103 protein-coding genes and 1 pseudogene (2 of these 104 only partly in view) are annotated in these 113,086 nt (G+C 66.2%); 51 read left to right on the top strand and 53 right to left on the bottom strand.

Annotation, left to right across the window (positions count from 1 at the left end; all coding sequences use genetic code 11):
• Window positions 1–111 carry the final stretch of a TonB-dependent receptor family protein gene (locus tag AC5P8C_RS02895; protein ID WP_495218321.1) on the top strand. It extends 1,998 nt beyond the left edge of the window, so the window shows 111 of its 2,109 coding nt (coding positions 1,999–2,109); the start codon falls outside the window, past its left edge; its stop codon occupies window positions 109–111.
• Between the two features lie 46 nt (window positions 112–157).
• On the opposite strand, the gene AC5P8C_RS02900 is transcribed toward AC5P8C_RS02895, so the two are convergent.
• From AC5P8C_RS02900 to AC5P8C_RS02925, 6 genes are all read right to left on the bottom strand, one after another.
• Window positions 158–676 carry a hypothetical protein gene (locus tag AC5P8C_RS02900; RefSeq protein WP_026347062.1) on the bottom strand — a complete coding sequence of 173 codons (519 nt, stop codon included), beginning with the start codon at window positions 674–676 and terminating at the stop codon, window positions 158–160.
• A gap of 13 nt (window positions 677–689) precedes the next feature.
• Window positions 690–1,568, bottom strand: a complete 879-nt coding sequence (locus tag AC5P8C_RS02905) for a hypothetical protein (RefSeq protein ID WP_197598164.1) — start codon at window positions 1,566–1,568, stop codon at window positions 690–692.
• The gene (locus AC5P8C_RS02910; protein ID WP_019660341.1) at window positions 1,568–2,413 is read right to left on the bottom strand and encodes a hypothetical protein; all 846 of its coding nucleotides are present in this window, start codon (window positions 2,411–2,413) and stop codon (window positions 1,568–1,570) included. The genes AC5P8C_RS02905 and AC5P8C_RS02910 overlap by 1 nt, the downstream gene beginning before the upstream one ends.
• A 52-nt stretch (window positions 2,414–2,465) precedes the next feature.
• Window positions 2,466–3,245, bottom strand: a complete 780-nt coding sequence (locus AC5P8C_RS02915) for a hypothetical protein (RefSeq protein WP_026347063.1) — start codon at window positions 3,243–3,245, stop codon at window positions 2,466–2,468.
• A gap of 153 nt (window positions 3,246–3,398) precedes the next feature.
• Complete coding sequence (locus tag AC5P8C_RS02920; protein WP_019660343.1) at window positions 3,399–3,782, bottom strand: nuclear transport factor 2 family protein; 384 nt, start codon at window positions 3,780–3,782, stop codon at window positions 3,399–3,401.
• 52 nt (window positions 3,783–3,834) lie between these two features.
• The gene (locus AC5P8C_RS02925; protein WP_495218322.1) at window positions 3,835–4,410 is read right to left on the bottom strand and encodes a TetR/AcrR family transcriptional regulator; all 576 of its coding nucleotides are present in this window, start codon (window positions 4,408–4,410) and stop codon (window positions 3,835–3,837) included.
• Between the two features lie 69 nt (window positions 4,411–4,479).
• On the opposite strand from AC5P8C_RS02925, the gene AC5P8C_RS02930 reads away from it, so the two are divergent.
• Window positions 4,480–5,025 (top strand): thioesterase family protein, encoded by a 546-nt coding sequence (locus AC5P8C_RS02930; RefSeq protein WP_010480517.1) that lies wholly within the window; start codon window positions 4,480–4,482, stop codon window positions 5,023–5,025.
• A gap of 105 nt (window positions 5,026–5,130) precedes the next feature.
• On the opposite strand, the gene AC5P8C_RS02935 is transcribed toward AC5P8C_RS02930, so the two are convergent.
• Window positions 5,131–5,922 (bottom strand): SGNH/GDSL hydrolase family protein, encoded by a 792-nt coding sequence (locus AC5P8C_RS02935; protein ID WP_495218323.1) that lies wholly within the window; start codon window positions 5,920–5,922, stop codon window positions 5,131–5,133.
• Window positions 5,923–5,969: 47 nt separating this feature from the next.
• Window positions 5,970–6,935, bottom strand: a pseudogene (locus tag AC5P8C_RS02940) (DUF2268 domain-containing putative Zn-dependent protease).
• Window positions 6,936–7,073: 138 nt separating this feature from the next.
• Here AC5P8C_RS02940 and AC5P8C_RS02945 point away from each other — a divergent pair.
• Complete coding sequence (locus AC5P8C_RS02945; RefSeq protein WP_495218324.1) at window positions 7,074–8,057, top strand: hypothetical protein; 984 nt, start codon at window positions 7,074–7,076, stop codon at window positions 8,055–8,057.
• Window positions 8,058–8,070: 13 nt separating this feature from the next.
• Here AC5P8C_RS02945 and AC5P8C_RS02950 read toward each other — a convergent pair whose 3' ends face one another.
• From AC5P8C_RS02950 to AC5P8C_RS02960, 3 genes are all read right to left on the bottom strand, one after another.
• Window positions 8,071–8,391, bottom strand: a complete 321-nt coding sequence (locus AC5P8C_RS02950; RefSeq protein ID WP_164144613.1) for a hypothetical protein — start codon at window positions 8,389–8,391, stop codon at window positions 8,071–8,073.
• Between the two features lie 251 nt (window positions 8,392–8,642).
• Window positions 8,643–10,460, bottom strand: a complete 1,818-nt coding sequence (locus AC5P8C_RS02955) for a M3 family metallopeptidase (protein WP_495218325.1) — start codon at window positions 10,458–10,460, stop codon at window positions 8,643–8,645.
• Between the two features lie 180 nt (window positions 10,461–10,640).
• The gene (locus AC5P8C_RS02960; RefSeq protein WP_495218326.1) at window positions 10,641–13,103 is read right to left on the bottom strand and encodes a S9 family peptidase; all 2,463 of its coding nucleotides are present in this window, start codon (window positions 13,101–13,103) and stop codon (window positions 10,641–10,643) included.
• A gap of 149 nt (window positions 13,104–13,252) precedes the next feature.
• Here AC5P8C_RS02960 and AC5P8C_RS02965 point away from each other — a divergent pair, with 149 nt between their 5' ends.
• Complete coding sequence (locus AC5P8C_RS02965) at window positions 13,253–14,026, top strand: DUF6602 domain-containing protein (RefSeq protein WP_495218327.1); 774 nt, start codon at window positions 13,253–13,255, stop codon at window positions 14,024–14,026.
• A 122-nt stretch (window positions 14,027–14,148) separates the two neighbouring features.
• Here AC5P8C_RS02965 and AC5P8C_RS02970 read toward each other — a convergent pair whose 3' ends face one another.
• Complete coding sequence (locus AC5P8C_RS02970) at window positions 14,149–14,478, bottom strand: hypothetical protein (protein ID WP_021202747.1); 330 nt, start codon at window positions 14,476–14,478, stop codon at window positions 14,149–14,151.
• A gap of 239 nt (window positions 14,479–14,717) precedes the next feature.
• On the opposite strand from AC5P8C_RS02970, the gene AC5P8C_RS02975 reads away from it, so the two are divergent.
• Both AC5P8C_RS02975 and AC5P8C_RS02980 read left to right on the top strand, forming a co-directional pair.
• Window positions 14,718–15,494: a HipA family kinase gene (locus AC5P8C_RS02975; RefSeq protein WP_329762088.1), complete on the top strand. Its 777-nt coding sequence runs from the start codon at window positions 14,718–14,720 to the stop codon at window positions 15,492–15,494.
• Window positions 15,472–15,873, top strand: coding sequence for a DUF3037 domain-containing protein (locus AC5P8C_RS02980; protein WP_019660358.1), 402 nt, complete (start codon window positions 15,472–15,474; stop codon window positions 15,871–15,873). The genes AC5P8C_RS02975 and AC5P8C_RS02980 overlap by 23 nt, the downstream gene beginning before the upstream one ends.
• A 124-nt stretch (window positions 15,874–15,997) precedes the next feature.
• Here the strand turns inward: AC5P8C_RS02980 and AC5P8C_RS02985 are convergent, their stop codons facing one another.
• From AC5P8C_RS02985 to ligA, 8 genes are all read right to left on the bottom strand, one after another.
• Window positions 15,998–16,504 (bottom strand): REP-associated tyrosine transposase, encoded by a 507-nt coding sequence (locus AC5P8C_RS02985; protein ID WP_495218328.1) that lies wholly within the window; start codon window positions 16,502–16,504, stop codon window positions 15,998–16,000.
• Window positions 16,505–16,709: 205 nt separating this feature from the next.
• Window positions 16,710–19,232, bottom strand: coding sequence for a membrane-bound PQQ-dependent dehydrogenase, glucose/quinate/shikimate family (locus AC5P8C_RS02990; RefSeq protein ID WP_495218329.1), 2,523 nt, complete (start codon window positions 19,230–19,232; stop codon window positions 16,710–16,712).
• A gap of 326 nt (window positions 19,233–19,558) precedes the next feature.
• The gene (gene gyrA, locus AC5P8C_RS02995; protein ID WP_495218330.1) at window positions 19,559–22,294 is read right to left on the bottom strand and encodes a DNA gyrase subunit A; all 2,736 of its coding nucleotides are present in this window, start codon (window positions 22,292–22,294) and stop codon (window positions 19,559–19,561) included.
• 261 nt (window positions 22,295–22,555) lie between these two features.
• Window positions 22,556–23,620 (bottom strand): S-methyl-5-thioribose-1-phosphate isomerase, encoded by a 1,065-nt coding sequence (gene mtnA, locus AC5P8C_RS03000; protein ID WP_495218331.1) that lies wholly within the window; start codon window positions 23,618–23,620, stop codon window positions 22,556–22,558.
• A gap of 47 nt (window positions 23,621–23,667) precedes the next feature.
• A complete protein-coding gene (locus AC5P8C_RS03005; protein WP_021202738.1) occupies window positions 23,668–24,396 on the bottom strand; it encodes a DUF3011 domain-containing protein in 729 nt (242 codons plus the stop codon).
• A 141-nt stretch (window positions 24,397–24,537) separates the two neighbouring features.
• Complete coding sequence (gene epmA / locus AC5P8C_RS03010) at window positions 24,538–25,494, bottom strand: EF-P lysine aminoacylase EpmA (protein WP_495218332.1); 957 nt, start codon at window positions 25,492–25,494, stop codon at window positions 24,538–24,540.
• On the bottom strand, window positions 25,491–25,976 hold the full coding sequence (locus AC5P8C_RS03015; RefSeq protein WP_495218333.1) for a GNAT family N-acetyltransferase: 486 nt from the start codon (window positions 25,974–25,976) through the stop codon (window positions 25,491–25,493). The genes epmA and AC5P8C_RS03015 overlap by 4 nt, the downstream gene beginning before the upstream one ends.
• 47 nt (window positions 25,977–26,023) lie before the next feature.
• Window positions 26,024–28,495, bottom strand: a complete 2,472-nt coding sequence (ligA, locus tag AC5P8C_RS03020; protein ID WP_195670305.1) for an NAD-dependent DNA ligase LigA — start codon at window positions 28,493–28,495, stop codon at window positions 26,024–26,026.
• Between the two features lie 280 nt (window positions 28,496–28,775).
• Between ligA and AC5P8C_RS03025 the strand changes: the two genes are divergently transcribed.
• The gene (locus AC5P8C_RS03025) at window positions 28,776–29,900 is read left to right on the top strand and encodes a pyridoxal phosphate-dependent aminotransferase (RefSeq protein ID WP_171952804.1); all 1,125 of its coding nucleotides are present in this window, start codon (window positions 28,776–28,778) and stop codon (window positions 29,898–29,900) included.
• A gap of 118 nt (window positions 29,901–30,018) precedes the next feature.
• Here the strand turns inward: AC5P8C_RS03025 and zipA are convergent, their stop codons facing one another.
• From zipA to AC5P8C_RS03055, 6 genes are all read right to left on the bottom strand, one after another.
• A complete protein-coding gene (gene zipA, locus AC5P8C_RS03030) occupies window positions 30,019–30,756 on the bottom strand; it encodes a cell division protein ZipA (protein ID WP_019660368.1) in 738 nt (245 codons plus the stop codon).
• Between the two features lie 46 nt (window positions 30,757–30,802).
• Complete coding sequence (gene smc, locus AC5P8C_RS03035; RefSeq protein WP_019660369.1) at window positions 30,803–34,306, bottom strand: chromosome segregation protein SMC; 3,504 nt, start codon at window positions 34,304–34,306, stop codon at window positions 30,803–30,805.
• Window positions 34,307–34,566: 260 nt separating this feature from the next.
• Window positions 34,567–35,016, bottom strand: coding sequence for a 50S ribosomal protein L9 (gene rplI, locus AC5P8C_RS03040; RefSeq protein ID WP_005410227.1), 450 nt, complete (start codon window positions 35,014–35,016; stop codon window positions 34,567–34,569).
• A 104-nt stretch (window positions 35,017–35,120) separates the two neighbouring features.
• Window positions 35,121–35,351: a 30S ribosomal protein S18 gene (gene rpsR, locus AC5P8C_RS03045; RefSeq protein WP_002804494.1), complete on the bottom strand. Its 231-nt coding sequence runs from the start codon at window positions 35,349–35,351 to the stop codon at window positions 35,121–35,123.
• 11 nt (window positions 35,352–35,362) lie between these two features.
• Window positions 35,363–35,800, bottom strand: coding sequence for a 30S ribosomal protein S6 (gene rpsF / locus AC5P8C_RS03050; RefSeq protein ID WP_005410228.1), 438 nt, complete (start codon window positions 35,798–35,800; stop codon window positions 35,363–35,365).
• Between the two features lie 221 nt (window positions 35,801–36,021).
• Window positions 36,022–36,360, bottom strand: coding sequence for a HesB/IscA family protein (locus AC5P8C_RS03055; RefSeq protein WP_019660371.1), 339 nt, complete (start codon window positions 36,358–36,360; stop codon window positions 36,022–36,024).
• Between the two features lie 128 nt (window positions 36,361–36,488).
• Between AC5P8C_RS03055 and asnS the strand changes: the two genes are divergently transcribed.
• The 12 genes from asnS (at window position 36,489) to AC5P8C_RS03115 (ending at window position 46,965) form a co-directional block, all read left to right on the top strand.
• Window positions 36,489–37,883 carry an asparagine--tRNA ligase gene (asnS, locus tag AC5P8C_RS03060; RefSeq protein ID WP_021202732.1) on the top strand — a complete coding sequence of 465 codons (1,395 nt, stop codon included), beginning with the start codon at window positions 36,489–36,491 and terminating at the stop codon, window positions 37,881–37,883.
• Window positions 37,884–37,913: 30 nt separating this feature from the next.
• A complete protein-coding gene (locus AC5P8C_RS03065; RefSeq protein ID WP_005417403.1) occupies window positions 37,914–38,213 on the top strand; it encodes a hypothetical protein in 300 nt (99 codons plus the stop codon).
• 7 nt (window positions 38,214–38,220) lie between these two features.
• Window positions 38,221–38,535, top strand: coding sequence for a hypothetical protein (locus tag AC5P8C_RS03070; RefSeq protein ID WP_019660373.1), 315 nt, complete (start codon window positions 38,221–38,223; stop codon window positions 38,533–38,535).
• Window positions 38,536–38,542: 7 nt separating this feature from the next.
• Complete coding sequence (locus AC5P8C_RS03075) at window positions 38,543–39,181, top strand: FMN-binding negative transcriptional regulator (protein WP_495218334.1); 639 nt, start codon at window positions 38,543–38,545, stop codon at window positions 39,179–39,181.
• A 72-nt stretch (window positions 39,182–39,253) separates the two neighbouring features.
• Window positions 39,254–39,916: a carbonate dehydratase gene (gene can, locus AC5P8C_RS03080; RefSeq protein WP_005417406.1), complete on the top strand. Its 663-nt coding sequence runs from the start codon at window positions 39,254–39,256 to the stop codon at window positions 39,914–39,916.
• Between the two features lie 19 nt (window positions 39,917–39,935).
• The gene (locus tag AC5P8C_RS03085) at window positions 39,936–40,457 is read left to right on the top strand and encodes a 3-hydroxyanthranilate 3,4-dioxygenase (RefSeq protein WP_026347065.1); all 522 of its coding nucleotides are present in this window, start codon (window positions 39,936–39,938) and stop codon (window positions 40,455–40,457) included.
• 138 nt (window positions 40,458–40,595) lie between these two features.
• Window positions 40,596–41,870 (top strand): kynureninase, encoded by a 1,275-nt coding sequence (gene kynU / locus AC5P8C_RS03090; protein ID WP_495218335.1) that lies wholly within the window; start codon window positions 40,596–40,598, stop codon window positions 41,868–41,870.
• Between the two features lie 31 nt (window positions 41,871–41,901).
• Window positions 41,902–43,269 (top strand): FAD-dependent oxidoreductase, encoded by a 1,368-nt coding sequence (locus AC5P8C_RS03095; RefSeq protein WP_021202730.1) that lies wholly within the window; start codon window positions 41,902–41,904, stop codon window positions 43,267–43,269.
• Window positions 43,269–44,708: an exodeoxyribonuclease I gene (gene sbcB, locus AC5P8C_RS03100; RefSeq protein ID WP_494540194.1), complete on the top strand. Its 1,440-nt coding sequence runs from the start codon at window positions 43,269–43,271 to the stop codon at window positions 44,706–44,708. Before AC5P8C_RS03095 ends, sbcB begins: the two co-directional genes overlap by 1 nt.
• Window positions 44,705–45,391: a DUF2461 domain-containing protein gene (locus AC5P8C_RS03105; RefSeq protein WP_134735633.1), complete on the top strand. Its 687-nt coding sequence runs from the start codon at window positions 44,705–44,707 to the stop codon at window positions 45,389–45,391. The genes sbcB and AC5P8C_RS03105 overlap by 4 nt, the downstream gene beginning before the upstream one ends.
• Window positions 45,391–46,371 (top strand): aldo/keto reductase, encoded by a 981-nt coding sequence (locus tag AC5P8C_RS03110; RefSeq protein ID WP_019660380.1) that lies wholly within the window; start codon window positions 45,391–45,393, stop codon window positions 46,369–46,371. The genes AC5P8C_RS03105 and AC5P8C_RS03110 overlap by 1 nt, the downstream gene beginning before the upstream one ends.
• Window positions 46,372–46,413: 42 nt before the next feature.
• Entirely contained in the window at window positions 46,414–46,965 is a 552-nt protein-coding gene (locus AC5P8C_RS03115; RefSeq protein WP_495218336.1) for a DUF2939 domain-containing protein, read from the top strand.
• A gap of 61 nt (window positions 46,966–47,026) precedes the next feature.
• Here AC5P8C_RS03115 and AC5P8C_RS03120 read toward each other — a convergent pair whose 3' ends face one another.
• From AC5P8C_RS03120 to AC5P8C_RS03130, 3 genes are all read right to left on the bottom strand, one after another.
• Window positions 47,027–47,971 (bottom strand): 5'-nucleotidase, encoded by a 945-nt coding sequence (locus tag AC5P8C_RS03120; RefSeq protein WP_021202725.1) that lies wholly within the window; start codon window positions 47,969–47,971, stop codon window positions 47,027–47,029.
• A gap of 47 nt (window positions 47,972–48,018) precedes the next feature.
• Entirely contained in the window at window positions 48,019–48,792 is a 774-nt protein-coding gene (locus AC5P8C_RS03125) for an NAD kinase (protein WP_021202724.1), read from the bottom strand.
• Between the two features lie 194 nt (window positions 48,793–48,986).
• A complete protein-coding gene (locus AC5P8C_RS03130; RefSeq protein WP_495218337.1) occupies window positions 48,987–53,963 on the bottom strand; it encodes an NAD-glutamate dehydrogenase in 4,977 nt (1,658 codons plus the stop codon).
• Window positions 53,964–54,213: 250 nt separating this feature from the next.
• Between AC5P8C_RS03130 and AC5P8C_RS03135 the strand changes: the two genes are divergently transcribed.
• Genes AC5P8C_RS03135 through AC5P8C_RS03145 form a run of 3 tightly spaced genes read left to right on the top strand, consistent with a single transcriptional unit; the run spans window position 54,214 to window position 59,303 of the window.
• Window positions 54,214–54,870 (top strand): TetR/AcrR family transcriptional regulator, encoded by a 657-nt coding sequence (locus AC5P8C_RS03135; RefSeq protein WP_019660385.1) that lies wholly within the window; start codon window positions 54,214–54,216, stop codon window positions 54,868–54,870.
• Window positions 54,870–56,114 carry an efflux RND transporter periplasmic adaptor subunit gene (locus AC5P8C_RS03140; RefSeq protein ID WP_495218338.1) on the top strand — a complete coding sequence of 415 codons (1,245 nt, stop codon included), beginning with the start codon at window positions 54,870–54,872 and terminating at the stop codon, window positions 56,112–56,114. The genes AC5P8C_RS03135 and AC5P8C_RS03140 overlap by 1 nt, the downstream gene beginning before the upstream one ends.
• 15 nt (window positions 56,115–56,129) lie before the next feature.
• On the top strand, window positions 56,130–59,303 hold the full coding sequence (locus tag AC5P8C_RS03145) for a multidrug efflux RND transporter permease subunit (RefSeq protein WP_019660387.1): 3,174 nt from the start codon (window positions 56,130–56,132) through the stop codon (window positions 59,301–59,303).
• 152 nt (window positions 59,304–59,455) lie between these two features.
• Here AC5P8C_RS03145 and AC5P8C_RS03150 read toward each other — a convergent pair whose 3' ends face one another.
• On the bottom strand, window positions 59,456–59,749 hold the full coding sequence (locus AC5P8C_RS03150; protein ID WP_495218391.1) for a hypothetical protein: 294 nt from the start codon (window positions 59,747–59,749) through the stop codon (window positions 59,456–59,458).
• Between the two features lie 289 nt (window positions 59,750–60,038).
• On the opposite strand from AC5P8C_RS03150, the gene AC5P8C_RS03155 reads away from it, so the two are divergent.
• Window positions 60,039–60,956: a hypothetical protein gene (locus tag AC5P8C_RS03155; RefSeq protein WP_058981279.1), complete on the top strand. Its 918-nt coding sequence runs from the start codon at window positions 60,039–60,041 to the stop codon at window positions 60,954–60,956.
• Window positions 60,957–61,001: 45 nt separating this feature from the next.
• Here AC5P8C_RS03155 and AC5P8C_RS03160 read toward each other — a convergent pair whose 3' ends face one another.
• Window positions 61,002–62,150 carry an acyl-CoA dehydrogenase family protein gene (locus AC5P8C_RS03160; RefSeq protein ID WP_495218339.1) on the bottom strand — a complete coding sequence of 383 codons (1,149 nt, stop codon included), beginning with the start codon at window positions 62,148–62,150 and terminating at the stop codon, window positions 61,002–61,004.
• Window positions 62,151–62,303: 153 nt separating this feature from the next.
• On the opposite strand from AC5P8C_RS03160, the gene AC5P8C_RS03165 reads away from it, so the two are divergent.
• The 4 genes from AC5P8C_RS03165 to AC5P8C_RS03180 all read left to right on the top strand — a co-directional run bounded on the left by AC5P8C_RS03165 (window position 62,304) and on the right by AC5P8C_RS03180 (window position 68,286).
• Complete coding sequence (locus AC5P8C_RS03165) at window positions 62,304–63,233, top strand: ArsR/SmtB family transcription factor (protein ID WP_019660391.1); 930 nt, start codon at window positions 62,304–62,306, stop codon at window positions 63,231–63,233.
• A gap of 13 nt (window positions 63,234–63,246) precedes the next feature.
• On the top strand, window positions 63,247–64,341 hold the full coding sequence (locus AC5P8C_RS03170; RefSeq protein ID WP_180832398.1) for a homocysteine S-methyltransferase family protein: 1,095 nt from the start codon (window positions 63,247–63,249) through the stop codon (window positions 64,339–64,341).
• A complete protein-coding gene (metH, locus tag AC5P8C_RS03175; RefSeq protein WP_233653960.1) occupies window positions 64,338–67,022 on the top strand; it encodes a methionine synthase in 2,685 nt (894 codons plus the stop codon). Before AC5P8C_RS03170 ends, metH begins: the two co-directional genes overlap by 4 nt.
• A gap of 79 nt (window positions 67,023–67,101) precedes the next feature.
• The gene (locus AC5P8C_RS03180; RefSeq protein ID WP_021202716.1) at window positions 67,102–68,286 is read left to right on the top strand and encodes an MFS transporter; all 1,185 of its coding nucleotides are present in this window, start codon (window positions 67,102–67,104) and stop codon (window positions 68,284–68,286) included.
• A 12-nt stretch (window positions 68,287–68,298) separates the two neighbouring features.
• Here the strand turns inward: AC5P8C_RS03180 and AC5P8C_RS03185 are convergent, their stop codons facing one another.
• From AC5P8C_RS03185 to AC5P8C_RS03210, 6 genes are all read right to left on the bottom strand, one after another.
• Complete coding sequence (locus AC5P8C_RS03185) at window positions 68,299–70,371, bottom strand: acyltransferase family protein (RefSeq protein WP_495218340.1); 2,073 nt, start codon at window positions 70,369–70,371, stop codon at window positions 68,299–68,301.
• A 48-nt stretch (window positions 70,372–70,419) separates the two neighbouring features.
• Complete coding sequence (locus AC5P8C_RS03190; protein WP_233653958.1) at window positions 70,420–71,106, bottom strand: DUF2058 domain-containing protein; 687 nt, start codon at window positions 71,104–71,106, stop codon at window positions 70,420–70,422.
• A 10-nt stretch (window positions 71,107–71,116) separates the two neighbouring features.
• On the bottom strand, window positions 71,117–71,356 hold the full coding sequence (locus AC5P8C_RS03195) for a SlyX family protein (protein WP_019660397.1): 240 nt from the start codon (window positions 71,354–71,356) through the stop codon (window positions 71,117–71,119).
• On the bottom strand, window positions 71,349–72,698 hold the full coding sequence (locus AC5P8C_RS03200; RefSeq protein ID WP_019660398.1) for a UDP-glucose dehydrogenase family protein: 1,350 nt from the start codon (window positions 72,696–72,698) through the stop codon (window positions 71,349–71,351). The genes AC5P8C_RS03195 and AC5P8C_RS03200 overlap by 8 nt, the downstream gene beginning before the upstream one ends.
• Window positions 72,699–72,721: 23 nt before the next feature.
• Window positions 72,722–73,699: an FKBP-type peptidyl-prolyl cis-trans isomerase gene (locus AC5P8C_RS03205; RefSeq protein ID WP_019660399.1), complete on the bottom strand. Its 978-nt coding sequence runs from the start codon at window positions 73,697–73,699 to the stop codon at window positions 72,722–72,724.
• A gap of 96 nt (window positions 73,700–73,795) precedes the next feature.
• Window positions 73,796–74,383, bottom strand: coding sequence for a glutathione peroxidase (locus tag AC5P8C_RS03210; RefSeq protein ID WP_019660400.1), 588 nt, complete (start codon window positions 74,381–74,383; stop codon window positions 73,796–73,798).
• A gap of 365 nt (window positions 74,384–74,748) precedes the next feature.
• On the opposite strand from AC5P8C_RS03210, the gene AC5P8C_RS03215 reads away from it, so the two are divergent.
• From AC5P8C_RS03215 to AC5P8C_RS03245, 7 genes are all read left to right on the top strand, one after another.
• On the top strand, window positions 74,749–74,994 hold the full coding sequence (locus tag AC5P8C_RS03215) for a hypothetical protein (protein WP_032955307.1): 246 nt from the start codon (window positions 74,749–74,751) through the stop codon (window positions 74,992–74,994).
• Between the two features lie 2 nt (window positions 74,995–74,996).
• Window positions 74,997–75,356: a GntR family transcriptional regulator gene (locus tag AC5P8C_RS03220; RefSeq protein WP_006453095.1), complete on the top strand. Its 360-nt coding sequence runs from the start codon at window positions 74,997–74,999 to the stop codon at window positions 75,354–75,356.
• On the top strand, window positions 75,356–76,231 hold the full coding sequence (locus tag AC5P8C_RS03225; RefSeq protein ID WP_019660401.1) for an ABC transporter ATP-binding protein: 876 nt from the start codon (window positions 75,356–75,358) through the stop codon (window positions 76,229–76,231). The genes AC5P8C_RS03220 and AC5P8C_RS03225 overlap by 1 nt, the downstream gene beginning before the upstream one ends.
• On the top strand, window positions 76,228–77,256 hold the full coding sequence (locus AC5P8C_RS03230) for an ABC-2 transporter permease (protein WP_019660402.1): 1,029 nt from the start codon (window positions 76,228–76,230) through the stop codon (window positions 77,254–77,256). The genes AC5P8C_RS03225 and AC5P8C_RS03230 overlap by 4 nt, the downstream gene beginning before the upstream one ends.
• A gap of 24 nt (window positions 77,257–77,280) precedes the next feature.
• The gene (locus AC5P8C_RS03235; protein WP_019660403.1) at window positions 77,281–78,168 is read left to right on the top strand and encodes a DUF4097 family beta strand repeat-containing protein; all 888 of its coding nucleotides are present in this window, start codon (window positions 77,281–77,283) and stop codon (window positions 78,166–78,168) included.
• A 29-nt stretch (window positions 78,169–78,197) separates the two neighbouring features.
• Window positions 78,198–78,803 (top strand): YggN family protein, encoded by a 606-nt coding sequence (locus tag AC5P8C_RS03240; RefSeq protein WP_019660404.1) that lies wholly within the window; start codon window positions 78,198–78,200, stop codon window positions 78,801–78,803.
• Window positions 78,804–78,909: 106 nt separating this feature from the next.
• Window positions 78,910–79,335, top strand: a complete 426-nt coding sequence (locus AC5P8C_RS03245; protein ID WP_032955309.1) for a hypothetical protein — start codon at window positions 78,910–78,912, stop codon at window positions 79,333–79,335.
• Between the two features lie 105 nt (window positions 79,336–79,440).
• Here the strand turns inward: AC5P8C_RS03245 and AC5P8C_RS03250 are convergent, their stop codons facing one another.
• A complete protein-coding gene (locus AC5P8C_RS03250) occupies window positions 79,441–80,865 on the bottom strand; it encodes a class II fumarate hydratase (protein ID WP_019660406.1) in 1,425 nt (474 codons plus the stop codon).
• A 292-nt stretch (window positions 80,866–81,157) separates the two neighbouring features.
• Here AC5P8C_RS03250 and purB point away from each other — a divergent pair, with 292 nt between their 5' ends.
• The 6 genes from purB (at window position 81,158) to lpdA (ending at window position 91,349) form a co-directional block, all read left to right on the top strand.
• Window positions 81,158–82,525, top strand: a complete 1,368-nt coding sequence (gene purB, locus AC5P8C_RS03255) for an adenylosuccinate lyase (RefSeq protein WP_019660407.1) — start codon at window positions 81,158–81,160, stop codon at window positions 82,523–82,525.
• A 740-nt stretch (window positions 82,526–83,265) separates the two neighbouring features.
• On the top strand, window positions 83,266–84,681 hold the full coding sequence (locus AC5P8C_RS03260) for a ribosomal protein uL16 3-hydroxylase (RefSeq protein ID WP_019660408.1): 1,416 nt from the start codon (window positions 83,266–83,268) through the stop codon (window positions 84,679–84,681).
• An 11-nt stretch (window positions 84,682–84,692) separates the two neighbouring features.
• Window positions 84,693–85,589, top strand: a complete 897-nt coding sequence (locus tag AC5P8C_RS03265; protein ID WP_233653957.1) for a GNAT family N-acetyltransferase — start codon at window positions 84,693–84,695, stop codon at window positions 85,587–85,589.
• 187 nt (window positions 85,590–85,776) lie between these two features.
• On the top strand, window positions 85,777–88,608 hold the full coding sequence (locus AC5P8C_RS03270; protein WP_019660410.1) for a 2-oxoglutarate dehydrogenase E1 component: 2,832 nt from the start codon (window positions 85,777–85,779) through the stop codon (window positions 88,606–88,608).
• Window positions 88,609–88,649: 41 nt separating this feature from the next.
• Window positions 88,650–89,849, top strand: coding sequence for a dihydrolipoyllysine-residue succinyltransferase (gene sucB, locus AC5P8C_RS03275; protein ID WP_019660411.1), 1,200 nt, complete (start codon window positions 88,650–88,652; stop codon window positions 89,847–89,849).
• A gap of 63 nt (window positions 89,850–89,912) precedes the next feature.
• Complete coding sequence (gene lpdA / locus AC5P8C_RS03280; protein ID WP_019660412.1) at window positions 89,913–91,349, top strand: dihydrolipoyl dehydrogenase; 1,437 nt, start codon at window positions 89,913–89,915, stop codon at window positions 91,347–91,349.
• A gap of 145 nt (window positions 91,350–91,494) precedes the next feature.
• Here lpdA and AC5P8C_RS03285 read toward each other — a convergent pair whose 3' ends face one another.
• From AC5P8C_RS03285 to AC5P8C_RS03325, 9 genes are all read right to left on the bottom strand, one after another.
• Window positions 91,495–91,743: a hypothetical protein gene (locus AC5P8C_RS03285; protein WP_032955311.1), complete on the bottom strand. Its 249-nt coding sequence runs from the start codon at window positions 91,741–91,743 to the stop codon at window positions 91,495–91,497.
• A complete protein-coding gene (locus AC5P8C_RS03290) occupies window positions 91,740–91,952 on the bottom strand; it encodes a hypothetical protein (protein ID WP_019660414.1) in 213 nt (70 codons plus the stop codon). The genes AC5P8C_RS03285 and AC5P8C_RS03290 overlap by 4 nt, the downstream gene beginning before the upstream one ends.
• 263 nt (window positions 91,953–92,215) lie before the next feature.
• Window positions 92,216–93,646 (bottom strand): replicative DNA helicase, encoded by a 1,431-nt coding sequence (locus AC5P8C_RS03295; RefSeq protein WP_019660415.1) that lies wholly within the window; start codon window positions 93,644–93,646, stop codon window positions 92,216–92,218.
• A 212-nt stretch (window positions 93,647–93,858) separates the two neighbouring features.
• Window positions 93,859–94,419, bottom strand: a complete 561-nt coding sequence (locus tag AC5P8C_RS03300) for an NADPH-dependent FMN reductase (protein ID WP_233653956.1) — start codon at window positions 94,417–94,419, stop codon at window positions 93,859–93,861.
• Between the two features lie 66 nt (window positions 94,420–94,485).
• Entirely contained in the window at window positions 94,486–96,429 is a 1,944-nt protein-coding gene (gene asnB, locus AC5P8C_RS03305; RefSeq protein WP_233653955.1) for an asparagine synthase (glutamine-hydrolyzing), read from the bottom strand.
• A gap of 3 nt (window positions 96,430–96,432) precedes the next feature.
• Window positions 96,433–98,712: a thiamine pyrophosphate-dependent enzyme gene (locus AC5P8C_RS03310; protein WP_233653954.1), complete on the bottom strand. Its 2,280-nt coding sequence runs from the start codon at window positions 98,710–98,712 to the stop codon at window positions 96,433–96,435.
• 62 nt (window positions 98,713–98,774) lie between these two features.
• Window positions 98,775–99,431, bottom strand: coding sequence for a glutathione S-transferase family protein (locus AC5P8C_RS03315; RefSeq protein WP_031269994.1), 657 nt, complete (start codon window positions 99,429–99,431; stop codon window positions 98,775–98,777).
• A gap of 176 nt (window positions 99,432–99,607) precedes the next feature.
• Complete coding sequence (locus tag AC5P8C_RS03320) at window positions 99,608–100,150, bottom strand: GNAT family N-acetyltransferase (RefSeq protein WP_019660420.1); 543 nt, start codon at window positions 100,148–100,150, stop codon at window positions 99,608–99,610.
• Between the two features lie 123 nt (window positions 100,151–100,273).
• Window positions 100,274–101,116: a glycine zipper 2TM domain-containing protein gene (locus AC5P8C_RS03325; RefSeq protein ID WP_026347069.1), complete on the bottom strand. Its 843-nt coding sequence runs from the start codon at window positions 101,114–101,116 to the stop codon at window positions 100,274–100,276.
• Between the two features lie 163 nt (window positions 101,117–101,279).
• Between AC5P8C_RS03325 and AC5P8C_RS03330 the strand changes: the two genes are divergently transcribed.
• Window positions 101,280–101,498 (top strand): DUF6116 family protein, encoded by a 219-nt coding sequence (locus AC5P8C_RS03330; protein WP_019660422.1) that lies wholly within the window; start codon window positions 101,280–101,282, stop codon window positions 101,496–101,498.
• A complete protein-coding gene (locus AC5P8C_RS03335) occupies window positions 101,495–102,268 on the top strand; it encodes a TatD family hydrolase (protein WP_019660423.1) in 774 nt (257 codons plus the stop codon). The genes AC5P8C_RS03330 and AC5P8C_RS03335 overlap by 4 nt, the downstream gene beginning before the upstream one ends.
• A 110-nt stretch (window positions 102,269–102,378) precedes the next feature.
• Here AC5P8C_RS03335 and AC5P8C_RS03340 read toward each other — a convergent pair whose 3' ends face one another.
• Window positions 102,379–103,206 carry a tRNA threonylcarbamoyladenosine dehydratase gene (locus AC5P8C_RS03340; protein ID WP_019660424.1) on the bottom strand — a complete coding sequence of 276 codons (828 nt, stop codon included), beginning with the start codon at window positions 103,204–103,206 and terminating at the stop codon, window positions 102,379–102,381.
• 79 nt (window positions 103,207–103,285) lie between these two features.
• Between AC5P8C_RS03340 and AC5P8C_RS03345 the strand changes: the two genes are divergently transcribed.
• Together AC5P8C_RS03345 and AC5P8C_RS03350 are read left to right on the top strand one after the other, a co-directional pair.
• Entirely contained in the window at window positions 103,286–103,720 is a 435-nt protein-coding gene (locus tag AC5P8C_RS03345; protein ID WP_019660425.1) for a cytochrome c, read from the top strand.
• A gap of 136 nt (window positions 103,721–103,856) precedes the next feature.
• On the top strand, window positions 103,857–104,351 hold the full coding sequence (locus tag AC5P8C_RS03350) for a glycine zipper 2TM domain-containing protein (protein WP_005410289.1): 495 nt from the start codon (window positions 103,857–103,859) through the stop codon (window positions 104,349–104,351).
• A gap of 73 nt (window positions 104,352–104,424) precedes the next feature.
• On the opposite strand, the gene AC5P8C_RS03355 is transcribed toward AC5P8C_RS03350, so the two are convergent.
• A complete protein-coding gene (locus tag AC5P8C_RS03355; protein ID WP_005410290.1) occupies window positions 104,425–104,634 on the bottom strand; it encodes a cold-shock protein in 210 nt (69 codons plus the stop codon).
• A gap of 236 nt (window positions 104,635–104,870) precedes the next feature.
• Here AC5P8C_RS03355 and AC5P8C_RS03360 point away from each other — a divergent pair, with 236 nt between their 5' ends.
• The 3 genes from AC5P8C_RS03360 to arsC all read left to right on the top strand — a co-directional run bounded on the left by AC5P8C_RS03360 (window position 104,871) and on the right by arsC (window position 106,971).
• Window positions 104,871–105,356 carry a DUF456 domain-containing protein gene (locus tag AC5P8C_RS03360; RefSeq protein WP_019660426.1) on the top strand — a complete coding sequence of 162 codons (486 nt, stop codon included), beginning with the start codon at window positions 104,871–104,873 and terminating at the stop codon, window positions 105,354–105,356.
• A 119-nt stretch (window positions 105,357–105,475) separates the two neighbouring features.
• Window positions 105,476–106,630: a phospholipase A gene (locus AC5P8C_RS03365; RefSeq protein WP_019660427.1), complete on the top strand. Its 1,155-nt coding sequence runs from the start codon at window positions 105,476–105,478 to the stop codon at window positions 106,628–106,630.
• Window positions 106,630–106,971, top strand: coding sequence for an arsenate reductase (glutaredoxin) (gene arsC / locus AC5P8C_RS03370; RefSeq protein ID WP_019660428.1), 342 nt, complete (start codon window positions 106,630–106,632; stop codon window positions 106,969–106,971). The genes AC5P8C_RS03365 and arsC overlap by 1 nt, the downstream gene beginning before the upstream one ends.
• Before the next feature lie 100 nt (window positions 106,972–107,071).
• Here arsC and AC5P8C_RS03375 read toward each other — a convergent pair whose 3' ends face one another.
• The 4 genes from AC5P8C_RS03375 to AC5P8C_RS03390 form a co-directional block, all read right to left on the bottom strand.
• A complete protein-coding gene (locus tag AC5P8C_RS03375) occupies window positions 107,072–107,707 on the bottom strand; it encodes a glutathione S-transferase family protein (protein ID WP_019660429.1) in 636 nt (211 codons plus the stop codon).
• A 56-nt stretch (window positions 107,708–107,763) separates the two neighbouring features.
• Window positions 107,764–108,099 carry a hypothetical protein gene (locus tag AC5P8C_RS03380; protein ID WP_019660430.1) on the bottom strand — a complete coding sequence of 112 codons (336 nt, stop codon included), beginning with the start codon at window positions 108,097–108,099 and terminating at the stop codon, window positions 107,764–107,766.
• A 74-nt stretch (window positions 108,100–108,173) separates the two neighbouring features.
• Complete coding sequence (locus AC5P8C_RS03385) at window positions 108,174–108,569, bottom strand: hypothetical protein (RefSeq protein ID WP_019660431.1); 396 nt, start codon at window positions 108,567–108,569, stop codon at window positions 108,174–108,176.
• A gap of 117 nt (window positions 108,570–108,686) precedes the next feature.
• Window positions 108,687–110,204, bottom strand: coding sequence for a fumarate hydratase (locus AC5P8C_RS03390; protein WP_019660432.1), 1,518 nt, complete (start codon window positions 110,202–110,204; stop codon window positions 108,687–108,689).
• A gap of 148 nt (window positions 110,205–110,352) precedes the next feature.
• On the opposite strand from AC5P8C_RS03390, the gene AC5P8C_RS03395 reads away from it, so the two are divergent.
• The 4 genes from AC5P8C_RS03395 to AC5P8C_RS03410 form a co-directional block, all read left to right on the top strand.
• Window positions 110,353–111,249 (top strand): RNA polymerase sigma-70 factor, encoded by an 897-nt coding sequence (locus tag AC5P8C_RS03395; RefSeq protein ID WP_191863173.1) that lies wholly within the window; start codon window positions 110,353–110,355, stop codon window positions 111,247–111,249.
• A 36-nt stretch (window positions 111,250–111,285) separates the two neighbouring features.
• Complete coding sequence (locus tag AC5P8C_RS03400) at window positions 111,286–111,735, top strand: carboxymuconolactone decarboxylase family protein (RefSeq protein ID WP_233653953.1); 450 nt, start codon at window positions 111,286–111,288, stop codon at window positions 111,733–111,735.
• An 89-nt stretch (window positions 111,736–111,824) separates the two neighbouring features.
• A complete protein-coding gene (locus AC5P8C_RS03405; protein WP_049453098.1) occupies window positions 111,825–112,640 on the top strand; it encodes a hypothetical protein in 816 nt (271 codons plus the stop codon).
• A gap of 124 nt (window positions 112,641–112,764) precedes the next feature.
• Window positions 112,765–113,086 carry the beginning of an ABC transporter ATP-binding protein gene (locus AC5P8C_RS03410; RefSeq protein ID WP_021203023.1) on the top strand. 1,550 nt of this gene lie beyond the right edge of the window, so the window shows 322 of its 1,872 coding nt (coding positions 1–322); its start codon is at window positions 112,765–112,767; its stop codon lies beyond the right edge, outside the window.

Raw genomic sequence — 113,086 nt, forward strand, 5'->3', positions numbered from 1 at the left:
TACGCCGCCACGGTCACGCCGGGCTACGACGACGCCGGCAAGGATGTCGCGCGCTCGACGCCAGGCGAAGGCCGTGGCGTCTATGCGGGCGTGCGCTGGCGCTTTGACTGATGGCCGCAGGCGGCGCCGGGTCTGACCCGGCGCCGTCGTTCCAGGGTCAGCCGATGCGCCAGGCCGGCAGGCGTTCGCTGCGCTTCCAGATGGAAGGCGCGAAACCAATCAACACCAGCGCCGCCAGCCACTTCGGTGAGGTGTTGAGCAGTGTCGAGGTAAGCGAACCATCGCCGGGGGGGGCCATGTCCTGCCACGGGTTGTAGCCCAGGTAGACGACGCTGCCAGCCCACCACAGCAACGCCAGGCCGATGCCCACCAGCAGCAGAGCCAGCGTGCGGCAGGTCCAGCGCTGCGACGTGGTGCCCCATTCCCGCGACGCTGCGATCAGCAGACCCACCACCAGCAGCGATACCAGTGCAACCAGTCCGATATCGACCTTGGGCCCGATACGCTCATAGCTGCAGGCGCGGCATTGGGCCTCTTCCGCGGCAGTGGCGGCTTCGGCGCCATCGGCCTGCCCGGCTGCGGGCTGCGCCAGTGCTGCAAACGGCATCAGTACTGCCAGCAGCGTCACCATGATCCAACGAAACAACGTCCTGTTCCTGCGTACAGCGACATCCATGCGCTCTTCCTCGTCAGTGGTTGTACGTCCAGGGCCGCAGTATGCGGCCGTCCCATACGCCGCCCAGACCCCGTTCCGGGGGTTCGGCCATCCAGCGTCCTTGTTCCCGATGCAGCACGACAAGCTCCCGGTAGACGAAATCGTCGGAACACGAATCCCGGGCGACCGCAATCATAGCCCACTGCCCTTCGACGCTGAAAACAGGCCGGGTCAGATAGGCGACGTGGTCGTATGTCCGAGTCGGCCCATGCACCGTTGCCCCGCACCCCTGCTCCCGCAGCGCTCGAAGCCCGGCGCCGTCCATCCGCTGCGCATCGGCCAATGCGGCCGCAGGCACTGGCGTGGACCGGCGATTGGCGGGAACCAGGTCCGCCTGCAGCTGCAACCGCAGCGCATGGATGTCCGGCGGCCACCAATCGTCCAGCGGCAGGACCAGATCGTCCACCTCCTGGCAGATGGAGGCACTGCTGCCAGGCCAGCAATAGGGCAAGGTCTGCTCCATCACGTAGATGTCCTCCCCCACCGGGTCGGTCAACTGCGGCTGTTCCTGCGGGCGCCATTGATCAACGCGCGTGGACGGTGTCTGCGTTGCGCTGGGCACCTCGCTCAGCGACGATGGCAGAACTGGCGTTGGCTGCGGCACTGGCGGGGGTGGAGGGGGGAATGGGGGGCTCTGCCGGATCGCCAGCGCCAGCGCCATCGCCTCCGCCTGCATCTGCGCTGTTCCCAGGTTGATCGGTAGCCGACCGATCTCCTGCTGCCACCTCGGGCGCAGGCTGCAGATCCCGGCCATGAGAGCCAAAGCCGACAGCGCCGCCGCCAGCGATGCAATGCGTCGCCAGGTGATCCGTTGTTGGCAGTCACGGTCTGGCTTGAACGAGGTATCTGTCATCACGACTCCGCCAACGCGGGCCACAGGCCGTGTCCAACGCTCATATGGCGGACAGGCTCCACTCGAATACGCTCCCATCCGCTCTTCCTGCGGTGCAGAAGGTAGAGGACGCGCATCGCCGTTCCTCCACTGCACAGATCCGAGGCGACCGATGCCATTGCCCAGTTCCCCTCCTGGCTGAACACAGGACGCTGCAGATAGACAACGCCCAGATCGGGATTGCCCGGGCCACCCGTGCATCCCTCGATGCCACGCGCACGCCGTTGCTGAAGCTCGTCCCACGTCATCCGTTGCGCTCGCACATGCGCAAGCTCAAACGCAAGGTCGGGTACGCGTACAGCCCGGCGGTTCGCAACCTGCAGCATCGACTCCAGATGCTGCTGCAGCTGAAAGGACGCCGCACTGTCATCATCACGCCATTCCACGACGCTGTGACGAACCTGGCAGACAGGGGCGGGGTCTCCTTCGCCACAGGTAGGCGCAGTCCATTCCATCACGACAAATGGCATGTCGGGCTCCCAGCCGCGCGGCTCGAAGTGTGCTGGCGCGACATCTTCCAGCGGCACTGCCGCGGTCGCGGATCCACTGTTACCGGTCAGCATCGGGGAGAAGATTCCCTTGATTGGAATCGGTGGTTCCGGCGGCTTCCCTGGTGGTGTCGGTCGCAGGTCGATGAGCTCTGCCATCACTTCGGCCTGCATCCGTGCCGTTCCCAGATTGATCGGAGGCGGGCCGACTGCCTGCCCCCATTGCGAGCGCATGCTGACGATCAGCGCTACGACTGCAACCATCGATAGAACGACCGTTGTGGCCAGGACGCGTTTCCGTGCAATGCGCTGTCGCATGAAGTTCCTGGAAGAAATGAAGCAGGTTGGGATATCGGCCGGGGACGTGACGCTACAGCGCTTGAATGACCTGCAGCAGATGGGTCGCATCTGGCGCGAGTTCCTGCGCGAGCCCGCCCAGCACCACGAAGAACAGCAGCAGGCCGAGCAGCGGCCAGATCGTGTGCGTCACGCATACCCGCCACCACCCCTGCTCGTGCATGCCCTGCATGCGCCGGTACAGGCCACTGGCGATGGCCGCGTCCACCAGCAATTCGGCCATCAGCACCGGTGCCGACCACACCACCCACACGCTCGCCAGCAGGACGGACGCCACAAGCGCGACGATGCCGAGGATCGCCAGCAACGGCAGGCCTGCTTCGTCTTCGGCCAGGCCGGTCAACGGCAGCTCACCGGCATCGCCGCCGCCGGCCTGCGCCGACTCATTCCACGAAGCTGACGCGCCGCCACCTCCAGAACGGCCACCGACGCCGCCCCACGGTGATTCCACGGCACTTCCGCGAGGCGAAGGGCTGCCACTGCCCACATCCGGCGACAGGCCATCCAGCACGTTGTCCCAGCGCCAGCGGATCCAGATCCACATCAGCAGCAGGAACACGCCATAGGCCAGCAATACGGCCATCGGGTAGCGAAGCAGCATCGCGTCGATACCGGCCAGACGCAGCAGGTGCGAGGCAAGGAAACCGGCCGCACCGGTCAGGGCCACGATCAGCGTCATCTGCAGGCGTGGCCAGCCGCGTTCCCGCAGGTGTTGCCGTGCGCGCACAAGCTCACCGGCGGGGTTCACCGGCAACTTCAGCGGGTTCCGCGCAAAGAAACGGGTGCGTTTCATCGGCGCCACCGGGTGCCGCGGATCGTGGAGCGTGGAAGCTCAAGAACCTGATACAGCATGCGGACATCCTTGCCGGGCACGCGCGGGGGGTGTTGCGCGGATTCTACCGCGGCCGGGGCCTCTGTCCAGGCGACGGGCCCAGGCCATTGATCATCAACTGCGGTCGACGATCCGCACGATGCGACCGTCCTCAAAAGCGAACTCGCTGTGTCCCTGCAGTGCCAGTTCCGTACCCGCGCCGGGACCATCGGGAATGTCCTGCGCGAACACGCCACGCCAGCCGATGCTGGCCAGCACCACGCCATCCTTGAAGATCAGCTCCAGCAACCGCTGCTCGCGCTCGCGGAACAACGGCGCCGATTGCCGTGCCAGTTCGCCGAAGGCATCGATGCCTTCGGTGACCATCGTCAGCTGCCCACCGCTGTGGTTCTCGAAACGCACGTTATGCGCCAGCACCGCCAGCATGGCGTCGATGTCGAAGCGGTTGTAGGCCTGCAGGTAGTGCTCGATCAGATGGCGGCAGTGCGATTCGTCCACGGCGGTGTCCAGTCAGGGCCTGCGCCAAGTCTCCCGCGACCGTTCAGCCGTATCAAGGAGGCGCGGCGGCCTTCAGCAACTGCGCGGCCACCTGGTCGAACGGGGCGATGTCCTGCAGTGCGCGGCACATCGCCACCGCACCTTCCACACTGGCAATCACCAGATTGGCCAGCCCACCCGCGGCGACCGGATCGTGGCCGTCGGCGATGAACGCTGCGGCCAGATGGCCCTGCCAACGTGCGAACACTTCAGCAGCTGCTGCACGGGGCTGGCTCGGCACTGCCTCCACCGGCTCCTCCACGGCAGCGGCCAGTACCGGGCAGCCCGCCCGGAACCCGGAGCGCAGCAGGCGCTCGCGCCACATTGCCAGTAACTGCTGCAGGCCCTGCACCGCCCCGCCCTTCAGCAGCTCCACCAGCAGCGCTTCCACCTTGTCGCCAGCCATGTGGGTGGCACGCGCCAGCAGCTCCTGCTTGCCGCCGGGAAAATGGTGGTAGGTGGAGCCCAGCGGCGCCTCGGCCAGCTTGGTCACCTCACGAATGCTGGTGGCATTGAGGCCTACCCGCGCCAGCATCTGTGCTGCGGCATCAATCACCCGTTGCGGGGCATCAGAGGGTCGTGGGCTCACGGCGATCGCCTTGCTAAGACAGTCGTCATAGATTAGCGTACCGGCCGTTCTATAACAGTCGTCATAGCCATGAATCTCTGGTTCCGCCTGCTCCATCTGCTGCTTTGCAGCCTGTTCCGGCCGAAGCTGGAGGCCCCGTTCGGGGTCTCGCGCCTGCAGTTCCGTGTGCTGCCCAACGACCTGGACAGCAACCTGCACATGACCAACGGCCGCTACTGGAACATCTTCGATCTGGGCCGGCTGGACCTGATCCTGCGCATGGGCCTGGGCCGGGTGGCGCTGCGCGAGAAGTGGGCGCCGATCGTCGGTGCCGGCACCATCCAGTTCCGCCGCGAACTCAAGCCGTTCCAGCGCTTCACCCTGGAAACGCGCCTGGTGGGCTGGGTCGGCTCGCGCGGCATCATGGAGCAGCGCGTGCTGATCGGGCCCGAGCAGAAGATCGCCACCCGTGCGCTGCTGGTCACCGGCATCTACGACCGTCGCGCGCGCCAGTTCCTGGGCATGCCGAAGATGATGGAAGCGATCGGCGTGGTCGCACCACCGTCGCCGTCGCTCAGTGCAGCCGCCGAGGCGTTGCTGGCGGCCGATGCCGCGTTGAAGCTGGACGATGCCTGAGCTTCAGATGGGCGGCTATCTGCATGGGGAGATTTCCCCCGCGACGCTGGCGGCCCGCGCTGCAGTGGATGTCGCACCAGGTCGGCATAGCCGATCCGCTGGTGATCAGTTTCCATGCTCCAGCGCGTGTTTGACCGCTGCTTCGGCCAACGGCGCCATCACCGCATAGCCCTTCGCGGTGGGATGCACGCCGTCCTCGGCCAGCTGCGGATCGAGGCCACCAGCCGCATTGGCCATCGGCGTGTAGTAGTCCAGATAGACCAGCTGCTTCGCCTCGGCATAGCGCTTCAACGCCGTATTCAATGCGCGCACCTTCGGCGCAGGCGTGATGCCCGGCATCCACGGGTACTCGCTCACCGGCAGCACCGATGCCAGCACCACGGCGATGCCATGTGCGCGGGCCAGGTCCACCATCGCGTGCAGGTTGTCTTCGATCATCGCCTGCGTGGACGGGCCGGTGTTGCCGGCAATGTCGTTGGTGCCGGCCAGGATCACCACCACCTGCGGCTTCAGTGCCAGCACGTCCTGCGGGAAGCGCACCAGCATCTGCGCCGTGGTCTGGCCGCTGATGCCGCGGTTGAGCCAGCCCTTGCCGGGGAAGAAAGCCGCGCTGCCTTCCCTGCCCCAGCCTTCGGTGATGGAGTCGCCGAAGAAGACCACGCGTGGCTGGCCCGGCGCCGCCGCGGGCAGTCGCGCGTTGGCATCACGATAGTGCTGCAGCTGCGGCCAATCCGCCAGGCGCTGCTGCATGAAACGAATCTCATCAGGGCGCAGCTGCTCTACGGGCTTGAGCAGCATCGGATTGACCGCGCCCGTTTCAGCAGCCGCGGTCGGAACGGTCAAGCCAATGCTGAAGGCGATGGCCAACGTTCCGGCAAGCACTACAGGAATACGCATGGAGACTCTCCCGGTTCACGGTGGCAGTCTAGCGCCCCGGCCTGCAATCAGCGTGCTGCCGCGCGCGCTGCCACGCCGGTCACCTTGGCCGGCATCCACATGCCGGGCGTCCAGCCACTGGCAGCCAGGATCGCCTTGGGGTTGTCCTGCTGGATCAGCGCGCGCACCGCGTCACGCTTGTCCTTGGCCTGCAGGTAGTAGGCTTTGGCGATGCGGTAGCCCACCCAGTAGCCCAGGTCATAGGGCTCCTGCGAGCCCGGCTTGTAGTTGTACAGCCACTGCGACAGATCGGTGCTGTCCAGATCCAGCGCGAAGGCGCTTTCGATATGCACTTCCCGGCCACGGGTCCAGGCCGCGTGGCGCCCGTTGCCGACGTTGCCGGAAATCAGTTCGGCGATGAACTCGGCGATGCCTTCGCCCAACGACACGCGCAGCACCGTGGCATGCGGATCGCCCGGCTCGAAGTCGGTCAGGCCGGTCTGCTGGATATGCACGTACTCGTGCGCGATCACGTGGACGAAGCGGTCCTGCACATTGGGATTCATGAAATCGGGTGCGCACAGCGCTTCCAGGCCGATGATCACCCCGCTTTTCGAGGTCAGCCCGACCGGACGGCCACGGCCCACCGCGATGGTCACCGGCGAAAACGCGGCCTGCGGGTAGACGGCCTGCAGGTTGGAAAACACCTGCGTCAGGCGTTTTTTCACCGCCGGCAGTTCGGCCAGGCAGCTTCGTCCCTGCGCTTACAGTTCCGGCTGGTTGGCGATGGACTCGGCAATGCGCTCGGGGGTGACCCGGCGCGCCTTCGCCAGTTCACCCAGGCCCGTACTGCCTTCGGCGAGGTAGCCGGCCAGCTGGGCGACGCTGGGCTTGCCTCCCGTAGCATCGTAAAGCGCGTAGAAGCGGCTGGCATCGTGGGTGAGTATCTGCGGGCCCGGCGGCGCAGCCGCCGACGCCACGCCGAACGCCCCGGCACCGGCCAGGGCAAGCAGGCAGCGCAGGAAACCGGACATCGCTCCGTCCTTGGTGGAGTGCATGCGAAGCGCGCAATCTATCACTGCGCCGGGTTCGCCGCAGCGGGCACATGCAGGCCCTTTGGGGCTGTGCCAGACTCATTGTGGCACCTGCCATGGAAGATGGAGCACCGCACGATGATGATCGTTCCCGCGTACTGGGCCGAAGCCCGCCTGCAGGCCCGTTTCCGTGGCCGGCCGGTGGTCGTGCGCCGCTTTGGCTGGTCCGACGAAGGGCCTGCCGAAGCCCAGGTCCACGCCGAACGCCGTGCCAATGAGGCACTCAACGCCATCCTTGCCGGGCAGGTGCTGCCGCGTCGCGAAGTGCGCAGCAACTACGGCGTGGAGGGCGTTCCGATCCGCGAGCAGATCGTGCAGCGCGACGGCGACGTCATCATCACCCGCAACAGCTACGGTGCGCTCTGCCTCAATACCCCTGACGTGCTGTTCGCCGATATCGACCATGCGCAGCCACCGGCGGGTTGCGTGATGCCCGCTGTCATCGCCGCAGCGCTGCTGTTTGCTGGCGCCATCGTCGGCACCCTGCTGTGGCACTGGCTGGTGGGACTGGTATTGGGCGTGGCGGCCGTAGTGCTGGTGAATGCCGCGATGCTGATGCAGCGCAGGCGGCGGCTGGCCGCCGCCGGTGGCGCCGAAGGTGTGGCGCTGCAGCGGGTCGCGGCCTTCAGCGAACAGCATCGGGACTGGCATCTGCGCGCCTACCGCACGCCAGCCGGACTACGCGTGCTGGTCATGCATGCCACCTTCTCGCCCGAGGACGAGCAACTGCAGGCCTTCTTCAAGGCGCTGGGTACCGACGCCCTGTACGCGCGCATGTGCCGGCTGCAGCATTGCTTCCGTGCGCGACTGACACCGAAGCCCTGGCGCGTCGGCCTGAAATACCGCATCCGCCCACCGGTGGCCGCGTGGTCAGCCGAACAGGCCAACAACCCGGACCGTCTGGCCTGGATTGCCGAATACGAAAAGAAGAGCGCTGGCTTTGCCGCGTGCACCTACCTGCGCAGTTTCGGTGATACCGCGCGCATCCATGCCAAGGCCGAGCACGTGCGTGCGCTGCACGACCGCCTGTCGCACGCGCAGGACCGTCTGCCGCTGGCGTGAGCGCAGCAGGCGCTCAATCAGCGCCCTGTACGAACGGCTGCCCTGCCAGGGTAGTGCCCAGCCGCATCGCGACCTGCTGCCCGCCCTTTTCGAAGGTTGTTGCGCATTGCTTGGCGCCCTTCTGGCATCCAACTTCCGGAAAGCCCTCGAGTGACTCAGGCGCGCCCTGGACCGGACTCGCCTGCCACCCTGCCGCATCCATCAGGCGCTTGGCCTTGGCATAAGGCATGCCGGCAAGAATGCCCAGCTGCGCCAGTTCGGAGGGGAGTGATTGCGCATGCAGGATCGGCGTCATCACCAGCGCCAACACTGCGGCGATACGTTTGGACTTCATTCGTGAAACCCCTGGCAGACAGCAACAGGCCTGCAGCGTATCGCAGCTTCCGCACGCCATTGCACCCGCATCACATACGGTTACGCAATCGCAACGGCCAATGACACGAGGTCACCCCGGGGCCGCATCCGGTTCGCTTCGCGCGCGGCCGGCGCATTGCTGGCCGAGTCGAGGACCGCGGAAAGCGCGTCCGGCTCGCTGCGTACCGCGTATATCACCCGGGTGCCGGTCAGCAGCAGGCTGTCGCCTGTTCAGCGACCGCGCTGGCGCTCGATTTCCGCGTGCAGTACCTGCAGCTGCGCCAGGTACTGCTGGAAGATGCCCAGATCCTGCTCGACCAGGCGTGGCCAGTCGGGCTTCGCATTCAGCAACTGCTCGACCTGCTGCTGCGGCGGGCGATCAAACCCTTCGCCCAGGACGGCCAGGTAGCGCTCCCTGAATCCCTCCGGATCCTGCTGGTCCTGTGCGAAGAGCTGCACCGCAATCAATCCGGCATACAGGTAATTGGCCAGGTAAAGCGGATCCTCATACATCAGCCGCTTGGATACCCAGGTGCTGCGCAGCTCGGGATACTGCTCCGATGCGCCCCCATACCGGCCCAGTACCTTCACCGTCATCGCATCAAGCGCGTCTGCGTTGCCAACCTCATCGGCGGCCACTTGCTGATAGATGGACTGTTCCAGATCGGCCTCTTCAGACGATACGAACAGCTGCAGGATGATGTCATCGAGCAACGACTTCAGGTAATACGCTTTGGCACGTGGATCGCTGGCCTGCCGATAGAGCTGATCGCGGAACTTCAGTTCGTTGTAGATGGCGAAGGCCTCGGTCAACCACTTGTTGCCGTTGCGCTGGAACGAGGATGCGCCACCGCGCTGCATCCACTGCCCATGCATGGCATGGCCGGCTTCGTGAGCGATCTGGACATCCCCCTCCAGATCGCCCTGTCGATGACCAACGAACAGCAGCGAAGGCGCGCCAGGGGCGCTGATCGAAAACGCATCCATCGCGCGCCGCCCTGCCGATCCACCCAGATCCATGTGTCCGCCCGCAGGATCGAGCAGCCCGCGCAGCCCTGTCACGTAGTCCGGCCCCAGCACCTGCATCGATGCCGCTGCCGCATCACGCAATTGCGCCAGGTCAAGCGGCGGAGGGATATAGCCCGCATCAGGCAGGCCCATGTCCCAGATCCTTGGGGAGGCTTGGCCCATGCGCTCAAGATGGGTCAACTGCATCTGTTGGTAGTTGCGTCGCAGCGGCGCGTGGCGCGCTACCGCCGCCAGTGTCGCGTCGACGGCGGCCTGATCCAGGCCCATGTGCCGGTAGCTGCGGTCAGGCGCAGTTCCATCGCCCTGCAGTTCCGACGCTTGCTCGTTGAGGCGGACCAGGCCCAGCAGCACCGTTGCCATTTCGCTGCGCCGCGACGCCATTCCCTGCCAGTAAGCACGCCATGCCGCTTCGCGCAGTGAACGGTCCGGCAGGCGGGAAAGGGCTCGCGCATCGGTGCGGCTGTCAAACGTGCCGCCTTCATGTTCGAAGCGCGCAAAGGGCGCCGATTGCAGCAGCTGCCGGTGCAGTCGCCCGAAGCTGTCCAGCGCCGGGTCGGCCAACGTGTCGACCGCATCCACCAGCGCTGCATTGGCCGGCTGCACCCCCTCCCGCAACGCCCGTTCACGCAGGTCGGCATGCGGCTCGATCCAGGCAGCCTGCGCGGGCGCATCACGTAATGCCTGCTTGGCAATCGCCGCGATGCGTCCACATGTGCCGGCCACTTCGCCCTGGGTGTTGGCCAGCCGGGCATCATCAGCATTGCGCGCTGCCTGAAGATGCAGGTAGCCATGGTGCCGGAGGCACTCGCCATACAGCTGCTCGGCCTGCTGGAACCGCACGTCTGGCGGCGCCTGAAGGGCCTTGAGGGCATCGGTGCTGCGCTCGAGGTTCTGCCATGCCTCACGTTCAAGGGAGGCGCTGCCAAAGTAGCTGCGGTCATCTGCCCGCAGAGCCTGCGCTTCGACTCCGTGTGTCATCCCGGCCAACAGCGTCGCGATGACAAAAGTGATGGCGCGCATTCCATTGCGATGCATCGATGTCTCCTGGTCCGTTTCCATTCCCAGCTTAGCAGCCCGGGTGGCCCCGCATGCCGCATGGCAGGTGGCTTCCCGATTCCCGATTGCGCATCCGGATCCAGGCCGTCTGCCCACTCACATCCCGAGACAGAAAGGCCACCCGGAGGTGGCCTTTCTGTTCCCTTACTTGGCATTCTTCACGTAGGTGTCGAACCAGTTCAGCATTTCCGCCACCAGCTGCTCGTTCGATTCCAATGCGGTGTACCAGTGCGGTTCGTTCGGCAGCATCACCAGGCGGGTGGTGCCGCCGTTGCCGCGGATCGCCTGGTAGAGCTTGCGCGACTGGAACGGCTCGGTGCCCGGGTTGGCGTCGTCCTCGCCGTGGACCAGCAGCAGCGGCAGCTTGATCTTGTCGGCATAGAAGAACGGCGAGGCCTTCAGGTACACGTCCTGCGCCTGCCAGACCGAGCGGCGTTCGTTCTGGAAGCCGAACGGGGTGAAGGTCTTGTTGTACGAACCGCTGGTCGCCACACCGGCCTTGAACAGCTTGGTGTGCGCAATCAGGTTGGCGGTCATCAGGCCGCCATGGCTGTGACCGGTCACGCCGATGCGGTTGCGATCGACCACGCCCATGTCCACGGCCTTGTCCACCGCCGCCTTGGCGTCGGCTTCCAGCTGCTCCAGGTAGGTGTCGTAGGCGTTCTTCGGGTCACCCACGATCGGGAACGAAGCGTTGTCGATGATCGCGTAGCCGGCCAGCAGCATCAGGCGGTACGGCTGCAGGCGGGTGAAGGTCTGCTGCGAACCGGACACCTGGCCGGCCTGCGCGGCGTTGGCGAAGTCGGCCGGGTACGCATACAGGATCGCCGGCACGCGCTGGCCCTCCTTGTAGCCCGGCGGCGTGTACAGGGTGAACGACAGGTCCACGCCGTCGGCGCGCTTGTAGGTCACCAGCTGCTTCTTGATCTGGCGCACTTCCGGGGTCGGGTCGACCAGCCTGGTCAGCGCGGTCGTGGTGGACGCGAACTGCGCCTCGCCGGCCTTCGCGTCGGCCACCGCCTCACCCTGCTGGCGGATGAAGGCATTCGGCGGATCGATCACCGACTGGTGCCAGGTCAGGTAGCGCCCCGGCGTGTTGCTGAAACCGAGGAACTGTTCGTAGGCATCGGCACTGCTGCGGAACAGGCGCTCGCTCTTCAGCGTGCCCAGGTCCAGGCGGTCCAGGAACGGACGGTCGCCCTGCGGCGACGCGCCACGGCCGCTGAGGAACACATGGTTGCCCTCACGGCGCACGACCTGCGCGCCATTCGACAGGCGGGTGAAGACCAGGTTGCCGGGGTTGCCGTACAGCTCATCGCTGGACATGTCCCACAGCAGGCGGCCTTCCTTCTTCGGCTGGTCCACATCGACGATGCGGGTCTGCATCCAGTGGCGGTTCTCGTCGTTCTCGAACTGGAACGCCACGGACGGATCGGCGGACCACGCAAAACCTTCAAAGCGCTGCGTAGTGCGGGTGATTTCGGTCGGCTTGCCGTTGAACGGCGCCTTCAGCATCAGCACGCGATCGCGATGCGGCACGTTGACCTTCCAGTCGCCCTTGTCCAGCGCTTCGGCATAGACCAGGGTGGCCGGATCGGTGGCACGCCAGTCGAAACCGCGCGGGCCTTCCGGTACGCCGTGCACCGGCACGCGGTCGGCCAGCGGCAGGCTGGCGATCGGCGTGGACTTGCCGCTGGCGATGTCCAGCACGGCCACGTCGTTGGCGAAGCGCTGGTAGGTCACCGCATGCGAATACGGTGCCTTGATCGATTCGGTCAGCACGTGCACGCCATCGGGCGCGGCGCTGACTTCATTGAACAGCGCCGGTTGCCCGACCGGGCGCACGCGGTTGGCGACGGTATCGACCACGGCCAGCTGCGAAGTACCGTAATAGGCGAACAGCTTCTCGTCATGGACGCTGGTCAGCGTGTCGCGGGCTTCGTAGGTGCTGCTTTCGCCGCTGCTGCCCAGCGACTCCTGCGCGTCCGGACCGGTCGGCACGCCGCCATTGGACGGCGCCGGGCCCTGATTGGCCGGCACCAGCTTCACCAGCAGATTCTGGCTGCCGCCCAGCCACTGCACGGTGTAGCCGAAGATCGGGTTCAGCTGCACGTTCGGCACCTGCTTCACCTGGCCGGTGGCCGCATCGCCCACCCACAGCTGCACGCTGGTATCGACCGCATTCTGGAAGGCGAAGTGGCTGCCATCGGCCGACCACAGCGCGCCGGTGGCGCAGCCCTGCGGCAGGTTGACCTTGGTCTCCTTGCCGCTGCCGATATCGACCAGGGTGAAGTCGGCCACGCAGGCCGGAATGCCGTAGCCACCGGGGGTGTCATGGCGGCTGCGGTTCTTCGGCTCCAAGCGCACGCCGGCCAGCTTCAGGTACGGCTGGGCGACACGGCTGATCGAAGGGTAGGTCTGCGCAGTGGTCAGCAGCAGGCGCTGCCCCCCCGGGGCCACGTTCGGCGCTGGCGGCGGCGGCGCCTTCAGCACCTTGAGCAGGTGTTCCGGTGGCTTGGCGTAGTCGGCAAGCGCCGGGCCAGCGGCCAGCAGGCCGGCGGTGGCGACGGCAACGGCCGCCGCCAGAGAGATTCGACGGATCAGCATCCTTATCCCCTGGAGTGTGAATGGGTACCCGGAATCGGGCATGGACCCGAATCTAGCACCGCAGGGGTTGTCGTGAATGGGCCGGAAGGGCTAGTGGCCGGATGGGGCAAAGTGGAGGCCGCCACGCCATCACTTGGCGCTCAACTATCATGAACTCCCTCCATCCGGCGCTTGACATGGGAACCTCCAAAGCCCCCCCCTATCTTCAATACTGCCGAAGCGCCCTCAAATCACTAGTCTCTCAATACGAGATGAGCAAAGTGATCGGGCACTCTGCCACTGCGGGAACCGTTCGCGAAAGACTGATTCATGACTTTCTCGAATCACACATCCCTGAAATGACCAGTGCTGTGAGCGGCGTCATCATTGACTCGCAAGGAAGACGGTCACGCCAGCAAGATATCGTTCTGATGCTGAAGTCCATGCCGAGGCTTCGCTTCAACAGCGGCCACGACCTAATTTTTCACGAGGGAGTCGTTGCGACGATCGAAGTGAAAACAAGTGTAACCACGTCCGTTCTACTTGGAATCTCAGAGAACATCGCAAGCGTCAAGTGCTTGGAGCCGACAAGCTTCGGGGGCACGAAGTTGGGTGTACTGGACTGGCCCATGCATCGAATCCTGCACTGCGTCGTAGGCTACGGTGGATCGAGTCTTCACGACATATCAAATGCTCTCACCAGTTTTCCTGATGCGAAGAAGCCGGACATCTATCTAGACCTAACCAAGGGTATGCTTCTTCGGAATGAAGGCATCTTTTCAGAAAGAACTCTTGGCGATGACTATCTAATATTTGATGATCCCGGTGAGGGTCTCGCTAGATTCCTGTCAGCCATGACGGTCGTTACATCTTCATACTCAGTTCGAGATGTGAAGTGGGAGCAGTACCTATTGGACTCCTCTGTGGAGGAGCGAGACCCTTAAGACCAGCCGCGTAATGACTATCCTGAATGGGCCGAAATCATTAGCAGGATAACTTGGCAAAGTGTCGCACTGGCAGCTGCCGCCGCTAAGAGCGGCCGGCCTCTGCCAGGCGTGGTCTGTCATCACTGCTGCGCGTGCAGGTCCCAGGTGGCCAGATAGTCGGGGTCGACCACGATCATGCCACTGGTGCGCATGCGGTACTCCCCAGGCTCGGCTGGCTGGTACTGGTCCAGCATCGGCGGCAGGTAGCGCTCGTGGCCATCATTCTCGTCGGCAAGCACCACGCCCTCGTCGGCGCTGATGCGCAACACCGTGCCGGCGTACTGCTCCAGCCCCTTCACCTGGCCGTCGCCACCATAGCGGGTGACCCCGACCAGTACGACCTTGCCGATCATTTCTTCCGCCTTGGCATCGTCCAAGGCCGGCAGAATGGGAGTGAATTCGTCGCTCATCGGTGCACCTCCGTAGCCTGCAGGACATCGTGGATGAGGTTTCCGCTTCGCAGTGCGCGTCGCTGGCAGCCGAGCAGGTACCCAGCCTGGAGCCTCTGCATCGAGAGTGCCAGTACGCCCATGAACCCAAGGGTTCCTGGAGCACGATGCTGCCATCGCAGGCAGAAGGGACAGGTGAAGGCCGAAATCGGTCCCCGCCGATCAGAGGGTTGCACCTGCACCCACGCTAGAATGCACGCATGCGCACCGTACATGCCCTCCGCTACATCACGCCCTTGCGGGAAGGTGGCTCCCTGCCGGCCGTGGTCGAGACCGACGACGACGGCATGGCCGTGCTGAAGTTTCGTGGCGCCGGCCAGGGCCCGAAAGCGTTGATCGCCGAGCTGATCGCCGGCGAGATGGCACGCACGCTGGGCCTGCCGATTCCGGAAATCCTGTTCGTCGAGCTGGACCGCGAGTTCGCCCGCACTGAGCCCGACCCGGAGATCCAGGAGCTGATCCGCGCCAGCGAGGGCCTGAATCTGGGCCTGGACTATTTGCCCGGCGCGATCAATTACGATCCGGCGGCAATGCCGGTGGATCCAGACCTCGCCTCGCGCATCGTCTGGTTCGATGCGTTCACCAGCAACGTCGATCGCACCACGCGCAATCCCAACCTGATGGTGTGGCATCGAAAGCTGTACCTGATCGATCACGGTGCGGCCATGTACTTCCATCACGACTGGGCCAACGCCGGCGATGCCTGCGAAAAGCCGTTCGTGCTGATCCGCGACCACGTGCTGCTGTCGTTCGCCAGCCGCATCGCCGAGGTGGATGCCGAACTGGCCGCGCGCCTGACCGATGCCGAGATCGAGCGCATCGTCGGCCTGGTGCCGGACAGCTGGCTGGTGGACGAACCGGCGTTCGACAGCCCGCAGGCCTACCGGCAGGGCTATATCAACTACCTCAAGCACCGCCTGAAGGTGCGTGCGGTGTTCGTGCAGGAGGCCATCCGTGCCCACGCTGCACACGTATGACTATGCGGTCATCCGCGTGGTACCGCGGGTGGAACGCGAGGAGTTCATCAACGTCGGGGTGATCGTCTCCTGTCCTGGTGCGCGTCATCTGGAGGCGGCCATCGAGATCGATCCTGCGCGCCTGCGCGCCTTCGCGCCGGCGCTGGACCAGGAGGCGCTGCAGCCGTGGCTGGATGCGATCGTGGCGATCTGTCGCGGCGACGCCAGCGCCGGGCCGATCGCACAGCTGCCCGCGCGTGCGCGCTTCCATTTCCTTACCGCCAAGCGCAGTTCGGTTGTGCAGATGTCGAGCACGCATGTGGGCCGCACGGCGGACCCGGCGGGCGTGGTGGAACACTTGATGACGAAGATGGTGCGGGTACCGGCACCATCCGAGTAACGTCGATCGGGTAGAGTCGACTGTTAGTCGACTAACGCGCGCAGCGTGGGCTCTTTGGCTGTGGTTAGAATGGCAGTCGACTAACAGTCGACTCTACCCGGTAGACGCCACCGGGCCGGTCCCATCACCGTGCGCGTTCGCCTGTCGACTCAAGCTCGCTCAACGGCCAGCGGCACCATCCATACGGATCGTCACTGATCTGCGCGGCAAGACCGGCTTGAACGGGATTTGCCAGAATGTAGCAAGCGTGCCTGTGCAGCGACGCGTCACTGCGGATCGCATGATCGCAATAACCCGCCTGCCAGATTGCCCCCCGGCTCCCTCGCCGTCGGTTTATTAGAAAGCTGCTGCGTGCCTTGAAACGCTGCACGCAGTAGCCCAGCGATTGACCACGAAGTTGAGCCAGCCAGTGACGGTGATCCGGCATGATGATCCAGGCAAGTGATGCAGTCAGGCCTTCCCGATCCATCGATCCGAGGAGCTGCATGGCAAGGTCGGCATTGGCAGGACAATCGAAGACGCGATGGCGGTTCCGGCACACCATGGTGATGGTGTAGACGTTGCCCGCGATGGATCGCCGGCCGGCAAGCAATTGGGGACTTGGCATGAGTTCGAGAATGCCCGCCCGCATGGATTTCCGGCATCGGTTCTCTGCCAATGCCAGAATCAGGGATCCTCTCGATACAGCATCAGGGTATGTGGAGTCGACTGGGTAGAGTCGACTGTTAGTCGACTATCGCGCGAAGCGCGGGCTTTCCAGCGTGGGAGAGAAGAGCAGTCGACCAACAGTCGACGCTACCCGGTCGGCTCTACCCAGCCGGTCATACCTGTCGGCCCTACCTGGGCAGCGCAAACGCCATCACGTAATCGCCGTTCGGGGTTTCCATGAAATGGTGGCCCCCGGCCATGATCACCACGTACTGGCGCCCACCCTGCTCGTACACCATCGGGTTGGCCTGGCCGCCGGCAGGCAGCTTGGCATGCCAAAGCTCCTTGCCGGTCTTCAGGTCGATGGCGCGCAGCAGGTCATCGGTGGCGGCGGCGATGAAGATCAGGCCGCTGGCGGTCACTACCGAACCACCGTTGTTCGGCGTGCCGATCTCGATCGGCAGGCCGGAACGGATGCCGAACGGACCATTGCCGCGCGCACTGCCGAACGGGCGGTCCCACAGCAGCTTGCCGGTGCGCAGGTCGATGGCACGGATGCCGCCATAGGGCGGCTGCTTGCACAGCAGGCCGGTGAATGGCAGGCGCCAACCGGCGTTGACGTCGATGGCATACGGCGTGCCGACCTGCGGATCGCCGGCGCCCTCGCCAGCGCCCTTGTCGGCGCGGATCTTCTCGCGCGGCAACCAGCCCAGCCGGTCGGCCTCCGCGCGTGGCACCAGCCGGTTGTAGTTGGGCATGTCGTTGTAGTTGGCCACGATCACGCCGCGTCGCGTGTCGATGGACACGCTGCCCCAGTCCGAGCCGCCGTTGTAGCCGGGGTATTCGATGGAATGGCGCTCGCTGCTCGGCGGCGTGTAGAAGCCTTCGTAGTACGCCTTGCGGAACTGGATGCGGCAGACCAGCTGGTCGATCGGGGTGATGCCCCACATGTCACGCTCGGTCAGGTCATGCTCGCGACGCAGCGTGTGGTACAGCGAGAACAGCTGGGTGGGTGAACGCTGCTCGGGCTCGACGCCACCCACCGGTACCTTGCGCTCTTCGGCAGCGGTCAGCAGCTGGCCGTTGCGGCGGTCGAGAATGTAGATGTCACCCTGCTTGGTCGGCAGCAGGATCGCCGGCCCCTTGCCTGCAGCCGTCGGGTAGTCGATCAGGCTGGCCTGCGAACCGAGGTCGTAGTCCCACACATCCTTGCGCACGGCCTGGAAATGCCAGGCCGGCTTGCCAGTGCTAACGTCGATCGCCACCAGCGAGGTCGAGTAGCGGTTCTGGTTTTCCGTGCGTGAGCCACTCCAGTAGTCGCCGGCTGAATTGCCCAGCGGCAGGTAGACCAGCCCGAGCGCCTCATCACCGGTGGCCGTGGTCCACATGTTCGGGGTGCCACGCGTATAGGTCTGCTCGCGTGGCGGCAGTCCGCTGCGCTCGGGCTGGTCCATGTCCCACGCCCAGCGCAGCTTGCCGCTGACCGCGTCGTAGGCCTGGATCACGCCCGACGGCGCATCGCGGCGCTGCCCATCCAGCACCTGGTGACCCGTGACGATCACTCCACGCACGATGGCCGGTGGCGAGGTGATCGAAACATAGCCCGGTGGGACCTCGCCCATGCCCAGGGTGATGTCGACCTGGCCGTTGTTGCCGAAATTCACGCACGGACGGCCGCTGTCCGCGTCCACTGCAATGATGCGCCCGTCCAGCGTGCCTTCGATGATGCGCGCCCAGCACGCCGGACGGCTGCCGGGTGCGGCGCTGCGGGTGACCGTTGGCGGTGGCTCGGGAAGGGCCAGATCCGCAGCGGCATCGGCCAACGCCGCATCGGCAATGGTCGGCGTGCTGGGCTGCTCGTAATAGCTCACGCCACGACAGGCGGCGGTATACGGAATCGAAGCATCCCTCACCTTTGGATCGAACCGCCACAGTTCCTTGCCACTGGCGGCGTCGAGTGCGATCAGGCGGTTGCGCGCGGTGCACAGGTACACGCGGTCGCCGACCTTCAGCGGCGTGGTTTCCGCACCCCAGCGCTTGTTCGGCATGTCGCCAGTACGGAACTGCCAGGCCAGCTGCAACGTGGCCACGTTGGCCGGGGTGATCTGCTGCAGCGGCGAGTAGCGGGTGCCGGCATTGCTGCGCCCCCAGGCCGGCCAGTCGCCTTCGGCGGGCTGGCCAGCCGGCTGCAGGCCAGTGGTATCGCGCGTAGGTTCCAGTCCGGCACTGGCTGCGCCTTCCGGGAATGGCAAGTGCCCATCCACTTCGCCATGCGGGGCGAAAGCCAGACCGAAGGCCGCCACGAACACCAGCATCAGCACGCACGCCACGCTGCGCGACAGGCGCTTTGAAACCGGTTCGCGAAGGGTCGGCGCGAGCAGCGCCAGCACGATGCCGAGCGCGGTCACCAGGCCCAGCCGCGGCACCCAGCGCCAGTAGTCGCTGCCTGACTCCCACCAGGTCCACAGCAGCGTACCAATGAACACCAGTGCGTACAGCAGCGCCCCGCTGCGGCGGTTGCCGAACAACAGGATGCCGCTGGCCAGCAGGCCGGCCCCGGCGATGGCGTAGTAGGCCGAGCCCCCGAGACTGAGCAGCCACGCCCCCAGGCCGCCGATGACCAGGCCGAGCACGACCAGCAGCAGCGACAGCACGGTGACAAGGGGATGCCGGGAGGCGCGGGCGGGAGCGGACTGCGGCGTGGCGGACATCGTCGATCTCCGGGGGCAGCATGCGCCCTTATCCCACCGCCGATGTGAAGCGCGCGCGTATTTTCTGGGTGGACCTGACGGGGTGATCGTCGGCTGGGTGGTTGCCGACTGGGTGATTGTCGGCTGGGTAGAGTCGACTGTTAGTCGACTATCGCGCGCAGCGGGCTTTTCATCGCCCTGCGCAGAGCAGTCGACTGACAGTCGACTCTACCGCAGCGATCGGAGGGTCCGCAGCGATCGGAGAATCCACCACGACTGGAAGATCCGCAGAAATGACGACGCCGGCACAGGGCCGGCGTCGTCGGGTACCTCTCACAGCGGCAGGGTCATTCCTGCGCGGCGTCCTCGCTGCTGGCCGCAGCCGGTGCGCCGTCGGTCGTGGCGGGGGTGGCGACCGCCACCTCGTCCTCGTCCTCATCGATCGAGGCATCCAAGCGCTCCACCGCCTGCAGCTTCTCATCCTTGGACAGACGGATCAGGGTGACGCCCTGGGTGTTGCGGCCGACGCGGCTGATTTCCGAGCCACGCGTACGCACCAGGGTGCCGCCATCGGAGATCAGCAGGACTTCGTCATTCGAGCCCATCAGCACCGCAGCGACCAGCTTGCCGTTGCGCTCGGTGGTCTGGATGCCGATCACGCCCTGGGTGCCACGGCCCTTGCGCGGGTAGTCCGGCAGCGGGGTGCGCTTGCCGTAGCCGTTCTCGGTAGCGGTCAGGATGTACTGCACGCTGGCGTCATCGGCACTATCGATCACCGCATCGCCATTGGCGGTGGCTTCCTCGACACCGTTGTCGTCCTCGTTCTCGTCCTCGATGCCACCGGCACTTTCGGCCACGATCAGGCTGACCACTTCCTCGCCGGCCGGCATCTTGATGCCACGCACGCCGGTTGCGGTACGGCCCATCGAGCGGACTTTGTCCTCGCCGAAGCGCACGGTCTTGCCATTGGAGGCGAACAGCAGGATGTCGCGCTGGCCGTCGGTCAGGCCGACGCCGACCAGGGCATCGCCCTCATCGAGATTGATCGCGATCTTGCCGCGGGCCAGGCGGAAGGCGAACTCGCCCAGCGGGGTCTTCTTGACCGTACCGTTCTTCGTGGCAAAGAACACGAACTGGCCATCGGCGTACTCGCGCACCGGCAGCACGGCCTGCACGCGTTCGCCCGGTTCCAGCGGAATCCAGTTGATGATCGGACGGCCACGGGCGTTGGAACCCGCTTCCGGCAGCTGGTAGACCGGCAGCCAGAACACCTTGCCCGAACTGGTGAAGGTCAGCAGCGTATCGTGCGTGTTGACCAGCCACAGCTGTTCGATGAAATCCTCTTCCTTGGTCGCCGCCGCACTGCGACCACGGCCGCCGCGGCGCTGCGCGCGGTACACGCTGACCGGCTGGCGCTTCACGTAGCCGGCGTGGGACACGGTGACCACCACGTCTTCCGGCGCGATCAGGTCCAGGATGTCCAGGTCTTCTTCGCTGTGGCGGATTTCGGTGCGACGTTCGTCGCCGAACTCGGCCTTGACGTTGACCAGCTCCTCGCGGATGACCTGCAGCAGGCGATCGGGATCTTCCAGGATGTGGATCAGCCCGGCGATCACTTCCAGCAGCTGCTTGTACTCGTCGGTCAGGCGGTCCTGCTCGAGCCCGGTCAGGCGGTGCAGGCGCATTTCCAGGATCTGGGTGGCCTGGATCTCGGTCAGCTGGTAGCCGCCCTCGACCAGGCCGACGCCCTTGGGCAGGTCTTCAGGACGCGATGCTTCGGCACCGGCGGCACCCAGCATCGCACCGACCAGGCCCGGCTCCCACACGCGTGCCAGCATGCGCTCGCGGGCTTCATTCGGGTTCGGCGAGGTCTTGATCAGTTCGATCATCTCGTCGATGTTGGCCAGCGCGACGGTCAGGCCTTCCAGCACATGGGCACGGGCGCGCGCCTTGCGCAGCTCGAACACGGTGCGGCGGGTGACCACTTCGCGACGGTGGCGGACGAACGCCTCCAGCATCTGCTTCAGATTCATCAACTGCGGGCGGCCGTCGACCAGCGCCACCATGTTGATGCCGAACACCGATTCCATCTGCGTCTGCTGGTACAGGTTGTTCAGCACAACCTCGGCAGATTCGCCGCGCTTGATCTCGATGTAGATGCGCATGCCGTCCTTGTCGGACTCATCGCGCAGCTCGCTGATGCCTTCGATCTTCTTTTCCTTGACCAGCTCGGCGATCTTCTCGATCAGACGCGCCTTGTTCACCTGGTAAGGAATTTCGGTGACGATGATCGATTCGCGGCCGTTGTCGGCCACTTCGATATCGGCCTTGGCGCGGATGCGCACGCGGCCACGGCCGGTGCGGTAGCCGGCGACGATGCCGGCAGTGCCGTTGATGATGCCGGCAGTGCCGTTGATGATGCCGGCAGTCGGGAAATCCGGGCCCGGGATGTATTCCATCAGGCCGTCGACATCGATGTCCGGGTTGTCGATCAGCGCGATGCAGGCGTTGATCGATTCGCTCAGATTGTGCGGCGGGATGTTGGTCGCCATGCCCACCGCGATACCGGCCGAGCCATTGACCAGCAGGTTCGGGAACCGGGTCGGCATGACCGTCGGCTCCAGTTCCTTTTCGTCGTAGTTGGGCTGGAAATCGACGGTTTCCTTGTCGATGTCGGCCATCAGCTCATGCGCGAGGCGCGACATGCGCGCTTCGGTGTATCGCATCGCTGCGGCGGAGTCGCCGTCGATGGAGCCGAAGTTACCCTGGCCATCGACCAGCATGTAGCGCAGCGAGAACGGCTGTGCCAGGCGCACCAGCGTGTCGTACACCGACTGATCGCCATGCGGGTGGTACTTACCGATGACGTCACCGACGATACGTGCCGACTTGAAGTAGGGCTTGTTGCTGTGCGCGTTCAACTCGTTCATCGCGAACAGCACGCGGCGATGCACCGGCTTGAGGCCGTCGCGCGCATCCGGGAGCGCGCGGCCCACGATCACGCTCATGGCGTAATCGAGGTAGCTCTTGCGCATCTCGTCTTCCAGGTTGACCTGGATGATTTCCTTGGCGGTTTCTGCCATTCGGGTTCCGTTGTCTGGTAGCGGTCCAGTCCGGCGCAGCCCTCTGCGGGAGGGGGTCGTGCCGGAACCTCGATTCAACCTGTGGATACTACCACAACAGGCCGTTTTCCGCCTCCCTTTACGGGGATTTTACCGGCACAAATCAGGAACTTAGGGCCCCATACCGCCCCTGTAGAGCCGAGCCCATGCTCGGCTGCGGCGGATTCGCTGGCTGAGCCGAGCGTGGGCTCGGCTCTACAGACATCCGCGACCCTGCCCGCCTCAGCCGCCGAAGGCGGCGCGCATGTTGTCGGCGGTCGGGTTCAGGATCACCCCGCGCTCAGTCACGATGGCATCGATCAGCTCGCCCGGGGTGACGTCGAACACCGGGTTCCAGGCGGCGATGCCCTCGGCCACGGTGCGGGTACCGCCCACGCCGTACAGCTCGCCCGGATCGCGCTGCTCGATCTCGATCTGGCTGCCGTCCACGGTGTCCATGTCCACCGTCGAGGACGGCGCTACGACCATGAACTTCACGCCGTGATGGCGGGCCGCGATGGCCAGCTGGTAGGTGCCGATCTTGTTGGCGGTATCGCCATTGGCGCAGATGCGGTCTGCACCGACGATCACCCACTGCACGGCGCCGGTCTTCATCAGGTGCGAGGCAGCCGAATCGGCGATCAGGGTAGCGTCGATGCCATCCTGCTGCAGTTCCCATACGGTCAGGCGGGCGCCCTGCAGCCAGGGCCGGGTCTCGCCGGCAAACACGCGGGCGATGCGGTGCTGGGCCATGCCAGCGCGGATCACGCCCAGCGCCGTGCCGAAGCCTGCGGTGGCCAGCGAGCCGGTATTGCAATGGGTCAGCACGCCGCTGCCGGCCTCGATCAGGCCAGCACCCAGCGCCCCCATGTGGCGGTTGGCGGCCAGGTCTTCATCGGCAATCGCCTGCGCTTCCGCCTCCAGCAACGCCTTCCAGTCTCCGCCGGCGGCGTTCAGGCAACGGCGCATGCGCGCCAGCGCCCAGGCCAGGTTGACCGCCGTCGGGCGCGACGCATTGAGGCGCTGCAGGGCTGGCTCCAGCTGCTGCAGCGCATGCGCGCCATCGGCGGCCTGCACCTCGCGTGCCGCCAGCACCACGCCCCACGCGGCGGCAATACCGATCGCCGGCGCGCCACGCACGGTCAGCGCGTGGATGGCGCTGGCAACCTCGTCACTGTCATGGCAGACCACGTGCTCGGCCACGAACGGCAGCTTGCGCTGGTCCAGCAGTTGCAAGGCATCGCCGGTCCACAGGATCGGGCGGATGTGGTCGTAACGGGCGTAGTCGATGTCGGAGGCAGTGTTCATGGGCCCATTGTAGGGCCACGCCCCGCGTGGTTGGAGCCTGCCCCGGCTCAATTCACCGAGAATTCGGCGCGGCAGCCGCCGTCCACCCAGATCCCGTTGCGGTTCCAGCCCCAGGTGCTGCCTTCCTCGCAGGGCGTGCTGGACAGCTGCTCGGAGACCACAGCACCCACCGAGATGCTGGCGCCGCAGAAGCGGCGCTTCTTCGACTTCGATTCGCAGGTCAGGCGGCGCGGCACATCGACGAAGCGGCCCTCCTCGTCGGCCACCTCGAAATCGCCCTGGCAGCCACGGCTGGTCCAGACTTCATTGCGCTTGTAGCCCCATCCCTGGCCTTCGCGGCACGGCAGCACCGACAACTGGCGAAGCAGGCGCACCGGCGCGCCATCCAGGCGTACCGGGCAACTCTGCGGACGGCCATTGGATTCGCAGCGCACCACGCGGCGCACCAGGCGCTTGCCTTCCGTTGCCGCAGGCGCCGCACCCTGCGCACGGCGCGCCCGGAATTCGGCGCGGCAGCCAAGGGTGACCCACACGCCGCTGCGGTCGGTGCCCCACTCGCTGCCGCGGATGCAGCTGTTGCTCGACAGCTGGCGCACCAGATCGACGCCGTTGTCCACATCGATATCGCAGTGCACCCAGCCCATGTCGCGCGATTCGCAGGTCACCACTTCGCCGTCATAGCCTGCCTGCTGGGCCGACGCCGATGACGGCAGCCAAGTACCCCAAAGCGCGATGGAGTACACCGGTGCCGCCACGACCGCAAACCACTTGACCAATGCCTTCCCCAACAGGAGTGGACGAATTCCGATGCCAGTGTCCCGCATCTGCCGTGATAAGAGCATCATCCCGCTTACCGAAGCAAGCGCGGAAACGCGGCAATCCGTTCAGTCTTCAACGTTCAGGAACGTGCGCCGCACTCACGCGTGGGCAAAGTCGTAGGCCAGCACATCAGCAATCCGCGGCGTGCGGTTCATCGCCATCAACAGGCGGTCGACACCCACCGCCACCCCGGCGCAGGCGGGCATCGACGGCAGCGCCAACAGCAGCGCCTCGTCCACGGCCGGTAGCACCTGGCCGCGCTCGTGGCGGCGCTGCAGATCGCGCTGGAAGCGCGCGCGCTGCTCGTCGGCGTCGTTCAGTTCGTGGTAGCCGTTGGCCAGTTCCACCGCGCCCAGGTACAGCTCGAAACGTTCGGCGAGCGGGGGCGTGCCCGGGCGGACGCGGGCCAATGCTGCCTGGCTGGCCGGCCAGTCGTGGACCACGGTCATGACATCGCCATCGAAGCGCGGCTGGATGCGATGGGTCATCAACAGGTCCAGCCAGTCATCGCGGGTCAGCCCGACCGGGTCGATGTGCACCTCGCCCAGCGCGGCACGCAGCGCGGCCTCATCAGCATCGAACGGATCCACGCCCACATGCTGCTGGAACAGCTCGCGGTAGCTGAGCACACGCAGCGTCGCACTGCGCCCGACCAGAGCCAGCGCCTGGCCAACCAGCTCGGCGGTTTCCTGCACCAGGCGATGGTGGTCCCAACCGACCCGGTACCACTCCAGCATGGTGAATTCCGGATTGTGGCGGCCGCCCGCCTCGCCATTGCGGAACACCCGGCCCAGTTCGTAGCAGTCACCCACGCCCGCCGCCAGCAGGCGCTTGAGCGGATACTCCGGCGAGGTGCGCAGCCAGCGGCGGCGTCCGCCGGCATCGACATGGCCGGTGAAGTCGGTATGGAAGCTGTCGATGTTCGGCTCGGTGTTGCCCGCGACCGACAGGATCGGCGTCTCCACCTCGAGCACATCGCGCTCTGCAAAGAAGCGGCGCACCAGCGCATTGAGCGCGGCGCGCTGCTGCAGCGCGCGCAGCAGGGCCTCGCTCACAGGATGCCCTCCGGGCGCGGATGGTCGAGCGGCAGGGTCAGCAGATCGCGCGTATCGTCGATGTAGCCGCTGGCCAGGTACAGGCGCCGTGCCAGTTCGTTGTGGTGGTTCACTTCCAGGCGCAGGCGGCTGACGCCACGACCGCGAGCGCGCTGTTCGCAGATGGTCAGCGCCTGCTTGCCGCGGCCACGCCCACGCGCGCGATGGCTCAGGTACAGCTCGTCCAGCAGCATGAAGTGGCCGCCCTGTTCCAGGCTGAAGCCCATCGCGATCACCGCGTAGCCGACCACCTCGCCCGCCTCGTCCAGCCACAACAGCACTTCGCCATTGCGCGGATCGGCCAGCAGCGCGTCCACGCCGCGACGCACGCGCGCGTCATCGAAGTCGATCCTGTCTTCGGCGTAGAACTCGCGCATCAAGGTGATCAACAATTCCTCGTCGGCACGGGTGGCCAGGCGGAAATCCAGTGGGGCGGTCTGCATCGGTGTTCCTTTGTGCTGCATGCCAGGCGCGGCACCCGGCGGGATCGTCATTCGTGTTCGGCAAGGTAGGCCAGCAGGCGTTCCTCGTCCCACACCGGCACGCCCAGCGACTGCGCCTTGTCCAGCTTGGAGCCGGCCTCGGTGCCGGCGACCACGAAGCTGGTTTTCTTCGACACGCTGCCGGAAACCTTGGCGCCCAGCGCCTCCAGGCGCTCCTTGGCGACATCGCGGGTGAGCTGGGCCAGGGTGCCAGTGAGCACAACGGTCTGCCCGTCCAGCGGGCCCGCCACGATCTCGGCCAGCGCCGGCGCCTTGGCCAGGATCTGCTGCATCGCCTTCTCGGCCGCCAGCAACATCACGCCATGGCCATCGGCATCGAGCCACTCCCCCAGTCCGCGCGCGGTGTCATCGGGCAAGCCGGCATTGACGAACTGGCCATGCTCGGCATCGAGCACCGCCTGTGCCCCCGGGAGCGCTGCCACCAGTTTTTCGGCGCGTAGACGGGTGATGCCGGGGATCTCAGATTCGACCAGCAGCTGCGCCAGGTCCAGTCCCTCGCGCAGCTTGGCACTGGGGGCATGTACATCGCTGATGCGCACCTGGCCGACCTGCAGCAGGTCATCGATGGCCTGCTGGTTGCCCTGCTGTTCGAAGAAGTGACCGAGCGAGCGCGCCACTTCGCCACCGATGTCCGGCACGCGCTTGAACAGCGGCCACGGCAGATGGCGGATCAGTTCCAGGTCGCCGAACCACTGCGCCAGGGCCTTGGCGGTGCTCTCGCCAACGTGTTCGATGCCGAGCGCGAACAGCAGGCGTTCCAGCGTGGCGGCACGACTGGCGTCGATTGCTGCGATCAGGTTGTCGGCCCACTTGGTGGCGATCTTCTTCGTGTTCCATTCGAAGCTGGCGGGCTGTGCCAGCGCCTTCGCGCGCCAGCCCGGATCGCTGCCGTCCAGCTTCAGCACGGCGTTGAGTACCGCGCCACTGCCCTCGGCGGGCAGATGCGGTTTCAGCGCAGCGGCCAGTGCGGACGGGTCTTCCGCATCCAGCACCAGCTTCAGGTGCAGCAGCTGGTCACGACTGAGCCGGTACAGGTCGGCCACGCTCCTGACGATGCCGGCGTCGACCAGGGTTTCGATGTACTTGTCGCCCAGGCCATCGATGTCCATCGCGCGACGCGAGGCGAAATGGGCAATGGCTTCCTTGCGCTGCGCCGGGCAGGACAGTTCGCCCGAGCAGCGCCATGCTGCTGCCCCTTCCTCGCGCACGATCTCCGAGCCGCACACCGGGCAGCGCGTCGGCATCTGCCACGGCATAGTGCCCTGTGGGCGGCGATCAAGGATGACGCTGACCACTTCCGGGATCACGTCGCCGGCACGGCGCACGATCACGCTGTCGCCCACGCGCACATCCAGGCGTGCGATCTGGTCGGCGTTGTGCAGGGTGGCGTTGGACACGATCACGCCGGCCACGGCCACCGGTGCCAGTCGCGCGACCGGTGTTGCGGCACCGGTGCGGCCGATCTGGATCTCGATGGCCTCTACCGTCGTGCTCTGTTCCTGCGCCGGGAACTTGTGCGCGATGGCCCAGCGCGGCGCACGCGAAACGAAGCCCATGGCCTGCTGGCCGGCGCGGTCATCCAGCTTGTAGACCACGCCGTCGATGTCGAACGGCAGGCGATCACGGCGCTCACCGATATCGCGGTAGTAGCCGAGCAGGCCATCAGTGCCCTCCACCACCTTGCACAGCTCGCTGACCGGGAAGCCCCAGGCGCCGAGCTGGGCCAGGGTGCCCGAATGGGTATCGGGCAGCTCGCCGCCCTGCACTTCACCGGTACCGTAGGCAAAGAAGCTCAACCTGCGCTGCGCACTGATCTTCGGGTCGAGCTGGCGCAGCGAACCGGCCGCCGCGTTGCGCGGATTGGCCAGCACCTTGCCACCGTGCAGGCGCGCACGCTCGTTGTAGGCCTCGAAGTCGGCGCGGGCCATGTACACCTCGCCGCGCACCTCCAGCACATCCGGCCAGTCCTTGCCGTGCAGGCGCTTGGGAATGTCGCCGATCTCGCGCAGATTGGCCGTCACGTCCTCGCCGGTCGTGCCATCGCCACGGGTCGCGCCGAGCACGAAATGACCGTCCTCGTAGCGCAGGCTGATCGCCAGCCCGTCCATCTTCGGCTCGGCCGAAAACCGCAGGCTGCGACGCCCCAGCCGCTCGTCAATGCGGCGCACGAAATCAGCCACCTCCTCGTCGCTGAACGCATTGGACAGCGACAGCATCGGCACAGCATGGCGCACCTCGGCGAAGCGGCCGGAAGGACGCGCACCGACCTGCTGGGTCGGGCTGTCGGCGCGGGCCAGTTCAGGATGTACGCGCTCCAGTGCTTCCAGTTCGCGCACCAACCGGTCGTAATCGACGTCGGGGATCTCCGGCGCGTCCAGCTCATGGTAGGCGCGGTTGGCCTGGGCGATCTGCCGGCGGAGGTCGTCGGCGCGTTCGGCGGGGCTGGGACTCATCGGGATCCGGTGGTTCTGGGATGGCCGGGGATTCTACCGCGCCCGGCCGTCAGGCCCTGTAACGCCCTGCCTTCGCAGCGTCGCGCCATGCTCGACGGCCGCTCCCCTGCCCTGGTGGCCAACCTTCTCCCCTCCCGGCAGGTGCCGACCTTCTCCCCGCCCCGGCAGGTGCCAACCTTGGTTGGCACACCTGCAGCCGAGCGTAGCTCGGCACTACAAAAAGCGGGCTTGCCGCCCACCGCAACCAGCGCTAGCGTGCGACGGTCTGCCCTTCGGAATCGTGCCCGTGACCCTGCCTGCTTCCCGTCGACGCTTCCTGCAACTGGCCGGTGCTGGCCTCGCCGTCGCTGGCAGCGGGCTGCCGCAGCTTGGCCATACCCAACCGGCGACAGCCGCCGCTCCCGCCCCCGCCGAAGGTGCGGTGCTGCTGAATTTCAACGAATGTCCCTACGGCCCCTCGCCTGCAGCCCAGCAGGCAGCACGCGACAGCATCGCCGGATGCGGTCGCTACCGCTTCGCGCTGGCAGGCCAAGTGCGCGATGCCTTCATCGAGCAGGCGCGCATCCCGGCTGATCACGTGCGCCTCTATCCGGGTTCCAGCGAACCGCTGAACCGTGCCGCCGTGCTGTGGACCGGGCCGCAGGCGGGACTTGTAGTAGCCGACCCGACCTTCGAGACGCTCGGCGAGGTCGCCGCCGCCCACGGTGCGCATGTGCAGAAAGTGCCGCTGCGCGAGGACGGTGCGCATGACCTGCGTGCGATGGTCGCTGCCGCGCACGCGCGCGCGACCGGGCTGCTGTATGTGTGCAACCCGAACAATCCGACTGGGTCGATCAGCCCGCCAGATGAGCTTGCCTGGCTGCTGGCCCACAAGCCCGCATCGACCCGCGTGCTGGTCGACGAGGCCTACCTGCAGTACAGCGATCAGCCCAGCCTGATCACCCAGGTGACGCAGCGCGATGACCTGATCGTGCTGCGCACGTTTTCCAAGCTGTACGGCATGGCCGGCCTGCGCCTGGGCGTGGCGGCCGCACATCCCGACCGTCTGCGCGAACTGGCCAGCCTGGGCGACAACCCGCTGCCGGTTCCGGCGCTGGCGGCGGCACTGGCCAGCCTGCGCGACCCGCAGCTGATCCCCCAGCGGCGCCTGCAGAACGCCACGGTGCGGCAGGCCACCATCGCCTGGCTCGGCAAGCGCGGGTTCAGCTGCGTACCCTCGGAGGCGAACTGCTTCATAGTCGACGTGCAGCGCGATGGCAGCGCGTTCGCCAAGGCAATGGCGGAGAACGGCGTGGTGATCGGGCGCAGCTGGCCGATCTGGCCGCAGCGCGTGCGCGTAACGGTCGGCACCGAAGAGGAGATGGCCGCATTCCGCCGTGCGTTCGCCAAGGTGGCCGGCGTACCGGCCTGACCCTGTTGGTGGGGGCGAACCTTGGTTCGCCCCATCCACGCATGGCGTGCATCTACTGTTGTGGGTGCCGACCGTTGGTCGGGGCGGGTGCCGACCGTTGGTCGGCACACCATGGCGCTCACCAGCGCGGGGTCTTGGTCAGCGGCGGTGCCTGGTGCTGGCGGTCGTAGGCGCGCAGCTCGTCACGGATGTGCGCGATGCGCTGGCGCCCCAGGGCGTTGCGGCTGTCATCCAGCACCACGCCATCGAGCAGCTCGGCCATGCGCTGCACGGTCGGCAGCATCTTCTCCCAGGCGTCCAGCGCGGTCAGCGGCGCCGGCAGCGTCAGGAAGAATGCGATGGCCGGGGTTTCCATGGCGCGGATGTTGGCCATGTCGAAGCTGCCCGGCTTCATGATGCTGGCCATCGAGAAGATCGGCCCGCGTTCGGGGTGGCCTTCCACCAGGCGGTGGAACACGTTCATGTGGCCGAACACCAGGCCGGTCTTCTCTGCGGCCACCACGATGTCCTCGCCACGCAGCTGCTCGCCGGCCCGGGCGGCCACGAACAGCGAGACGATCTTGTCGAAATCCTGGGTGGCGCGCTTGCCGAGGTCGCTGGCGCCCGGGTCGGTATCGGTCAGGCCGAGTTCGGCCTGCTCGCCCTCCGTGCCCATGCCCGGTTCGACGCGCCCCTCGGCCACGGCGACGCCGTCGTCGCCCAGCACCGGCTCACGGCGCTCGCCACTGGTGGGCTCCGCGCTTTCCACGCGGCGCCCCTGGGGCTTTTTCTTCGGACGGCCAAACAGGAAGATCGCGGCGATCAACAGCAGGCCGGCGGCCAGGATGCCGATGCGCAACAGTGCCGTGTCGGACATTCGATAGGTTCTCCGGCTAGTTCATTCAGGTAACTAGGATGGCACGTCAGGCCGCGCCCGCCAATCGCGCGGCCTCTTCCAGGTCCACGCTGACCAGGCGGCTGACGCCTGGCTCACGCATGGTCACGCCGGACAGCTGGTGCGCGGCCTCCATCGTCGCCTTGTTGTGGCTGACGAACAGGAACTGCACCTTCTCGCTCATTTCCTTGACCATGTTGGCCAGGCGGCCGACGTTGGCTTCGTCCAGCGGTGCGTCCACCTCATCCAACAGGCAGAACGGCGCCGGATTCAGCTGGAAGATGGCGAACACCAGCGCCACCGCGGTCATCGCTTTCTCACCGCCGGACAGCAGCGAGATGCTGGACACGCGCTTGCCCGGCGGGCGCGCCATGATGGTCACGCCGGTGTCGAGCAGGTCTTCACCGGTCAATTCCAGGTAGGCGTGGCCGCCACCGAACAGGCGCGGGTACAGCGCCTGCACGCCGGCGTTGACGCGGTCGAAAGTGTCCTTGAAGCGGCCGCGGGTCTCGCGGTCGATCTTGCGGATGGCATCTTCGAGGGTTTCCAGCGCTGTGGTCAGGTCGGCGTGCTGCGAATCCAGGTAGTCCGAGCGCTGCGACGCCTCGCCATACTCGTGGATGGCCGCCAGATTGACCGGCTCCAGCCGGCGCATGCGAGCATCGATCTGGTGGACCGCCTGCTCCCAGTCGCCCAGGCGGGCATCCTCGGGCAGTGCGTTGAGCACGTCCTGCAGCACGAAGCCGGCCTTTTCCACCGCCGCTTGCAGGGTGTCGGCACTGAGCACCAGCGCCTGCTGGTCGAGCTTGCGCTGCGAAATGCGCTCGCGCTGGACCAACGCCTGCTCGTCGCGCTGGTGGCGGGTCTGCTCGTAATTGCGCAGCTCAGCGTCGATGCCGTCCAGCAGCGTTCGCGCCTCGGTCAGCACGCGATCGGCGCGCACACGCTCTTCCAGCGCATTCTGGTGCTCGGCCTGCAGTGCTTCGATCGGCGAATCACCTTCGTCCAGCTGCGAATGCAGTTCGCCCAGCCGCGAATCCAACTGTCCACGTTGGGTGCCCATGCGTTCCAGCGCCTGGCTCAACGAGGCCAGCTGCGCCCGCTGCGATTCCAAAGTCAGGGCCAACGAATGCGCGCGCTCGCGTACCGCGCGGGCGGCATCGCGGGCCAGGTCGCGGGCTTCGGTCAGCTGGCGGCGTTCGCCCTCCAGCCGCTGCCGGGTCGACTCCAGGTCGCCCATGCTGCTGACCGCACTCTCCAACCGCGAGCGTGCTTCACGCGCCTGCTCGTTGTTGGCTTCAATGGTTTCCTGCAGTTGCTTCAGCTCGCCTTCGATGCGGTCGATGCGCGTGCGCGCCGCCTCCACCTTGCCCTGCTGGCCCTGCAACTGGCCGGCCAGTTCGGAGACCGCACGATGGGCCTGGTACAGCGCGCGCTGCGCGTCTTCACGCTGCTGTTCGGCAGCGTGCAGCTGCTCACGGAAACCGGCCAGCTGTTCTTCCAGCTCGGCCTCGCGGTCCTGCAGCTGTTCGATCTGCTCGCGAAGCTCCTGGATCTCGCGTTCGCGCAGCAGCGCACCCTGCTGGGCCGCGCCGGAGCGCGATACGCGCAGCCAGCCCTGGCCCAGGCGCTCGCCACCCTGGGTGATGACCGAATCACCTTCCGGCAGGCTGCCCTGCAACGCCTTCGCTTCGGAAAGGTCCTTGGCAGCATGCAGGTGTGCCAGCAGGCGACGGATCGCCACCGGACCACGCACGCGCGCGGCCAGCGAGGTCGGGGCGACCTTCAGCTCGTCATCGCCGTTGGCGACCAGCGCAAGGTGACCATCGCCGAGCTCACCCAGGGCATCGACCAGGCTGGCCGGGTCATCGACCAGCACACCTTCGATCAAGTGGCCGAGCGCGCTTTCCACCGCGTTTTCCCAGCCGGCATCCACGTCGAGGCGCTCGCCGACACGCGCCGCAGAATCCAGCCCCCGCGCCTTCAGCCACGCGACTGCCGCGCCCTGCTCCTGGCCCAGCGCGGCCTGCTGCAGGGCCTCCAGCGAGGCCAGGCGGCCACGCAGGCCGTTGGCCTGCTTGCGCAGTTCGGCCAGTTCGTTCTGGCCATTGCGCTGCTGTTCCTGCACCGCCGCCACGCCCTGCTTGCGCAGCTCGACGTCTTCGCTCAGCTCATCCAGCGCAGCCTTCTGCGTGTCGTGTTGCAGGTGCAGCTGCTCGAAGGCCTCTTCCAGCGCATCCACATCCAGCCCGGCGCGCTCGGCGGCCAGGGCCTCACGACGCCTGTCGGCATCGAGGATCTGCTTGTCCAGATAGTCCACGCGCGTGCGCTCGACATCGCCGGCGCGTGAGGCTTCCGAACTCTGCGAGGTGTGCTGTTCCCAGCGCTGCTGCCAGCTGGCCAGCCGCTCTTCGGCCTCGCGCAGGCTTTCCTGCTTGATCTCGTTTTCTTCCTGCAGTGCTTCCAGCTGCGGAGTGGCGGCCTCCACCGCCTCACGCAGCACCCTCAGCCTGGCCTCATCACCGCTGATGTGCTGCCCCAGTTCGGCCAGGGCCTGCTGGGTTTCATCGCGTGCCTTGTGCAGGCGCTGCGACAACTCGCGCTGGTGCTGGATCTGCTGTTCCAGGCGCGCCAGCGTACTGCCGACCTGGTAGACCGCCGCCTGCGCGGTGTTGAGCGCGTCGGCAGCCTCTTCGCGCCGCGCGCGCGAGGTTTCGATGCGGGCTTCGGCATCACGCTGGTCGGCGATCAGCTGCTGCAGCCGCGTTTCTTCCTGCGACAATCCTTCGCGCAGCTTGGACAGGCGTCCGTCGAGGCCGCGGAATTCCAGCGCCTTCCACTCGGCGTCCTTGACCCGGCGCTCTTCCTGCAGGGCCTGGTACTGCTCGGCCTGCTTGGCCTGGCGCTTGAGGTGCTCCAGCTGCTTGCTGATCTCGTCGCGCAGGTCGCCCAGCCGGTCCAGGTTCTCGCGGGTGTGGCGGATGCGGGTCTCGGTCTCCTTGCGGCGCTCCTTGTACTTGGAGATGCCGGCCGCCTCTTCCAGGTACACGCGCAGGTCTTCCGGGCGTGCCTCGATGATCTGGCTGATCATGCCCTGCTCGATGATCGAGTAGCTGCGCGGCCCCAGGCCGGTGCCGAGGAACAGATCGGTGATGTCGCGGCGACGGCACTTGGTGCCGTTGAGGTAGTAGTTGCTGGTGCCGTCGCGGCTGACCGTGCGCTTGACCGAGATTTCGTTGAACGAGGCGTACTCGCCGGAAATCGTGTGGTCGGAGTTGTCGAAGATCAGCTCGACCGTGGCCTGCGAGACCGGCTTGCGGGCATTGGACCCGGAGAAGATCACGTCGGTCAGCGAGTCGCCACGCAGGCGGCTGGCCGAGCTCTCGCCCATGACCCAGCGCACGGCGTCGATGATGTTCGACTTGCCGCAACCATTGGGCCCCACCACGCCGGTCATGTTGGTCGGCAGGTGCAGGGTGGTCGGATCGACGAACGATTTGAAGCCGGACAGCTTGATCGTGGAAAGACGCATAGGGGTTCCGGACTGGGGCCGGCAAGCGGCCTGCGTTTACCCTCCAAGTCATTGATCCTGTTGGGATCGATGACCGTGGAACGGGTGTGACGCCCTGAGTATACCGATGTGGCCGTGTTCTACGAATGGACGTGGAATATTGTCCAGCCCTGCCCCGTCGGCCCGGCCGGCCTCGACACCCTGGAGCGGGAGCCATAAAACAAAACGGGCACCCTTGCGGGCGCCCGTTCTGCGGTGATGCCAGGCCTTTCGGCGTGGGATCAGGCTTCGGCGACGACGACGACCTTGACGGTGGTCTCGACGTCGGCGTGCAGGTGGACCAGCACGTCATATTCGCCGATGTTGCGGAAGGCGCCTTCGCCCAGGATGACTTCGCTCTTTTCCAGCGGCAGACCGGCGGCGGTGAAGGCCTCGGCGATGTCGCGCGGGCCAACCGAGCCGTACAGCTTGCCTTCGGTCGAAGCGTTGGCGGCGATGGTCACGCTCGCGCCTTCCAGCTTGGCCTTGCGGCCTTCAGCGTCGGCGTGGATGGCCTGGGCCTTGGCTTCGTATTCGGCGCGCTTGGCTTCGAACTCGGCCTTGTTGCTCTCGGTGGCCGGCACGGCCTTGCCCTGCGGCACGAGGAAGTTACGGCCGTAGCCCGGCTTCACATCAACCAGGTCGCCCAGGTTGCCGAGGTTGGTGACTTTCTGCAGGAGGATCAACTGCATGGTATTGCTCCAGATAAGTTATTCGTTAGCGAGGCAACGCCCCGCAACAAAGGCTGTCCGAATAGCTGGCACAGCGGGGGCGGCGTCGGGCCGCCCCGCCTGCATCAGACGTCGTGGTTGTCGGTGTACGGGATCAGGGCCAGGAAGCGAGCGCGCTTGACGGCGGTCGCCAGCTGGCGCTGGTACTTCGACTTGGTACCGGTGACGCGGCTCGGCACGATCTTGCCGTTCTCGGTCAGGTACTGGCGCAGGGTGTTGAGATCCTTGTAGTCGATCTCCTTCACACCTTCAGCAGTGAACTTGCAGAACTTGCGGCGACGGAAGAACTTGGACATGGGAAGGCTCCTTAGGCGGCGGAAGCGGCGTCGTCGCCGGCTTCGTTGTCAGCGGTGTTGTTGGACTCGCCTTCTTCGTCGTCACGACGACGGCGCTCACCGCGCTCCGGCTTGTCACCCTTCTCGTCCTTGCTCTTCATGATCAGCGACTGCTCGGTGTCAGCCTCGTCACGCTTGATGACCAGGTTGCGCAGCACGGCGTCGTTGAAGCGGAAGCTCTCGGTCAGTTCGTTCAGAACGGCCTGGTCGGCTTCGATGTTCATCAGCACGTAGTGGGCCTTCACCAGGTTCTGGATCGGGTACGCCAGCTGGCGGCGGCCCCAGTCTTCCAGACGGTGGATGGTGCCGTTGCCGTTCTCGACCAGCGACTTGTAGCGCTCGATCATGGCCGGGACCTGCTCGCTCTGGTCCGGGTGGACCATGAACACGATTTCGTAATGACGACTCATGTTTTTTTCTACCTTTCGGATGTGGCCTTGCGGCCGGACAGCCCCCCGCCGTTGAGACCGCGGTGGGGCAAGGGTTCCCGCCAGGGTGGCAGGAAGCCGCGCATTATGGCGCAGATGGGGTGGCCGGGCAACCGGTGGGCCACCTGACACCCTGAACCGGGGGCGAGCGCCCAGCCAACCCGGGTTGGGCGCTACCAGAACGATCAGGCCCCGGCCGGCCGTCAGGCCTTGTCGGCGTCAGTGGTGAAGCTCTCGCCGCAGCCACACTCGGCGGTGGCGTTCGGGTTGCTGAACGTGAAGGTCTCGCTCAGGCCGTGCTTGCCGAAGTCGATCACGGTGCCGTCCACCAGCGCCAGGCTCTTGGCGTCAACATAGATCTTCACGCCGTCCTGCTCGAACACGGTATCGCCCTCGCGCTCATCGCGGGCCAGGTCGGTGATGTGGCCCCAGCCGGAGCAGCCGGTCCTGGTCACGCCGAAACGCAGGCCCAGCGCGCCGGGGGTCTGGGCGACAAAGCGCTGCACGCGCTCGAAGGCAACGGGGGTCAGGCTGACGGCCATGGGGCTACTCCAGAGGTACGGGGACATTATAAGGAGCTGTGGCTGCGAAAAATGCCTCGCAAGCAGAACGCTGCAACCGGTAAACTCCCGTGTTCACAGATCGAGTCGATCAGCAGAGGATTCAAGTCATGACGGTGGTCAGCGTTGAACATGCGCTTGCCGGGAAGATCCCGGAAGGCGGCGAAGTCACGGTACGCGGATGGGTGCGCACGGTGCGCGGTTCAGCGAATCTGGCCTTCGTGAATGTGAGCGACGGCTCCTGCTTTGCCCCGATTCAGGTCGTGGCCAACGACACCCTGGGCAACTTCGACGAGATCAAGCGCCTGACCAGCGGCTGCTCGGTCATCGCCACCGGTACCCTGGTGAAGTCGCAGGGCAAGGGCCAGTCGTTCGAGATCCAGGCCAGCACGCTTGAAGTGGTCGGCTGGGTCGAAGACCCGCTCACCTATCCGATCCAGCCCAAGCCGATGTCGCCGGAGTTCCTGCGCGAAGTGGCCCACCTGCGCCCGCGCACCAACCTGTTCGGGGCGGTCACCCGCATCCGCAACTGCCTGGCCCAAGCTGTTCACCGTTTCTTCCACGAGAACGGCTTCAACTGGATCAGCACCCCGATCATCACCACCTCCGACGCCGAAGGCGCCGGCCAGATGTTCCGCGTGTCCACCCTGGACATGGTGAACCTGCCGCGAGACGAGAAGGGCGCGATCGATTTCAGCCGCGACTTCTTCGGCAAGGAAACCTTCCTGACCGTGTCCGGCCAGCTGAACGTCGAGGCCTACTGCCTGGCGCTGAGCAAGGTCTACACCTTCGGCCCGACCTTCCGCGCCGAAAACAGCCACACCACCCGCCACCTGGCGGAGTTCTGGATGATCGAGCCGGAAATCGCCTTCGCCGACCTGGCCGAAGACGCACGCCTGGCCGAAGAGTTCCTGAAGTACCTGTTCCGCGCGGTGCTGAACGAGCGCAGCGACGACCTGGCCTTCATCGCCGAGCGCGTGGACAAGAACGCGATCACCAAGCTGGAAGATTTCATCAACGCACCGTTCGAGCGCATCGACTACACCGATGCGGTCAGCCTGCTGCAGAAGTCCGGCAGGAAGTTCGACTTCCCGGTGGAATGGGGCCTGGACCTGCAGACCGAGCACGAGCGCTGGCTGACCGAGGAACACGTCGGCCGCCCGGTGGTGGTGACCAACTACCCGGAGCACATCAAGGCCTTCTACATGCGCCTGAACGACGACGGCAAGACCGTTGCCGCGATGGACGTGCTGGCCCCGGGCATCGGCGAGATCATCGGCGGCAGCCAGCGCGAAGAGCGCCTGGACGTGCTGGATGCGCGCATGGCCCAGTTCGGCCTGGATCGCGAGCACTACAGCTGGTACCGCGATTTCCGCCGCTATGGTTCGGTGCCGCACGCCGGCTTCGGCCTGGGCTTCGAGCGCCTGGTGGTGTACGTCTGCGGGCTGTCCAACATCCGCGATGCGATCCCCTACCCGCGCGCCCCGGGCAGCGCGGACTTCTAAGCCCCAAACGACCACGGAGGTGCTGCCCCCATGACCCTGTTCTTCGCCCTCTGTTTCGTTGGCGTTGCAGTGGCCGGGTTCAGTGCCTTCGTGATCTTCTGGCCGCTGACCCTGGTGCACGTGCGCGACCGCCATCCGGCGCTCGCCGAGCGCTTCGGCAGCGGCGCCTTCCTCAAGCCCGATGCCCTGGCCTGGCTGTTGCGCCGCGACTATCGCCAGCAGCCGGACCGATCATTGTCCGGGCTGGCGACGCCGGCCTGGGTATCGCTGCTGACCCTGCTGGCCGGACTGGGCATGGCTGCCCTGCTCTGGCTGGCCTCGCTCTGGTAACACATCCATGAATGACATCACCACTTCGCGCGACAGCTGGTGGCTGGCCAGCCTCGGCAACACCCTGATCTGGGCACGCCTGCGGGTGCGCCCTGCCGGCACCGCCGAAGTGCTCGACAGCGACGGCAACACGCTGAGCTATGACAGTGAAGACACCGCCCGTTCGCAGCTGTTCGACGCTGAATTCGTCGAGTATGACGGCCTGGACGAGGAGGACGCGCTGGTGCGCGGCTTCAGCCTGCACGAAGTGCAGCCGCCGCAGGCCGACAGCGACGAGGGCCTGCGTGGCCGCATGATCCAGTCGCTGGGCGGGCGCGCCTGACCCTGGCATGTTCACCCCGCGCGCCTTCGCCGAGACCGACCTGCTCTGGCTGGACCGCCTGCTGGCGCGCGATCCGTTCGTCAGCGTGCTCACCCCGGGCAGCGATGGCCTGCCGGAGCTGACGCGGATGCCGGTGTTGTACCGGCGCGAGGGCGAGCGCATCGAGCTGCGCGGGCACTGGGCCCGCGCCAACCCGCAGTCGCGCCACAGCGGTGCGGCCAAGGTACTGGTCGATGGCCCGCACGGCTACGTCTCGGCCAGCTGGTATCCGGACAAGGAGCCCGCCGCGCGGGTGCCGACCTGGAACTATGCGGCCGCCGAGCTGCGCGGCCAGCTGTACACCTTCGACGACACCGATGCGCTGGCCGAACTGGTCGGCGCGATCAGCGACCGTTTCGAAGCCAGCGTCGGCCAGGCCTGGCGCTTCGATGCCGCGCGCGCCGAACACGGCCCGGAGCTGCGCGCCATCGTCGGCTTCCGCTTCCAGGTTGAACACGTGCAGCTGAAGCTGAAGCTGAGCCAGAACCACCCCGATGCGAACCAGCGTGCCGTGATCGCCGAACTGGAACAGCTGGGCACCCCTTCCTCCACCGAGTTGGCGCAGTGGATGCGCTGGCACCGCGAACAGGCCACCCGCAGCGGCTGAACGCCCCCGATTCCCGCGACGACGCAGCCGGACGGCTGCGGCGCGCCCCCACCCGACGCCAGGCATCCGAACATGAAAGACATCCACAAGCTGCTGCAGAACAACCGCGACTGGGCCGACCGCATCGAGAAGGAAGACCCGGACTTCTTCCACCAGCTGGCCAAGCAGCAGCATCCCGAGTACCTGTGGATCGGCTGCTCCGATTCACGAGTTCCGGCCAACCAGATCATCGGCATGGCACCCGGCGAAGTGTTCGTGCACCGCAACGTTGCCAACGTGGTCGCCCACACCGACCTGAACTGCCTGAGCGTGGTGCAGTACGCGGTGGACCAGCTGAAGGTCAAGCACATTCTGATCGTCGGCCATTACGGCTGCGGCGGCGTGCACGCCTGCCTGCACAATACCCGCGTCGGCCTGGCCGACAACTGGCTGCGCCACGTCGGCGACGTCGTTCAGAAGCACCAGGGCATCCTCGATGCGATCGAAGACGATGAACTCAAGCACGCCCGCCTGTGCGAGCTGAACGTGATCGAGCAGGTCGCCAACCTCTGTCGCTCGACCATCGTGCTGGACGCCTGGGCCCGCGGCCAGAAGCTGATGGTGCATGGCTGGGTGTACAGCCTGAAGGACGGTCGCGTGCGTGAAATGGGCATCGACGTAGGCTCGCTGGAAGAGCTGCAGCCGGCATATGAGAAGGCACTATCCTTCGTGCCGCGCAAGGGCCGTCGCGACTGATCCCCCACGGATGACCACCATGCTCGCTTCGCCGATCAACCTGCACGCCTGGATCGAAGAGAACCGCCACCTGCTGAAGCCGCCGGTGGGCAACAAGATGATCGACAACGGCGATTTCATCGTGATGGTGGTCGGCGGGCCGAATTCGCGCACCGACTATCACTACGACGAAGGCCCGGAGTGGTTCTACCAGCTCGAGGGCGAGATGGTGCTGAAGGTGCAGGAGGACGGTGCGGTACGTGACATCCCGATCCGCGCCGGCGAGGTCTTCCTGCTGCCGGCGAAGGTGCCGCACTCGCCGCGCCGCCCGCCCGGGGGCATCGGCCTGGTGGTCGAGCGCAAGCGCCTGCCGCACGAGAAGGACGGGGTGATCTGGCACTGCGAACGCTGCAACCACAAGCTGCACGAAGAGTTCTTCGCGCTGCAGAACATCGAGACCGACCTGCCCAAGGTGTTCGCGCGCTACCACGCCAGCCTGGAACTGCGCACCTGCAGCCAGTGCGGGCACGTGGATCCGCTGCCGGTGCCGGCGGCGGGCTGAGCACCTGCCCCTGTAGAACCGAGCCCATGCTCGGCTTCGTGGCCCGGCAGCCGAACATGGGCTCCGCTCTACAGGTTCGGCGGCAGGCACGCCGCCAAGCGCTACACTGGCGGTCCCGTTGCAGCCTGTTGCCCGACCATGTCCGACCTGCTCAGCCGCACCCACGCCATTGCCCTGGACGCCGCCGATCCGCTGCGTCCGATGCGTAACGAATTCCTGATTCCGCGCCATGGCGGCGGCGAGCAGACCTACTTCGTCGGCAACTCGCTGGGCCTGCAGCCGCGTGGCGCTCAGGCCGCGGTGCAGGAAGTGATGAAGCAGTGGGGCGAGCTGGCGGTCGAAGGCCACTTCACCGGCCCTACCCAGTGGCTGTCCTACCACCGCCTCGTGAGCGCGCAGCTGGCCCGCGTGGTCGGTGCGCTGCCCAGCGAAGTGGTGGCGATGAACACGCTGAGCGTGAACCTGCATCTGATGATGGTCAGCTTCTACCGGCCGACCACGCAGCGCCCGGTGATCCTGATGGAAGCCGGCGCATTCCCGACCGACCGCCACGCGGTCGAAGCACAGATCCGCTTCCATGGCTTCGACCCGGCCCAGTGCCTGGTGGAAGTGCAGCCGGACGAAGCCAACGGCACGATCTCGCTGACCGCGATCGAACGCGCCATCGCCGAGCACGGCCCGCGCCTGGCGCTGGTGCTGTGGCCCGGCGTGCAGTACCGCACCGGTCAGGCCTTCGACCTCGGTGCAATCACCCGCGCCGCACGCCTGCAGGGGGCGCGCATCGGTTTCGACCTGGCGCATTCGGTGGGCAACCTACCGCTGCGCCTGCATGACGTGGCGCCGGACTTTGCGGTGTGGTGCCATTACAAATACCTCAACAGCGGCCCGGGCGCGGTTGCCGGCGCCTTCGTGCACGAGCGCCACCATCGCGACACCACCCTGCCCCGATTCGCTGGCTGGTGGGGCCATGAGGAAGCCACCCGTTTCCAGATGGCACCGCAGTTCACCCCGGCCATCGGTGCCGAAGGGTGGCAGCTGAGCAATCCGCCCATTCTGGGGCTGGCACCGTTGCGCGCCTCGCTGGACCTGTTCGAGCGAGCCGGCATGGACGCGCTGCGCAGCAAATCGCTGGCGCTGACCGGCATGCTCGAAGCACTGGTGCGCGCACGCCTGCCGCAGGTGCTGGAGATCATCACCCCGGCAGACCCGCAGCGCCGCGGCTGCCAGTTGTCGCTGCGCGTGATCGGCGGCCGCGAGCGCGGGCGCGCCCTGTTCGAGCACCTGCGCAGCATCGGCGTGCTCGGCGATTGGCGCGAACCGGATGTGATCCGCATCTCGCCCACCCCGCTCTACAACCGCTACCTGGACGTGCACCACTTCGTCGAGGAAGTGGAAGCCTGGGCCGGCCTTTGAGCCGGTCCCTCCCCTACTGCTGGACAGTTCGTTGATCGCACACGCCTCCCGCTCGTTGAGCATTATCGGTGCCGGCCTCGCCGGCTCCCTGCTGGCCATCCTGCTGTCACGCCAGGGCTGGCGCATCACCCTGTACGAACGCCGCGGCGATCCGCGCGTGGCCGACTACGAGAGCGGCCGCTCGATCAACCTGGCGCTGGCCGAGCGTGGGCGCAACGCCCTGCGCCAGGCCGGTGTGGAAGACGAGGTGATGGCGCGCGCGGTGATGATGCGCGGACGCATGGTGCATCCACGCGACGGCGAACCGCAGCTGCAGCGCTATGGCCGTGATGACAGCGAAGTGATCTGGTCGATCCACCGCAGCGACCTGAACACCACGCTGCTGGAACTGGCCGAACAGGCAGGGGCCACCGTGCATTTCCATCGCCGCCTGCACACCGTTGATTTCGATGCCGGCTACGCCCGCTTCATCGATGACCGCGATGACAGCCCGCACGACATCCGCTTCGACACCCTGATCGGTGCAGACGGTGCCGGTTCGGCGCTGCGTGCGGCAATGAACCGACGCGCGCCGCTGGGCGAGGACATCGCCTTCCTCGATCACTCCTACAAGGAGCTGGAGATTCCGCCGGCCGAAGACGGGGGCTTCCGCATCGAGCGCAACGCGCTGCACATCTGGCCACGCGGCCACTACATGTGCATCGCCCTGCCCAATCATGAAGGCACCTTCACCGTCACCCTGTTCCTGCCCAACCAGGGCGATCCCAGCTTTGCCACGATCAATACCGGTGCGCAGGCCGAGGCGCTGTTCGCTCGCGAGTTCGCGGACGCGCTGCCGCTGATCCCGAACCTGCGCGTGGATTGGGAACAGCACCCGCCGGGCCTGCTCGGCACGCTCACCCTGGAGCGCTGGCACCAGCAGGGTCGCGCCGTACTGATCGGCGACGCCGCGCATGCAATGGTGCCGTTCCACGGCCAGGGCATGAACTGCGCGTTCGAGGATTGCGTTGCGCTGGCCCGTCACCTGATGGAGGCGGATGACCTGGAAAGTGCGTTCGCTGCGTTCGAGGCCGAGCGCAAACCCAATGCACGCGCGATCCAGCAGATGGCGCTGGAGAACTACCTGGAAATGCGCGACCGCGTGGCCGATCCCTCGTTCCTGCTGCAGCGCGAACTGGAGCGGGAACTGCAGCGGCGCTGGCCGACCCGCTTCGTACCGCACTACACGATGGTCACCTTCCTGCACACGCCGTACGCCGAAGCGCTGCGCCGTACCGAACTGCAGCGCGATTTGCTGGTGGCGGCCACGGTCGGCCACGAGTCGCTGGACAACATCGACTGGGCGGCGCTGGAAGCGCAGATCCACGCGCAGCTACCGGTCCTGGAGGGTGCGCACTGATGGCCGACAGCTTCCTGTTCTACGACCTGGAAACCTTCGGCCAGGATCCACGGCGCACCCGCATCTCGCAGTTCGCCGCCATCCGCACCGACGCCGACCTCAACGAGATCGACACGCCGGTCAGCTTCTTCGTGCGCCCGGCCGATGACCTGTTGCCCTCGCCGATGGCCACCCTGGTCACCGGCATCACCCCGCAGCAGGCCTTGGCCGAAGGCATCAGCGAGTCCCAAGCCTTCGACCGCATCAACGAACTGATGTCGCGACCCGGCACCTGCGCGCTGGGCTACAACACGCTGCGCTTCGACGATGAATTCGTCCGCTACGGCCTGTTCCGCAACTTCCATGACCCATACGAACGCGAGTGGCGCAACGGCAATTCGCGCTGGGACCTGCTGGACATGCTGCGGCTGATGCGCGCGATGCGCCCGGATGGCATCCAGTGGCCGCTGCGCGAGGACGGTGCCACCTCGTTCAAACTCGAGCACCTGGCCGAAGCCAACAACGTGCGCGAGGGTGATGCGCACGAAGCGCTATCCGACGTGCGAGCCACGATCGGCATGGCACGGCTGTTCAAGCAGTCGCAGCCGCGCCTGTGGGACTACGCCCTGAAGCTGCGCGACAAGCGTTTCGTCGGCACCCTGCTGGATGTCACCGCGATGACGCCGGTGCTGCACATTTCCATGCGCTACCCCGCCAGCCGTCTGTGCGCGGCGCCGGTGCTGCCGTTGGCCGTGCACCCGACGATCAGCAACAGGGTGATCGTGTTCGACCTGGACGGCGACATCGACGACCTGCTGGCCCTGCCGGCCGAGGTGATCGCACAGCGCCTGTACCTGCGCGCCAGTGAACTGCCCGAGGGCATGGCACGGGTGCCGCTGAAGGAAGTGCACCTGAACAAGGTGCCCGCCCTGGTCGCCTGGAACCACCTTCGTGGCGACGACCACGCGCGCCTGGGCCTGGACGTGGCCGCGATCGAGGCCAAGGTTGAACGGCTGCGCGGGTTCGCCCCTCAGCTTGCCGAGAAGGCGCGCCAGGTCTACAACCAGCCGCGCGCGGCCACCGTGGCCGACGTCGATGCCTCCCTGTACGACGGCTTCCTCGGCAACGGCGACAAACCGCTGCTGGCGCTGGCCCGCACGACCGCACCGGAGCAGTTGGCTGCGCTGGAAGGCCGCTTCCGTGACCCGCGCCTGCCGGAGCTGCTGTTCCGCTACCGTGCGCGCAATCATCCGGACAGCCTCGCGCCGGCTGAACGCCAGCGCTGGCAGGATTACCGGCGCCAGCGCCTGCTGGGAGACGGCGGCCTCGGCGAACTCAACCTGCCCCAGTACCAGCAGCAGCTCGATGCGCTGGCCGCCGAGTCGCCCGACGACGCGCGGCGCCAGGCCCTGCTGCAATCGTTGCGCGACTGGGGCCAGCACCTGCAGGAGACCTTGTGAGTACCTATTTCTCGGACGCCAGCTTCAAGTTCCTGCGCAGCCTAGCGCGCCACAACGAAAAGGCGTGGTTCAACGACCACCGCCAGCAGTACGAAGAGCATGTGCGACAGCCGTTCCTGCGCCTGTTGGGTGACCTTCAGCCAGCCCTTGCCGAGGTCAGCGAACACTTCCGCGCCGATACCCGCGGCGTCGGCGGCTCACTGTTCCGCATCCACCGCGACGCGCGTTTCTCCAACGACAAATCGCCTTACAAGACCTGGCAGGGTGCGCGCCTGTTCCATGAGCGCCGTCGCGAAGTGGCCGCGCCCTCGTTCTATGTGCACCTGCAGCCAGGCGAGAGCTTTGTCGGTGCCGGCCTGTGGCACCCGGAACCGGAAACCCAGCGCCGCGTGCGCCACTTCATCCTCGACAATCCGGGCAGCTGGAAGGCCGCGGCCCATGCACCTGCGCTGCGCAAGCGCTTCGAGTTCGAGGAGAGCGAAAAACTGGTGCGTCCGCCGCGCGGCTTCCCGGCCGACTTCGAGTTCATCGACGATCTCAAGCACCGCAACTGGGTGATGTGGCGCCCGCTGGATGACGCCACCATGACCGGTCCACGCCTGCTGTCCACGCTGGGCAAGGATCTGGCCGCACTCGGCCCGTTCGTCGACTATCTGTGCGCAGCGCTGGACCTGGAATTCTGATGCCGTTGGCGCACCAACGGCGCACGCTGGGCCGCACCGGCCTGGCGGTTTCGCCGGTCGGCCTTGGGTGCTCCGGCTTCTGGGGGCATCGGCGCTTCCCGGAGCAGTCGGCCGCGCACGTCGTCGAGCATGCACTGGCACGGGGCGTGAACCTGTTGGACACCGGTCACAACTACTCCGGTTTCCACGCCGAGCCGCGGCTGGGCCGCATCCTGCGCTCCTTGCTCAAGCAATACCCGCGCGATTCGCTGGTGATCTCCAGCAAGGGCGGCACGCTGACCGGCCAGGCCGGCGTCAGCGGCGCCGAGCAGCGCAATTTTTCGCCAGCGGCCATCACCGCCAGCTGCGAAGCCTCGCTGCGCAACCTCGGCCTGGATTACCTCGATATCTACCAGCTGCATGGTGCCAGCCAGCACGACATCAACGATGACCTGCTGGCCGCGCTGCAGCGACTGCGCGAACGCGGGTTGATCCGGCATACCGGCATCAACACCCACACGGCGTCGACCCTGCACTGGATGATCGACCATCCCACGCTGTTCGACGTGGTGCTTCTGGACTACAACGCCCTGCAGCAGGATCGTGAACCTCTCATCGACCGGCTGCACGCGGCCGGTATCGGCGTGCTGGCCGGCACCGTGCTGGCGCAGGGCCACCTGCTGCCGTCACGCGCCCGCCTGCCGCGCCCTGCCGACGCCTGGTACCTGGCCAGAGCCTGGCTGAAGCCGAGCAGCCGCTCCCTGATGCACAGCGCACGCCGGATGCGCCACACCATCGCCGCCATCCACAGCCAGCGCCCCGCCCAGACCGCGTTTGCCTACGCCCTGGGCCATCCCGGCGTTGCCAGCGGCATCCTCGGCACCACCCGCACCCGCAGCCTGGACGAAGTGCTGGCGACGCGGCTGGAGGCGCTGACCGCAGCCGAACGCCAGCAGCTGGTGAACGCCTTCGGTGATGGGCGCGGATCACCCAGTCATTGAGTCTTCACCCCATGCCGCTGCGGTTGCGGCAGTCTGTGCGGCATGAAGAAACTCACTGTACTCGTTGTGCTGCTGGTCCTGGCCCTGGCGGCCTGGTGGTTCGGCGGCCCCTACCTGACCGTCAATGGCGTTTCCAAGGCCATCGAGCAGCGCGACACCGCGCGCCTGGAACGCTACGTCGATTTCCCGCGCGTGCGCAGCAGCCTGCGCGCGCAGCTCAATGACTACCTGGTGCGCCAGGCCGGCCCGGACGTGGCGGCCAGTCCCTTCGGTGCCCTGCTGTACGGGCTGGGCGATCAGCTGGGCGGTGCCGCGGTGGACACCATGGTGACCCCCACCGGGATCGGCGCGATGCTGCAGGGCCACGTGCTGTGGAAGCGCGGCCGCAATGAACTGCAGGGCGGCGATGCCTTCGGCCCGACCGAACCGGCGCGACCGTTGAAGAATGCCGAACACCATTTCGAAGCGCTGGACCGCTTCGTGATCGATGTCGATCGCGGTCCGGGCCAGCCGCCGATGAAGGTGGTACTGGAGCCGCAGGGGCTGCGCTGGAAGGTGGTGGATCTGCAGCTGGGGATGTCGGGCAGCCCTTGATCGGACCCGTGGCCTGACGGCAGTGCCAACCAACGGTTGGCACCTGCCGGTCGAATCCGCCCTATCCCTCGTTGGCGACGCCGTGCGGTACGTGGCCGGCAGCCACATGCTCGCGGGCGCTGTCGATGTTGTGCTGCGAATCGTCGAAGAAGATGTCGGCGCCGAACGCCTGCAGGAACGGCCCCTTGTGCCGGCCGCCGAGGAACAGCGCTTCGTCCAGGCGCACGCCCCACTCGCGCAGGGTGCGGATCACCCGCTCATGGGCCGGCGCCGAACGCGCAGTCACCAGTGCGGTACGGATCGGCGCGCTCTCGCCGGCAGGGAACACTTCCTGCAGCGTGTGCAGCGCTGACAGGAAGCCACGGAACGGACCGCCGCTGAGCGGCTCGCGGGCCCGTTCGCGCTCATGGCGGCCAAAGGCTTCCACGCCCTGCTCGCGCGAAATGCGTTCACTCTCGTCACCAAAGATCACCGCGTCACCGTCAAAGGCGATGCGCAGCTGCCCGGCAGGGCGACCGATGTCGATCTGGTCGGCCGCTGCGGCTGCGGTCTCGCCAGGCGGCTTGGGCAGGATGGTCGCCGCCGCGATGCCATGGCGCAGCGCGCTGCGCACCGATTCGGGGTTGGCCGACAGGAACAGGTCGGTGCCGAACGGCTTCACGTAGGGCCAGGTCGGCTCGCCGGCGGTGAACGTCGCGCGGATGATGCCCAGGCCATAGTGCTGGATCGAATTGAAGATGCGCAGGCCGGTGTCGGCCGAATTGCGCGACAGCAGGATCACCTCGACCCGCGGGTCCTCCGGGCTGGCGCCCTGGTTCAGGGCCAACAGCTTGCGCACTACCGGGAAGGCCACGCCAGGTCCGAGGATGTCGTCCTCATGCTGGCGCTGGAATTCTGCATAGGCCGCCACGCCATCGCTCTCGAACAGCGCATGGCTTTCCTCGAGGTCGAACAGCGCGCGCGAGGTGACCGCGACGGTCAGCAAACGGGGAGAGTTGTCGCCCATCGGTGGGGGTCCTTCAAGCGGTCGGCAGGGCCGGCCGCCCATTGTCCTCAAAAAACGAACTGTTCGCTCAGGATCCGGTCTTCCAGGTTGTGTTCCGGGTCGAACAGCAGGGTCACGCGCCGGTCCCTGGACTCGCGGATGGTCACCTCCACTACGTCGCGGGTCTCGTGGGAGTCAGCGGTGACGCTGACCGGACGCTTGTAGGGATCGAGCACGCGGAAGCGCACTTCGGTATCGGCCTTGAGGATCGCCCCGCGCCAGCGTCGCGGCCGATATGGGGCCAGCGGCGTCAGCGCGATGGTATGCGACCCCAGCGGCAACACCGGGCCGTGCGCGGAATAATTGTAGGCGGTGCTGCCGGCCGGGGTGGCGACCAGCACGCCGTCACCGATCAGTTCGGCCACGCGCTCCTGGCCGTTCAGGTCGATGCCGATATGCGCAGCCTGCCGGGTCTGGCGCAGCAGTGAAACATCGTTGTAGGCCAGCGACCCGGTACTGGTGCCCGATTCGGTCAGCGCCACCATCTCCAACGGGCGCAGGTTGGCCGGTTCGGCACGGGCGATGCGCGCCTGCACGTCATCGTCGCCGCGGTACTGGTTCATCAGGAAGCCCACGGTGCCCAGCTTCATGCCGAACACCGGCTTGCCCAGGTGCCCGTGCCGGTGCAGGGTCTGCAGCATGAAACCGTCGCCCCCCAGCGGGCAAAGCACGTCGGCCTGCTCAGGCGCGTGATCGCCATAACGCGAGATCATGGCCGCGCGCGCCATCTGCGCCGGTTCGGTGTTGCTGGCCAGGAAAGCGATGCGGGGGGTGTCGCTCATCGGTGGATCCGGGTGGGTGTGCCAGCAAGAGCATACCCGGTAGTGCCGGCCGCTGGCCGGCAGCTTCAGCCGATAACGGTTCATGCAGTTGCCGGCCAGCGACCGGCACTACCAAGGCAATGCAGAACGGCCCCGCTTTCGCGGGGCCGCTCCTTTTCTCCACGCAGGCCGGGCATGGCCCGGCGCTACGTCACTTACGCGCCGTGGGCAGCAAGCTGGCCCAAGCGCTGCACCGCGACCGAGACGGTCGGGTAGTCCAGGGTCTTCTGCTCGGCCAGTTCGGCCAGCATCGCCAGGGTGAAGCGCAGGCTGTTGTCATCACGGCCCATCCAGGCAGCGACCTTGGCCTCGGCACTGTTGCCCTTGGTGCCCAGCACCTGCCCGGCCAGGTTGCGGTGGTTGGCTGCCAGTTCGTCACGCAGCACGCCACGTGCCACGGCGTGCCAACGGCCATTGACCTCCAGCGCATCGACCTGCTCGAACAGCCACGGCAGCTGCAGGGCATCGCCCAGGCGGAAGTGGACCTTGGACACGTCCACCGGCTTCAGCTTGCGGGTGCGGGCCAGTTCGATGATGTCGAACGCCGGTTCCAGGAAGTGCAGTTCGGCCAGCTGCTGTGCCAGTGCAGACGGCAGGCCCTTTTCCTTCCACTCGGCCACCAGGGCCTCGTAGGTCGGACGCTGCGAATCCGGCAGCACACCCGAGGCAACGCGGATGTCGTTGAACGGTCCCTGGTAGCGGTTGACCGCTTCGGTGATGCCCGGCATCGCGCCCGGGCGCGACAGCAGCCAGCGCACGAACGAACGCTGCAGCTTCCAGATCACTTCCAGTGCGTCGATCTGCACCGACTCCGGCACCTTGCCGTCGAGGGCATCGATCTGCGCCCACAGCGCGCGTGCATCCAGCGTTTCACGGCTGATGGTGTACGCCTTGGCGACCTCGGCGATGGAACGACCGGTGTCTTCCTGCATGCGCATCAGGAAGGTGGCGCCCATGCGGTTGATGGTCTGGTTGGTCACGGCCGTGGCGATGATTTCGCGCTTCAGGCGGTGACGCTCCATCGCGTCGGCATACTTCTTCTGCAGCGGGGTCGGGAAATAGCGCTGCAGTTCCTTGGACAGGTACGGATCTTCCGGGATGTCCGAATCCAGCAACTGGTTGAACGCCACCAGCTTGGAGTAGGACAGCAGCACCGACAGTTCCGGGCGGGTCAGGCCCTGGCCGCGCGCCTTGCGCTGGGACAGCTCGGCATCGGACGGCAGGAACTCGATCTGGCGATCCAGCAGGCCCTGCTGTTCCAGCGTGCGGATGAAGTGCTGCTTGGAACCCAGGCGCTTGACCGCCATCCGCTCCATCAGGCTCAGCGCCTGGTTCTGGCGGTAGTTGTCGTTGAGCACCAGCTCGGCGACTTCATCGGTCATCGAGGCCAGCAGCTTGTTGCGCTGCTCGACGGTCAGCTTCTTGGCCCGCACCACATCGTTGAGCAGGATCTTGATGTTGACTTCATGGTCGGAGGTGTCGACACCGGCCGAGTTGTCGATGAAGTCGGTGTTGAGCAGAACGCCAGCCTGGGCAGCTTCGATGCGGCCCAGCTGGGTCATGCCCAGGTTGCCGCCCTCGCCCACCACCTTGCAGCGCAGCTCGCCACCGTTCACGCGCAGCGCGTTGTTGGCACGGTCGCCGACGTCGCTGTGCTGTTCGCTGGCGGCCTTGACGTAGGTACCGATGCCACCGTTCCACAGCAGGTCGACCGGTGCCTTCAGGATCGCACTCATCAGATCGTTCGGCGACAGCGCCTTGACGTTCTCGTCCAGGCCCAGCGCCTCACGCACCTGCGGGGTGATCTCGATCGACTTCAGGCTGCGCGGGTACACGCCGCCGCCCTTGCTGATCAGCTTGGTGTCGTAGTCCGCCCAGCTCGAACGCGGCAGGGTGAACAGGCGCTCACGCTCGATGAACGACGTGGCCGCATCCGGATTCGGGTCCAGGAAGATGTGGCGGTGGTCGAACGCAGCGACCAGGCGGATGTGGCGCGACAGCAGCATGCCGTTGCCGAACACGTCGCCGGACATGTCGCCGACGCCGACCGCAGTGAAGTCCTGGCTCTGGCTGTCACGGCCCAGCGCACGGAAGTGGCGCTTGACCGATTCCCACGCACCGCGCGCGGTGATGCCCATGCCCTTGTGGTCGTAGCCGACCGAACCACCGGAGGCGAACGCATCGCCCATCCAGAAGCCGTGCGCGACGGCCAGGCCGTTGGCGATGTCGGAGAAGGTCGCGGTGCCCTTGTCGGCGGCCACCACCAGGTACGGATCGTCCATGTCGTGGCGCACGACATCCACCGGCGGCACGATCTTGTTGTTGACGATGTTGTCGGTGATGTCCAGCAGGCCCTGGATGAACAGCTTGTAGCAGGCCACGCCGTTGGCGAAGATCGCATCGCGGTCGCCGTTCACCGGCGGGGTCTTGGCGAAGAAGCCACCCTTCGCGCCGACCGGCACGATGACGGTGTTCTTGACCATCTGTGCCTTGACCAGGCCCAGCACTTCGGTACGGAAGTCTTCGCGACGATCCGACCAGCGCAGGCCGCCACGCGCAACCGCACCGAAGCGCAGGTGGGTACCTTCCACGCGCGGGCCGTACACGAAGATCTCGCGGTACGGGCGCGGCTTCGGCAGGTCCGGCACCAGCGCCGAATCGAACTTGAAGCTGATGACATGGCCGTGCTGGCCGTTGGCATCGGTCTGGTAGTAGCTGGTGCGCAGGGTCGCGTCGATCACGCCCATGAACGAGCGCAGGATGCGGTCCTCGTCCAGGCTGGACACGCGGTCCATCAGCTTCAGCAGCGCATCGCGCGCGGCCTGCATCTGCGCGTCACGGTCGCCCTTGCGGGCGTCGACCACGGTCTTGAGCACCTTCAGGGTGGCCTCGTCGCCAGCAGCCAGCACATCGAAGTGGGCCTTCAGCTGGGCCTGGCCGGCGGCGATGTCGTCCTTGCTCTCGTGGCCGGTGGCCGGATCGAACCGGGCTTCGAACAGCTCGACCAGCAGACGGGCCAGCAGCGGGTAGCGCGCGAACGTGCCTTCCACGTAGGCCTGCGAGAACGGCACGCCGGTCTGCAGCAGGTACTTGCAGTAGCCACGCAGCATGGCGACCTGGCGCCAGTGCAGGCCGGCCGCCAGCACCAGGCGGTTGAAGCCATCGTTCTCGGCATCGCCGTGCCAGACGCGGGCGAAGGTCTCGCCGAAGGCTTCATCGACACTGGCGGCATCGATCGCGCCAGCGGTGGACTCGACCTCGAAGTCCTGCACGTATACCGGGGCGTTGTCGACCGACAGGCGGTACGGACGCTCGGCGATCACGCGCAGGCCCATGTTTTCCATCATCGGCAGCGCGTCCGACAGCGGGATGTCGTCCAGCTGGCGATACAGCTTCAGGCGCAGACCATCGCCGCTTTCGCGCGGCACGGCCTGCAGGCTCAGGCGCAGGTCGTCCGGGCCGGTCAGCGCGTCGAGCTGGCTGACATCGTTGGCCGCAACAGCCGTGCTGTTGTCTTCGATGTAACCGGCCGGCAGCGCCTTGCCGATGCGGGCGGCGATGCGCAAGCCTTCGGTCTCGCCATGGCGGGACACCAGCGCCTCGCGCAGGTCGTCCTGCCAGTTGCGCAGGACCTGGGCCAGCTTCTGCTCCAGTTCGGCGGTATCGACGTCGAGCATTTCACCCGGCTTCGGGCGCACGATCAGGTGCACCTGGGCCAGCGGCGATTCGCCCAGCACCACCGAGCTGTCGACGAACTCGCCGTGCAGCGCGTCCTTCAGCATCGCTTCGATGCGCAGGCGCACGTCGGTGTTGAAGCGCTCGCGCGGCAGGTAGACCAGCGCGGAGATGAAACGGCTGTACTTGTCGCGGCGCAGGAACAGGCGGCTGCGCACGCGTTCCTGCAGGCCCAGCACGCCCATCGCGGTGCGGAACAGTTCGTCCTCGCTGGACTGGAACAGTTCTTCGCGCGGCAGGGTTTCCAGGATATGGCGCAGGGCCTTGCCACTGTGGCTGGCCGGGGCCAGGCCGGACTGCTTCATCACGTGCTCGTGGCGCTGGCGCACCAGCGGGATTTCCCACGGGCGACGGTTGTAGGCGCTGGAGGTGAACAGGCCGAGGAAACGCTGCTCGCCGATGATCTTGCCCTTGGCGTCGAACTCCAGCACGCCGATGTAGTCCATGTAACCGGCGCGGTGCACGCGCGAACGGGCATTGGTCTTGGTCAGGATCAGCGCGTCCTTCAAACCGGACGTGGTGTTCAGGCCCTGCGCGGCCAGGGTCTTGACCGGACGGGCGGCGGACTTGTCCTTGCCGCGCATCAGGCCCAGGCCGGTGTCGTTCAGCGGCGCCAGCACCTCTTCCTTGCCCTGCTTCTCGACGCGGTACTCGCGGTAGCCGAAGAAGGTGAAGTGGTTGTCAGCGGCCCAGCGCAGGAACTCCTGTGCTTCCTTGCGCGACGTGTCGTCGACCGGCAGCTGGCGGCTGCCCAGGTCGTCGGCCAGCGCCAGCGCCTTGTCCTTCATCGGCTGCCAGTCGCGCACGATCGCACGCACTTCATCCAGCGCCTTGTTGATGGCCTGTTCGATGGCGGCCATGGCGTCGGCCGGTTGGCGGTCGATCTCCAGCAGCATCACCGACTCGGCATCACCCTCGCCGACCTTGACCAGCTTGCCGGCCTTGTCGCGGGTGAAGCGCAGCACCGGGTGGCCCAGCACGTGGACACCCACGCCCTGCTCGGCCAGCGACATGGTGACGGTGTCGACCAGGAACGGCATGTCGTCGTTGACGATCTGCAGCACGGTATGCGGCGATTCCCAACCGTTGGCCTTCGCGGTCGGATTGAACACGCGGACGTTGGCCTTGCCAGCCTTGCGGGCACGGGCGAATTCCAGCGTCTCAGCCGCGAGAGCGGCCCACTCTTCAGCGCTGTGGTGCGGGAACTCGTCCGCCTCCATACGCTTGTAGAAGTCAGTGGCAAAGGCCACTGCTTCGGCCTGTGCGGCCGCGGGGTAGCGCTTGCGCAAGGCCGTGTACACCGGCTCCAGGGAGAAACCAGCGGTCACTGCGACCTCCGCTTCTGCTGGTTTGGTCTTGTTTTTCACGGTCTTGGCTGCGGTTTTTTGCGGTTTCATGGCAGAGCGATGCGCTTGCTCAGTTGGGAAAATGAAATTGTAGCCCTACCGCGGGAAAAGGCCTTGCTGCAGGACGGAATAAGCAGATTCGGGTTTGCTGCGGTTTAGACGCCTATTCAGTTCGCGCCGGTAGGGTGATGGCGCCCGGTTCGGCTCTGGCGACAGGATCGGCAAAGCGTGTTACCGGAAGACACACGCGGCAACGCCGTTTCGATTCCACAATCCTGAACTGGACGGTATAGTCCACCGCGTGAATCCGGCCTACCTCCCCGTTGCCCTCGACGCACGCGATGAGCGCGTGTTCGAAGCCGTACGCCAGCTGTTGGCCCAGCAGGGCATGCAGATGAGCATGGACGCAGTGGCCCAGCATGCGGGCTGCTCCAAGCAGACCCTGTACTCGCGCTACGGCAGCAAGCAGGAGCTGCTGCGCCGGGTGATGCAGCGCCATGTCGGCCACGCCACCGGCGCCATGGTCCGTGCACTCCGCACTGACGACCTGCGTGCCAGCCTGCTCCAGTTCGCCATTGACTTCCTGGAGCACTTCAACCAACCGCACGTGGGCCAGGCCTGCCGGCTGATTGCCGCCGATGCGGCCCAGTTTCCCGAAGAGGCGCGTACGCTGTACCGGCACGGTGCCGGCGCGCTGACGCTTCATCTTGCTGAATGGATTGAAACCGTTTGCATGCGTGGCCAGCTCCGGCATGACGACCCGCACTTCATGGCCGAACTGCTGCTGAGCATGATTGCCGGTCAGGATTTCGACAAACAGCGTTTCCATACCCCCCACCGTGATGACGCACTGCTGCGTCGGCGTTGGGCAGAGTTCTCCGTCGACAGCTTCCTGCGCGCCTTCGCGCCACAGCCGTCGGCGGCCCCGTCTACAAACCAACCCCGGAGTTCCTCCTGATGACCGCCCCACTCCGCACCCTTGCCTTGACGTGCGCCGTTGCTGTCGCGCTGGCTGCCTGCAAGAAGCCGGAACAGCAGACGCCCCCGCCGCCGGAGGTGGGCGTGATCGACGCCAAGCCGCAGACCCTGCCGCTGCAGCGTGAGCTGGTCGGCCGCCTGTCGCCGTTCCGCAGTGCCGACGTGCGCGCGCGGGTGCCGGGCGTGCTGCTCAAGCGCGTCTACCAGGAAGGCTCGCAGGTCAAGCAGGGCCAGACCCTGTTCCTGATCGACCCGGCGCCGCTGCGTGCCTCGCTCAATGCGTCTGAAGCGCAGCTGGCCTCGGCCCGCGCGACCTACGCCAACGCCAAGGTGGCCGCCGACCGTGCACGCTCGCTGGCGCCGCAGCAGTTCGTCTCCAAGTCCGACCTGGACAACGCCGAGTCGGCCGAGCGCACCGCGCTGGCCGCGGTCAAGCAGGCCGAAGCCGCCGTGACCTCCTCGCGGATCAACCTGGGTTACGCCGAAGTGACCGCGCCGATCAGTGGCGTGGCCAACAAGCAGCAGGTCACCGAGGGCGCACTGGTCGGCCAGGGCGATGTGACCCTGCTGACCACCGTCGATCAGCTCGACCCGCTGTACGTGAACTTCTCGCTGAGCGTGGACGAACTGACCCAGCTGCGCGCGCAGCAGGCCAAGGGCGCGCTGGCGCTGTCCGGCGACGGCAAGGCGACGGTGGCAGTGAAGCTGGCCGATGGCAGCACCTACAGCGAGCCGGGCACGCTGGACTTCTCCTCCACTACGGTCGACCCGGCCACCGGTGCAGTGTCATTGCGCGCTGTGCTGCCGAACCCGCAGCAGATCCTGCTGCCAGGTGCCTTCGTCAGCTTCCAGGCCAACCTGGGCGAGCGCAACAACGCCTACCTGGTACCGCAGCAGGCCCTGCTGCGCGATACCACCGGCGGCTACGTGATGGTGGTCGGCGCCGACGGCAAGGTCGTGCGCAAGAACGTGAAGACCGATGGCGCGCAGAACGGCAACTGGCTGGTCAGCGACGGCCTGGCCGCCGGTGACAAGGTGATCGTGGCCGGCGTGCAGAAGGTCAAGGAAGGTGCACCGGCGGTGGCCAAGCCGTGGACCCCGGGGCAAGACGCCAACGGCAAGCCTGCCGCAGGCGGCGCCGCTCCGGCGGGCGCGGCACCGGCCGCAGGCAAGGCACCGGCCGATGCGGCCAAGCCGGCCGCCACCGATTCGAACAAGCAGTAACGGGAACCTTCCGTCATGCCTAAATTTTTCATCGAACATCCAGTCTTCGCCTGGGTGGTTGCGATCCTGATCTCGCTCAGCGGCGTGATCGCGATCCTCAACCTGGGCGTGGAGTCCTATCCCAACATCGCCCCGCCGCAGGTCACCGTCTCGGCGACCTACCCGGGTGCCAGTGCCGACACCACGGAAAAATCGGTCACCCAGGTGATCGAGCAGCAGCTGACCGGTATCGATCACCTGCTGTACTTCAGTTCCTCGTCCGCGTCCAACGGCCGTGCGCAGATCACCCTGACCTTCGAGACCGGTACCGATCCGGACATCGCCCAGGTGCAGGTGCAGAACAAGGTCTCGCTGGCCACGCCACGCCTGCCCTCGGAAGTGACCCAGCAGGGCGTGGTGGTGGCCAAGGCCAACGCCGGCTTCCTGATGGTGGTGGCGCTGCAGTCCGATACCCCGACCATCAACCGTGACGCCCTGAACGACATCGTCGGTTCGCGCGTGCTCGATCAGGTCTCGCGCATCCCCGGCGTCGGCAGCACCCAGCAGTTCGGTTCCGAGTACGCCATGAACATCTGGCTGAACCCGGAGAAGATGCAGGGCTATGGTCTGTCGGCCAGCCAGGTACTGGCCGCAGTACGTGCGCAGAACGTGCAGTTCGCCGCCGGTGCGCTGGGTTCGGACCCGTCGCCGGAAGGCCAGCACTTCACCGCCACGGTCTCGGCCGAAGGCCGCTTCAGCTCGCCGCAGGAATTCGAGAACATCATCCTGCGCGCCAACGCTGACGGTTCGCGCGTGCTACTGAAGGACATCGCCCGCGTCGCCTTCGGTGCCAACAACTACGGCTTCGACACCCAGTACAACGGCAAGCCGACCGGCGCCTTCGCCATCCAGCTTCTGCCGGGCGCCAATGCCCTGAACGTGGCCGAAGCGGTGCGCGCCAAGATGGACGAGCTGCAGCCCAGCTTCCCGTCCGGGGTGACCTGGTTCTCGCCGTACGACAGCACCACGTTCGTCAAGATCTCGATCCAGGAAGTGGTCAAGACCCTGTTTGAAGCGGTCTTGCTGGTGTTCCTGGTGATGCTGATCTTCCTGCAGAACTTCCGCGCCACCCTGATCCCGACCCTGGTGATCCCGGTCGCCCTGCTCGGTACCTTCCTGGGCATGTGGATGATCGGCTTCACCATCAACCAGCTGACGCTGTTTGCGATGGTGCTGGCGATCGGCATCGTGGTCGACGACGCGATCGTGGTGATCGAGAACGTCGAACGCATCATGACCGAGGAGGGCCTGGCGCCCAAGCCTGCCACGCAGAAAGCGATGACCCAGATCACCGGTGCGGTGGTGGCGATCACCGTGGTGCTGGCCGCGGTGTTCATCCCCTCCGCCCTGCAGGGCGGTGCCGCCGGTGAGATCTACAAGCAGTTCGCGCTGACCATCGCCATCTCGATGGCATTCTCGGCTTTCCTGGCCCTGGGCTTCACGCCGGCGCTGTGCGCGACCTTCCTCAAGCCGACGCACAACGACAACCCGAACATCGTCTACCGCACCTTCAACAAGTACTACGACAAGATCAGCCACACCTATGTGGGCCACATCACCTCTGCGGTGCGCCATGCGCCGCGCTGGATGATCCTGTTCGTGGTGCTCACCGCGCTGTGTGGATTCCTGTTCACCCGCATGCCGGGCAGCTTCCTGCCGGAAGAAGACCAGGGCTATGCGCTGGCGATCGTGCAGCTGCCGCCGGGCTCGACCAAGGGCCAGACCAACGAAGTGTTCGCGCAGATGCGTGGCATCCTGGAAAAGCAGGATGGCTATGAAGGCATGCTGCAGGTGGCCGGCTTCAGCTTCGTCGGTTCCGGCGAGAACGTGGGCATGGGCTTCATCCGCCTGAAGCCGTGGGAGGAACGCAAGTTCACCGCGCCCGAGTTCATCCAGAACATGAACGGCGCGTTCTACGGCATCAAGGAAGCGCAGATCTTCGTGGTCAACCTGCCCACCGTGCAGGGCCTGGGCCAGTTCGGTGGCTTCGACATGTGGCTGCAGGACCGCAGTGGTGCCGGCTACGAACAGTTGACCCAGGCCCGCAACATCCTGCTCGGCCAGGCCGCGCAGAAACCGGACCACCTGGTCGGTGTGCGCCCGAACGGCCTGGAAAACGCGCCGCAGCTGCAGCTGCACGTGGATCGCGTGCAGGCGCAGTCGATGGGCATGTCGGTGTCGGACGTGTACAGCACCATCCAGCTGATGCTGGCCCCGGTGTACGTCAACGACTTCTTCTACGAAGGCCGCATCAAGCGCGTGACCATGCAGGCCGATGGTCCGTACCGCACTGGCCAGGAATCGCTGAAGAGCTTCTACAGCCCGTCCAGCCTGACCCAGAACGCCGATGGCACCAACGCGATGATCCCGTTGAACACGGTGGTCAAGTCCGAATGGGTGTCGGCGCCGCCGTCGCTGAGCCGCTACAACGGCTATTCGGCGATCAACATCGTCGGTTCGCAGGCACCGGGCACCAGCTCGGGTGAGGCGATGCAGACCATGGAAGGCATCGTCAACGACGACCTGCCGGCCGGCTTCGGCTACGACTGGTCGGGCATGTCCTACCAGGAAATCCTGGCCGGCAACGCGGCGACCCTGCTGCTGGTGCTGTCGATCGTGGTGGTGTTCCTGTGCCTGGCCGCCCTGTATGAAAGCTGGTCGATCCCGGTGGCGGTGCTGCTGGTCGTGCCGCTGGGCGTGCTGGGTGCCCTCGGCCTGTCGATGCTGCGCGGCCTGCCCAACGATCTGTTCTTCAAGATCGGCCTGATCACCGTGATCGGCCTGGCGGCGAAGAACGCGATCCTGATCGTGGAGTTCGCGGTGGAGCAGCGCGCAGCAGGCAAGAACCTGCGTGATGCCACCATCGAAGCGGCCCGCCTGCGTTTCCGCCCGATCCTGATGACCTCGTTCGCGTTCATCATGGGCGTGATCCCGATGGCGATCTCCACCGGCGCCGGCGCCAACTCCCGCCACGCCATCGGCACCGGCGTGATCGGCGGCATGCTGTTCGCCACCCTGCTCGGCCTGCTGATGATCCCGGTGTTCTTCGTGGTCGTGCGCCGCATGCTGGGCGACAAGCTGGATGAACCGTCGAAGGAGTTCATGGAGCGCCAGCGCGACGCAGAGTCCGCCCACCGCCCGGATCGTTGATCCGGCGGTGCGCTGAAACGAAAAGGCCCCGGAGCGATCCGGGGCCTTTTTTGTTGCCGCTTCTGCATCCATGCCAACCCAGGTTGGCATCTACCGGAGCAACGGCATGCCCGGTAGCCGCCAACCTTGGTTGGCGCTGTTCGGGCAACGTCTCAGCGCAGCAGCGCCACCACCACGCACACCGCCACAACCGCCATCGCAGGCCATTGCATCGGCAGGAAGAAGAAGTGATGCGGAGCATGCAGGCCATGTACACGCGGCTTTCGATTGAGCACAAAACCCAGCACCGTATTGATTGCTGAGCCAAGGCCGAACGCCAGCAGGACCTGGCCGAGTGAAGTATTGCCGCGACCCACCACTGGATCCGGGAACAGGATGAGGATGAGCAGCACGGCAGCGATCGGTGTGAGCAGGATCAGCAGCCCCGCGCCTCGATAGATGAGCATGTGGTGGTGTCCATGAACGGCGGAGCATTCTGCGCTCATCGAGCCGGAATGCCAATGGATCGCTGACACATCGACTGCACGGAGACCGGTCGCATACGGCCTGTATTGAGAAGCCTCGACCGCTGCGCCGGAAGGCATCACCCGACACCGAAGCGCTCAAGGCGTCTACCGTGTTCGCAGAAAGCCACCCACCCCGGATTCATGGGCACACAGAAATGCGGCACGCCCGGATCGCTGCTATCCAGATGTCTCGACGGCAATCGATCCGAAGCCCTCCAGGAGACTGATCATGGAAAGAGCACCACTACGATTCTTCAGCTGCCCTGCCCTGCTGTTTGGCGCGCTCTTCGCGGCCAGCAGCATCCAGGACAGCCACGCGGCAGGCGTCCTCGTCTGCGACAACTGTCGTGACCCGCGCGCATTGGCGCTTTCCTCGGGTACGGGGCCGACCATCGTCGCCGACTTCCAGCAGCGCCGGATCCATGGTTTCGATGTGGAATACGATCGCGAGCTACGGCGCTATCGCGCAACAAGGGCGCAGATTCCCGGGCCAATCAACGCATCCTTCAATCGGATCATGGGCATGCTCGACAACAACGTGCCAACCGTACAGTTCGCGCCGCGGCAGCGGGCCGGAAGAGGAGTCCAGTACGAGGTTCATCCTGATGACCCGCAATACGCCAACGGCATAAGCTTCCCGGAAGAGCACAAGAACCTCAACGCCTACGATGTCGTTCAGATGGCCACGGAGCGATCAAGGCTGGAAGGTGACATCGGCAAGGCCTTCACGGGGGCGACAACATCGTCGGCCGCCTGGAACGGCATGGCAACATTCCTTTCCTCGATCGGCCTGAGCTTCGTCAGCAAGACCGTCGGCATTGACAGCGCCATCTATCGGATCACATGGCGCGATGGTTCAAAAACCACGCTGGTCATCACGCCTTCTGCGGTTGATCAAGCCCGCTATGTGCAAGGTGAAAGCCGTGACGCCAAGGGCAACAAGATTCCGGATGGTGCGGCAACCGATCCAGAGATGGCCCGGAGCTTCATCGGCAACTATCGCTTTGACGATGCCGGCGAGCTCGAACGATGGGTTGACTCCGCCCGGCTCTACGGCGTGACCATGCATCCGGGAATGCCACGGGAATCCCTTCAGATCGTCTGTGAATGGAATGGAAAGGATATCGTTTGCCGGTTGCCACGTTGACAGCGCAGAGGAAACGGGGCGGCAATCGCCGCCCCGTCGTGTCCATCAGCGCAGCCCGGTCTCGTTGCGTGCGATCACCAGGCGCTGGATTTCCGAGGTGCCTTCGTAGATCTCGGTGATCTTGGCATCACGGAAGTAGCGCTCCAGCGGCATTTCCTTGGAATACCCCATGCCGCCGTGGATCTGCACGGCCTGGTGGGTAATCCACATTGCCGCCTCAGAGGCGGTCAGCTTGGCAATGGCAGCCTCATTGCTGAAGCGCTTGCCCTGGCCCTTCACCCACGCCGCGCGCAGGGTCAGCAGCAGCGCTGCGTCCAGCTTGCACTTCATGTCGGCGATCTTGGCCTGGGTCATCTGGAAGGTGCCGATGGCCGCGCCGAACGCCTTGCGCTCCTTCACGTAGTCCAGAGTCGCTTCATAGGCGGCACGGGCGATGCCGATGGCCTGCGAAGCGATGCCGATGCGGCCGGCATCGAGCACGCTCATGGCGATCTTGAAGCCCTCGCCTTCCTGGCCCAGCACGTCTTCGGCCCGCGCCACGTAATCGTTGAACTCGATCTCGCAGGTAGCCGAGGCGCGGATGCCCAGCTTCGGCTCGGTCTTGCCGCGGCCGAAGCCGGCCTTGCCGGTGTCGATGAGGAAGGCGGTGATGCCGCGTGCGCCCTTGTCCGGCTCGCTCATCGCGAACAGCACGATGTACTTTGCCACCGGGCCGGAGGTGATCCAGCTCTTCTTGCCATTGATGACAAAGGTGCCGTCTGCCTGCTTCACCGCGCGGCAGCGCATGGCCGTGGCGTCGGAGCCGGACTGCGGCTCGGTCAGCGCGAACGCGCCGATGGCCGTGCCTTCGGCGATGGCACGTACGTAGGTCTGCTTCTGCTGCTCGGTACCGTGGGTCAGGATGCCGTTGCAGAACAGCGAGTTGTTGACGGACATGATCGTCGAATGGGCTGCGTCGGCGGCGGCGACCTCCACCATCGCCAGCACGTACGCGATCGGGTCCATGCCCGCGCCGCCGTATTCGGTCGGCACTTCGATGCCCATCAGGCCGTTCTCGCCCAACAGGCGAATGTTGTCCAGCGGGAACTCGCCGGTACGGTCATGATGCTCCGCGCTGGGGGCGATCTTCTCCTGCGCGATACGCCGCGCCACGTCCTGCAGCATCAACTGCTCTTCGGTAAAGCTGAAATCCACAACACCCTCCCGGGTACATGAAGTTATGGGCCGCATACGGCGCGCCCAGGTGCCTCGATTGTACCGGGGGCCGGCTGCTTCCGTACGCTGCCGACTTGACCGCGACAGGCCCTCTCGGCCAATATATCTCTATATCGCGATAGGTAGATGTTTATGGATCTGGAAGACTGGTCGACCCGCCTGAAGGTGTTCGCCGATGCCACTCGCGTCCGCCTGCTGGCGCTGCTGGAGCAGGAGGAACTGACCGTGGCCGAACTGTCGGCGATCACCCGGCTGGCGCAGCCGCGAGTGTCCACCCACCTGGCACGCCTGAAGGAAGCCGGCCTGGTCCGCGACCGCCGTGCTGGCGTGTCGGCGTACTACCGCTTCGACGAGGCCCAGCTGGACCCGGCGCAGCGTGCATTGTGGCATGCCTTGAGCAACGGAAGCGATGACCCGCTGCTGCGCCAGGATGCCGAACGCGTCGCCGCCGTGCTGGCGCACCGCGCCTCGGACCAGAACTGGGCCGACAGCGTGGCCGGCGACATGGAACGCCACTACTCACCTGGCCGCACCTGGGAGGCACTGGCGCGTACCGCGCTGCCGCTGCTGGAGACCGGCGACGTGCTGGATATCGCTTCCGGTGACGGCGTGCTGGCCGAACTGGTAGCCCCACATGCCAAGCGCTACATCTGCATCGACACCAGCGCGCGCGTGGTCGCCGCCGCCAGCGAACGCCTGCGCCGCCTGCCGAACGTGGAAGTGCGCGAGGGCGACATGCATGCACTGCCGTTCAAGGATGCCAGCTTCGATCTGGTCGTGCTGATGCACGCGCTGACCTACGCCAGCAAGCCGGCGCAGGCGGTGACCGAAGCCGCGCGCGTGCTGCGGCCCGGTGGCCGGCTGCTGCTGTGCAGCCTGGCGCGCCACGAGCACAAGGCCGCCGTGGAGGCCTATGGCCATGTCAACCTCGGCTTCAGCGACAAGGAGCTGCGCAGGTTCGTCGACAAGGCCGGCCTGCAGGTGTCCAGCCTGGAGACGGTCACCCGCGAGAAACGCCCGCCGCACTTTGAAGTGATTTCGCTGATCGCCAACAAGCCCTGAGCCCGAGACCGCCATGCCTGCCCTGCCTTGGTTGCATCCCGATCGTGCCAACGCGCTGCTCGACGCCCTGCGCGAGCGGATCCTGATCATCGACGGCGCGATGGGCACGATGATCCAGCGCCATGGCCTGCAGGAAGGCGATTACCGTGGCGAGCGCTTCGCCGGTGGCTACGACCATGCGCATGGCCCCGGCTGTGACCACGGCGTGCCCGAAGGCCATGATCTGAAGGGCAACAACGATCTGCTGCTGCTGACCCGGCCGCAGATCGTCGCCGACATCCATACCGCCTACCTGGAGGCAGGCGCGGATCTGGTCGAGACCAACACCTTCAATGCCACCTCGGTCAGCCAAGCTGACTACCACCTCGAGCACCTGGTGTACGAACTGAACAAGGCCGGTGCGGCCGTCGCGCGCGCCTGCTGTGACGCGGCGGAAGCGACCACGCCCGGCAAGCCGCGCTTCGTGATCGGGGTGATCGGCCCGACCAGCCGCACCGCCTCGATCAGTCCCGACGTGAACGATCCGGGCTTCCGCAACACCAGCTTCGACGAGCTTCGCGACACCTATCGCGAAGCCATCGAAGGCCTGATCGACGGCGGCGCCGACACGCTCATGGTCGAGACCATCTTCGATACGCTCAATGCCAAGGCCGCGCTGTATGCGCTGGAAGAGGCCTTTGATGCACGTGGCGCGCGGTTGCCGGTGATGATCTCCGGCACCATCACCGACGCGTCGGGGCGCACCTTGTCCGGACAGACTGCCGAAGCCTTCCACGCCTCGCTGGCGCATGCGCGACCGCTGTCGATCGGCCTGAACTGCGCGCTGGGCGCCAATGCGATGCGCCCGCATGTGGAAACCCTCTCGCAGGTCGCCGACTGTTACGTCAGCGCCCACCCCAACGCCGGCCTGCCCAACGCGTTCGGCGAGTACGACGAAACCCCTGAAGAGATGGCCACCACCCTGCGGGGCTTCGCCGAGGATGGCCTGTTGAACCTGGTCGGTGGCTGCTGTGGTTCCACCCCCGACCATATCCGCGCGATCGCCCAGGCCGTGGCCGGGCTGGCACCGCGTGCCCTGCCGGGCGCACGGGAGCAGCACGCCGCATGAGCAGCACGCCCCTCACCCGCCTGTCCGGCCTGGAACCGCTGGTCATCACCCCGGACCTGCTGTTCATCAACGTCGGCGAACGCACCAACGTCACCGGCAGTGCGCAGTTCCGCAAGCTCATCAAGGAAGGCCGCTACGAAGAAGCTGTGGACGTGGCCCGCCAGCAGGTGGCCAGCGGTGCGCAGATCCTCGATGTGAACATGGACGAGGGCCTGATCGACTCGGAAGCGGCGATGACCCGCTACCTGAACCTGATCATGTCCGAGCCGGACATCGCGCGCATCCCGGTGATGGTCGACTCCTCCAAGTGGAGCGTGATCGAGGCCGGCCTGAAATGCCTGCAGGGCAAGAGCGTGGTCAACTCGATTTCGCTGAAGGAAGGCGAGGCGCTGTTCCGCGAGCACGCGCGCAAGGTGCTGCGCTACGGTGCTGCTGCGGTGGTGATGGCGTTCGACGAAAACGGGCAGGCCGACACCTGCGCGCGCAAGGTCGAAATCTGTACCCGTGCCTACCGCATCCTGGTCGACGAGATCGGTTTCCCGCCGCAGGACATCATCTTCGACCCGAACATCTTCGCCGTCGCTACGGGCATCGAAGAGCACGACAACTATGCAGTGGACTTCATCGAAGCCACCCGCATCATCAAGCAGACCCTGCCGCACTGCCACGTCTCCGGCGGCGTCTCCAACGTCTCGTTCTCCTTCCGCGGCAACGAAACGGTACGCCAGGCCATCCACTCGGTGTTCCTGTACCACGCGATCGCCGCCGGCATGGACATGGGCATCGTCAACGCCGGCGCGATGCCGATCTACGACGACCTGGAGCCGGACCTGCGCGAGCGCGTCGAGGACGTGATCCTCAACCGCCGAAGCGATGCCACCGAGCGTCTGCTGGAGATCGCCGAGCGCTACAAGGGCAAGAAGGGCGCGGCGAAGACCGAAGACCTGGCCTGGCGCGAAAAGCCGGTGGCACAGCGTTTGGCGCATGCCCTGGTACACGGCCTGGATGCCTTCGTCGAGGAAGACACCGAACTGGCCCGGCAGGCCTCCAGCCGCCCGCTGGATGTGATCGAAGGCCCGCTGATGGACGGCATGAACATCGTCGGCGACCTGTTCGGCGCCGGCAAGATGTTCCTGCCACAGGTGGTGAAATCCGCGCGCGTGATGAAGAAGGCCGTGGCCTACCTGCTGCCCTACATCGAAGCGGAAAAGGCGCGCAGCGGTGACACCGCCAAGAGCAACGGCAAGATCATCATGGCTACGGTGAAGGGCGATGTGCATGACATCGGCAAGAACATCGTCGGCGTCGTACTGGCCTGCAACAACTTCGACGTGGTCGACCTCGGCGTGATGGTGCCGGCGCAGAAGATCCTCGATGCCGCCCGCGAGCACAACGCCGACCTGATCGGCCTGTCCGGGCTGATCACCCCGTCCCTGGAGGAGATGAGCCACGTTGCCCGCGAGATGGAGCGCCAGGGCTTCGACCTGCCGCTGCTGATCGGGGGTGCGACCACTTCGCGTGCGCACACCGCGCTGAAGATCGACCCGCACTACAAGGCGCCGACGGTATGGGTGAAGGATGCATCGCGCGCGGTTGGCGTTGCGCAGTCGCTGATCTCGCGTGATCTGCGCGAGGCCTTCGTTGCCGCCAACGAAGCCGACTATGCCGAAATCCGCGCGCGCCACCGCAACCGGGGCGACGCCAAGCGTCTGGTCACGCTGGAACATGCGCGCGGGCAGAAATTCCAGGGCGGCTGGGACAGTTACACGCCACCGGCACCGAATCAGCCCGGCCTGCACGTGTTCGACGACTATCCCCTGGCCGAACTGCTCGACTACATCGACTGGACGCCGTTCTTCCAGGCCTGGGAGCTGGCCGGCAAGTTCCCGGCGATCCTCACCGACGAGATCGTCGGCACCCAGGCCAGCGAGCTGTACAAGGATGCCCGTGCGATGCTCGAGCGCATCGTCGGCGAGAAGTGGCTGACGGCCAAGGCCGTGTTCGGCCTGTGGCCGGCCAACAGCATCGGCGACGATGTCCGCGTGCAGCACGCACAGGGCGAAACCACCCTGCACTTCCTGCGCCAGCAGGTGGACAAGCCAGCCGAACGCCCGGATTTCTGCCTGGCCGATTTCATTGCACCGGCCGACAGCGGAAAGCAGGACTGGATCGGCGCGTTCGCGGTCACTGCCGGTATCGGCATCGACACCCACGTCGCGCGCTTCGAGGCCGAGCATGACGACTACAACGCGATCCTGCTGAAGGCCCTCGCCGACCGCTTCGCCGAGGCACTGGCCGAGCGCCTGCACCAGCGCGTGCGTACAGAATTCTGGGGCTACGACCGCGCCGAGACGCTGGACAACGAAGCCTTGATCGACGAGCAGTACCGCGGCATCCGTCCGGCGCCGGGCTACCCGGCCTGCCCCGAGCACAGCGAGAAGCGCCGCCTGTTCGACCTGCTGCAGGCTGAGAAGAACGCTGGCATGGAACTGACCGAGAGCTTCGCGATGTTGCCCACGGCCGCTGTCTCCGGCTACTACTTCAGCCATCCGCAGAGCCAGTACTTCGTTGTCGGACGGCTCAGCCGCGAACAGGTCACCGACTATGCCCGGCGCAAGGGCGTGGACCGCGGCCAGGCCGAACGCTGGCTGGCCTCCAATCTCGACTACGACCCCGAATGAGGCGGTAGCGCCGGGCCATGCCCGGCGTCATCTCCCGTCCGCCGGGCCTGGCCCGGCGCTACCGTGCATTATTCCCGCGATGACCGTTCCCGTTGCCCGCCTCTCAAGTTTCTACTTGTTCTACTACGCGGCGCTCGGCGCGTTCACGCCGTACTGGAGCCTGTTCCTGACCGCGCGCGGGATGAGCGTGACCGCGATCAGCGTGATGATGGGCCTGTGGTACGCCACCCGCGTGATCGCACCCAGTGCCTGGACCTCGCTGGCGGCCGCATCACCGCGACCGATCCGCCTACTGCGCGTCGGCTGCGTGCTGACCCTGCTCAGCTTCGCCGCCTTCCTGCTGCCCCTGCCGCAGCCGTGGATGTACCCGGCGATGATCGTGTTCTGCTTCTTCTACAACGCGGTGATGCCGCAGTTCGAGTCGATCACCCTCACCCACCTGGGCAACGACAGCCATCGCTACGGGCTGATCCGGGTCTGGGGCTCGCTCGGTTTCATCGCCGTGGTCACCCTGTTCGGCTGGCTGATCGAAGGCGATGGCGCCGGCAGCCACGCCGGATTGTTGCCCTGGATGATGCTGCCCCTGTTCGTGCTGCTGGTTGCCTCGGCCTTCAGCAACCATTACGCGCGCGACATCGGCAGGACGGCGGGGGATGCCAGCGGCTTCTGGCAGATCGTGCGCCGACCGCCGGTGCTGGCGTTCTTCCTGGCCGCGTTCATGGAGCAGCTGTCGTTCGGCCCGTACTACACGTTCTTCTCGGTCTACATGGACCATCACGGTTACCGTACCTCCACCCTGGGCCTGCTGTGGACCATCGGCGTGGTCTTCGAAGTGGGCGTGTTCTTCACCATCGGCCGCTTCTTCCGCCGCTACGACGCCAGCTGGATGCTGCTGATCGCACTGGTCAGTTCCTGCCTGCGCTGGGCCGTGACCGCATTGTTCCCGGAGAACCTGCCGGTAATGCTGCTGGCGCAGACCGCGCACGCGCTGGGCTTTGCCGCGTTCTTTGCGGCGGCGATGCAGATGCTGGCGACCTACTTCCCCGGTCGTCTCAATGGCCACGGCCAGGGACTGCTCTATGGATTCTCGTCGGGTGTCGGCGGGGTGCTGGGCGCGCTTATTGCCGGCCAGCTGTGGAAGATCGACGATGGCCGCACCGCGTTCCTGGCGGCTAGCGGGTTTGCCCTGATCGGCGCCCTGCTCTGCTTCTTCGCACTGAGCCTGCCGCTGATACGCGCGCGCCGGACCCACGGCGCACACTGACAACGCTCCGGTTCAGCGCTGCAGCAACACCTGCTCCAGCGAAGGCAGCAGCACGCGGTTGCCATGCGCGCTGAGATGATCGCCATCGAAGAACAGCGGGCGGCCATCGCGCTGCGCGGGACATAGCGCGTCGTCGCACAGCACCGGCAGCGGGTCCCACAGCACGCCCCCCGGCAGTCCATCGACCACCTGCCGCAGGCTGCCCAGCATGGGTGCCCGCAACGTTTCCATCGCGACGCGCGTGCTGTCCAGCCCGTTGCGGCAGACCTCGTTGCGCGCATTGAAGCGGTCCGAGCAGCGATAGGGGGGCGCCGGCAGCACCGGTTTGGGTGCCTCCAGCACGATGCGCACACCGCGCTCGGCCAGAGGCTTCCACTGCTTGATCGCCTCGGCCGCTTCGGCCTCACGCCCTGCCGTGGCCTCCGCTGTCAGTTCGCCCGCCAGCTGCGCCTGCGCATCGAACAGCACGAACTGATCGGACAGGCGCGGCACCCGCAGCGATACCAGAACCACGGCGTCCCCCGGCTGCGCGCGCTGCGCGATGTCGGCAAACACCGCTGCGTCGAAATCGGTGCAACCGGCCCCGGCACCGCGCCACTTCTGCAGGCTCACCTGCGGGCATCCGCCACGGCCATAGAGGGAGACCTCAGAGCCGGTTTCCAGCGCCAGGCGCTGCAGCAGCTCGATGTAGGCCATCGCATGCGAATCGCCGGCAACAAACACCCGCTTCGGCGCACCGGCCGGCAGCGGACGGTCGCAGTTTCCACGGGTAAAGGTGCGCGCACTGCCGCCTTCGAATCGATGCTTCGCGGCCACCAGAGCACAATCGGGATAATCACCCGCCACACTCTCGCCATTGGGATACCAATCGGCTGGATGCCGGCTGACGGTACTCAGCGACAGCCGCGGCGCCTGCAGGTAGAGCAATGCCTGGATGCCGGCGGCGCACAGCAGTACGACTGCGCCGCTCAGCACCCACCGGCCTGGACGCAGGCGCTGCGACAACGGGCCGCGGAAGGGTTGCTCGACCCAGCGCCACGATACCCATGACAGCAGCAGCACCAGCACCATCGCAGCGATCATCTGCGGTGGTGTCCGCAGGCCCACGGTCCAGCGCATCAGCACGAACACCGGCCAGTGCCACAGATACAGTGAGTACGACAGCAGGCCAATGCGGCGCATCGGAGCGCTGGCGAGCAGCCGCGCCACCCATGCCTGCGGATGATGATGCAGCGTCCAAAGCAGGCCTGCGGTGGCGAAGGCCGGCAGCAGGCCGTCAGGCCACGGCGAGCGCCCGGCACGCGAGGAACATAGAGCCCACCCCAGCAGGGCCAGCGCCATCATGGCCAGCAGGGAAAACACCGGCGCAGCGCGCTTCAGTGCCTGACTGGTTGCGGGGTCCAGCGATTGCCGCACGTGCAGCAGCTGGAACAGCAGCACGCCCACGCCCAGTTGCCAGAGACGGGTGCTGGTGGCGTAGAACGCCCACGATGGCGGCGCCTCGCGCAGACCCAGCACCGCAGCGTGCAGCAGCGATGCCATGCTGACCAGTGCGAACAGGCCCAGGCTGATCCAGCGCCCGCGCGCGCCACGTGCCCAGGCCAGGAACAGCAACGGGAACAGCAGGTAGAACTGCTCTTCCACACCCAGCGACCAGGTATGGGTGTAGGGATTGAATTCGGCCTTGGGCGCGAAGTAATCGTTGCCGATCGCCGCCAGCACCCAGTTGCTGAATCCGAACAACGCCATCAGCCCCGTCTTGTCGCTGGCTTCGCTGAGCCACGACTCGGGAATGAACAGCACGCTCGCCACAGCGGTCAGCAACACGCACGCCAGCAGCGCCGGTGCGATACGACGGATGCGGCGCGCATAGAAGCGCAGCATCGACTGCCCCAGCGACAGCGGCGGCAGCCGATGTACCGACGCGCTGACCACGAAACCGGAGATGACGAAGAACACGTCCACGCCGGTAAACCCGCCCGGCAACCAGCCCGGGTCCAGGTGGAACACGATGACAGCCAGCACGGCGACCGCGCGCAGGCCGTCAATGTGCGGCACGTAGCCGCGGCTTGGATCAGCGGTCATCCCTTCCTCCGCGGCCGCGGGGGCAACGCGCCCACGGCGATCACGCGTTTACCAGACCAGGTCGTCCGGCACCTGGTACTGCGGGTCCGCGTACGGATCTTCCTCGGCCGGCGCATTCGGATCGACCTTCAGCGCCACCGACGGGGCGAACACTGCCTCGCACTGTGCCAGCACCTCGGCGGTCACCAGCAGGTAGCGGCCGTTGAGCTGGACCACGCCCAGCTCACCGGCATTGAGCGCGGTCAGCTGTTCGGCGGTCACGTAGATGCGCTTGATCTTGCCGCCGTACGGGAAGTGGCGGGCAATGTCCGCCTCCTCGGCATTGAGGCTTTTGCCCTGCAGCAGCGCTTCCAGCTTGGTCTTCGCCTCACGGCGCACGCGTGCTTCTTCCTGCTTCAGGCGCTCGGCCTCGATGCGCTCTTCCTTCTCCCGCTGCGCACGGATCGCATAGGCCTTGGCCAGGTCCATCTCTTCGGCGCTGCGCGGCTTGCGCGGCCCCTGCTGCCCTTGGCCACCACGCGCCTGCCCACCGGGCCTGCCCGCCCCACCATGGCCATGCCCGCGACGCTCGCCGGGCTTGTGCTCGCCCTTGCCTGCGCCCTGCGGCTTTGCATTGCCGTTGCCACCCTTGCCCTGCGGGCGGCCGTCACGGCGGGGGCCATCATTCTTGCGCTCGGGCCTGGGCGCGGGCTTGAAGCCCAGGCCCATCAGCTGGTCGCGGAGGGTATCGCTCATAGGATTCGGATCAGTAGTGCGGCGGCGGCGGTTCGCTCGCCGGATCGGAAGAATTCAGTGCGTTGCGGACCTTGCCCAGGTCCTCCAGCAGGACGCGCAGCACATCGGCATTGCGCATGCCCTGCATGCGGGCATCAGCCAGCGCATCGCTCAACTCGGCCAGCGCCTGTTCCTGGAAGGACACGCGCATCTCCAACTCGACCAGGCGCGCTTCCAGCGCCTGCTCACGTTCGGTCGGTAGATCAGACATGCAGCGAACGCCCCCGGCCGATGCCGTAGTACGCCAGGCCGGCGGCTTCCACTTCGGCCGGCTCATAGAGGTTGCGGCCGTCGAACACCACCGCGTCCTTCAGCTGCTCGCGCAGCTTCTGGAAATCGGGACTGCGGAACTGCTTCCACTCGGTCACCACGACCAGGGCGTCCGCGCCCTGCAGCGCTTCGTCAGCATTGCTGCAGAACACCAGGTCATCGCGTTCGCCGAAGATGCGCTGCGATTCGTGCATTGCTTCCGGATCGTAGGCACGCACCGTGGCACCGCCTTCCCACAGCTGCGCCAGCAGGCGACGGCTGGAAGCTTCACGCATGTCATCAGTGTTCGGCTTGAAGGCCAGGCCCCACACGGCGAAGGTCTTGCCGCGCACCCCTTCGTCCTCGCCCTTGTCGTAATGACGCTGGATGAGGGCGAACAGATGGCCCTTCTGTGCATCGTTGACCGCTTCCACTGCATTGAGCAGCTTCGGCTCCAGGCCATGCTGCTGGGCGGTACGGGCCAATGCCTGCACGTCCTTCGGGAAGCACGAGCCGCCGTAGCCGGCGCCCGGGTAGATGAAGTGCCAGCCGATGCGCGGGTCCGAGCCGATGCCCTGGCGGACCTGCTCGACGTCGGCACCGACGCGTTCGGCAATGTTGGCGATTTCGTTCATGAATGAAATCTTGGTTGCCAGCATCGCATTGGCGGCGTACTTGGTCAGCTCGGCCGAACGCACGTCCATCTCGACCACGCGGTCGTGGTTGCGGTTGAACGGCGCGTACAGGCGGCGCATTACCGCTACCGACTCATCGCTGGTCGCACCGATGATGATGCGGTCCGGGCGCATGCAATCGGCGACTGCGTCGCCTTCCTTCAGGAATTCCGGATTGGACACCACGTCGAAGGTGATGTCCGCGCCACGCGCGGCCAGCTCTTCGGCAATGGCGGCGCGCACCTTGTCGGCGGTACCCACCGGCACCGTCGACTTGTTGACCACCACGGTGGGCACGCTCATGTGCCGGCCGATGGTACGGGCAACGGCCAGCACGTACTGCAGATCGGCGCTGCCATCCTCGTCCGGCGGGGTACCAACGGCGATGAACACTACCTGGCCATGCGCGATCGCCGACGCGGCATCGGTAGTGAATGCCAGCCGCGACGCGGCGTGGTTGGCCTTCACCATCGGCTCCAGGCCAGGCTCATAGATGGGAATGACGCCCTGGTTGAGGCCATCTACCTTGGCCTGGTCGATATCGACGCAGACCACCTGATGACCGACATCGGCCAGGCAGGTACCGGTCACCAGTCCAACGTAACCCGTACCAAAAATCGCAACGCGCATATCCGTATTCGCTCCTCGATGACTTACGGCAGGACGCCCAGCAGCTCGACGTCGAACGTCAAAGTCGCGTTCGGGCCGATCGGGCCGCCGGGAGTGCCGTTCTCACCGTAGGCGAGTTCGCCCGGGATCCAGAAGCGGTACTTCGAACCGACCGGCATCAGCGCAACGCCTTCGGTCCAGCCCTTGATCACCTGGTCCAGGCCGAACTCAGCCGGCTGGCGGCCGTAGGAACTGTCGAACACGGTGCCGTTGAGCAGCTTGCCTTCGTAGTTCACGCGCACCTTGCTGCTCGGCAGCGGACGCTCGCCGCTACCCGGGCGGATCACCTGGTACTGCAGGCCCGACGCGGTGGTCACCACGCCCGGCTGGGTCTTGTTCTTGGCCAGGAACGCATTGCCTTCCTCGCGGTTGGTCTGCGCAGCGGCGGCGGCCTTGGCCTGCATTTCGGCCTGCTTGCTGCCCATGAAGGCCTGAATGGTGGCGGTCGCGTCAGCTTCCGTCATCTTCGGCTGTCCCTTGCTCAGGCCGGTGCTGATCGCGTCAAACAGCGAGGCGACGTCGATGTCATCCTTCAGCTGCGCCAGCGACGGGCCCACCGAGTAGGAACCGATCATCTGCGAGACCTTGACGCGGTCGACCTTCGGCGGCTGCGAACCCGGCGCCACGCCCGGCACCTGCTGGCCGCTGCGGGCCATCACGACCTGGCGCAGGGCCGCGTCGGTGGCCTTGGCCTGTTCCTGGGTGATCTGCGGCTGCAGGCCTTCGAACGAACGCTCCACGGCGGTGCGCAGCGCGGCCACGTCGATCTCATCGGCGATCGGAGTGAACGACTTGGCCACGTCCAGGCCGATGGCGTAGCCCAGCTTCTGCTTGGGGGAATTCAAGGTTGCGGTCTCCTTGGCGGCTGCGGGGGCAGCCGGTTGTTGCGACAGAGCGACACCCGAAGTGCCCATCGCCAGAATCAGAACCGACGCCGCGGCGCCGCGCATTCCCATCTTCATTCGCTGCATTCCTGGAAGTGTCTGGGCGCCGACGTCGGCGCGAAAAGGATCATTGTCGCACGCATGCCGTCGATGTCGAGGCATGCGTGCCGGATATCAATGCGTGGCGGCGGCCGCCAGCGCCTTGTCGATGGCCGCGATCAGCTGCGGATCGTCCGGCGTCACCTTGCTGGCGAACTGGGCGATGACCTTGCCATCGCGGCCCACGAGGTACTTGTGGAAGTTCCAGGCCGGCGCAACGCCGGTCGCTGCGGTCAGCCGCTGGTACAGCGGCGTGGCCTGCGGACCGACCACATGCACTTTCTCGAACATCGGGAACCTGACGCCGTAGGTCAGGGTGCAGAAGTCCTGGATCTGCTTCTCGTCACCGGGCTCCTGGCCCTTGAAATCGTTGGACGGGAAGCCGAGCACCGCGAAGCCCTTGCCGGCGTACTGCCTGTGCAGCGCCTCCAGGCCTTCGTACTGAGGGGTATAGCCACACTTGCTGGCGGTATTGACCACCAGCAGCACCTGGCCGTGGTAGCGCTGCTGCAGGTTGACCTGCTGCTTGCCAGCCAGCGGCCGGTAGCTGACGTCGAGCAGGTCGGCGGCCAGCGCATTGGCCGAGGCTGCCAGGCCGAGGGCCAGCAGAGTCAACAGGGACAGGCCGCGGAAGCGGTGCGGGAAGGCGGTCGACAGGGGCATGGGAACGTTCCGCAATAGCCGTTTCAAGGGTCCGGCCAGCATCGGCCGGGAATCGGCCGAACTATAGCACCGGGCCCTGTGGCACCTGTCGGCCCCGCCGTGGCACAGCTTTGCCGGGCTTGGCGACAGCCTGTGGGAAACGGCCGCGGCGCGTCGTCATTGACATAGGATTGACGTGACTGAATGGAAGGCGGTCAGGGAAGCCGGTTTCACCAACCAATTTTTCCTTTATTATCAATTGCCTGGATGGATATGGCGCGTTCTTGACCGCCCCTGCCATCAGTTGGGTGATGTGGGGGCTTGCACCCCGGCGTGCCGGTGTTATAGTTGCATACAACACCAGTCACCTGAGACAGGGGGAAGCCATGAACGTCCGGATCCGTCGCAACCTCACCGCACACGCGGCCGTCGCTGTTTCGACCCTGCTCGTGCTGGCCTGGTGGGCCACGCCCACCGCCCCTGCTTCTGCCGCTGCCGAAAGTGCGCAGGACGCGACGCTCTCCCCGGCAGGGAATGCCACCCCCTCCTCCCCCCCTCCCCCGCGTCGGCTGCACAGCGCGCTGTCCATGCCGTATTTCTCGTTCGCCCAGCCGCTGATCCCACGGAGCTGAACATGAGCGACATCCAGTGGAGCGACGGCGCTCCCATCTACCGTCAGTTGAAGGAGCGCGTGATCGCCATGATGCTCGACGGAATCCTCAAGCCGGGCGATGCCCTGCCTTCGGTGCGCCAGGTGGCCGCCGACTATCAACTCAACCCCATCACCGTTTCGCGCGCCTACCAGGAACTGGCTGACGAAGGCCTGGTGGAGAAGCGCCGCGGCCTGGGCATGTTCATGACCGAGCAGGCGGCTACGCAGCTGCGAAGCAGCGAGCGCGACCGTTTCCTCAACGAAGAATGGCCGGCGGTCCTGGAGCGCATCCAGCGCCTGGGCCTGAGCCTCGACGAATTGCTGCCCCAGGGGAAAGTCTGATGAAGAGCACTGCAAGTGAAGCGGTCATCACCGCCCGAGGCCTGCGCAAGGCCTACAAGACCACGGTTGCCCTCGACAACGCCAGCTTCAGCATCCCAAGCGGGCGCATCGTCGGCCTGATCGGGCCCAATGGCGCCGGCAAGACCACCGCGCTGAAGGCCATTCTTGGCCTGACCTCGGTGGAGGGGGACCTGAGCGTGCTCGGGCGTGACCCGCGACTGCACCGCGACGAACTGATGAATGACATCTGCTTCATCGCTGATGTCGCCGTGCTGCCGCGCTGGTTGAAGGTCCGCGAAGCGATCGACTTCGTCGCTGGCGTTCACCCGCGCTTCGACCGCGCCCGTTGCGAACGCTTCCTGGCCAACACCAAGCTGCAGCCGAAGCAGCGCGTGCGGGAGCTGTCCAAGGGCATGATCGTGCAGCTGCACCTGGCGCTGGTGATGGCCATCGATGCCCGCATCCTGGTGCTGGACGAGCCGACACTGGGCCTGGACATCCTGTACCGCAAGGAGTTCTACCAGCGCCTGCTGGAAGACTACTTCGACGAACAGAAGACGATCATCGTCACTACCCACCAGGTGGAGGAAATCGAGCATATCCTCAGCGACGTCATGTTCATCCGTGATGGCCGCATCGTGCTCGACGCTGAAATGGACGACGTCGGCCAGCGCTATACCGAGCTGCTGGTCAATGCCGAACAGCTGGACACCGCCCGCGCATTGAAGCCGATCGACGAGCGCAGCCTGGCGTTCGGCAAGACGGTGATGCTGTTCGATGGCGTGCCGCGCGCCCAGCTTTCCTCCCTCGGCGAGACCCGCATCCCGGGCCTGGCCGACCTGTTCGTCGCCATCATGAAGGGGACCTACGCATGAACGCCGTCAACCACCCCGTCAGCCCGATCGGCACCCTGCGCTGGCTGCTCAAGCGCGAGTATTGGGAGAACCGCGGCGGCTTCCTCTATGCACCGTTGATCGCCGGACTGATCTCGCTGGTGATGAGCACCATCGGCATCGCGTTCGGCCTGTTCGCGCTGCATCGTGCCGCGCGCGACGGCGGCCTGCACATCGACGGCGAAGATGTGAACATCAATGGCCTGGACCTGGCGCTGCTCACCCGCGACATCAGTGCCAAGGACCTGGCCGATCTCGGTAACGGCCTCGACCTGACCCTCGTGCTCAGCTCGGCGTGGCCATTTCTGGTCCTGGCCTTCGTGGTGTTCTTCTACTGCCTGGGCGCCCTGTACGATGACCGCCGCGACCGCAGCATCCTGTTCTGGAAGTCGCTGCCGCTGTCGGACACCCAGACGGTGCTGTCCAAGCTGATCAGTGCGCTGATCGTGGCCCCGCTGATCGCGGTGATCGCTGGCATCATCACCATGCTCGGCTTCATGCTGGTCATCAGCATCGTCGCGCTGATGCACGGTGGCAGCCCGATGACCCTGATCTGGGGCCCGGCCAGCCCGTTGACCCTGGCTGCCGGCCACCTGAGCTGGATTCCGGTCTACGCGCTGTGGGCCCTGCCCACCGCCGGCTGGCTGCTGCTGTGCTCGGCCTGGGCCAAGAGCAAGCCGTTCCTGTGGGCGGTGATGCTGCCGCTGTTTGCCGGCGTCATCGTCAGCACCACCAAGATCATGCCGCTGTTCGGTCTGACCACCGGCTGGTTCTGGCAGAACATCGTCGGCCGCCTGCTGCTGGGCGGCGTACCCGGCATGGACCTGCTGTATCGCCTCGGCGCAGGTGAAGGGTCGCGCCGAGATCTGGACTCGGTGGTCAGCCTGATGTCCCCTGCCTCGCAGCTGAAGTCGCTGGCGATGCCGGAGCTGTGGATCGGTGCGGCCGTCGGTGCAGTGTTCATCTTCCTCGCCATCCGCCTGCGCAAGCGCGCCGGCGAGATCTGATCCCATCCACCTGGAGGCATCACCATGCGTTCCCTGCTCGCCTGTTCTGCGTTGTTGCTGTTGCCGCTGTCGGCGCTGGCCGCCGATGCCCCTAACTGCAAGTTCACCGCTGCCCGTACGTTGAAGCTGGAGACATCCGGCGCCAAGGCGGTGGTGTTCGAGGTGAACCAGCATGACCTGAAGGTGGTCGCCAGCAAGGGCGGTGGCCAGCTGGATGGTCGCGCCTGCGCCTCCAGCCAGGAATGGTTGGACCAGCTGGTGCTGGATCAGCGGAAGGAAGGCGACAAGCTGGTGGTCAGCCTGCGCCGCGAAGGCCGCGACAGCGGCATCAGCCTGGGCAGCAGCTATGCCTGGCTGGACATCCGTGGCAGCGTGCCGGACAACCTGCCCCTGCAGCTGAAGGTCGGTTCCGGCGATGCCAGTGTGGACAACGCGCAGTCGCTGAGCGTGGATGTCGGCTCCGGTGATGCCATCATCCGTGGCACCCGTGGCAGCATCCACGCAGCGGTGGGCTCGGGTGACCTGGACATCGACGGCGGCAGCTCGCTGAACCTGCTGTCGCTGGGCTCTGGCGACGTCAAGGCACGCAACATCGGCGGCGATGCGGTCACCGGCACGGTGGGTTCGGGTGACCTGAAGCTCAGCGATGTCCGCGGCAACGCCCGGCTGGACACCGTCGGGTCCGGCGACGTCGGGTTCAAGCGCGTGCAGGGCAACGTCGAGGTCGGCGTGGTCGGCTCCGGCGATGTCGACCTGTCCGACATCGGCGGCAGCGTGCATGTGCGCAGCCACGGCTCGGGTGACATCCAGGTCGATGGCGTGCGCGGCAGCCTGACCGTCGACCACAGCGGCAGCGGCGACGTGGGCCACCGCAACGTCAGCGGCACCGTCACCCTGCCCCGCAAAAAGTAACCGCCACCGGACCGATCGAGGACACTGCCATGAATCTGCTGCGCGTGCTGCCTGCCACCCTGCTGTGCCTGCCGCTGATCGCCTGCGGCGGCACGTCCTCCACGCCTGATACCACCGTCGGCAAAAGCGTGGCCGAGGCGACCAGCGGGGTCGGCCAGACGGTCAAGGAGGCCATGGACGATGCCCGCAAGGACATCGCCCAGGGCAACATCAAGATCTCGGCCGACAAGCAGCCGCGTGCGGAGATCACGCCGGACGGGCGGCTGCTGATCGGCGGCAAGGAAGTGCCGGCTGATGAGGCCCAGCGCCGGCAGCTGCTGGAATACCGCGGCCACGTCGTTGCCATTGCAATGGACGGCATGGATGTCGGCCTGGCCGGTGCCAAGCTCGGCGCCAGTGCTGCCGGAGAGGCCCTGAAGGGCATCTTCAGCGGCGACAGCGAGGGCATCGAGAAGCGGATCAATGCCGAGGCGGAGAAGATCGAAGCCCAGGCCAAGCGCATCTGCAACCGCATGCCGGCGATGCTGGCCAGCCAGCAGGCGCTGGCCGCATCGCTGCCCGCGTTCAAGCCGTACGCCACGATGGACCAGAGTGACGTCGACGACTGCGGCAAGGACACCGTGGTCCAGCGCTAGGCCTGTGACAGATCAGCACACCCGGCCGGCAGCGGCGCCCCGCTGCCGGCCGTAACGTGCCGACCGGCTTACAATGTCGGCCCCGGACGCCCCCGAACCGAATGCCATGAAGAAGTTGTTCCTGCTGCTGGCCGCCCTGCTCTGCCTGGGCCTGGTCGGCTGTGACAAGGATTACCGCAACCACCGCGCCGAGCGCGGCAAGCCCAAGATTTCCGTCAGCGAAGGGATGGTGACCGTGCGTCGCCCGCCGGCACCGAACATCATCATCCTCGGCGATGGCACGATGAAGGTGGACGAGATCCAGATCCCGCTCGACGAAGGGCAGAAGCAGATGCTGCAGACGATGTTCGGCCGGCTGCAAGTACTGCGCCAGAACACCCTGGTCGCCGCCCCGGCCGATCCCAACATGCAACCGGTGAAGATCCAGCCGCCGGAAGGCATGGAAGTGATCCCGTCCGACCTGGTCCAGCGCATCCCCGAGTTCAAGGACTACACCGACACCTTCGGCAACATCGTCGCCGACCGCCGCTGAAAAAACGCCGCCCCCTGGGCGGCGTTTCCTCTTGTAGAGCCGAGCCCATGCCCGGCTCAGGTCCAGGAAGCAGCCGAGCATGGGCTCGGCCCTACGACCGGCGCATCAACCGCCGCCACCGCCCCCCGCGTGGATGCCACCGGCAGTCAGCGCGGTGGGGTCCAGCAGGCGGCGCAGTTCCGCTTCCTGCAGGCCGCTGTCTTCCAGCGCTACGTCCAGCACCGGGCGCTGTTCCTTGTAGGCACGCTTGGCAATGGCCGCTGCCTTCTCGTAGCCGATGATCGGGTTCAGCGCCGTGACCAGGATGGGATTGCGCGACAGCGCCTCGGCAACACGGTCTTGGCGCACCTTCAGCCCGGCAATCGCGCTGTCGGCCAGCAGCCGCGACACATTGGCCAGCAGGCCGATGCCATCCAGCAGGTTCACCGCAATCAGCGGCAGGGTGACGTTGAGCTGGAAGTTGCCGGTCTGCCCGGCCACGGTGATCGCGGTGTGGTGGCCAATCACCTGCGCGCACGCCATCACGGTTGCTTCCGGAATCACCGGGTTGACCTTGCCCGGCATGATCGAGCTGCCCGGCTGCAGTGCCGGCAGTTCGATCTCGCCCAGCCCGGCCAGCGGACCGGCGTTCATCCAGCGAAGATCATTGGCGATCTTGATCAGCGCCACCGCCAGTGCATTGAGCTGGCCGGACAACTCCACTGCATCGTCCTGCGCGGCCAGGCCTTCGAACTTGTTCTCGGCGCTGTCGAACTTGAAACCGGTCTGTTGCTTCAGTGCCTTGGCTACCTGCGCGCCAAAACGCGGGTCGGCGTTGATGCCGGTGCCGATGGCGGTGCCACCCAGCGGCAGGCGGCGCACGCGCTTGAGGCTGTCTTCGATGCGCTCCTGCGCCGAGGCCAGCTGCGCCGACCATGCGCCGAACTCCTGCTCGAAGGTCAGTGGCATCGCGTCCATCAGGTGGGTACGGCCGGTCTTGACCACCTTGCGCAGGCTGCGGCCCTTCTTGTCGAGGGTCTTGCGCAGGTGCACCAGCGCCGGCAGCAGCTGTTCGTGCGTCGCCAGCACCGCCGACACGCGCAGCGCGGTCGGGATCACGTCGTTGGAGCTCTGCCCCTGGTTGACGTGGTCATTGGGATGCACGGTGGTCTTGCCCGCCTTGCCGGCACGGTTGGCCAGGGTGGCGATGACCTCATTGGCATTCATGTTCGACGACGTGCCCGAACCGGTCTGGTAGACGTCGATCGGGAAGTGCGCGTCCCAGTTGCCGGCGGCCACTTCGGCAGCAGCGGTCTGGATGGCCTTGGCCACGTTCTTCGGCAGGTGGCCCAGCTCGGCGTTGACGCCGGCGGCAGCGCCCTTGACCAGGCCCAGGGCACGGATGAAACCGCGCGGCATGCGCTGGCCCGACACCGGGAAATTCTGCACGGCACGCTGGGTCTGGGCGCCCCACAGGGCGTCCGCAGGCACCTGCAGCTCGCCCATGCTGTCGTGTTCGATTCTGAAACCCTTGCTTGCAGCTTTGCTCATTGCATCAACTCCGCACTACTTCAGTTGGGGAAAGGGAAGCGGCGGCTGGCAGGGTGTCGCTTCCCGGGCTGGCGGCTGCGCCAACGATACTCCCTTGCCCGCAGCGTGGGATGACGAGGACGGGCCAGAACGTTCCGTCCGCAGGGCCGTGTTGTAGAGCCGAGCCCATGCTCGGCTTCCCGCAGGGCGCCGGATTCTCTGAAGCAGCCGAGCGTGGGCTCGGCTCTACAGGGCACGCCCCGCCGGCACGTCGTAGAATATCGGCCCCGCCGCTCGTCCCAGCCCTGCCGACATGTCCGATTCCGCCCTGCTCGCCCTGTCCCCGCTCGATGGCCGCTATGCCGGCAAGGTCGACGCGCTGCGCCCGATCTTCTCCGAATACGGCCTGATCAAGGCCCGCATCACGGTCGAGGTGGAATGGCTGCTGGCGCTGGCCGCCGAACCGGGCATCGTCGAACTGGCGCCGTTCTCCGACGCCGCCGTCGCCCGCCTGCGCGACCTGGCCGCCCGCTTCAGCCCGGCCCAGGCCGCGCGCGTGAAGGAGATCGAGCGCACCACCAACCATGACGTCAAGGCGGTGGAGTACTTCATCAAGGAACAGCTGAAGGATGACGCCGAGCTGGCGCCGGCGCTGGAATTCGTGCATTTCGCCTGCACCAGCGAAGACATCAACAACCTCAGCTACGGCCTGATGCTGGAACAGGCCCGCCGCGAGGTGCTGCTGCCGACCCTGGACGGCATCGCCAGCACCCTGCGCACCCTGGCCCACGCCCAGGCCGGCCAGCCGATGCTGTCGCGCACCCACGGCCAGACCGCCTCGCCGACCACTTTGGGCAAGGAACTGGCCAACGTGGTCGCTCGCCTGGAACGCCAGCGCCGGCAGATCGCCGCGGTCGAACTGACCGGCAAGATCAACGGTGCCGTCGGCAACTACAACGCCCACGTGGCCAGCTACCCGGACGTGGACTGGCCGGCCTTCGCCGAGCGCTTCGTGACCGGCCTGGGCCTGGTATTCAACCCGTACACCACGCAGATCGAGCCGCACGACAACGTGGCCGAGATCGGCGATGCCGCACGCCGCGCCAACATCATCCTGATCGATCTGGCCCGCGACATCTGGGGCTACATCTCGCTGGGCTATTTCAAGCAGCGCCTGAAGGAAGGCGAAGTCGGCTCGTCGACGATGCCGCACAAGGTCAACCCGATCGATTTCGAGAATGCCGAAGGCAACTTCGGCATCGCCAACGCGCTGTTCGAGCACTTCAGCGCGAAGCTGCCGATCAGCCGCTGGCAGCGTGACCTGACCGATTCCACCGTGCTGCGTGCACTGGGCACCGCGTTCGGCCACAGCCAGGTGGCGCTGGATTCGCTGGCCAAGGGCCTGGGCAAGCTGGAAGTGAACCCGCAGCGCCTGGATGCCGATCTGGACGCGGCCTGGGAAGTGCTGGCCGAGGCCGTGCAGACGGTGATGCGCCGCCATGGCCTGCCGAACCCGTACGAGCAGCTGAAGGCGCTGACCCGCGGCCAGGGCATCACGGCCGAGTCGATGCGTGCATTCGTGCAGGGGCTGGAGCTGCCGGCGGATGCGAAGCAGCGCCTGCTGGAGATGACCCCGGGCAGCTACACCGGCCTGGCCGAGTCACTGGCGAAGAAGATCTAAGAGGTTTCCGTTGCGGCGGCGGCCGCGGGCGCTGCCTGCGGCAGGCAACGGCAACAGCAATAGCAACGTCAAGAGCGGCTCTGGATTGCTGCTAGCTGGGCGGGCCGGGAGGGGCCAGCGGGACACGCCGTAAACCCATCCATGGGGGCTCGATGGCGCCATCCATGGCGCCAACGGTCCCGCTGACCCCTCCCGCCCCACCTCTGACAGATTTCCGGTGACGGATCGAAGAGCGTGGGGTTGTCGGGGCAGAATTTGAAAGAGGGACGCGGCTTCGCCGCGTCCGTCTTTGTTTGAGGGTCTTTTGTAGAGCCGAGCCCGTGCTCGGCTGCTTTTGGGCGTGGGCAACAGCAAGCCGAGCGTGGGCTCGGCTCTACACAAGCAAGCGCAGCGCGCGACCCGCCGTTGCCTTTCATCTTCTTCTTCCATTCCGTGGCGGGCCGCACAGGAAATTGTCAGGGGCCGGGCGGGTGGGCTGCGCGGGGGTGTCCGCCGCATGGATGCGGCGGCCAAGCTTACAGGGACGTACTTGCAGCGTCCCCCGCGCAGCCCACCCGCCCGGCCAAACCCGGCTTTTGCTTTCAGCGACCAACCCAAACCCCGCCACGAGGGGCTCCGCCGTTGGCCGGACACCCCGCGACAAACCACCGCACGTGCGCAATCCCGACGAACGGCGGACAATGGAACCCTTGGCGGCCCGCCACGCCGCCCCTCCCGCTTTCCGCTGCAAGGATTCCCCCATGGCCGCCCGCAAGTCCTCCGCCCCCCTGATCGAAGTCACCGCCCGCCCCGGCCAGCCGCTGGGCATGGCGCCGGCCACCTTCCTGCGCGACTTCTGGCAGAAACGCCCGCTGCTGATCCGCAACGCCTTCCCCAATTTCCAGACCCCGGTGCAGCCGGAAGACCTGGCCGGGCTGGCCTGCGAGGAAGGCGTGCTGGCGCGCCTGATCGAGCACGACAAGACCCAGGACGGCTGGCGCGTGCGCACCGGCCCGTTCCAGGAAGACGTGTTCCCCGCCCTGCCCGACCACGATTGGACCCTGCTGGTGCAGGACGTGGACAAGTGGGACCCGGACGTGCGCGCCCTGATCGAGCACTTCAGCTTCCTGCCGCGCTGGCGCATGGATGACGTGATGATCAGCTTCGCCGCCACCGGCGGCTCGGTCGGCGCCCATGTCGACCAGTACGACGTGTTCCTGCTGCAGGCCCACGGCCATCGCCGCTGGCAGATCGATGCCAGCGAATCGATCAAGGGCAGGCAGCCGCCGCTGGGCTTCCGCCCGGACGTGGAGCTGAAGCTGCTGAAGGTGTTCAAGCCCACCCACGACTGGGTGCTGGCGCCGGGCGACATGCTCTACCTGCCGCCGAACGTGCCGCACCACGGCGTCGCCGAAGACCCCTGCCTGACCTTCTCCTTCGGCATGCGTGCGCCGTCCTCGGCCGAGCTGATCAGCGACTACCTGGACACCCTGATTGCCGATGCCGACGAGAACATCCGCTATCAGGATGCCGACCTGAAGGTGCCGGCCGACCCGAACGAGATCGACACGGTGGCGATGGCGCGGGTGATCACCGCGCTCAACGCCATCCGCATGAACGACCCGGACAAGCTGGGTGACTGGTTCGGCCGTTTCATCACCACCTACCGCGCCGCCGGCGAAGTGATGGCTCACCAGGCCGCTCCCGCACCGGAGGAAGTGGTCCAGGCCCTGGCCTCGGGCCTGCTGCTGCAGCGTCACCCCTGGGCGCGCCTGGCCTGGCGCCGGGCCAAGCGTGGCGCCAGCCTGTACGTCAGCGGCCAGGACTTCGCGCTGCCGGTGAAGGACGCGCAGCGCCTCGCCGGCGCCGAGCAGCTCGATGCCGCCGCCTATCGCGGCCTGTCCGACAAGGGCCGCGCGGTGGTCCAGCAGCTGTTGGCCGGTGGCGTGTTCCAGCTGATCGATCCGAACGAGGTGTATGACGCTGAAGATGAGGATGACGGCGAAGACGCCGTGGTGCTCGGCGAAGTGGTTGAAGGCCGTGACCGTGTCGACGCGATCGACGCCGACGCGGTGTCCGACGATGTCCACACCGTGACCGTGCACGACGACGGCATCGAGGTCATCGTCAACTTCGAGGATCACGACGAAGACGACAGCGACGACGGTCGCGCCTGAGCCCTGCCGCCATGGTCCGGGTCCAGCAGGTCAGCCACGCCAACGCCCATGTTGCCATCCACGACGTGCGCCAACGCGTGTTCGTGCAGGAACAGGGCATCGCCGCCGAACTGGAACGCGACGCGCTGGACCCGGTCAGCGCCCATGTGCTGGCGCTGGACGCCGAAGGCCTGCCGGTCGGCACCGGCCGCCTGGCCCCCGATGGCCGCATCGGTCGCATGGCGGTGCTGGCCGACCATCGCAGCCAGGGCGTCGGTGAGGCCCTGCTGGAGGCACTGGTGGAGGCCGGGCGCCGGCTCGGCCTGGCCGAACTGCACCTGCACGCCCAGCTGCCCGCCCGCGACTTCTATGCCCGCCAGGGCTTCCTGCCCGAGGGCGAGGTGTTCGAGGAGGCCGGCATCGGCCACCAGCAGATGCGGCGGCGGCTGGGCGCGGCCAGCGCCATCGACAGCCGCGCCGAGGCCGTGGCGGCCACTACCGCCGTCATTCACCGCGCCCGTCGCCAGCTGTGGCTGCACAGCCGCCAGCTCGACCCGGGCCTGCTCGACACGCCTACGGTGCAGGCCGCGCTGCGCCGCTTCGTCACTGCCCGCCACGACAAGCAGCTGCAGGTGATCGTGCACGATGCCGCTGCGATCGCCGCTGCCGGCGCCCCACTGCTGGCGCTGGCCCAGCGCCTGCCCAGCGTGGTCCGGTTCCGCGAGGTCAGCGATCCGGTCGACCGTGCGTTGGCCTCGGCCTGCCTGCTCAACGATGCGGGCGACTTCTACTTTCGTCTGATCGGCCATCGCCTCGACGGCGAGGCCGGCATCGCACTGCCTGCACGTTCGCAGCCGTTCGAGCAGCAATTGCTGCGTGTCTGGGACCGTTCGCGCGATTGCAGCGAACTGCGCGCGCTCGGCATCTGAGCCGGCGCCGCCGACCCAACCTGTCTGGAACCGGCACCCGAGGACGCGGGTTGCCTGCGGCAATGCCCCTTCGTGGCCCGTTGGGGGTACAATTTGGCTGTTTGAACGCGCCCGCGCAGGGCTATTCATCATTCCTGCCGGGTCCTTCTGAAGCCATACCCCACAAAGCGAATCAACACCCTCCATCGTGGACAATCAACTGAAGCAGTTTGCGCAATCTTCGCAACTCGCCGGCGGCAACGCCTCCTATGTCGAGGACCTGTACGAGCAGTACCTGGTCTCCCCGGATAGTGTCGATCCCAAATGGAAAACCTACTTCGATGGCTTCAAGGGCCGTGAAGCAGGTGACATTCCGCACTCGGCCGTCATCTCCCACATCGCGGACGCGGCCAAGGATGCGCTGAAAGCTGGCACCGGCAGCGGTGCGGGCGACGAGCGCGAGCGCAATGTCGGTCGTCTGATCACCGCCTACCGCTCCCGCGGCCACCTCGACGCCCGCCTGGACCCGCTGGGCCTGGCCGCACCGGTCAACACCCCGGACCTGGGCCTGCCGTTCCACAGCCTGTCCGATGCCGACCTCAACAGCGAGTTCAGCACCGGCGGCGTCGGCGGCCAGCCGCGCATGAAGCTGCGCGACCTGCTGGCACGCCTGAAGGCGACCTACACCGGCTCGATCGGTGCGGAGTTCATGCACATCTCCGAGGTCGAGCAGCGCCAGTGGATCTACAAGAAGCTGGAAGCGGCCGGTGGCAACTACCAGCTGGACGCTGACACCCAGCGCCGCACCCTGGAGCGCCTGACCGCGGCCGAAGGCCTGGAGCGCTACCTGCACACCAAGTACGTCGGCCAGAAGCGCTTCTCGCTGGAAGGCGGCGACTCGCTGATCCCGATGATGGACACCATCATCCGCAGCGCCGGCAAGGATGGCGTCAAGGACGTGGTGATCGGCATGGCCCACCGCGGCCGCCTGAACGTGCTGGTCAACACCCTGGGCAAGAACCCGCGCAAGCTGTTCGACGAGTTCGAGGGCAAGTTCGAGCACGACGAGCACGCTTCGGCCGGCGACGTGAAGTACCACATGGGCTTCTCCGCCGACGTCGCCACTGAAGGCGGCCCGGTGCACCTGGCGCTGGCGTTCAACCCGTCGCACCTGGAAATCGCCGACCCGGTCGTGGCCGGTTCCGTGCGTTCGCGCCAGGAGCGCCGGAAGGACACCGCCCGCAAGCAGGTGATGCCGATCCTGATCCACGGCGACGCGGCCTTCTCCGGCCAGGGCGTGGTCATGGAGCTGTTCCAGATGTCGCAGGCCCGCGGCTTCGCCGTCGGTGGCACCGTGCACATCGTGGTCAACAACCAGGTGGGCTTCACCACCTCCAACCCGCTGGATACGCGCTCCACGCGCTATGCCACCGACGTGGCGAAGATGATCGCCGCGCCGGTACTGCACGTGAACGGCGATGATCCGGAAGCGGTGGTGTTCGCCGCGCAGCTGGCCTTCGAGTTCCGCCAGAAGTTCGCCAAGGACGTGGTCATCGACCTGATGTGCTACCGCCGTTGGGGCCACAACGAGGCCGACGAACCGGCAATCACCCAGCCGCTGATGTACCAGGTGATCCGCAAGCACCCGACCACCCGCGAGATGTACGCCGAGCAGCTGGAGAAGGCAGGCGTGATCGCCGCCGGTGCCGGCAAGGCGATGGTCGATGCCTACCGCGAGAAGCTGGACGCCGGTGAAGTGACCACCGAACTGGCCAAGGTCGAGAAGACCCCGCCGAGCAGCCCGCTGTTCGTCGATTGGCCGAAGCTGCTGGAAGGCAAGCTGTCCGACCCGGTCTCGACCAAGGTCGAGAAGAACAAGCTGGTCGAACTGGCCAGGCTGATCAACACCATCCCGGACGAAGTGCAGCTGCACTCGCGCGTGGCCAAGGTCTACGACGACCGCCGCAAGATGGCCGCCGGCGAGATTCCGGGCGACTGGGGCTTTGCCGAGAACCTGGCCTACGCCACCCTGCTCGACGAAGGCCATGCACTGCGCCTGGTCGGCCAGGACGTCGGCCGCGGTACGTTCACGCACCGCCACGCGATCCTGCACGACCAGAAGACCGACAACTACTACATGCCGCTGCGGCAGCTGGTGGATTCGCCGGAGAAGGCCACCGTCATCGACTCGCTGCTGAGCGAAGAAGCGGTGATGGCCTACGAATACGGCTTCTCCACCACCGATCCGAACACGCTGTGCATCTGGGAAGGCCAGTTCGGCGACTTCGCCAACGGCGCCCAGGTGGTGATCGACCAGTTCATCGCCGCCGGTGAAGCCAAGTGGGGCCGCATTTCCGGCCTGACCCTGCTGCTGCCGCACGGCTATGAAGGGCAAGGCCCCGAACACAGCTCGGCGCGCCTGGAGCGCTTCCTGCAGCTGTGCGCGCTGGAGAACATGCTGGTGGTCGTGCCGTCGACTCCGGCCCAGGCCTTCCACATGCTGCGTCGCCAGCTGCACATGACCACCCGCAAGCCGCTGGTGGTGATGTCGCCGAAGTCGCTGCTGCGCCACAAGCTGGCGGTGTCGACCCTCGACGAGCTGGCCAACGGCGAGTTCCAGCACCTGATCGGCGACGCCAATGCCGACGCCAAGAAGGTCAAGCGCGTGGTGCTGTGCTCGGGCAAGGTCTACTACGACCTGCTGGAGGACCAGACCAAGCGTGGCCAGGACGACGTGGCGATCATCCGCGTGGAGCAACTGTATCCGTTCCCGCGTGCGCTGCTGGCTGCCGAGCTGAAGAAGTACGGCAAGGCCACCGACGTGGTGTGGACGCAGGAAGAACCGCAGAACCAGGGTGCGTGGTACCAGATCCGCCACCACCTGCAGTTCTGCCTGGCCGATGGCCAGAACCTGCACTACGCCGGTCGCGCACGTTCGGCCTCGCCGGCTGCCGGTCACATGGCTGACCATGTCCGCGAGCAGCAGCAGCTGATCGCCGACGCACTGGTCAACCCGTTCAACGACCAGGTCGCTGAATAACTCTCCCCCCTATTTAGAAGACAAACCAGGAAGCTCCCGCAATGGCCACCGAAGTCAAAGCCCCGGTACTGCCCGAATCCGTCGCCGACGGCACCATCGCCACCTGGCACAAGAAGGTGGGCGACGCCGTCAAGCGCGACGAAAACCTGCTTGACCTGGAAACCGACAAGGTCGTCCTGGAAGTGCCGTCGCCGGTTGACGGCGTGCTCAAGGAAATCAAGTTCAAGGAAGGCGATACCGTGACCTCCAGCCAGGTCGTGGCGATCATCGAAGAAGGCGCCGTAGCTGCGGCTCCGGCCCCGGCCGCTGAAGAGAAGAAGGCTGAAGCCGCACCGGCCGCCGCTGCTCCGGCCGCTGCCGCTGCGCCGGCCCCGGCTGCCAAGTCGGCCGCCGACGCGCTGCCGCCGGGCGCCCGCTTCACCGCCATCACCGAAGGCGTGAACCCGGCCGACGTCGACGGCACCGGCCGTCGTGGCGCGGTGACCAAGGAAGACATCGTCAACTTCGCCCGCAACGGCGGCGCCGGCAAGGCCGGTGGCGCACGTCCGGAAGAGCGCGTGCCGATGACCCGCATCCGCAAGCGCATTGCCGAGCGCCTGATGGAGTCGAAGAACTCCACCGCCATGCTGACCACCTTCAACGAAGTCGACCTGTCCAAGGTTTCGGCCGCGCGCAAGGAACTGCAGGACGAGTTCGTCAAGGCCCACGGCATCAAGCTGGGCTTCATGAGCTTCTTCGTGAAGGCCGCTGCCAACGCGCTGCAGCGCTTCCCGCTGGTCAATGCCTCGATCGACGGCGACGACATCATCTACCACGGCTACTCGGACATCTCGATCGCCGTCTCGACCGAGAAGGGCCTGGTCACGCCGGTCCTACGCAACGTCGAGCGCATGTCGTTCGCCGACATCGAGAAGACCATCGCCGACTACGCCAAGAAGGCACGTGACGGCAAGCTGGGCCTGGAAGAACTGCAGGGCGGCACCTTCACCGTGACCAACGGCGGCACCTTCGGTTCGCTGCTGTCGACCCCGATCATCAACCCGCCGCAGAGCGCCATCCTGGGCATGCACGCCATCAAGGAGCGTCCGATCGCCCAGAACGGCCAGGTCGTGATCGCGCCGATGATGTACCTGGCGCTGTCCTACGACCACCGCATCATCGACGGCAAGGACTCGGTGCAGTTCCTGGTGGACATCAAGAACCAGCTGGAAAACCCGGGCCGCATGCTGTTCGGCCTGTAAGAAACCTCCCGCCCCTCCGCGCCTGCGCGGAGGGGTTCTGGTAATGCATCAAGGAATAATTCAATGGCTGAACAATTCGACGTCGTCGTCATCGGTGCCGGCCCGGCCGGTTACCACGCTGCCATCCGCGCGGCCCAGCTGGGCCTGAAGACCGCCTGCATCGACGCTGCGCTGGGCAAGGACGGCAAGCCGGCCCTCGGCGGCACCTGCCTGCGCGTGGGCTGCATCCCGTCCAAGGCGCTGCTGGATTCCTCGCGCCAGTTCTGGAACATGGGCCACATCTTTGGCGACCACGGCATCAGCTTCAAGGATGCCAAGATCGACGTCGAGGCGATGATTGGCCGCAAGGACAAGATCGTCAAGCAGTTCACCGGCGGCATCGGCATGCTGTTCAAGGCCAACAAGGTCGCCGCCTATTACGGCTTCGGCCAGCTGCAGCCAGGCAACGTGGTCAAGGTGAAGCAGCACGACGGTTCGGAAGTCGAGCTGAAGGGCACCAACGTCATCATCGCGGCCGGTTCGGATTCGATCGAGCTGCCGTTCGCCAAGTTCGACGGCGAGACCATCGTCGACAACGTCGGCGGCCTGGACTTCACCGAAGTGCCGAACCGCCTGGCGGTGATCGGCGCCGGCGTGATCGGCCTGGAACTGGGCAGCGTGTGGAAGCGCCTGGGCGCTGAGGTGACCATCCTGGAAGCCATGCCGGAGTTCCTGGCCGCTGCTGACGCCGAAGTGGCCAAGACCGCTGCCAAGGAGTTCAAGAAGCAGGGCCTGGACATCAAGCTCAATGCCAAGGTTTCCAAGACCGAGATCACCGGCAAGGGCAAGAAGAAGGAAGTCATCGTCACCTACACCGACGCCGAAGGCGAAAAGACCCTGACCGTGGACAAGCTGCTGGTGGCCGTGGGCCGTCGCGCCGCCACCAAGGGCCTGCTGGCCGAAGGCACCGGCGTCAAGGTCAACGAGCGCGGCCAGATTGAAGTCGATGCGCACTGCCACACCGGCGTCGACGGCGTGTGGGCGGTCGGCGACTGCGTGCGCGGCCCGATGCTGGCGCACAAGGGCTTCGAGGAAGGCATCGCGGTGGCTGAGCTGATCGCCGGCCTGCCGGGCCACGTCAACTTCGACACCATCCCGTGGGTCATCTACACCGAGCCGGAACTGGCCTGGGTCGGCAAGACCGAAGCCCAGCTGAAGGCCGAGGGCATTCCGTACAAGGCCGGCAGCTTCCCGTTCGCCGCCAACGGCCGTGCCGTGGCGATGATCGAGCCGGCGGGCTTCGTGAAGATCCTGGCCCATGCCGAAACCGATCGCATCCTCGGCATGCACCTGGTCGGCGCCAACGTCTCCGAGCTGGTGCACGAAGGCGTGCTGACCATGGAATTCAGCGGCTCGGCCGACGACCTGGCCCGCATCTGCCACGCCCACCCGTCGCTGTCGGAAGTGATCCACGACGCGGCGATGGCGGTCAGCAAGCGCGCCATCCACAAGGCGAACTGATCGTTCGCGGGTTGTGCCGGCCGCTGGCCGGGATGGCCGGATGCAAGGAACCCCGCTTCGGCGGGGTTTTTTGTTGCTCATTTCCCTGTAGTGCCGAGTCCACGCTCGGCTGCCCTGCACAGGCCGCCGAGCATTGGGCTCGGCGCTACACCTTTCCGGCCGGCTTCTTCGGCGGATCGTCACAGATGCGGTGCCGGACCACGGTTCCACCCGCCTTCCACTCCTTCACCACCCGGCAGCGCTCCCTGGGCTTGACCGCCCTGGCCGCTGCAGCATCCGCCTCATCGGCAGCGGCGGCCTGCTGTCGTTCCAGCCATGCGGACGACGGTGACACCGGTGTGGCCGGTGCCGGCCCCGCAAGCAATGCCAGCGCGACCAGCACCACTGCCCTCATGCCGCCACCGGGCCGCCGCCGAGCAGGCGCGCGGGCAGCATGAACAGCGCGCGCAGGAACGCAAACAGCGCCGAGAACGTGATGCCGACCAAGCGGAACGGCAGGCTCAGCAACCAGACAAACGGCCACGCGATCAGGGCGAGGACCGCCAGCGGCCAGCACAGCACGAACAGCAGGCACCACACACCGAGCGCGAACAGGGTCTTCATCACGGTCTCCTCGTGGCGGCACCTTGCCGCCTGCCGACACGTTGGCGCCCTGCCCTTGCCGCGCGCAAATGGTTTGCGACGAAACCGGGCTGGGGGCGATGAAACCGACCCAGCGCCGGTGCAATGCCGAGCCCATGCCCGGCTGCGCTTCGTGGCGACCGCATGGAACCCGCGCTGCACGGGGGCGCTGACAGCGGCTCCTGCCGCTGCCTTGGGCTCTACAGCGCCCGATGGCGGTTGCCGGCCAACGGCCGGCACGACCGTTACTCGAACGAACCGACCGAATCGTGGGCCAGGTTGTCGAATCGGGTGTATTCGCCAAAGAACTTCAGCTTGCACGAACCGGTCGGGCCACCACGGTGCTTGCCGATGATGATCTCGGCCAAGCCCTTGTCTGGCGAATTTTCCTTGTTGTAGTAATCGTCGCGGTAGATGAAGACGATCATGTCCGCGTCCTGCTCGATTGCGCCCGATTCGCGAAGGTCGGCCATCACCGGGCGCTTGTCGGTACGCGTTTCCAGCGAGCGGTTGAGCTGCGACAACGCGATCACTGGAACGTTCAGTTCCTTGGCCAGGCCCTTCAGCGAACGCGAGATTTCCGAGATTTCAGTCGCGCGGTTCTCGCTGTTGCCCGGCACGCTCATCAGCTGCAGGTAGTCGATCACCACCAGGCCCAGGTCATGCTCGCGCTTGAGGCGGCGGCACTTGGAACGCAGCACTTCAGGCGACACGCCGGGCGTGTCGTCGATGAAGATCTTGGTTTCCTTCAGCATCTTGATCGCGCTGGTGACACGGCTCCAGTCCTCGTCTTCCAGCTGGCCGGTACGCAGGCGCTGCGCGTTGATGCGGCCATTGGAGGAAATCAGGCGCATCGCCAACTGCGCGGCCGACATTTCCATCGAGAACACGGCCACGCCCTTCTTCGATTTGATCGCTGCGTACTCGGCGATGTTCAGTGCGAAGGTGGTCTTGCCCATGGCCGGGCGCGCGGCAAGGATGATCAGGTCGGTCGGCTGCAGGCCGGAGGTCATTGCGTCGAAATCGGTATAACCGGTCGGCAGGCCGGTAATGTTGCCGCCGTTCTCGAAACGACTGCGCAGCTCTTCGAAGGCATCCTTCAGTGCACCGGGCATCGCCACGAAATCGGTACGGCCGCGTGCGCCCTGTTCGGCGATGGCGAACACGCTCTTTTCTGCCGAGGCCAGCAGCTCGCTGCTGTCACGCCCTTCGGGCTGGAAGCCGTCGTTGACGATATCCGTGCCGACCTGGATCAGCTGCCGCAGCACCGCCTTGTCACGCACGATCTCGGCATAGGCCACGATGTTGGCGGCTGACGGCGTGGTACTGGCCAGCTCGACCAGGTAGGCGCCATCACCCACCAGTTCCATCTTGCCCTGCGATTCGAACCACTCGCCCAAGGTCACCGCATCGAACGGCCGCTCGCGCTCGGACAGCTCACGGATTGCGCGATAGATCATCTGGTGGTCGCGGCGGTAGAAGTCGCTTTCGGTCAGCTGGTCATTGACCCGGTCGTAGGCCTCCGGGGCCAGCATCAGGCCACCCAGCACCGCCTGCTCGGCTTCCACCGAATGCGGCGGTACCCGCAGCTGGTCGATGCGCGACTCGTCGCGTTCGCGATCGAAGCCATCACCGCGCTCTCTGCGGTTGGAACGGAAGCCGGGGCGAGCGGACATGCTGCGATGTTTCCTGCAAAAGTGGGCGAGACGAGTGTAGGCATGTGCCGCCCCCGGCGGCGATGGACAAGCCTGTGGATAAACCGTGGGAAAACGGGGGATATCCGCCGGTACCTGGCCAGACTGGCGTGGGAGCATCGCACTGCCTGCGACGGGCGCCGTTGCGGCGCCCGAGCACGCATTATCGCAGATGGTGGTGTCGACCGCTGGCGTCAATCGCCCTTGACGTGCACCTCGATCAGCGCCAGGAACCGGTCCATGTAGCCCTGCAGGAATTTCTGCGTGCCCTCGTTGTGGACCGTGCCGTCGGCATCGATCAGGCCGTCCTTGAAATGAATGAATGCCTCTGGCTGGCCGAGCACGTGCATGTCCAGGAAGGCCAGGCTGTTGCGCAGATGCTGCTGGGCCACGGCGGTGCCGATCTGGCCGATGGAGGCGCCGATCACCGCCGCCGGCTTGCCGGCAAACGCACTGTCACCATACGGGCGCGATCCGATATCGATGGCGTTCTTGAGCACGCCGGGCACCGACCGGTTGTACTCGGGTGTCACGAACAGCACCGCGTCGGCGGCGCGCACCTGGTCCTTCAGCCGGGTGCCCTGCGGCGGATAATCGGCGTCGAAATCCTGGTCGTACAACGGCAGATCGCCGATCTGCACATACTGGAAGCGCGCGCGATCACCGGCGAGCTTCTCCAGCGCATGGGCCAGCTTGCGGTTGCAGGAATCCTTGCGCAGGCTGCCAACGAACACGGCGATGGTGGGGACGGACATCGGGACATACTCCTCACGGTGCGGGAGCACCAGCCTAGTCGCCGGGCCCTTGCAGGCCGGTGAAGATCAGCCGCCCGTCACGCCCGCACGCACCTGCCGCCAATGCGCCTGCCAGGCCTGGAACATCAGCACGTTCCACAGATGGGTATGCCACTTGCGCTGGCCGCCGAGGAACTGCTGCCACAGCGGCTGTATGGCGGCCGCCGACAGCACGCCCTCCCGCTCCAGCCGTGCCGGCTGCAACAGGTCTTCGGCCCACGGCCGCAGGTCGCCCTTCAGCCAGTCACTGACCGGTGCGCCGAAACCGCGCTTGGGACGGTGCACCATCGACTGCGGCACATAACGGCACAGCACGCGCTTGAGCAGCACCTTGCTGGTGGTCTCACTGCGCTTGAAGCCCAGCGGCAGCGACCAGGCGAACTCGGCCACGCGTGAATCCAGCAACGGTGCGCGCGCTTCCAGGCTGACCGCCATCGAGGTCCGGTCGACCTTGCACAGCAGATCATCCGGCAGGTAGGTCAGGTAATCGGCCAGCATCATCGCGTCGGCCGGTGTGCCGGCGCCGTGCAACGGATCGGCCAGATCATAGAAGCTGCCGGCAGCCTGCGCGCCCGGCACTGCCGCTGTCGGGTCGCGCCAGCGCGAGATGCGGTTGCGGTACACGTCACCGATGCCACGCGCGCCGGACTCGGCCAACAGCGCGGCCAGGCCGCCGGTACGCGAGGCCTCGCCCTGCTGCTGGGAGCGCGCGCCCATCCAGCGCCGCAGCGGCCCAGGCACGCGCCCCAGCATCTGCCAGTTGCGCAGCGCGCGCACATAGCGGGTGTAGCCGAAGAACAGTTCATCGCCACCATCGCCGGAAAGCGCCACGGTCACGCCCTGCCGCGCCAGCCGGGCGACCAGCGCGGTCGGTACCTGCGAGGCATCGGCGAAGGGTTCGTCAAACATCGCCGGCAACTGCGGCACCACCGCCAGTGCATCGGCGCCACTCACGTAGAGTTCGGTGTGGTCACAGCCCAGGTGCGCGGCCAGTTCCTTGGCCAGCGGCGCCTCGTCGTGGCTCGAATCGGTAAATCCGATGCTGAAACTGTGCACCGGCTGCCCGCTCTGCGCCTGCATCAGCGCCGCCACCAGCGACGAATCGGTACCCCCGGACAGGAACACGCCCACCGGCACGTCGGCCACCATGCGCAGCGCCACTGCGTCGCGCAGCAGCCCGTCCAGCTGCTCCTCGGCCTCCTCGATGCGGCCCTGGAACGGCGCAGCCAGCGCCGCCTGCATGCGTGCACGTGCATCCCAGTAGGGGCGCTGCGCCTGTTCCGGGCGATGCGCCGAAGCGCCCGCCGCCACGGCTTCGGCATCCAGGCGCAGCACGCGGCCCGGCATCAGCTTGTAGCAGCGCTGGTGGATGCTGTGCGGGGCTGGAATGTAGTCCAGCCGCAGCAGCAGGGTCAGTGCGTCACGGTCGATGTCGTTGTCGAAGGCCGGGTGCTGCCACAGCGCCTTCAGTTCGGAGCCGAACACCAGGGTGTCCCCGGCCCAGCCGTAGTACAACGGCTTCTTGCCAACGCGGTCGCGGGCCAGCCACAGGCATTGCTGCTGGCGGTCCCACAGCGCGATGGCGAACATGCCGTTGCAGCGCTGCAGGGTGTCTTCCATGCCCCATTGCAGGATCGCTGCCAGCAGCACCTCGGTGTCGGAGTGACCACGGAAGACATGCCCCAATGGCTCCAGTTCTGCACGCAGGGCAGCGAAGTTGTAGACCTCGCCGTTGTACGCCATCACATAGCGGCCGTCGGCCGAAGCCATCGGCTGGTGGCCCAGCGGCGACAGGTCGAGAATGCTCAGGCGACGGTGTGCCAGCGCGATGCCTACACCGGCATCGACCCAGTTGCCGCCATCATCCGGCCCGCGATGGTGCAGCGCTTCGCCCATGGCCAGCACCTGCGCCTGCAGTAGCTCGGCCGACGCCACAGGCGCCGGCAACAACATTCCCGCCAATCCACACATGCATCAAGGTTCCTGCGCCAGTTCAAGGGCGGCGCCAATCACCGCATTGTCGCTTGGAAGCCCGAACATTGCTGCCCCCGCCAACGGGGTGTAGGTATCGGCACCGCAGACCCGGCGCAGTGGCAGATGGCCGAAACCGGCCTTGACCAGTGCGGTCACCACGCCCTCGCCCACCCCGCCACTGTGCCGGCCCTCGTCCAGCACCAGCACCCGCCGTGCGCTGGCGGCCTGGGCGGCGATGAAGCCGGCATCCAGCGGCACCAGCCAGCGCAGGTCGACCACCCGCACCTGCCAGCCCAGCTGCTGCCCGATGGCTCGCGCTGCGCGCAACGCCATCGGCACGCCGTTGCCATACGTGTAGACCACCAGATCGCCCGCCTCCGGCCCGTAAACACGGCCCTCGCCCGGCACCAGTGCCCGGCCCTGGGCCGGATAGTCGAACAGCCACTGGCCATCGCCCGGCTCATGCAGGTCCTTGCTCATGTACAGCGCGATCGGCTCCAGGAACACGGCCACGCGCCCATCCACCCGGGCCAGCGCCGCCAGCGTGCGCAACATCATCACCGCATCGTCGCCGCGCGACGGGCAGCCGACCACCAGCCCGGGGATGTCGCGCAGGGCGGTGATCGAGTTGTCGTTGTGGAAGTGGCCGCCGAAGCCCTTCTGGTAGCCCAGCCCGGCCACCCGCAGCAGCATCGGGTTGCGGTACTGGTCGTTGGAGAAGAACTGCAGCGAACAGGCCTCGCCACGAAGCTGGTCGATGGCATTGTGCAGGTAGGCCAGGTACTGGATTTCCGGAATCGGCAGCATGCCCATGTTGGCCAGGCCCTGCGCCATGCCCAGGATCATGGTTTCGTCCAGCAGGGTATTGAACACCCGGCGTGGCCCGAAGCGGCGCAGCAGATCCTTTGTGACAGTGTACACACCGCCCTTCTGGGCCACGTCCTCGCCGAACAGCAGGCTCTGCGGATACTTCGCCAGCAATTCCTGCAGGCCGTGGTTGATCTGGATCGCCAGATGCCGCGGCGCCTGTCGTTCGGGCAATGCCTCGATACCACCATAGAGTGCCTCGCGCGCTTCGGCAGTGACCTCGCGCTGCGCTTCAGCCTGCACCGCTGCCGGCGTGTACGGTGCGAGCGGCGCCATCACCTCCCGCAGCGACCCCAGCTTCGCCCCGCCTTCAGCCTCGGTGGCAGCGGCCATGCAGCGCGCACGCATCGTCTCGTAGGCCGTCTCGATCGCGGCCGCATCCATCCAGCCCGACTCCAGTGCGATCTGCGCCGAGCGCAGCAGCGGATCCTGCGCCTCGGCCGCGCACAGCTCCGGCAACGCCCGCCATTCCACTTCGAAGTCGGTGCCGGCGTGGCCCATCAGGCGCGTGGTGCGCAGATGCAGGAAAGTCGGTCGCCGCGTTCGCCGGCAGTGTTCCACCGCGGCCTGCACCTGGGCGTGCCCGGTGGCCAGGTCCAGCCCATCGGCGAAGAAATAGTCCAGCCCCGGCTGGTGGCTGAAGCGCTCGGCGATCCAGCCATCGGGGGTCTTCACCGAGATGCCCAGGCCGTTGTCCTCGCAGACGAACAGGATTGGCGCCAGCAGTTTCTGGTAGGCCGCCCACATCGCGGTGTTGAACGCCGTCTGCGCGGTAGCGTGATTGGCCGAGGCGTCGCCGAACGAGCAGAGCACGATACTGTCGGCGGGAACCGGCAGCGCCTGCGCCAGCCGCTTGCCACTCTCGATGGCCAGCGCGGTGCCCAGCGCTTTCGGCAGGTGCGAGGCGATGGTCGAAGTCTGCGGCAGCACCCACAGCGGCTTGCTGCCCCACACTTTGTGGCGGCCACCACTGGCCGGATCATCGGCGCAGGCAGCGAAGGAAAGCGCAGCATCGCGCAACGGGTCGATGCCCGGCACCTGGCGCGAACGCTCGGCCATGAAGGCGCCGGAACGATAGTGCAGGAAGGCAGGATCGGTGTGCCGGCAGGCCCGCGCCAGCAGCGCGTTGCCTTCATGGCCGGACGACCCGATGGTGTAGAAGACCTTGTTCTGCACGCGCAGCACGCGCGCCATCAGGTCCAGCTGGCGGCTGGCCAGCTGCGAGTCGAACAGTTCATCGAAGGCGGCAGCGGTGAGCGTACTGCCGGGCAGGATCGGAGCATCTGCCGCGGGTCGCGGGCGCGGCGTCCCGCGCCACCCGCGCACCGCCTCAAGGAAATTGACGTCGCACACCTCGGCGCGGTTGAGCCCCCGCATGCGTGCGGGAATCGGATCCGGAACCACAGCGAACATCGAACACCCTCCGTGTCGTTGTTGCGTTCCGCCCGGCAATACCGGGCGCTACCCTGTGGGCATCAAGCCGCCTCGAAACGCGAGCGCACCTCGGCGGTCACCGCCGGCATCGGCAGGAAGCGCGGCTGCGCACGCACGCGCTGCAGCCAGGCGCGCACCTCGGGGAATGGCTCCAGGCTGATGCCGCCCTCGCCTGCCACGTCGGTGTAGGCAAACAGGGCGATATCGGCGATGCCGTAGCTGCTGCCGGTGAACCACTGCGCCTGGCGAAGGTGCTGCTCCATCACCGCCAGCGCGGTGGCGGCGCGCTCGTGCAACCGTGGCAGCTCGGCGCGGCGTGGCGAGTCGGGCGCCGTCCAGCCCCGGATGAAGCGCGCTACCGCCACGCACGGCTCGTGCGTGTACTGCTCGAAGAACATCCAGCTCAACGCCTGCGCACGCTCCCAGCCATCGCTGGGCAGGTAGGGCGTGCCTTCTGCCAGCCAGAACAGGATCGCGTTGGATTCGGTCAGCACGCGGCCGTCGTCGCGGACGATCAGCGGCACCTTGGCATTCGGGTTGAGCGCAAGGAATTCGGGCGTGTGGGTCTGGCCATGGGCACTGTCCACTTCCACCCAGCGGTAACGGCTCCCGAGCTGCTCAAGCAGCAGCCGGACCTTGTGGCAATTGCCCGAGACCGACATGCCATGCACCGTCAGCGGGACGCGCTCTTCCACCATTGCCTGCTCCATCGGATCCGGCCGGCGGCCGGCTGCGTGCAGTCTGGCAAGTGCGCCAGGGAATGCCAAGCGCGGATGCAGCATGGCACCCCGGTAGTGCCGGCCGCTGGCCGGCAATCGCACGAATGCTGCCGCAACATGGTTGCCGGCCAGCGGCCGGCACTACCAGGCAACGCTCAGCGCGCGCGTTGCCGCCACTGCTCGCGCGACTGGCCCCAGATCTGCATCGGCTTGTCGTTGTAAGGCGGCGGCAATTCGCCCATGCGCAGCAACCTGCTGCCGAGCTTGCGCGCGACCGCCCGCGAGTTGTCGTTGTTCTCGGCGATGGTATGGATCACCTCGTGCCAACCCAGCGTGTCGAAGGCCCAGTCGATCGCCGCGACCGCCGCTTCCGGCGCATAGCCCCGGCCCCAGCTGGCGCGGCGGATGCCCCAGCCGACCTCGGTACCCGGCCAGTCCTGCGGTTGCCAGGGGCCCATCCGCCCGATCCAGTCCCCGCTGGATTTTTCGATCACGCTGAACATCGAGAAGCCGAACAGCTGCCAGGCGCCAGCCAGGCTGCAGAAGCCGCGCCAGGCTACCGAAGGCGGCTGCACGCCACCGAGGGTGCGCATCGTTTCCTCGTCGGCGCAGAACGCCAGATAGGGTTCGTAGTCCTCGCGCCGCAGCGGGCGCAGGATCAGGCGCTCGGTTTCCAGGCGCAGGTCGAAGATGCTCATGCCGACTCCATGTCGAAGGGGCCACCATGATGGTGGATTCGGCCTCCACACGGATGAATGCCCGCGCTCGCAACGAAACGGGCCGGCATGCGCCGGCCCGTCGGGTACAGCACGTATTCTGGATTACTGGCGCGTGGCCGCAGTGGCGCCGGCAGCAGCGGTCTGCGTGACCAGCTGGCCATCGACCACCGGCAGGCGATCGCTGGCCGGCTTGTTGTCCATGCGCACGGTCTTCTCGGCGCCGTCGTAGCGGTAGGTCACGTTGTAGCCCTTCACCACGTCATTGGTGCCCATGGCGATGCGGTTGCCCGGCTTGCTGGCCATGCGCATGGTACCGGTGGTGCCGTCTTCGTTGCGGTAGGTCACGTTGTAGCCGGTAACACGGCTCGACTCGGAGGTGGCGGTCTCGGTGTGGCACTGGCGCTCGGTGCGGTTGACCACGCGGCCACCCACGTGGCGCTTGTCGATCTGGTTGCCGATGAAGCCACCGGCCACCGCGCCTGCGGCGGTCGCGGCCTTCTTGCCGTTGCCGCCGCCAACCTGGTTGCCGAGCAGGCCGCCGACCACGGCGCCGACCACGGTGCCACCGACGTTGCCATCACGCTCCGGCAGGCGTTCCTGCACGGTCACGTCCTGGCACACCTCGTGCGGGGTCTGGGTGGTGGAAGTCTCGCGCACCGGATCGGTGCCGATCACAGTGGCGTAGGCCTTCTGCTTCTCGGTGATCGGGTCGACCTTCAGCACGTCGGCGTATTCCAGCCCACGCGGCGCAGACGGGTCGAGCCTGTCACCACGTGCGCCATCGTCGGTGGCACTGCCGTCGACCAGGCGCGACTCGCCATTGGGGGTGGTGGCGCTGATGGAATCGGGCGATTTGTCGCCACTCTTCATGAAGGCGGCGGTGGCGATGCCACCGACCAGCAGCGCGCCCGCTGCGACCAGGACAGTTGTAGTTGTGCTTTTCATGACCTGCTCCTTGCGGACCATCCGCAACGTTCTCGAACCAGATTGCAGCATGCGCTGCCTGAACGGAATCTCCACATTTCCTGCTCATTCCTGTAACCCATTCAGCATCGGGAAATGCTGGGCCCGTGGTAGCGTTTGCATATTCCCCACGAGGATTTCCGCCATGGCCAACCCGATGCTGCTGCCGGTACTGCAATGGGCCCGCCGGCTGCGCTACCCCACCCTGTTCAAGCTTACAGCGGGCCTGTTCGTGCTGACGCTGTTCATCCCGGACCCGATCCCGTTCGTCGATGAGCTGGTGCTCGGCTTCGGCACCCTGCTGCTGGCCAACTGGAAAAGCCGCCACGCTGCCACGGTTGCGCCGTCGCTGGAACAGCGTTGAGCCCGCTGGTCGACAGCCACTGCCACCTCGATGCCGGCGAGTTCGACAGTGACCGCAGCGCCGTGATCGCGCGCGCGCAGGCCGCTGGCGTGCGCCTGCAGGTGGTGCCGGCGGTGACCGCGGCCAGCTGGCCGAAGCTGCGCGTGGTCTGCCAGCAGGCGCCGGGGCTGCATCCGGCCTACGGGCTGCACCCGATGTTCCTGGCCGAGCACCGGCCCGACCATCTGCCGCTGCTGCGCGAATGGATCGAGCGCGAACGCCCGTGTGCGATCGGCGAATGCGGGCTGGATTTCTTCGTCGAGGGGCTGGATGAGGAGGCGCAACAGGCGTATTTCATCGGTCAGCTGCAACTGGCCCGCGAGTTCGAGCTGCCGGTAATCGTGCACGCGCGACGCGCGGTGGACGCGGTGATCGCCGCGATCCGCCGTATCGGCGGCCTGCGCGGCGTGGTGCACAGCTTTTCCGGCAGCCCCGAACAGGCTGCGCAGCTGCACCGGCAGGGCTTCCTGCTCGGTCTCGGTGGTCCGCTGACCTACGAACGCGCGCAACGACTGCAGCGCCTGGTGCGCGGGATGCCGCTGGAACAGCTGCTGCTGGAGACCGACGCGCCCGACCAGCCTGACGCCGGCATCCGCGGCCAGCGCAACGAACCGGCACGGCTGGCGGTCATCGCCCGCCATGTCGCGGCACTGCGCGGAATGGACGTTGAAGCCGTTGCACATGCCACGACGGAGAACGCGCGACGGCTGTTCGCTCTGCCAGCGTTGTAACGGGCGGCGGACCCGCCACCGGGCAGGGCCCGGCGCTACCGGCTGCACTTACGTGTTGATCGAATCGGCGACGATCAACGGCAATGCCGGCCAGCGGCCGGCGTCTACCGTCATGCGTCGGCGTGGGCTTCAGCCACGTCGGCCTTCACCTTCTTCGGCTCCAGCAGCATTTCCAGCGCCTTGCCCACTGCGGCGAAGGCGAACGCACCGGTGATGTGGGTCGCTGCCCCCAGGCCTGCACCACAATCGAGCTTCAATGCCGCATCGGCGCCCAGGTTCGGCCGGATGCCGCAGACACTGCCATCGGCCTGCGGGTACTTCACGTTCTCCAGCGAATACACCGCCGGCACGCCAAAGTAGCGCTTGGCATTCCTAGGGAAGTTGAACTCGCTGCGCAGCTTCTTGCGGATCAGTGCCAGCATGGCATCGTGCTCGGTGCGCGAGACATCGCGGATGCGCACCAGGGTCGGATCGGTGCGACCACCGGCAGCCCCCACGGTCAGCAGCGGCAGCTTGCGGCGACGGCACCAGGCGATCGTCTCGACCTTGACCCGGAAGCTGTCGCAGGCATCGATCACCAAGTCGAAGCCACGGTCCAGCAACTCGGCCATGTTCGACACGGTCAGGAATGCCTGCACGGCATCGACCTCGATGTCCGGGTTGATTGCGCGGCAACGCTCGGCCATCGCCTCGGCCTTGTTGCGGCCGTAGTTGCCTTCCATCGCCGGCAGCTGCCGGTTGGTGTTGGACACGCAGATGTCATCGGCATCGATCAGGGTCAGGTGGCCGACCGCAGAGCGGGCCAATGCCTCCACCACCCACGAGCCGACGCCGCCCATGCCCACCACCGCCACGCGGCTGCCCTGCAGGCGCTCGAGTGCGCCCACGCCATACAGCCGTTCGATGCCGGCGAAGCGTTGTTTGACCAGTTCGTTCATGCCGCTATTTTAACGTGCACCTGCCGGCACCTGCTGCGCGCCGGCATCGAACCCACCGTTGCACGCCGGAGAGCCTGCCATGAACGCCAGCCCGCCCCGCCGCCCGTCCCCTGCCTACCGTTACCTGTTCGTGCTCGGCCTGGGCCTGCTGATCGGGCTGGTCGCCACGGTGATGGTCGGCCGTGCCCTGCAGTCCCGCCGCGACCCGTTCCCCGACAGCCTGATGCAGGTGATGCAACGGCAGTCGCAGCTGCTGCTGCAGGCCCAGCAGCAGAACCGCTGCAGCCTGGCCGACAGCGTGCCGCGGTTGCAGGCAATGCGCTTGCTGTCCAACGACCTGGATCTTGCCTTCCCCGGGCTGAAGGACAGCGCGCAGTTCCAGCAGCATGCCAGCCAGCTGCGCGGCAGCCTCAATGCCGCCTTGGCCGCGCCGCCCAGCGACTGCACGGCCCTGGCGCAGGTGGTGGAAACGGTGCAGGCCGATTGCCGCGCCTGCCACCAGGACTTCCGCTGAGCCGCATTCATCCTGCAGCCGGGCAAGGGCTGCGCGGTTGGCGCCTTGTTCACGTTCAAAAGGGGACGATTCGTCCACCCTGCTGCACGACGCAGTACCACCCAACGCACCCGCCTTCACGGCCAGGAGACGCCCCATGAAGATCCAGCTCATCGCCGCCAGCGCCATCGCTACCCTCGCCCTGGCTGGCTGTGCCACCTCCCCCGGCTATGGCGGTGGCGGCTACAACAACGGCTACAACAACGGCGGCTACGGCAACAACGGCGGCTACAACCAGGGCCGTTGTGCCGACTGCGGCATCGTCACCCGCATCAACACCGTGCCCTCGGGCCGCACTGCGCCCAGCGCGACCGGCGCGATCCTCGGCGGCATCGTCGGCGCGGTGGCTGGCCACGAGATCTCCGACCACACCGGCGGCAGCCGTGGCAACAAGAACATCGCCGCCGCTGCGGGCGCGGTCGGCGGCGCGCTGGCGGGCAACCAGATCCAGAAGAACGTCACCAGCGATACCTACGACATCAGCGTGCGCATGGACGATGGCCGCACCATCGTGGTCAACCAGCGCGACCTCGGCGGCATCCGCGAAAACACCTACGTGCGCGTAGTCAACGGCAAGGTCATCCTGCGCTGATCTGCACCGGGCCGATCGCAAAGAAAAAGGCCCGCTTGCGCGGGCCTTTTTCATGCGACGGCTTGCAGCGCGATCAGGTCGGCTGCACGGCGTCGGCCTGCAGGCCTTTCTGGCCCTGCACGACGGTGAAGGTGACCTTCTGGCCTTCCTTCAGGCTCTTGAAGCCCTGGGTCTGGATGGCGCGGAAGTGCACGAACACGTCTTCGCCGTTTTCACGGCTGATGAAGCCGAAGCCCTTCGCATCGTTGAACCACTTGACGGTACCGGTCTCGCGATCAGACATCTCACTAACTCCCTGGTGACTCTCTCTTGTTGTTGGAAACGCCTGGTGGGCGGCTGACAAGCAAGGGGGAAGCGAGGTGCATCGATGCAGCGGATCGGGAAGATCTTGCTTCATCAGGCCACGATCCACGGTGACCTTGCCAAGCTCAGCGACTGCAACTTAACCCGCCCAAAACGAAAAAGCAACTGGCAAAATCTTTCACTGTCAACCCCAAAACGGCCACCATACGGGACAGCATGGGACTCTCATTCATCTTGTATCTGCTAGCGGTCATTTTTGTCCTCGCCGGCATCGCGGGCATCATCCTCCCGGCCCTGCCCGGCATCCCGCTGGTGTTCATCGGACTGCTGCTGGCGGCCTGGGCGGACGGCTTCGTCCACGTCGGCTGGCCGACCCTGGTTGCGCTGGGCGTACTGACCGTGCTCTCGCTGCTGGCGGACGTGCTGGCCACCGTAGTGGGTGCACAGCGGGTGGGTGCCAGCCGCAAGGCGCTGTGGGGCACCTTCGCCGGCAGCATCGTGGGGCTGTTCTTCATGCCCATCGGCCTGTTTGCGGGCCCACTGCTCGGCGCCCTGCTCGGCGAGTACTGGCACACCCGCGAGCTGGGCCGCTCGACCAGGGTGGGACTGGCCACCTGGCTCGGCATCCTGCTCGGCCTGGCGCTGAAACTGGCCGTAGTGATCGCGATGCTTGGCCTGTTCGCCTTCGCGTGGTTCCTGTAATCGGCACCGCCTTCACGCCGCACGCACGCGGTGGGCGTGCATAAACCGTGGGGGCTGGCCGCGACCCGGTACAGCCGCCACACTGTGCGACTCCCGTATTCACCGAAGGGCCTGCTGGAATGACCCTCCCCCCGCTGCTTCCCCGCCTCGCACCGCTGGCGCTGGCCTTGGCCAGTGCTCCGCTCGCTGCGCAGGAGTTCGCGCCCAGCGCCGAAGCCTCGCCGGCCGCATGTGCGGCGATTACCACAGACGCTGCCCGCCTGGCCTGTTATGACCGGCAGTTCGGGCGCTCCGCGCAGTCCACCGCCGAGGCCGACGCTGCCGCCGAGGCAGCAGCACAGGCCCGTCGCGAAGAACGACAGACTGCACGCGTAAGCCAGGGCGAAGAGAAACTGCGCGAGCGGGTCAGTGATCTGCTCCGCCCAGCAGAGCCCGACAGCGCGCTGGCAAACGCTGGCCGGGGCTCACTGCTGGACAGCCGCTGGGAACTGGCCGAGGACTCCAAGCTCGGCCCGTTCCAGCTGCGCGCCTACAAGCCGGTGTACCTGCTGCCTGCGTTCTGGACCAGCGACCGCAACACCACACCGCATTCGCCGAATCCGGCCAACACGGTCACCACGCCGCAGGTGCTGGACAGTGCCGAGCTGAAGTTCCAGATCAGTTTCAAGACCAAGATCGCCGAGAACCTGTTCGGCGACAACGGCGACATCTGGGCCGGCTACACCCAGAGCTCGCGCTGGCAGGCCTACAACAGCGAGGATTCGCGCCCCTTCCGCGAAACCAATTACGAACCGGAAGTGATGATGGTCTTCCGCAACGGCTACTCGATCGGTGGCTGGCGCGGGCGGATGACCGGCATCGCGCTGAACCACCAGTCCAATGGCCGGGCCGACCCACTGTCGCGCAGCTGGAACCGGGTCATGCTCAACATCGGCCTGGACCGCGAGAACTGGGCGCTGGTGCTGCGCCCCTGGTACCGCATCCCGGAAACCCGCAGCGATGACAACAACCCGGACATCGAGGATTACATGGGCCGCGGTGACGCGACCCTGACCTGGAACCGCAACGGCCACGAAGTCTCGTTGATGGCACGCCATTCGCTGCGCACCGGCAGCCGCTCGCACGGCGCCCTGCAGCTGGATTACGGCTTCCCGATCAGCAACCTGCTGCGCGGCCATGTGCAGGTCTTCGACGGCTACGGCGAAAGCCTGATCGATTACAACCACAAGGCCACCTACGTGGGCGTGGGTGTGTCCCTGCTGGAGTGGTTCTGATGGACGTGACGATCTGGCACAACCCGGCCTGCAGCAACTCGCGCGGCGCACTGAAGCTGATCCGCGATGCAGGCTTCGATCCGGAGGTGATCGAATACCTGGGCAACCCACCCGATGCGGCCACGCTGCGCCAGGTGCTGGCCGAATCCGGACTGGACGCGCGGGCGCTGGTGCGCAACAAGGAGGCGCAGTTCACCGAACTTGGCCTGGAGGATGCGGACGAGGCCACGCTGCTGGCCGCGATGGCCGAACACCCGCGGCTGATCAACCGCCCCGTGGTGCGCACGCCCAAGGGCACACGGCTGTGCCGGCCGCCGGAAACGGTGCTGGAGATCCTGTAACCCGCACTGCCAGAGCCGAGCCCTGCCCGGCTGCTGCCCGGCTGCTGCTCGCGTGCCACCCGTGAATGCAGCCGAGCGTGGCTCGGCGCTGCAGAACGGGCTACTGCCAGTCGGTGATGCCCTCGCGGCGATACACCTCGGCGAACGCCGGGCGCGCCTTCATCGACGTGGCATGCGCCTTCAGCGCCGGCCAGGTGTCGCTGGGCCTCGGCATGTTGCGCGACCAGCGCATCAGCATCACCAGCATGTAGTCGGCCACGCAGGGCGTGGCGCCCAGCAGGTAGGGGCCATGTGCATGCAGGTGCGCGGCCACATGCTGCCAGGCCGCTTCCAGGCGCTGCCGTGCCATCCCGCGGCTGGCCTCGATATTCGCCTCGCCCGCCATTTCGTGTGGATAGAACCAGGCTCGATAGGCCGGCTGCAGCGTATTGGCACACCAGAACATCCAACGGTAGGCATCGGCGCGCTGCGGTGTGCCCAGCGCGGGCAGCAGGTTGGCGTCCGGATGGCGATCAGCCAGGTACAGTGCAATGGCCGCCGCTTCGGTCAGTACCAGGCCATCGATCAGCAGCGTCGGCACCACGCCAGCAGGGTTCAGTGCCAGGTACTCGGCCGACTTGTGCTCGCGTGCGTCGAAATCCAGCAGCACCAGTTCGTGCTCGATGCCGAGTTCGATCAGCAGCCAGTGCACCACCAGGGCTGCGGTGCTGGTCGAACCATACAGCGTGGTGCTCATGCGCAAGTCCCGGGTGGATGAATCGGCCGATTATGCCCTGCACGGGCAATCGTTGCTCAGCCGCAGCGGCTCATGCAGGTATCGCGGCCTTCGCTACAGGACATGATCGGCGTGCGTATCGCGCAGTCGTGTGTCTTCAGTTCACAGGAACGGCGCAGTTCGGGATTGGCAACGTCCTTGCAGCGTTTGTCCGGCGCCGGCACCATCTGTTGTTCGCAGCTGAAGTCGTTGCTGCCGATACTCCCCCGCGCCATGCAGCTCCGATAATCGGCCTGGCATTGCACGCGGCACTGCGAGGAGGCGGAGAAATCCGCACCTTCATAGGAGGACGTTGTGCTGCAGCCGGCCAGGACCAGCAGGAACACAGTCGCGACGGATCGATGCAGGCGCATGGGCACATCCAGTGCAGGGATGTGCCGACCCTAGCAGACTACGGTTACTCGTGCAGGCCCGACGCGCGCCACGATCAGTACACGGGAACACCGGTGTCGGTGCGGCCATCATTCACGGTGCCGCCGCAGGAGAGCAGGCATTGGGCGTACGGAGCGCCGCATGAAGGAAGCACCGGGGGACCGCAGTAGTTGCCGGCACCGTTGCCCCCTTCGCAGTTGTGCCGCTGCTTGTCATCGGCGATATCACTGCAGCGGCTGATGACCCGGCTCTTCTCGCTTTCGCAGCTGCGCTGATCCGACTCGGCAAGGGCGCGGTTGTGGAAGTCGCAGGTTGCCTTCCGGTTCTCGCAGACCGACGCGCAGATCTTCCCCGCTTCGTGGGTGGGAGGCTCGACGAAGTAACGTGGCCCGCAGGCGCTGCACGTCAGCGCAGCGACCAGCAACACGAAAACACGCGGCCACTGCAGCACGATGGACTCCCTTCCAGAACGCCAGCCAGTACGTTAGCAGAGCAGGCCACGCGCAGGCAGGCTGCACACAACAACGGCGCCACACGGGCGCCGTTGTCTGAACACTGGGTGGAAGGATTACTCCACCACCACCGGAATCTTGCCAATACGGGCCTGCCATTCGCGCGGGCCGGTCTTGTGCACCGATTCGCCGGTGGAATCGACGGCCACGGTCACGGGCATGTCCTGCACGGTGAACTCGTAGATCGCTTCCATGCCCAGGTCGGCGAAACCGACCACCTTGGCCGCCTTGATCGCCTTGGACACCAGGTAGGCCGAACCACCAACGGCCATCAGGTAGGCCGACTTGTGCTTCTTGATCGCTTCGATGGCGGCCGGGCCGCGCTCGGCCTTGCCGACCATGCCCAGCAGGCCGGTCTGCGCCAGCACCTGCTCGGTGAACTTGTCCATGCGGGTCGCCGTGGTCGGGCCGGCCGGGCCCACCACTTCGTCGCGCACAGGATCTACCGGGCCGACGTAGTAGATGAAGCGGCCCTTCAGATCCACCGGCAGTTCCTCGCCCTTGTTGAGCATGTCGACCATGCGCTTGTGCGCGGCGTCGCGGCCGGTCAGCAGCTTGCCGTTGAGCAGCAGGGTCTGGCCCGGCTTCCAGCTGGCCACGTCTTCCGGGGTGATCGTGTCCAGGTCCACGCGGGTGCCCTTGGACGCGTCATAGGTCAGCTTCGGCCAGTCTTCCAGCGACGGCGGGTCCAGCATCACCGGGCCGCTGCCATCCAGGGTGAAGTGCGCATGGCGGGTGGCCGCGCAGTTCGGGATCATCGCCACCGGCAGGTTGGCCGCGTGGGTCGGGTAATCCTTGATCTTGATGTCGAGCACGGTGGTCAGGCCCCCCAGGCCCTGCGCACCAATGCCAAGCGCGTTGACCTTCTCGTACAGCTCCAGGCGCAGCTCTTCAATGCGGTTGGACGCACCCCGGGCCTGCAGTTCGGTGATGTCGATCGGCTCCATCAGCGCTTCCTTGGCCAGCAGCATCGCCTTCTCGGCGGTGCCACCGATGCCGATGCCGAGCATGCCCGGCGGGCACCAGCCGGCGCCCATGGTCGGCACGGTCTTCAGCACCCAGTCGACGATGGAGTCGGACGGGTTGAGCATGGCGAACTTGGTCTTCGCTTCCGAACCACCGCCCTTGGCGGCGACGATCACGTCGACGGTGTTGCCCGGCACCACCTTGACGTTGACCACGCCCGGAGTGTTGTCCTTGGTATTGATGCGCTTGCCGGCCGGATCAGCCAGCACAGAGGCGCGCAGCTTGTTGTCCGGGTGCATGTAGGCGCGGCGAACGCCCTCATTGGCCATCTCTTCCACGCCCATGGTGGCGTCGTCCCAGCGCACGTCCATGCCGATTTCCAGGAACACGGTGACGATGCCGGTGTCCTGGCAGATCGGGCGGTGGCCCTCGGCGCACATGCGCGAATTGATCAGGATCTGGGCCATCGCTTCCTTCGCGGCCGGCGACTCCTCGCGCTCGTAGGCAGCGGCGAGGTTCTTGATGTAGTCGACCGGGTGGTAGTACGAGATGTACTGCAGCGCGTCGGCGATGGACTGGATGAGGTCTTCCTGCTTGATCGATGTCACGGCTTGCTCGCTTGCTCGAGGCTGGCGGGGGTAATCCGCCCATTTTACCCCCTCCCCCGGCCCCGGGGTGGTCGTGCTGGGCGCTGGCCGGCAAGATCAGATCCAGAAGCCCTGTCACGCCCCGCCCCGTTGGCGCGTCCTTGCCCACATGAACGCCGAAACCGCTTTCCAGACCCACCGCCCGCGCCTGATGGCCCTGGCCTATCGCCTGCTCGGCAGCCGCGCCGACGCCGAGGACGTCGTCCAGGATGCCTGGCTGCGCTGGTCCGGCGCCGATCCGGCCAGCGTCCGCGATGCCGAAGCCTGGCTGGTCACCACCACCACCCGGCTCGGCCTGGACCGGCTACGCGCGGCCAGGCGCGAGCGCGCGCACTACGTCGGCCCGTGGCTGGCTGAACCACTGGCGGTCACGCTGGAGCCCGACCCGGCGCCGGGCCCGGCGCAGCTGCATGCGCTGGCCGACGATGTCTCGGTCGCCTTCCTGACCCTGCTCGAACAACTCGGCCCCGAAGAACGCGCCGCTTTCCTGCTGAAGGAGGCCTTCGACCACGACTATCGCGAGATCGCCGACCTGATCGGCCACAGCGAGGCCAACTGCCGGCAGCTGGTGCATCGCGCCCGGCAACGCCTGCAGTCCGGACGGCCACGCTTCAACGCCGATGCCAGCCAGCACCGGCAGCTGCTGGCGCGTTTCATGGAAGCCTCCCAGGTTGGCGACAGCGAGGCGATCCAGGCCCTGCTGCACACCAATGCGTTGCTGGTCTCCGACGGCGGCGGCGTGGTCACCGCAGCGGTGCGGCCGCTGCTGGGCGCCGAGCGCATCGGCCGCCTGTTCTGGGCCATCGCACGTCGCGGCGCGGTGCATCCGGCGCAGCTGGGCTACGTCAACGGCGAACCGGCGATCCTGCGCTTCCACGGCGATCGGCTGCACTCGGTCACCACCATCGAGGTGATCGATGGCCGCATCGCCAACGTCTACAGCGTGCTGAATCCGGAAAAGCTGCCGACAGTTGTCACGCGCGAGGGTGCTGCGGCGTCCTGGTAGTGAAAGGTGGCCATCGTGGCCGCCGTGGAGCCGAACATGTCCGACCACGCCTCTCCCCGCGTCCCCTACACCCTCCTGGCTGCCGACGCTTTCAAGGGCCTGCTGGCCACCAGCAAGGCGGTGCATGACAGTTCGATCGATCCGACCCTGATGGAACTGCTGTTCCTGCGCGTGTCGCAGCTCAACGGCTGCGGCTACTGCATGGACATGCACGGCACGGCCCTGCGCAAGGGCGGCATCGAGCCGCGCAAGCTCGACACCCTGCCCGCCTGGCACGAAAGTCGTTTCTTCGACGCACGCGAGCGCGCAGCGCTCGGCTGGGCCGAGGCGCTGACCCGGCTGACCGACGGTGCGCCGTCGCAGGCGGCGTTCGATGCGTTGGCGCCGCACTTCGATGAGAAGGGCATGAGTGATCTGAGCATGGGCATTGCGGTGATCAATGCCTGGAACCGCCTGGGTGCGGGCCTGCTGCCGCCGCTGCCGTAAGCCGAACGAGGCATGGGTAACACTGTTGCCCATGCCCCAATTCCAATGGAAAGTGGTAGTCGTTGCCGAGAACCCACAAGAACGTCGTTATGGGAAAACTGCCCGCCCCCGTACTGAAAGCGCTGCGTGACTATTACCAATCGGACGACCCGAAACCAGACGACGTGGTCCGCCTGCTGTCGCTTCATGACCTTTTTTCGCCCAAGTTCCGGGTCGAACACGACACTGCAATAAGGGATTTACTGAACGTCTTCAGCGGGACCCGGAAAGATCATGTTGTGGACAACTTCATCTTGGGCGTAGCTGAAAATTCGCCGTCGCTCAGAGCAGGTCTATCGGCCTACTCCTTCGTGATCAACTTCCCCACTCACACCTTCTCAAGCGATGACGGCGTCGTCTGCAAGATCTGCGGAGAGTTCAGGGAAGTTACTGTCGACCCAACCTTCATAAACGCCATCCGCTTTCAGGCCGGCTGCATGGTAGGGAATTCACCAACTCACCTGACGCAATTCTTGATTGAACACTCCAGGACACCAAGGCGTACTCCCAGTAGCCTGACCACCTTGTCAAGAATTCTCCAGGAAATCAGAAACGCTAGTGCAGACGACACGCCCAACACACTACAACGCAGCATCCGCAGAATTCCAGGGGTGCAAATGAGCGTCTATGAGGCGCGTGGCTTGCTTACTGCCTTGGGTCATGCGGGAATTCTTCAATCCGGGGGACATCAAGGCCTGGCTCAGGCATTCGTCAATGCGGAAACTGCACCTCGAAAGCACCATTCGTCGGATTGGGGTTACCCCATTTCGTTCTGGACAGGCGCTGATGGGTTCAATGACGATGCCTTGCACTATTGGTTTTCGAGCTATCCCGAGCTGCTGGATGGTCTGATCCAGCCGCGTTAATGCCACCCATTGCCGCACTCCCTTGCGGGGTCAGAGCCCTTCGCGCCGCAACTGGTTCTGACCCCGGCGCTGCCACACGGCTGCACTGACCCCCTCTGCACGTATCAGGCCGCACAATATGCGCATGCCTGCTACCCCCACCGCTGGCGCCGCCGCCGCGAACAGACCCAGCCTGCGCCAGCGCTTCAGGGCGATGCGCAACCTGCCGCCGTTCCTGCGCATGGTCTGGAAAACCAGCCCCGCGCTCACCCTGGCCAGCCTTGGCCTGCGGCTGATCCGGGCGCTGCTGCCGGTGGCGATGCTGTACGTGGGCAAGCTGATCATCGACAGCGCCCTGCACCTGAGCCAGCACGGTGCCGGCTTCCCGCCACTGGGCGAGGCGCTGTCCAGCGGCCTGCTCAATCCACTGCTGGGCCTGCTGGCGCTGGAATTCGGCCTGGCCATCG

This window comes from Stenotrophomonas sp. YJH_SMC_46 (assembly GCF_059370315.1).

Bases quoted from the DNA above. Each gene is read 5' to 3' on its own strand.
- AC5P8C_RS03075 (WP_495218334.1), top strand. From the start codon at position 38,543: ATGTTCACCCCGCGCGCCTTCGCCGAGACCGACCTGCTCTGGCTGGAC.
- AC5P8C_RS03190 (WP_233653958.1), bottom strand. From the start codon at position 71,106: ATGAGCGATACCCTCCGCGACCAGCTGATGGGCCTGGGCTTCAAGCCC.
- AC5P8C_RS03055 (WP_019660371.1), bottom strand. From the start codon at position 36,360: ATGGCCGTCAGCCTGACCCCCGTTGCCTTCGAGCGCGTGCAGCGCTTT.
- gyrA (WP_495218330.1), bottom strand. From the start codon at position 22,294: ATGGCAGAAACCGCCAAGGAAATCATCCAGGTCAACCTGGAAGACGAG.
- metH (WP_233653960.1), top strand. From the start codon at position 64,338: ATGAGCAGCACGCCCCTCACCCGCCTGTCCGGCCTGGAACCGCTGGTC.
- AC5P8C_RS02930 (WP_010480517.1), top strand. From the start codon at position 4,480: ATGAATCTCTGGTTCCGCCTGCTCCATCTGCTGCTTTGCAGCCTGTTC.
- arsC (WP_019660428.1), top strand. From the start codon at position 106,630: ATGGACGTGACGATCTGGCACAACCCGGCCTGCAGCAACTCGCGCGGC.
- AC5P8C_RS02910 (WP_019660341.1), bottom strand. From the start codon at position 2,413: ATGCGACAGCGCATTGCACGGAAACGCGTCCTGGCCACAACGGTCGTT.
- rplI (WP_005410227.1), bottom strand. From the start codon at position 35,016: ATGCAGTTGATCCTCCTGCAGAAAGTCACCAACCTCGGCAACCTGGGC.
- AC5P8C_RS02955 (WP_495218325.1), bottom strand. From the start codon at position 10,460: ATGCGCGCCATCACTTTTGTCATCGCGACGCTGTTGGCCGGGATGACA.
- AC5P8C_RS03145 (WP_019660387.1), top strand. From the start codon at position 56,130: ATGCCTAAATTTTTCATCGAACATCCAGTCTTCGCCTGGGTGGTTGCG.
- rpsF (WP_005410228.1), bottom strand. From the start codon at position 35,800: ATGAGTCGTCATTACGAAATCGTGTTCATGGTCCACCCGGACCAGAGC.
- AC5P8C_RS03110 (WP_019660380.1), top strand. From the start codon at position 45,391: ATGCCGTTGGCGCACCAACGGCGCACGCTGGGCCGCACCGGCCTGGCG.
- AC5P8C_RS03295 (WP_019660415.1), bottom strand. From the start codon at position 93,646: ATGTCCGCTCGCCCCGGCTTCCGTTCCAACCGCAGAGAGCGCGGTGAT.
- lpdA (WP_019660412.1), top strand. From the start codon at position 89,913: ATGGCTGAACAATTCGACGTCGTCGTCATCGGTGCCGGCCCGGCCGGT.
- AC5P8C_RS03340 (WP_019660424.1), bottom strand. From the start codon at position 103,206: ATGAACGAACTGGTCAAACAACGCTTCGCCGGCATCGAACGGCTGTAT.
- AC5P8C_RS02990 (WP_495218329.1), bottom strand. From the start codon at position 19,232: ATGTCCGCCACGCCGCAGTCCGCTCCCGCCCGCGCCTCCCGGCATCCC.
- purB (WP_019660407.1), top strand. From the start codon at position 81,158: ATGTCCGATTCCGCCCTGCTCGCCCTGTCCCCGCTCGATGGCCGCTAT.
- sbcB (WP_494540194.1), top strand. From the start codon at position 43,269: ATGGCCGACAGCTTCCTGTTCTACGACCTGGAAACCTTCGGCCAGGAT.
- AC5P8C_RS03240 (WP_019660404.1), top strand. From the start codon at position 78,198: ATGAATCTGCTGCGCGTGCTGCCTGCCACCCTGCTGTGCCTGCCGCTG.
- AC5P8C_RS02960 (WP_495218326.1), bottom strand. From the start codon at position 13,103: ATGCTGATCCGTCGAATCTCTCTGGCGGCGGCCGTTGCCGTCGCCACC.
- AC5P8C_RS03365 (WP_019660427.1), top strand. From the start codon at position 105,476: ATGACCCTCCCCCCGCTGCTTCCCCGCCTCGCACCGCTGGCGCTGGCC.
- AC5P8C_RS03315 (WP_031269994.1), bottom strand. From the start codon at position 99,431: ATGGTGGAAGAGCGCGTCCCGCTGACGGTGCATGGCATGTCGGTCTCG.
- AC5P8C_RS03330 (WP_019660422.1), top strand. From the start codon at position 101,280: ATGGCCAACCCGATGCTGCTGCCGGTACTGCAATGGGCCCGCCGGCTG.
- AC5P8C_RS02935 (WP_495218323.1), bottom strand. From the start codon at position 5,922: ATGCGTATTCCTGTAGTGCTTGCCGGAACGTTGGCCATCGCCTTCAGC.
- AC5P8C_RS02985 (WP_495218328.1), bottom strand. From the start codon at position 16,504: ATGCGGGCGGGCATTCTCGAACTCATGCCAAGTCCCCAATTGCTTGCC.
- AC5P8C_RS03380 (WP_019660430.1), bottom strand. From the start codon at position 108,099: ATGCGCCTGCATCGATCCGTCGCGACTGTGTTCCTGCTGGTCCTGGCC.
- AC5P8C_RS03210 (WP_019660400.1), bottom strand. From the start codon at position 74,383: ATGCCCCTGTCGACCGCCTTCCCGCACCGCTTCCGCGGCCTGTCCCTG.
- AC5P8C_RS03395 (WP_191863173.1), top strand. From the start codon at position 110,353: ATGAACGCCGAAACCGCTTTCCAGACCCACCGCCCGCGCCTGATGGCC.
- AC5P8C_RS03065 (WP_005417403.1), top strand. From the start codon at position 37,914: ATGACCCTGTTCTTCGCCCTCTGTTTCGTTGGCGTTGCAGTGGCCGGG.
- AC5P8C_RS03155 (WP_058981279.1), top strand. From the start codon at position 60,039: ATGGAAAGAGCACCACTACGATTCTTCAGCTGCCCTGCCCTGCTGTTT.
- AC5P8C_RS03230 (WP_019660402.1), top strand. From the start codon at position 76,228: ATGAACGCCGTCAACCACCCCGTCAGCCCGATCGGCACCCTGCGCTGG.
- AC5P8C_RS03300 (WP_233653956.1), bottom strand. From the start codon at position 94,419: ATGTCCGTCCCCACCATCGCCGTGTTCGTTGGCAGCCTGCGCAAGGAT.
- AC5P8C_RS03245 (WP_032955309.1), top strand. From the start codon at position 78,910: ATGAAGAAGTTGTTCCTGCTGCTGGCCGCCCTGCTCTGCCTGGGCCTG.
- AC5P8C_RS03405 (WP_049453098.1), top strand. From the start codon at position 111,825: ATGGGAAAACTGCCCGCCCCCGTACTGAAAGCGCTGCGTGACTATTAC.
- AC5P8C_RS03115 (WP_495218336.1), top strand. From the start codon at position 46,414: ATGAAGAAACTCACTGTACTCGTTGTGCTGCTGGTCCTGGCCCTGGCG.
- AC5P8C_RS03285 (WP_032955311.1), bottom strand. From the start codon at position 91,743: ATGAGGGCAGTGGTGCTGGTCGCGCTGGCATTGCTTGCGGGGCCGGCA.
- AC5P8C_RS03085 (WP_026347065.1), top strand. From the start codon at position 39,936: ATGCTCGCTTCGCCGATCAACCTGCACGCCTGGATCGAAGAGAACCGC.
- zipA (WP_019660368.1), bottom strand. From the start codon at position 30,756: ATGTCCGACACGGCACTGTTGCGCATCGGCATCCTGGCCGCCGGCCTG.
- AC5P8C_RS02905 (WP_197598164.1), bottom strand. From the start codon at position 1,568: ATGACAGATACCTCGTTCAAGCCAGACCGTGACTGCCAACAACGGATC.
- AC5P8C_RS03355 (WP_005410290.1), bottom strand. From the start codon at position 104,634: ATGTCTGATCGCGAGACCGGTACCGTCAAGTGGTTCAACGATGCGAAG.
- AC5P8C_RS03205 (WP_019660399.1), bottom strand. From the start codon at position 73,699: ATGAAGATGGGAATGCGCGGCGCCGCGGCGTCGGTTCTGATTCTGGCG.
- AC5P8C_RS03350 (WP_005410289.1), top strand. From the start codon at position 103,857: ATGAAGATCCAGCTCATCGCCGCCAGCGCCATCGCTACCCTCGCCCTG.
- AC5P8C_RS03320 (WP_019660420.1), bottom strand. From the start codon at position 100,150: ATGAGCATCTTCGACCTGCGCCTGGAAACCGAGCGCCTGATCCTGCGC.
- asnS (WP_021202732.1), top strand. From the start codon at position 36,489: ATGACGGTGGTCAGCGTTGAACATGCGCTTGCCGGGAAGATCCCGGAA.
- AC5P8C_RS03220 (WP_006453095.1), top strand. From the start codon at position 74,997: ATGAGCGACATCCAGTGGAGCGACGGCGCTCCCATCTACCGTCAGTTG.
- AC5P8C_RS03180 (WP_021202716.1), top strand. From the start codon at position 67,102: ATGACCGTTCCCGTTGCCCGCCTCTCAAGTTTCTACTTGTTCTACTAC.
- AC5P8C_RS02970 (WP_021202747.1), bottom strand. From the start codon at position 14,478: ATGAGCGACGAATTCACTCCCATTCTGCCGGCCTTGGACGATGCCAAG.
- mtnA (WP_495218331.1), bottom strand. From the start codon at position 23,620: ATGAACACTGCCTCCGACATCGACTACGCCCGTTACGACCACATCCGC.
- sucB (WP_019660411.1), top strand. From the start codon at position 88,650: ATGGCCACCGAAGTCAAAGCCCCGGTACTGCCCGAATCCGTCGCCGAC.
- AC5P8C_RS02915 (WP_026347063.1), bottom strand. From the start codon at position 3,245: ATGAAACGCACCCGTTTCTTTGCGCGGAACCCGCTGAAGTTGCCGGTG.
- AC5P8C_RS03345 (WP_019660425.1), top strand. From the start codon at position 103,286: ATGAACGCCAGCCCGCCCCGCCGCCCGTCCCCTGCCTACCGTTACCTG.
- AC5P8C_RS03185 (WP_495218340.1), bottom strand. From the start codon at position 70,371: ATGACCGCTGATCCAAGCCGCGGCTACGTGCCGCACATTGACGGCCTG.
- AC5P8C_RS03360 (WP_019660426.1), top strand. From the start codon at position 104,871: ATGGGACTCTCATTCATCTTGTATCTGCTAGCGGTCATTTTTGTCCTC.
- AC5P8C_RS03375 (WP_019660429.1), bottom strand. From the start codon at position 107,707: ATGAGCACCACGCTGTATGGTTCGACCAGCACCGCAGCCCTGGTGGTG.
- AC5P8C_RS03260 (WP_019660408.1), top strand. From the start codon at position 83,266: ATGGCCGCCCGCAAGTCCTCCGCCCCCCTGATCGAAGTCACCGCCCGC.
- AC5P8C_RS02975 (WP_329762088.1), top strand. From the start codon at position 14,718: ATGCGCACCGTACATGCCCTCCGCTACATCACGCCCTTGCGGGAAGGT.
- AC5P8C_RS02900 (WP_026347062.1), bottom strand. From the start codon at position 676: ATGGATGTCGCTGTACGCAGGAACAGGACGTTGTTTCGTTGGATCATG.
- AC5P8C_RS03140 (WP_495218338.1), top strand. From the start codon at position 54,870: ATGACCGCCCCACTCCGCACCCTTGCCTTGACGTGCGCCGTTGCTGTC.
- AC5P8C_RS02965 (WP_495218327.1), top strand. From the start codon at position 13,253: ATGAACTCCCTCCATCCGGCGCTTGACATGGGAACCTCCAAAGCCCCC.
- AC5P8C_RS03310 (WP_233653954.1), bottom strand. From the start codon at position 98,712: ATGTTCGCTGTGGTTCCGGATCCGATTCCCGCACGCATGCGGGGGCTC.
- smc (WP_019660369.1), bottom strand. From the start codon at position 34,306: ATGCGTCTTTCCACGATCAAGCTGTCCGGCTTCAAATCGTTCGTCGAT.
- rpsR (WP_002804494.1), bottom strand. From the start codon at position 35,351: ATGTCCAAGTTCTTCCGTCGCCGCAAGTTCTGCAAGTTCACTGCTGAA.
- AC5P8C_RS03215 (WP_032955307.1), top strand. From the start codon at position 74,749: ATGAACGTCCGGATCCGTCGCAACCTCACCGCACACGCGGCCGTCGCT.
- AC5P8C_RS03250 (WP_019660406.1), bottom strand. From the start codon at position 80,865: ATGAGCAAAGCTGCAAGCAAGGGTTTCAGAATCGAACACGACAGCATG.
- can (WP_005417406.1), top strand. From the start codon at position 39,254: ATGAAAGACATCCACAAGCTGCTGCAGAACAACCGCGACTGGGCCGAC.
- AC5P8C_RS03120 (WP_021202725.1), bottom strand. From the start codon at position 47,971: ATGGGCGACAACTCTCCCCGTTTGCTGACCGTCGCGGTCACCTCGCGC.
- AC5P8C_RS03015 (WP_495218333.1), bottom strand. From the start codon at position 25,976: ATGCAGACCGCCCCACTGGATTTCCGCCTGGCCACCCGTGCCGACGAG.
- AC5P8C_RS03150 (WP_495218391.1), bottom strand. From the start codon at position 59,749: ATGCTCATCTATCGAGGCGCGGGGCTGCTGATCCTGCTCACACCGATC.
- AC5P8C_RS03325 (WP_026347069.1), bottom strand. From the start codon at position 101,116: ATGAAAAGCACAACTACAACTGTCCTGGTCGCAGCGGGCGCGCTGCTG.
- AC5P8C_RS03400 (WP_233653953.1), top strand. From the start codon at position 111,286: ATGTCCGACCACGCCTCTCCCCGCGTCCCCTACACCCTCCTGGCTGCC.
- AC5P8C_RS03225 (WP_019660401.1), top strand. From the start codon at position 75,356: ATGAAGAGCACTGCAAGTGAAGCGGTCATCACCGCCCGAGGCCTGCGC.
- AC5P8C_RS02945 (WP_495218324.1), top strand. From the start codon at position 7,074: ATGATGATCGTTCCCGCGTACTGGGCCGAAGCCCGCCTGCAGGCCCGT.
- AC5P8C_RS03200 (WP_019660398.1), bottom strand. From the start codon at position 72,698: ATGCGCGTTGCGATTTTTGGTACGGGTTACGTTGGACTGGTGACCGGT.
- asnB (WP_233653955.1), bottom strand. From the start codon at position 96,429: ATGTGTGGATTGGCGGGAATGTTGTTGCCGGCGCCTGTGGCGTCGGCC.
- AC5P8C_RS03195 (WP_019660397.1), bottom strand. From the start codon at position 71,356: ATGTCTGATCTACCGACCGAACGTGAGCAGGCGCTGGAAGCGCGCCTG.
- AC5P8C_RS03130 (WP_495218337.1), bottom strand. From the start codon at position 53,963: ATGAAACCGCAAAAAACCGCAGCCAAGACCGTGAAAAACAAGACCAAA.
- kynU (WP_495218335.1), top strand. From the start codon at position 40,596: ATGTCCGACCTGCTCAGCCGCACCCACGCCATTGCCCTGGACGCCGCC.
- AC5P8C_RS03070 (WP_019660373.1), top strand. From the start codon at position 38,221: ATGAATGACATCACCACTTCGCGCGACAGCTGGTGGCTGGCCAGCCTC.
- AC5P8C_RS03125 (WP_021202724.1), bottom strand. From the start codon at position 48,792: ATGAGCGACACCCCCCGCATCGCTTTCCTGGCCAGCAACACCGAACCG.
- AC5P8C_RS03235 (WP_019660403.1), top strand. From the start codon at position 77,281: ATGCGTTCCCTGCTCGCCTGTTCTGCGTTGTTGCTGTTGCCGCTGTCG.
- AC5P8C_RS03290 (WP_019660414.1), bottom strand. From the start codon at position 91,952: ATGAAGACCCTGTTCGCGCTCGGTGTGTGGTGCCTGCTGTTCGTGCTG.
- AC5P8C_RS03165 (WP_019660391.1), top strand. From the start codon at position 62,304: ATGGATCTGGAAGACTGGTCGACCCGCCTGAAGGTGTTCGCCGATGCC.
- AC5P8C_RS02950 (WP_164144613.1), bottom strand. From the start codon at position 8,391: ATGAAGTCCAAACGTATCGCCGCAGTGTTGGCGCTGGTGATGACGCCG.
- AC5P8C_RS03170 (WP_180832398.1), top strand. From the start codon at position 63,247: ATGCCTGCCCTGCCTTGGTTGCATCCCGATCGTGCCAACGCGCTGCTC.
- AC5P8C_RS03265 (WP_233653957.1), top strand. From the start codon at position 84,693: ATGGTCCGGGTCCAGCAGGTCAGCCACGCCAACGCCCATGTTGCCATC.